The 105,760-nt window shown below is 72.5% G+C and carries 60 protein-coding genes and 1 riboswitch; of the genes, 34 read left to right on the top strand and 26 right to left on the bottom strand.

All coding sequences use genetic code 11. The annotated features are described in order from the left end of the window. The first annotated feature begins 311 nt into the window (after nucleotides 1-311). The 5 genes from JNB62_RS15815 to JNB62_RS15795 are packed head-to-tail and all read left to right on the top strand — an operon-like array spanning nucleotide 312 to nucleotide 5,320. A complete protein-coding gene (locus tag JNB62_RS15815; RefSeq protein ID WP_220301864.1) occupies nucleotides 312-1,049 on the top strand; it encodes an ABC transporter ATP-binding protein in 738 nt (245 codons plus the stop codon). Then, nucleotides 1,046-1,789: an ABC transporter ATP-binding protein gene (locus JNB62_RS15810; protein ID WP_220301863.1), complete on the top strand. Its 744-nt coding sequence runs from the start codon at nucleotides 1,046-1,048 to the stop codon at nucleotides 1,787-1,789. Before JNB62_RS15815 ends, JNB62_RS15810 begins: the two co-directional genes overlap by 4 nt. Beyond that, nucleotides 1,789-2,667 (top strand): branched-chain amino acid ABC transporter permease, encoded by an 879-nt coding sequence (locus JNB62_RS15805; RefSeq protein ID WP_220301862.1) that lies wholly within the window; start codon nucleotides 1,789-1,791, stop codon nucleotides 2,665-2,667. Before JNB62_RS15810 ends, JNB62_RS15805 begins: the two co-directional genes overlap by 1 nt. Continuing rightward, nucleotides 2,664-4,028 (top strand): branched-chain amino acid ABC transporter permease, encoded by a 1,365-nt coding sequence (locus tag JNB62_RS15800; RefSeq protein WP_223231200.1) that lies wholly within the window; start codon nucleotides 2,664-2,666, stop codon nucleotides 4,026-4,028. Before JNB62_RS15805 ends, JNB62_RS15800 begins: the two co-directional genes overlap by 4 nt. Before the next feature lie 2 nt (nucleotides 4,029-4,030). Then, a complete protein-coding gene (locus JNB62_RS15795) occupies nucleotides 4,031-5,320 on the top strand; it encodes an ABC transporter substrate-binding protein (protein WP_220301861.1) in 1,290 nt (429 codons plus the stop codon). Nucleotides 5,321-5,774: 454 nt separating this feature from the next. On the opposite strand, the gene JNB62_RS15790 is transcribed toward JNB62_RS15795, so the two are convergent. The 5 genes from JNB62_RS15790 to JNB62_RS15770 form a co-directional block, all read right to left on the bottom strand. Next, nucleotides 5,775-7,355 carry an AMP-binding protein gene (locus tag JNB62_RS15790; protein ID WP_220301860.1) on the bottom strand — a complete coding sequence of 527 codons (1,581 nt, stop codon included), beginning with the start codon at nucleotides 7,353-7,355 and terminating at the stop codon, nucleotides 5,775-5,777. An 85-nt stretch (nucleotides 7,356-7,440) separates the two neighbouring features. Next, nucleotides 7,441-8,643 (bottom strand): acyl-CoA dehydrogenase family protein, encoded by a 1,203-nt coding sequence (locus JNB62_RS15785; RefSeq protein WP_220301859.1) that lies wholly within the window; start codon nucleotides 8,641-8,643, stop codon nucleotides 7,441-7,443. Then, the gene (locus tag JNB62_RS15780) at nucleotides 8,643-9,713 is read right to left on the bottom strand and encodes a phosphotransferase family protein (protein WP_220301858.1); all 1,071 of its coding nucleotides are present in this window, start codon (nucleotides 9,711-9,713) and stop codon (nucleotides 8,643-8,645) included. The genes JNB62_RS15785 and JNB62_RS15780 overlap by 1 nt, the downstream gene beginning before the upstream one ends. Before the next feature lie 125 nt (nucleotides 9,714-9,838). Then, nucleotides 9,839-10,249: an acyl-CoA thioesterase gene (locus JNB62_RS15775; RefSeq protein WP_220301857.1), complete on the bottom strand. Its 411-nt coding sequence runs from the start codon at nucleotides 10,247-10,249 to the stop codon at nucleotides 9,839-9,841. Next, on the bottom strand, nucleotides 10,249-10,902 hold the full coding sequence (locus JNB62_RS15770; RefSeq protein WP_220301856.1) for a QsdR family transcriptional regulator: 654 nt from the start codon (nucleotides 10,900-10,902) through the stop codon (nucleotides 10,249-10,251). The genes JNB62_RS15775 and JNB62_RS15770 overlap by 1 nt, the downstream gene beginning before the upstream one ends. Nucleotides 10,903-10,987: 85 nt before the next feature. Between JNB62_RS15770 and JNB62_RS15765 the strand changes: the two genes are divergently transcribed. The 4 genes from JNB62_RS15765 to JNB62_RS15750 all read left to right on the top strand — a co-directional run bounded on the left by JNB62_RS15765 (nucleotide 10,988) and on the right by JNB62_RS15750 (nucleotide 15,250). Next, on the top strand, nucleotides 10,988-12,256 hold the full coding sequence (locus JNB62_RS15765; protein ID WP_220301855.1) for an acyl-CoA dehydrogenase family protein: 1,269 nt from the start codon (nucleotides 10,988-10,990) through the stop codon (nucleotides 12,254-12,256). A 127-nt stretch (nucleotides 12,257-12,383) separates the two neighbouring features. Further along, the gene (locus tag JNB62_RS15760; RefSeq protein ID WP_220301854.1) at nucleotides 12,384-13,598 is read left to right on the top strand and encodes an acetyl-CoA C-acetyltransferase; all 1,215 of its coding nucleotides are present in this window, start codon (nucleotides 12,384-12,386) and stop codon (nucleotides 13,596-13,598) included. Between the two features lie 91 nt (nucleotides 13,599-13,689). After that, nucleotides 13,690-14,415: a histidine phosphatase family protein gene (locus tag JNB62_RS15755; protein ID WP_220301853.1), complete on the top strand. Its 726-nt coding sequence runs from the start codon at nucleotides 13,690-13,692 to the stop codon at nucleotides 14,413-14,415. After that, a complete protein-coding gene (locus JNB62_RS15750; protein ID WP_220301852.1) occupies nucleotides 14,399-15,250 on the top strand; it encodes an NAD(P)H-hydrate dehydratase in 852 nt (283 codons plus the stop codon). The genes JNB62_RS15755 and JNB62_RS15750 overlap by 17 nt, the downstream gene beginning before the upstream one ends. A 75-nt stretch (nucleotides 15,251-15,325) precedes the next feature. Here JNB62_RS15750 and JNB62_RS15745 read toward each other — a convergent pair whose 3' ends face one another. From JNB62_RS15745 to JNB62_RS15735, 3 genes are read right to left on the bottom strand one after another with little or no spacing between them, the layout of a single operon-like run. After that, nucleotides 15,326-15,784 (bottom strand): MaoC family dehydratase, encoded by a 459-nt coding sequence (locus JNB62_RS15745; RefSeq protein ID WP_220301851.1) that lies wholly within the window; start codon nucleotides 15,782-15,784, stop codon nucleotides 15,326-15,328. Beyond that, complete coding sequence (locus JNB62_RS15740) at nucleotides 15,781-16,530, bottom strand: SDR family oxidoreductase (RefSeq protein WP_220301850.1); 750 nt, start codon at nucleotides 16,528-16,530, stop codon at nucleotides 15,781-15,783. The genes JNB62_RS15745 and JNB62_RS15740 overlap by 4 nt, the downstream gene beginning before the upstream one ends. Beyond that, nucleotides 16,527-17,669: an alcohol dehydrogenase catalytic domain-containing protein gene (locus JNB62_RS15735; RefSeq protein WP_220301849.1), complete on the bottom strand. Its 1,143-nt coding sequence runs from the start codon at nucleotides 17,667-17,669 to the stop codon at nucleotides 16,527-16,529. The genes JNB62_RS15740 and JNB62_RS15735 overlap by 4 nt, the downstream gene beginning before the upstream one ends. A 179-nt stretch (nucleotides 17,670-17,848) precedes the next feature. Between JNB62_RS15735 and JNB62_RS15730 the strand changes: the two genes are divergently transcribed. Beyond that, entirely contained in the window at nucleotides 17,849-19,006 is a 1,158-nt protein-coding gene (locus JNB62_RS15730) for a serine hydrolase domain-containing protein (protein ID WP_220301848.1), read from the top strand. Between the two features lie 9 nt (nucleotides 19,007-19,015). On the opposite strand, the gene JNB62_RS15725 is transcribed toward JNB62_RS15730, so the two are convergent. Beyond that, nucleotides 19,016-19,714 (bottom strand): TetR family transcriptional regulator, encoded by a 699-nt coding sequence (locus JNB62_RS15725; protein ID WP_220301847.1) that lies wholly within the window; start codon nucleotides 19,712-19,714, stop codon nucleotides 19,016-19,018. 124 nt (nucleotides 19,715-19,838) lie between these two features. Here JNB62_RS15725 and JNB62_RS15720 point away from each other — a divergent pair, with 124 nt between their 5' ends. The 4 genes from JNB62_RS15720 to JNB62_RS15705 all read left to right on the top strand — a co-directional run bounded on the left by JNB62_RS15720 (nucleotide 19,839) and on the right by JNB62_RS15705 (nucleotide 56,640). Further along, nucleotides 19,839-21,446, top strand: coding sequence for an FAD-dependent oxidoreductase (locus JNB62_RS15720; protein WP_220301846.1), 1,608 nt, complete (start codon nucleotides 19,839-19,841; stop codon nucleotides 21,444-21,446). Between the two features lie 87 nt (nucleotides 21,447-21,533). Next, a complete protein-coding gene (sucC, locus tag JNB62_RS15715) occupies nucleotides 21,534-22,697 on the top strand; it encodes an ADP-forming succinate--CoA ligase subunit beta (RefSeq protein WP_220301845.1) in 1,164 nt (387 codons plus the stop codon). A 33-nt stretch (nucleotides 22,698-22,730) separates the two neighbouring features. Next, a complete protein-coding gene (sucD, locus tag JNB62_RS15710) occupies nucleotides 22,731-23,633 on the top strand; it encodes a succinate--CoA ligase subunit alpha (RefSeq protein WP_220301844.1) in 903 nt (300 codons plus the stop codon). A 301-nt stretch (nucleotides 23,634-23,934) separates the two neighbouring features. Continuing rightward, nucleotides 23,935-56,640 carry a beta strand repeat-containing protein gene (locus JNB62_RS15705; RefSeq protein WP_220301843.1) on the top strand — a complete coding sequence of 10,902 codons (32,706 nt, stop codon included), beginning with the start codon at nucleotides 23,935-23,937 and terminating at the stop codon, nucleotides 56,638-56,640. A 51-nt stretch (nucleotides 56,641-56,691) separates the two neighbouring features. Here the strand turns inward: JNB62_RS15705 and JNB62_RS15700 are convergent, their stop codons facing one another. Beyond that, the gene (locus tag JNB62_RS15700) at nucleotides 56,692-56,928 is read right to left on the bottom strand and encodes a tautomerase family protein (protein ID WP_220301842.1); all 237 of its coding nucleotides are present in this window, start codon (nucleotides 56,926-56,928) and stop codon (nucleotides 56,692-56,694) included. 54 nt (nucleotides 56,929-56,982) lie between these two features. Between JNB62_RS15700 and JNB62_RS15695 the strand changes: the two genes are divergently transcribed. Both JNB62_RS15695 and JNB62_RS15690 read left to right on the top strand, forming a co-directional pair. Beyond that, on the top strand, nucleotides 56,983-57,423 hold the full coding sequence (locus JNB62_RS15695; protein ID WP_220301841.1) for a nitroreductase family deazaflavin-dependent oxidoreductase: 441 nt from the start codon (nucleotides 56,983-56,985) through the stop codon (nucleotides 57,421-57,423). Continuing rightward, nucleotides 57,420-58,163, top strand: a complete 744-nt coding sequence (locus JNB62_RS15690) for a formylglycine-generating enzyme family protein (RefSeq protein WP_220301840.1) — start codon at nucleotides 57,420-57,422, stop codon at nucleotides 58,161-58,163. Before JNB62_RS15695 ends, JNB62_RS15690 begins: the two co-directional genes overlap by 4 nt. Nucleotides 58,164-58,226: 63 nt before the next feature. Here the strand turns inward: JNB62_RS15690 and JNB62_RS15685 are convergent, their stop codons facing one another. Beyond that, nucleotides 58,227-59,711 (bottom strand): NCS2 family permease, encoded by a 1,485-nt coding sequence (locus JNB62_RS15685; RefSeq protein WP_220301839.1) that lies wholly within the window; start codon nucleotides 59,709-59,711, stop codon nucleotides 58,227-58,229. A 128-nt stretch (nucleotides 59,712-59,839) separates the two neighbouring features. Here JNB62_RS15685 and JNB62_RS15680 point away from each other — a divergent pair, with 128 nt between their 5' ends. From JNB62_RS15680 to JNB62_RS15650, 7 genes are all read left to right on the top strand, one after another. Beyond that, nucleotides 59,840-61,465, top strand: coding sequence for a cell division protein PerM (locus JNB62_RS15680; RefSeq protein ID WP_220301838.1), 1,626 nt, complete (start codon nucleotides 59,840-59,842; stop codon nucleotides 61,463-61,465). Between the two features lie 4 nt (nucleotides 61,466-61,469). Then, nucleotides 61,470-62,072, top strand: a complete 603-nt coding sequence (purN, locus tag JNB62_RS15675; protein ID WP_220301837.1) for a phosphoribosylglycinamide formyltransferase — start codon at nucleotides 61,470-61,472, stop codon at nucleotides 62,070-62,072. 26 nt (nucleotides 62,073-62,098) lie between these two features. Continuing rightward, nucleotides 62,099-63,703, top strand: coding sequence for a bifunctional phosphoribosylaminoimidazolecarboxamide formyltransferase/IMP cyclohydrolase (purH, locus tag JNB62_RS15670; RefSeq protein WP_220301836.1), 1,605 nt, complete (start codon nucleotides 62,099-62,101; stop codon nucleotides 63,701-63,703). Between the two features lie 417 nt (nucleotides 63,704-64,120). Further along, nucleotides 64,121-65,689 carry a DNA-3-methyladenine glycosylase 2 family protein gene (locus tag JNB62_RS15665; protein WP_223231199.1) on the top strand — a complete coding sequence of 523 codons (1,569 nt, stop codon included), beginning with the start codon at nucleotides 64,121-64,123 and terminating at the stop codon, nucleotides 65,687-65,689. Then, a complete protein-coding gene (locus JNB62_RS15660) occupies nucleotides 65,686-66,195 on the top strand; it encodes a methylated-DNA--[protein]-cysteine S-methyltransferase (protein ID WP_220301834.1) in 510 nt (169 codons plus the stop codon). The genes JNB62_RS15665 and JNB62_RS15660 overlap by 4 nt, the downstream gene beginning before the upstream one ends. Before the next feature lie 394 nt (nucleotides 66,196-66,589). Beyond that, the gene (locus tag JNB62_RS15655) at nucleotides 66,590-68,518 is read left to right on the top strand and encodes an ABC transporter ATP-binding protein (protein WP_220301833.1); all 1,929 of its coding nucleotides are present in this window, start codon (nucleotides 66,590-66,592) and stop codon (nucleotides 68,516-68,518) included. After that, the gene (locus JNB62_RS15650; RefSeq protein WP_220301832.1) at nucleotides 68,515-70,326 is read left to right on the top strand and encodes an ABC transporter ATP-binding protein; all 1,812 of its coding nucleotides are present in this window, start codon (nucleotides 68,515-68,517) and stop codon (nucleotides 70,324-70,326) included. Before JNB62_RS15655 ends, JNB62_RS15650 begins: the two co-directional genes overlap by 4 nt. 303 nt (nucleotides 70,327-70,629) lie before the next feature. On the opposite strand, the gene JNB62_RS15645 is transcribed toward JNB62_RS15650, so the two are convergent. From JNB62_RS15645 to JNB62_RS15615, 7 genes are all read right to left on the bottom strand, one after another. Then, the gene (locus JNB62_RS15645) at nucleotides 70,630-71,523 is read right to left on the bottom strand and encodes an endonuclease domain-containing protein (protein WP_223231198.1); all 894 of its coding nucleotides are present in this window, start codon (nucleotides 71,521-71,523) and stop codon (nucleotides 70,630-70,632) included. Between the two features lie 551 nt (nucleotides 71,524-72,074). Then, nucleotides 72,075-72,983 (bottom strand): N-acetylglucosamine kinase, encoded by a 909-nt coding sequence (locus tag JNB62_RS15640; protein ID WP_220301831.1) that lies wholly within the window; start codon nucleotides 72,981-72,983, stop codon nucleotides 72,075-72,077. Between the two features lie 49 nt (nucleotides 72,984-73,032). Beyond that, the gene (locus JNB62_RS15635) at nucleotides 73,033-74,001 is read right to left on the bottom strand and encodes a glycoside hydrolase family 113 (RefSeq protein ID WP_445299344.1); all 969 of its coding nucleotides are present in this window, start codon (nucleotides 73,999-74,001) and stop codon (nucleotides 73,033-73,035) included. Further along, nucleotides 73,998-76,511 carry a glycoside hydrolase family 2 protein gene (locus JNB62_RS15630; RefSeq protein WP_220301830.1) on the bottom strand — a complete coding sequence of 838 codons (2,514 nt, stop codon included), beginning with the start codon at nucleotides 76,509-76,511 and terminating at the stop codon, nucleotides 73,998-74,000. The genes JNB62_RS15635 and JNB62_RS15630 overlap by 4 nt, the downstream gene beginning before the upstream one ends. Beyond that, nucleotides 76,508-77,410, bottom strand: a complete 903-nt coding sequence (locus tag JNB62_RS15625) for a carbohydrate ABC transporter permease (protein ID WP_374451075.1) — start codon at nucleotides 77,408-77,410, stop codon at nucleotides 76,508-76,510. The genes JNB62_RS15630 and JNB62_RS15625 overlap by 4 nt, the downstream gene beginning before the upstream one ends. After that, a complete protein-coding gene (locus tag JNB62_RS15620; protein ID WP_220301829.1) occupies nucleotides 77,407-78,402 on the bottom strand; it encodes a carbohydrate ABC transporter permease in 996 nt (331 codons plus the stop codon). The genes JNB62_RS15625 and JNB62_RS15620 overlap by 4 nt, the downstream gene beginning before the upstream one ends. A gap of 19 nt (nucleotides 78,403-78,421) precedes the next feature. Further along, on the bottom strand, nucleotides 78,422-79,735 hold the full coding sequence (locus JNB62_RS15615; RefSeq protein WP_220301828.1) for an ABC transporter substrate-binding protein: 1,314 nt from the start codon (nucleotides 79,733-79,735) through the stop codon (nucleotides 78,422-78,424). Between the two features lie 290 nt (nucleotides 79,736-80,025). Here JNB62_RS15615 and JNB62_RS15610 point away from each other — a divergent pair, with 290 nt between their 5' ends. Then, nucleotides 80,026-81,048 (top strand): LacI family DNA-binding transcriptional regulator, encoded by a 1,023-nt coding sequence (locus JNB62_RS15610; RefSeq protein WP_220301827.1) that lies wholly within the window; start codon nucleotides 80,026-80,028, stop codon nucleotides 81,046-81,048. Beyond that, a complete protein-coding gene (locus JNB62_RS15605; RefSeq protein ID WP_220301826.1) occupies nucleotides 81,045-83,180 on the top strand; it encodes an alpha-galactosidase in 2,136 nt (711 codons plus the stop codon). Before JNB62_RS15610 ends, JNB62_RS15605 begins: the two co-directional genes overlap by 4 nt. Before the next feature lie 172 nt (nucleotides 83,181-83,352). Here the strand turns inward: JNB62_RS15605 and JNB62_RS15600 are convergent, their stop codons facing one another. Continuing rightward, on the bottom strand, nucleotides 83,353-84,321 hold the full coding sequence (locus JNB62_RS15600; protein WP_220301825.1) for an acetylxylan esterase: 969 nt from the start codon (nucleotides 84,319-84,321) through the stop codon (nucleotides 83,353-83,355). A 160-nt stretch (nucleotides 84,322-84,481) separates the two neighbouring features. Next, nucleotides 84,482-84,934, bottom strand: a complete 453-nt coding sequence (locus JNB62_RS15595) for a GNAT family N-acetyltransferase (protein ID WP_220301824.1) — start codon at nucleotides 84,932-84,934, stop codon at nucleotides 84,482-84,484. Nucleotides 84,935-85,091: 157 nt separating this feature from the next. On the opposite strand from JNB62_RS15595, the gene JNB62_RS15590 reads away from it, so the two are divergent. After that, nucleotides 85,092-87,305, top strand: coding sequence for an NADP-dependent isocitrate dehydrogenase (locus JNB62_RS15590; protein ID WP_220301823.1), 2,214 nt, complete (start codon nucleotides 85,092-85,094; stop codon nucleotides 87,303-87,305). Between the two features lie 146 nt (nucleotides 87,306-87,451). Here the strand turns inward: JNB62_RS15590 and JNB62_RS15585 are convergent, their stop codons facing one another. Continuing rightward, complete coding sequence (locus JNB62_RS15585; RefSeq protein ID WP_220301822.1) at nucleotides 87,452-89,578, bottom strand: L,D-transpeptidase family protein; 2,127 nt, start codon at nucleotides 89,576-89,578, stop codon at nucleotides 87,452-87,454. Between the two features lie 332 nt (nucleotides 89,579-89,910). Between JNB62_RS15585 and JNB62_RS15580 the strand changes: the two genes are divergently transcribed. The 7 genes from JNB62_RS15580 to JNB62_RS15550 all read left to right on the top strand — a co-directional run bounded on the left by JNB62_RS15580 (nucleotide 89,911) and on the right by JNB62_RS15550 (nucleotide 96,964). Then, nucleotides 89,911-91,002, top strand: a complete 1,092-nt coding sequence (locus JNB62_RS15580; RefSeq protein WP_374451070.1) for an ROK family transcriptional regulator — start codon at nucleotides 89,911-89,913, stop codon at nucleotides 91,000-91,002. A gap of 114 nt (nucleotides 91,003-91,116) precedes the next feature. After that, on the top strand, nucleotides 91,117-92,457 hold the full coding sequence (locus JNB62_RS15575; protein ID WP_223231197.1) for an extracellular solute-binding protein: 1,341 nt from the start codon (nucleotides 91,117-91,119) through the stop codon (nucleotides 92,455-92,457). A 77-nt stretch (nucleotides 92,458-92,534) separates the two neighbouring features. Further along, nucleotides 92,535-93,491, top strand: a complete 957-nt coding sequence (locus JNB62_RS15570; protein ID WP_220301819.1) for a carbohydrate ABC transporter permease — start codon at nucleotides 92,535-92,537, stop codon at nucleotides 93,489-93,491. Then, on the top strand, nucleotides 93,491-94,405 hold the full coding sequence (locus JNB62_RS15565) for a carbohydrate ABC transporter permease (protein ID WP_220301818.1): 915 nt from the start codon (nucleotides 93,491-93,493) through the stop codon (nucleotides 94,403-94,405). The genes JNB62_RS15570 and JNB62_RS15565 overlap by 1 nt, the downstream gene beginning before the upstream one ends. A gap of 43 nt (nucleotides 94,406-94,448) precedes the next feature. Further along, nucleotides 94,449-95,399: an ROK family protein gene (locus JNB62_RS15560; protein WP_220301817.1), complete on the top strand. Its 951-nt coding sequence runs from the start codon at nucleotides 94,449-94,451 to the stop codon at nucleotides 95,397-95,399. After that, complete coding sequence (locus tag JNB62_RS15555) at nucleotides 95,392-96,171, top strand: glucosamine-6-phosphate deaminase (RefSeq protein WP_220301816.1); 780 nt, start codon at nucleotides 95,392-95,394, stop codon at nucleotides 96,169-96,171. Before JNB62_RS15560 ends, JNB62_RS15555 begins: the two co-directional genes overlap by 8 nt. Before the next feature lie 130 nt (nucleotides 96,172-96,301). Beyond that, nucleotides 96,302-96,964, top strand: a complete 663-nt coding sequence (locus JNB62_RS15550; RefSeq protein ID WP_220301815.1) for a hypothetical protein — start codon at nucleotides 96,302-96,304, stop codon at nucleotides 96,962-96,964. A gap of 103 nt (nucleotides 96,965-97,067) precedes the next feature. On the opposite strand, the gene JNB62_RS15545 is transcribed toward JNB62_RS15550, so the two are convergent. The 5 genes from JNB62_RS15545 to JNB62_RS15525 all read right to left on the bottom strand — a co-directional run bounded on the left by JNB62_RS15545 (nucleotide 97,068) and on the right by JNB62_RS15525 (nucleotide 104,160). Beyond that, nucleotides 97,068-98,456 (bottom strand): FAD-binding oxidoreductase, encoded by a 1,389-nt coding sequence (locus tag JNB62_RS15545; RefSeq protein WP_220301814.1) that lies wholly within the window; start codon nucleotides 98,454-98,456, stop codon nucleotides 97,068-97,070. Next, entirely contained in the window at nucleotides 98,453-98,845 is a 393-nt protein-coding gene (locus JNB62_RS15540; RefSeq protein ID WP_220301813.1) for a YrdB family protein, read from the bottom strand. The genes JNB62_RS15545 and JNB62_RS15540 overlap by 4 nt, the downstream gene beginning before the upstream one ends. A 78-nt stretch (nucleotides 98,846-98,923) precedes the next feature. After that, entirely contained in the window at nucleotides 98,924-100,951 is a 2,028-nt protein-coding gene (locus tag JNB62_RS15535) for a sigma-70 family RNA polymerase sigma factor (RefSeq protein ID WP_220301812.1), read from the bottom strand. Nucleotides 100,952-101,451: 500 nt separating this feature from the next. After that, complete coding sequence (gene nagA, locus JNB62_RS15530; RefSeq protein WP_220301811.1) at nucleotides 101,452-102,588, bottom strand: N-acetylglucosamine-6-phosphate deacetylase; 1,137 nt, start codon at nucleotides 102,586-102,588, stop codon at nucleotides 101,452-101,454. Nucleotides 102,589-102,615: 27 nt separating this feature from the next. Beyond that, nucleotides 102,616-104,160 carry a family 20 glycosylhydrolase gene (locus JNB62_RS15525; RefSeq protein ID WP_220301810.1) on the bottom strand — a complete coding sequence of 515 codons (1,545 nt, stop codon included), beginning with the start codon at nucleotides 104,158-104,160 and terminating at the stop codon, nucleotides 102,616-102,618. 151 nt (nucleotides 104,161-104,311) lie between these two features. Next, nucleotides 104,312-104,396, top strand: a riboswitch (ZMP/ZTP riboswitch). Nucleotides 104,397-104,433: 37 nt separating this feature from the next. On the opposite strand from JNB62_RS15525, the gene glyA reads away from it, so the two are divergent. Continuing rightward, on the top strand, nucleotides 104,434-105,708 hold the full coding sequence (glyA, locus tag JNB62_RS15520; protein ID WP_220301809.1) for a serine hydroxymethyltransferase: 1,275 nt from the start codon (nucleotides 104,434-104,436) through the stop codon (nucleotides 105,706-105,708). Nucleotides 105,709-105,760 lie beyond the last annotated feature (52 nt).

Below are 105,760 nucleotides of genomic sequence, written 5' to 3'. Positions count from 1 at the left end.
AAGAGACAGGCCCACCCGCCCCGCCAGTCGCGGCGCGTCGTCGGGTCCGGAAATCGGATGATCGCCGTGTTTCCGGACCATCCGGTGCGGATGCTCCGGAAAGCGCACGATTCTCCGAATTCCGGAGCGGGGGAGACGGGCGAGCCCGGGAAGGAGCCCGGCCCCGGGCCGTCATGCGGCACCGCCCAGGACTGCCCGGCTCCACCGCGCGTGCGGCGCCCGGACCGGTCGCATCACGATCGTGCAACAGATACATACCGCCCGGTCGGTTTCTGCGTTACAGTGGGGGCACCCGACACGAAGAGGTGCCGATGAACCCCCTGTCTCCGTCCCCCGAAGGCCCCGAAGCCCGGCTCGAGCTGCGCGCCGTGAGTGTCGCGTTCGGCGGGCTCACCGCGCTCGACGACGTGTCGTTCGACGTCCGTCCGGGCGAGGTCGTCGCCCTCATCGGGCCCAACGGCGCGGGCAAGACGACGGTCTTCAACACCGTGTGCGGCCTCGTGCGGCACCGCGGCGAGGTGCGCGTCGACGGCGCGCCCGCGCCGCGGCGCACGTCCGACCTCACGGGCCGCGGCGTCTCGCGCACGCTGCAGGGACTGGGCCTGTTCGACGGACTCACCGTGCGCGAGAACGTCCTGCTGCCTGTCGCCGCCCGCCGCGACGCGGACGAACGCGTCGCGGCGCAGCTGCGTGCGCGCGACCTCGAGTCGCTCGCCGAGCGCCCCGTCGCCGCGCTCTCGTACCCCGACCGCAAGCGCGTGGCGCTGGCCCGGGCGCTCGTCACCGACCCCCGCCTGCTGCTGCTCGACGAGCCCGCGGGCGGATTGGGTGCGGACGACATCGCGGCCCTCGGCACGGTCGTGCGCGACGTGGCGGCGACGGGCTGCGCCGTGCTGCTCGTCGAGCACCACGTCGACTTCGTGATGGGCCTGGCCGACCGCATCGTCGTGCTCGACTTCGGCCGCGTCATCGCGCGCGGGACGCCCGACGAGGTGCGCGACGACCCGCGCGTCGAAGAGGCGTACCTCGGCGTGAAGGCGACCGCATGAGCGCCCCGGCACCCGCCCGCACGCGCGGCGGCGCGCTCTCGATCCAAGGCCTCACCGTCGGCTACGGCGGCGCGCCGGTGCTCCACGGCGTCGGGTTCGACCTCGCGCCGGGCGAGGTCGTCGCCCTGCTCGGCGCGAACGGCGCGGGCAAGACGACGCTGCTGCGCACGCTCGCAGGACTCGCGCGTTCCACCTCGGGAACCGTCGCCCTCGACGGACAAGACCTCACGACCCTGCGCACCGAGGACCGCGCCCGCCGAGGCCTCGCGCTCGTTCCCGACGGGCAGAGCGTCGTGGCCGAGCTCACCGTCGACGAGAACCTCCGCCTGGGCGCCCTGTGGCGCCACCGGGGCGCGGCGCGCGAGCGGGCGATCGCCGGCGTGTACGACATGTTCGAGCCGCTCGCCCGACGGCGCACCAGCGCCGGACACCAGCTGTCCGGCGGCGAACGGCAGATGCTCGCCCTCGGTCGCGCCCTCGTCGCCGACCCGGTGCTGCTCGCACTCGACGAGCCCTCGCTCGGCCTCGCCCCCCTCGTCGTCGCGCACCTGATGTCGACGCTGCAGGCGGCGGCCGCCGAGCGCGGCATGACCGTGCTGCTCGCCGAGCAGAACGTCACGAGCGCCCTGTCGATCGCCGACCGCGGCGTCGTGCTCGACCTCGGGCGCGTCGTCGCCGACGCCCCGGCCACGGCCCTTGCCGCCGACGAGACCCTCCGCCACGCCTACTTGGGATTCTGATGGACCGACTGCTGTTCCTCTCCGCGACCGGCCTCGCGCGCGGCGCGATCTTCGCCCTGTTCGCCCTGTCGCTCGTGCTGATCTGGCGCGCGGCCCGCATCGTCAACTTCGCGCAGGGCGCCATGGCGCTCGTCGCCGCCTACATCGCCTTCGCGGTCACGGGGCTCACAGGCTCGTACTGGGCGGGCCTGGCGGCCGGGATCCTCGCCGGGGCGGCGATCGGGTTCGTCGTCGAGCGCGCGCTCATGCGCTTCGCCCCGCACAGCAGCCCGCTCGCGGGGGTGATCGTGGCGATCGGGCTCGTGATGGTGCTGCAGTCTCTGCTCGGCATCCTCTTCGGGGCCCAGTACCGCCCGATGCGTCCCCCGTTCGACGACAGCCCCATCATGGTCGGCGGCGTGCCGCTGCTCTCGCCGTACGACGTGTTCGTGCTCGTCGTGGCGCTCGTCGTGATGGCCGCGCTCGCGCTGCTGTTCACGCGCACCTCGCTCGGCCTCCAGCTGCGTGCGTCGGCGTTCGCGCCGGAGGTGTCGCGCGTGCTGGGAGTCCGCGTGAACCGCATGGTGACGATCGGATGGATGCTGTCGGCCGCCGTCGCCGCGCTTGCGGCGCTGCTGCTGGTCCCCACCGAGCTCGGCCTCAACCCGCACGCGACCGACATGCTCTTCGTCTACGCGTTCGCGGTCGCGGTCGTCGGCGGGCTCGACTCCCCGGTGGGAGCGCTGCTCGGCGGCCTCGTCGTCGGCGTGGCGATGACACTCGTCACCGGCTACCTCGGTGCGACCGTCGCGCCCATCGGCGTGCTCGTGCTGCTGGTGGCGGTGCTGCTGCTGCGGCCCGGCGGACTGTTCTCACTGCGAGAGGCGCGCAGCGCATGACCGCCCGCTCGACGCCGCGGCGCGGCATCCCTCGCCCCCTCGCCTTCGGCGCGCTGTTCACCGTGCTCGCGATCGGCGGCACGTTCCTGCTCGACCCGTACCGCAACTTCCAGCTCGCGACCGTGGCGGCGTACTTCTGCGCGACGGCCGGACTCACCGTCCTCATCGGCCGCTCGGGGCAGCTCTCGCTCGGCCAGGCGGCGCTCATGGCCGCGGGCGGCTATGGCTATGCCCTCACGGCGAATGCGATGACGGATGCCGGGGCCACCGGCATCCCGCGATTCCTGGTGTCGATGGTCACGGCCATGGCCGTCGCCGGGGTGATCGGCTGGCTGCTCGGCCTTGCCGCCGCGCGGCTGCGCGGACCGTACCTCGCCGGCGTCACCCTCGCGCTCGTGATCGCGGTGCCCGCCGTCGCCGCCGTGTTCTCGGGGGTGCTGCGCGGCGACCAGGGCGTGCAGACCGGCTACGACGCCGTGCCGCCGCTGCTCGAACGGCTCATCGCCGTGGAGCAGTGGCAGGCGTGGGTCGCGATCCTCGTCGCCGGTGTCGTCGTGACAGGCCTTGCGATCTATGCGCGCGGACGCACCGGCCTGCGCGTGCGCGCCGTGCGCGACGACGAGACGGCCGCGCGCCTGAACGGCGTGCGCCCCGGACGCGTCAAGGTCGGCGCTTTCACCGTGAGCTCCCTCGCGGCCGGCGCGGGAGGCGCCGTGCTGTGCTTCGTGAGCCAGTCCGTCAGCCCCGGCGCGTACACGCTCGCGTTCTCGCTGCTGCTGGTGGTCGCCGTCGTGCTCGGCGGCCTGGGCAGCATCGGCGGCGCCGCCATCGGGTCTGCCCTCATCGTGCTGCTGCCCTGGGTGCTCGCCGTCGCAGCCGATGCCCTGCCACTGCCCGCCGAGGCGCAGCAGCGCCTGTCGGGCAACCTGTCGATCCTCGTCTTCGGCCTGCTGCTCATCGTCGTGACGCTCCTGCGGCCCGGCGGCCTCGCGAGTCTGCGGCTGCGGCCGCGACTGCGGCGGCGGCGCGTGGCGGCCACTTCCGCGGCCTCCGCCGACCCGGGTCCGGCGCCCGGGGCGGTCGCAGGACCGGGCTCGGCACCCTGTGCGGTCGCAGACCCGCGCCCGACCCCCGGGGCGGTCGCAGGCCTCGGCGGATCTGCGGACCGGGGCCCGACCGAGCCCGGCCATTCGGGTCCGCGAAGGGACACGTCCCCGCCGCGTCCCGCGGAGCCGCGCGAAGACCTCTCGTCGCGCGCCCCGGCACAGGCGACGGAGCACGGGGCACCGGACCGCGCCGAGCCGCGGCATCCCGAATCGGAACTCGAACCCGCACCACCCACACCACACAGAAAGAGGTGACCATGTCACAGCACACCTTCACCCGCCGCGTCGCGGCGACCGTCGGCGCCGCCGCCGCCGTCGTCGTCGCGCTTGCCGGATGCAGCACGCCGGCCGCGCCCAGCGCCGGCGAAGAGAACGTGCCCGGCGTCAGCGACGACACCGTGACGATCGGCACGCACACGCCGCTGACAGGACCTGCCGCCGCCGGGTACTCGTCGATCTCGGCCGCGGCGACCGCGTATTTCGCGTACCTGAACGACAAGGGCGGCGTGCACGGCCGCACGATCGACTATCTCGTCAAGGACGACGGCTACAACCCGGCGACCACGCAGACCGTGGTGCGCGAACTCGTGCAGGAGGACGAGGTCTTCGCCATCGTCAACGGCCTCGGCACCCCGACGCACACGGCGGTGCTCGAGTACCTCACCCAGAACGAGGTGCCCGACCTGTTCGTCGCGTCCGGATCCACGAGCTGGAATCAGCCCGAGAAGTTCCCGTACACGTTCGGATTCAACGCGGACTACGTGGTCGAGGGGGCGGCGCTCGCGCAGTACGCCGCGGACGAGTACCCCGACAAGGTGGTGTGCCTGCTCGGTCAGGACGACGACTTCGGCGACGAGATGATCGAGGGCGCCCAGCTCGCCCTCGGGGCCGACGGGCTGGCCCATGTCGAGCGGTACTCGGTGTCGAACCGGGACGTCGCGGCGCAGATCGGGGCGCTCAAGGCCGCGGGCTGCGAGATCAACATCCTCGGCACGATCAACGGGTTCACCGCCCTGGCGCTCGGGACCGCCGCCAAGATGGGGTGGTTCCCGATGTGGTTCTCGTCGTCGTCCGGCGCCGACTACCCGACGCTCGTGGGATACCTCGGCGAGGACGTCGGGCCGAAGCTGCTGCAGGGACTCGTCGGCACGAACTACCTGCCGTCGCTCGGCGGGGACTCGGACTGGGTGTCGCTGTTCCGTCAGATCAACGACGACTACAACGACGGCGCACCGTTCGACGGCAACACGATCTACGGCATGAGCGTCGCGTACCTCTTCGCCGAGGCGCTCGAGGCCGCCGGAGAGAACCCGACCCGCGAGTCGCTCGTCGAGGCCGTCGCATCGGGCGGCCTCGCCGGCAACGGCATCCTTCCCCTCTCGTTCGGCGAAGACAGCCACGCGGCCTACCTCGGTGTCGGCATCACCGCCGTCGACCAGGGCGTGCAGGACTACGTCGGCGCCACATACGCGGTCGACGGCGGCACCGTGACCTCGGTCGACCCCGCGCCCGTCGAACTGTCGGGCGAGGGAGTGCCCGGCAGCTGATCCCCCCGGCGAAGCGGCCCGGGTCCCTGTGCGGGGCCCGGGCCGCTTCGCCGTCGGGTTGCTTCGCTGCGGAAGCGATCCAGGCCTTTGTCGCGGTGCGGGTCCGAATTTCGGAGTTCGCGGGTGTTTCCGGAGTGGGTGGGTGGAATGGTCCGGAAAGCGCGGGATCGTCCGATTTCCGGAGTGGTGGGGCGGGATGCCGGGGGCCCGGGGTCGCGCCCGTGGGCGGCCGGAGAAAGGAGCCGGGTGCTACGGGCGCGCTTTGTGCGTCCGGGCGCGCCCGCGGCACCGGCCGCCGGCATCCACTGCCCCATGCCCCACCCCGCACCCGTCGCTTCAACAGGTCAACCGGGCCTTTTCAGGACGGATCGCGCTGATTCCTCCTGCAGAAGCCCGGTTGACCTGTTGAGGAGGGGTGGATGCTGCGCGCCGAGCTCGTGCCGGGGCCCGCGGCTCAGACCACCGGGGTGAACTGGGCGACGAGCTCGCGCTTGAGCACCTTGCCGCTGGCCCCGAGGGGCAGCGACGGCACGACGTGGACCACGCGCGGGTACTTGTACGCGGCGATGCGCTCGCGCGCGAAGGCCACCACGTCGTCCGGCTCCAGCGCGACACCCTCGTGAGCGACCACCGCGGCGTGCACCTCCTGGCCCCGCACGTCGTCGGCCACGCCGAACACCGCCGCGACGGCGACGCCGGGGTGCCGTGCGAGCACCGCCTCGACCTCCGTGGGGTACACGTTGTAGCCCGAGCGGACGATCATGTCCTTCTTGCGGTCGACGATCGTGAGCACGCCGTCGACGCAGGTGCCCAGGTCTCCCGTGCGGAACCAGCCGTCGACGACGGCGTCGGCGGAGGCGTCCGGGCGGCCGAGGTATCCCTTGAACAGGTTGTGGCCGCGCACCACGATCTCGCCGAGCGCATCGGGGTCGTCGAGCAGCGCGACGGCGTCCTCGACCTCGGGGTCGGCGATCGCGACGTCGACGCCCCACAGCGGGCGTCCGACGGTCCCCGGGCGGATGGGCTGCCCGAGCGGGTTGGACGAGACCGTCGGCGCGGTCTCGGTGAGCCCGTACCCCTCGTGCACGTCGGCGCCGAAGGCGTCGCGGAAGGCCTCCAGCACGGCGACCGGCAGGGCCGCACCGCCCGAGACGGCGTACCGCAGCGGCGGGCGCTCCGGGGAGCGGCGGGCGGCCTCGAGCATGCCGACGTACATCGTGGGCACCGCCGTGAACACGGTCGCCCCGAGGGAGGCGGTGAGGGCGAGAGCCTCGTCGGGGTCGAAGCGCGGGAGCAGGATGACGGATGCCCCGACCCGCAGCGCGATGTTCATCACGGCTGTCTGACCGAAGGTGTGGAACAGGGGCAGTCCGCCGAACACGATGTCGTCCGCCCGCAGGTCGAACGCGTCGATGAGCGTCGTGTGCACCTGCTCGACGATCGACAGGTGCGATCCGACGGCGCCCTTGGGGGTTCCGGTGGTGCCGCTCGTGTACAGGATGGTCGCGGCGTCGAGCGGACTCACCGGCTCGTGGCGGACGATGGGCGTCGCCGCGGCGGCCTCGGCCTCAAGTCGGGGGAGCCCGGCCTCGGACGATGCCGGCAGCAGCACGGTGACCAGCGGCACACGGGCCGTCGCGGCGGCGGGTGCCGCCTCGCCCAGCAGCGGTGCGGCGGCCACCAGCAGGTCGGCGCCCGCGTCGCGCAGCACGTACGCGATCTCGTCGGCCTTCAGCAGCAGGTGCACGGGAACGACGATCGCGCCGAGCGACAGCACGGCGTAGTACACGCGGGCGAAGTCGGGCACGTTGGGCACGATCATCGCCACGCGGTCGCCGCGCCCGATGCCGCGTGCGCGCAGCGCGCCGGCGTACGCGCGCGTCTGGTCCCACAGCTCGCGGTACGTGGTGGTCGTGCCCGCGAAGTGCAGCGCCGGACGGTCCGCGTGGCGCACGGCCGACTCGGCCAGGATGCTCGCGACCGACAGCGTCGTGAAGCCGGGCCCGTCGATCGCCGGGTCGGTGGGGTGGTTCATCGCAGTCTCCTTCGACGGCTGAGGGGGAGGGGGTGGATGCCGCCGCCCCGGGCCGTGCGTCACGCCCGGGCGGCGGCATCCTTCGTCACATGCGCAGCTGCGCGCGGCCGAGGCTCGCCAGATGCACTTCGTCGGGTCCATCGGCGATGCGCAGCGACCGGATGCCGGCGTACAGCTCGGCCAGCGGGGTGTCGGACGAGACCCCGGCGCCGCCGTGCAGCTGGATCGCGCGGTCGATGATCTGCTGCACGGCGCGCGGCACGGCGATCTTGATGGCCTGGATCTCGGTCATCGCGCCGCGGTTGCCCACGGTGTCCATGAGCCAGGCCGTCTTGAGCACGAGCAGGCGCAGCGACTCCAGCTGGATGCGCGCCTCGGCGATCCACTCGCGCACGACGCCCTGCTCCGACAGCGGTCCGCCGAACGCGTGGCGCTCGCCGGCGCGCGCGACCATCAGCGCCAGAGCGCGCTCGCCCATCCCGAGGGCGCGCATGCAGTGGTGGATGCGGCCGGGCCCGAGGCGGGCCTGCGCGATCGCGAATCCCTCGCCCTCGCCGGCGATGAGGTTCGCCGCGGGCACGCGCACATCGTCGAACGCGACCTCGGCGTGGCCGCCGTGATCGCGGTCGTCGTAGCCGAAGACCGTCAGCGGGCGCACGATGCGCACCCCAGGGGTGTCTCGCGGCACCAGGATCATCGACTGCTGCCGGTGCCGGGGCGCGTCGGGATCGGTCTGGCCCATCACGATGAAGATCGCGGCGTCGGGGTTCATCGCGCCCGTCGACCACCACTTGCGGCCGGTGATGACGTAGTGGTCGCCGTCGCGGCGGATGCGGGTGCCGATGTTCGTCGCGTCGGACGAGGCGACGTCGGGCTCGGTCATGCAGAACGCCGACCGGATGCGGGCATCGAGCAGCGGTTCGAGCCACCGCTCCTGCTGGGCGGGCGTGCCGAACTCGTTCAGCACCTCCATGTTGCCGGTGTCGGGAGCCGCGCAGTTGAACGCTGCCGGTGCGAGCCGCGGGCTCCAGCCGGTGACCTCGGCGACGGACGCGTACTGCAGGTTGCTGAGGCCCGCGCCGCGCTCGCCGGGGAGGAAGAGATTCCACAGCCCTCGGGCGCGGGCCTCGCGCTGCAGGTCGCGCACGACCGGACGCACGCCCCACTCGTCCGGCGTGGCGGCGAGCTGCGCGTCGAGCACGGGCTCGGCGGGCAGCACGAGCTCGTCGAGGAAGGCGCGGGCACGGCCGGCGAAATCCTGTGACGTGGCATCGGGAGCGAAGTCCATCAGTGCACCTCCGTGGGTGTGTCGCGTGTGCGGGCGTCGAGCGTGCGGCGGCCGACGGCGGCGAGCGGCTCGACGAGCGCACCCATGCGCTCGAACCCCTCGCCGACGGTCGCGCCGGCCTGGAAGCGGTAGTGGATGCCCTCGAGGATCACCGCGAGCTTGTAGGCGGCGAAAGCGCGGTACCAGCGCAGATCGGGCACGGCGATGCCGGCGCGCTCGGCGTACGCCTCGACGAGCTCGTCGAACGACGCGTACCCGGCGGCAGGATCCACGGCGCTCGGCACCGCGCCGTCGCCGCCGGGAAGGTCGGCGATGTTCCAGTACAGGGCGAGGATGCCGAGGTCGACGAGCGGGTCGCCGAGCGTCGCCATCTCCCAGTCGAGGATCGCCGCGACCCGGGGCTCGTCGCCGTCGTCGATCACGAGCGCGTTGTCGAGCCGGTAGTCGCCGTGGACGATTCCCGAGCGGGAGGAACGGGGGATGCCGGCGGCCAGGCTCTCTCGCAGCAGGTCCAGCTGCGCGGTCTCGCGCGAGCGCGACGCGTCCAGCTGCCGCCGCCACGTGGCGAGCTGGCGCTGCAGGTACCCGCCGGGGCGCCCGAAGTCACCGAGGCCGACGGCGTCGGGGTCGACCGCGTGCAGGTCGGCCAGGTGCCGCGCCAGCTCGAGGCTCAGACCGTGCAGGGCGTCGGCGGAGTACGCGGTGTTCTGCGCGCGGTGGGCCAGCACGCGGCCGGGTGCCCGCTCCATGACGAAGAACACCGTGCCCGTCACGCGGTGCTCGGCCGTGTCGTCCACGACATCGATCGCGCGGGGGACGGGCACGGGTGTCGGCGCGAGGGCGGAGATGACCCGGTGCTCGCGCCGCATGTCATGCGCGCTCGACAGCACGTGCCCCAGCGGCGGGCGCCGCACGATGAGCGGGATCGCCGCGCCGTCGACGGCGTAGGTGAGGTTGCTGCGTCCGCCGGCGATCACCGTCGCGGTGAGCTCGTCGCGCGCCAGGTCGGGGTGCGCCTCGGCCAGCCAGGCGCTGAGGCCGCCGGCATCCAATCCCGGGACTGCGGTCATCGTCGACTCTCTCCACGTCCCATCGGCGGGCCGTGGACAGAAGCATACCGGATGGTCGGTTTGTTGCGAACCTGATGCGTGTGTGCGGACCCCTCGACGGAACGCAGGGCGTGCGGACGGGGGAGTCAGGCGCGCCGCGCCTCCACAGCGGCGCGGACGGATGCCGGAACCGGCGTCGGGCGGCGGGTCTCGGCATCCACGAACACGTGCACGAACCGGCCCGTCGCGATCTCATCCTCGGTGCCGGCGCGCAGGATCGCGAGGGCCCACGTGATGCTCGTGGTGCCGAGGCGCTCCACGCCGATGCCGACCTCGAGGGGCTCGGGAAAGCCCGCCGACGCATGGAACTCGCACGACGAGGCCGCGCAGAGCGCGATCGTCGTGCCGCCCACGGGCTTCAGGCCGCCGTCGCGGATCATGAAGGCGTTGACCGCCGTGTCCATCGCGGCGTAGTAGATCGTGTTGTTGAGGTGGCCGTACTGGTCGTTGTCGTTCCAGCGCGTCGCGAAGGGCTCGCGGGCGACGAAGCCCGGCATCAGGCGTCCGCTCGCAGCAGCAGGCGGAACGCGACGCGCGCTCGCTCGGCGCTGGGCACGTCGCCCGAGATCAGGTCGGCGTACGTGAACGACTCCGACAGACGCACCAGGATGTACGCCAGGTCGGCGGAGTCGATGGCACCGCCGAGCGGCTCGGCACCGAGGTCGCGGCGCACGAGCCAGTCGGCGGTCGCGACGTAGCGCCGCTGGATGGGGCTCTCTTTCGTCGTGAGCAGCCGCAGTGCGCGGGCGGGCTCCCGCCGCAGGAACGAGCGGAAGTACTCGGCCGTGATGAGGTCGTCGACGAAGTGCGTGAGGATCGCGGCAATCCGGTCGGCGCCGCTCGCCTCGGCTGCGGCATGCTCGGCCTGCACGAGCGTCGGGATCGCGAGCGACCACAGCACCTCGCTGAGCAGCGCGTCGCGGTTGCCGACCCAGCGGAAGAGCGACGTGCGGTCCACCCCGAGCGCCCCCGCGAGCGCGGTCATGTCGATCCGCCGCCCGGCGATGAAGGTCTCGCGCGCCGCGTCGAACGCGCGCCGCGCGTCGGAATGGATGCCGTCGGCCAGGCGCTCCGAGAGCCACGAGGGGGCGGCATCCGTCCCCACCGTCGCGATCGTGGCGGGGGCCGTGTGGGTCGCCGTCCGGGTCATGCCGGAACTCTACCCGCGCTCACGCACCGACGTGCAACATATTCGAAAGTGTTGCATACTCGTTCCCACGACCTGAGGAGAGACGATGACGTTCACCCTGACCCCGACCGCCGACACCGAGGCGCACGCCCGGCCCGCCGATGTGCTCGACGCGGACTTCTACAGCTTCCAGACCCTGCTGACCGAGCCCGAGCAGCGGGCGCTGCGCGAGATCCGCGAGTTCCTCGAGACCGAGGTGCGCCCGTTCGCCGACGACCACTGGGACCGTGCCGAGAGCCCGCGCCATCTCGTGCCGCGCATCGCGGAGCTCGGCCTGTACGGCAACGCGTTCGCCGAGACCCGCACGTTCGAGAACAGCAACGTGTTCCGCGGCTGGGTGGCGATGGAGATCTCGCGGGCGGATCCTTCCACGGCGACCTTCATCGGCGTGCACTCCGGGCTCGCCATGACATCCATCGCCGTCGGCGGGTCGGACGAGCAGCGCGCCGAGTGGCTGCCCGTCCTCGCCCGCGGCGAGCAGATCGCGTGCTTCGGGCTCACCGAGCCCGGCCACGGCTCCGACACGGCGAAGGGACTCGAGACCACGGCCGAGCGCCGCACCCGCGCCGACGGGACCGACGAGTGGGTGCTCAACGGCGCCAAGCGCTGGATCGGCAACGGCGCGTTCGCCGACCTCGTCGTCATCTGGGCGCGCGACGTCGCCGACCAGCAGGTCAAGGGGTTCCTGGTCCGCACGCCGACGCCCGGCTTCACCGCCACCAAGATCGAGCGCAAGCAGTCGCTGCGCACCGTCGAGAATGCCGACATCGTGCTGCGCGACGTCGTCGTGCCGGAGGCCGATCGACTGCAGCGCATCGACGGCTTCCGCGACCTCGCCACGGTGCTGCGCATCACCCGCGCACAGGTGGCCTGGCAGGCGCTCGGGGTGGCGGTCGGCGCGTACGAGTGCGCGGTCGCCTACGCGAACGCGCGCGTGCAGTTCGGCAAGCCGATCGCGTCGTTCCAGCTCGTGCAGCAGAAGCTGGCCGACGCGCTGGCGAACATCACCGCCTGCATCGGCATGTGCGTGCGGGTGTCGCAGTTGCAGGACGCCGGGGAGCAGCAGGACCACCACTCGGCCATGGCCAAGGCGTTCGTGAGCGCGCGGGTGCGCGAGACGGTCGCGCTGTGCCGCGAGATCTGCGGCGGCAACGGCGTGCAGCTCGGCGGACAGGAGCAGCTGGGCATCCCCGCCGGCTACGGCATCGCCCGGTACTTCGCCGACGCGGAGGCGGTCTACACGTTCGAGGGCACGTACGACATGAACTCGCTCATCGTCGGCCGCGCGATCACCGGCATCGCGGCGTTCGTCTGAGCCGCGGCATCCACCTCTCCCCTGTCGAGGACGCACGTCGTCGCCGAGCACGCATGTCGTCGCCGCGAATGACGTGCGGATTCGGCGAGGACGCACGTCGTCGACAGAAGAACACGAAAGGAACCCCATGACCGAGGCATACATCGTGGCCACCGCGCGCTCGCCGATCGGGCGCGCCCGCAAGGGATCGCTCGCCGGCGTGCGACCCGACGACCTCGCCGCCCGCATGGTGCAGGCGGCGCTCGACCGCGTGCCGGAGCTCGACCCCGCGCGCATCGACGACCTGCTGGTCGGCTGCGGCCAGCCCGCCGGCGAGCAGGGCTTCAACCTCGCCCGCATCGTCGCGGTGCTGCTCGGCTGGGACGCCGTGCCGGGCACCACCGTCAACCGGTACTGCTCGTCGTCGCTGCAGACGACGCGCATGGCCTTCCACGCCATCAAGGCAGGCGAGGGCGACGTGTTCGTCTCGGCAGGCGTGGAGGCCGTGTCGCGGTACGGCGCGGGCGCGTCGGATCCTCCGGATGCCGTCAACCCGGCGTTCTCGGACGCGCAGCAGCGCACCGCCGCCCGAGCCGGGGCCGGGGCAGCAGGGTGGGACGACCCGCGCGCCGCAGGCGCACTGCCCGACCCGTACATCGCGATGGGGCAGACGGCCGAGAACGTGGCGCGGCTGCGCGGCATCTCGCGCGAGGAGCAGGACGCGTTCGCCGCTCGCTCGCAGCAGCGCGCCGAGGCGGCGATCGCCTCGGGGTTCTGGGCGGGCGACATCACGCCCGTCACGCTCGACGACGGCACCGTCGTCGCTGCGGACGACGGCCCGCGCCCGGGCGTCACGATCGAGGTTCTCGCAGCGCTCGACCCGGTGTTCCGGCCGGACGGCACCGTGACGGCGGGCAACTGCTGCCCCCTGAACGACGGCGCGGCCGCGGTGGTGGTCGTGTCGGAGCGCGTCGTCGACGAGCTCGGCCTGCAGCCGCTCGCGCGCATCGTGTCGACCGGCGTCTCGGGGCTGTCGCCCGAGATCATGGGCCTCGGGCCGGTGGAGGCGTCGCGGCGCGCGCTGGCGCTCGCCGGCCTGTCGATCGACGACATCGACCTCGTCGAGATCAACGAGGCGTTCGCGGCCCAGGTGATCCCGTCCGCGCAGGAGCTGGGCGTCGACCCCGAGCGGCTCAACGTGCACGGCGGTGCGATCGCGGTCGGGCATCCCTTCGGCATGACCGGCGCGCGCATCACCTCGACGCTCATCAACGGCCTCGCCGCCACCGGTGGCCGCTTCGGCCTCGAGACGATGTGCGTCGGCGGCGGTCAGGGCATGGCGATGGTGCTCGAGCGCGTGTGACCGCCGGGTCCGGCGCCACGGGCGACGGAGGGTTTGCGATCCGGTTGTCAACGGGTCCGGACCGCTGCGATGAGGTCACTAGCCTGGCGCCATGGCAGTGAAGGAGCTGTGGCTGGCGCGGCATGGCGAGAGCATCGGCAACGTGGCGGCGTCGCGGGCAGAGGTCGAGGGACTCGACGTGATCCCGCTCGACGTGCGCGACGCCGATGTGCCGCTGTCGGAGACGGGACGGGAGCAGGCGCTCGCGCTCGGCGAGTGGCTCGCCCCGCGCAGAGGCGAGCTCGACGCGTACTGGGTCTCGCCGTACCTGCGGGCGCGCGAGACCTTGGCGATCGCCCTCGGCGGCGACGGACAGGATGCCGCGGTCGTCGTCGACGAGCGGATCCGCGATCGCGAACTGGGCGTGCTCGACCTGCTCACCCGGCGCGGGGTCGCCCGCCGGCACCCGGAGGAGATGGCGCGCCGGCGGCACCTCGGCAAGTTCTATCACCGGCCGCCGGGCGGGGAGTCCTGGGCCGACGTCGCCTTGCGGCTGAGGTCGTTCCTGCGGGACGTGCTCGACGGACCCCACGAGCGCGCGCTGCTCGTCGCCCACGACGCGGTCGTCATGCTCGTCCTGTACATCCTGCTGCCGATGGGCGAGGAGGAGTTGCTCGAGTTCGCGACGGACCACGTGGTGCTCAACGCCTCGGTGACGCAGCTGACCCGCGGGGAGCGCGGCTGGCAGCTCACGGCGTTCTCGGACGTCGGACACCTGCGCCGCGAAGGAGCCGACGTCACCGCGCACCCCGGGAGCCCCGATGTCGAACCGCGTTGAGCACGTCACGCCCGCCCTGCTGCGGGCATGGGGACTGCCGAGCCCGGGCGAATCCAAGAAGACCCGGGGCGACGTCATCGTCGTCGGCGGGTCGCGGAGTTCGCCGGGGGCGGTGCTGCTCGCCGGTGAAGCCGCGCTGCGCGTCGGCGCCGGCAGAGTCGCGCTGGCCGTGCCGCGTTCCATCGACGCTCAGATCGGCGTGGCGCTGCCTGAGGCGGGGGTCTTCGCGCTGCCGGACGACGCCGCCGAGCCGTTCGACGAGGGACTGTCCGAGCGGGTGGCGACCGCCGACGCCGTGCTCGTCGGCCCCGGGTTCGACGACTCCGACGAGACCCGCGCCACGCTCCTCTCCGTCGCCGCGGCCGCGCCGCGATGCGTCGTGCTCGACGCCTACGCGCTGGGCGCCCTGCCGCACCTCGACCGCGGGATGCTGCCGGATGCCGTCATCCTGAGCCCCAACAAGGACGAGGCGGCGATCCTCCTCGGCCGCGAGGTCGAGACCGGCGACGCGACGGCCGTGCGCGAGATCGCCGCGCGTTACGACGCGGTCGTCAACTGCTACGGCGTCGTCGGCGCCTCCGGCGGTGCCGCCTGGCGTGTGGACGGGGGAGGCGGCGGGCTCGGCACGTCAGGGAGCGGCGACGTGCTCGCCGGCGCGATCGCCGGCTTCGCCGCCCGCGGCACCGGCACCGAGCGCGCCGCGGTATGGGGCGCGTGGTCGCATGCGCGGGCGGGCGACCGTCTGACCGACCGGATCGGCCTCGGGTTCCTCGCGCGCGACCTCGCGCGTGAGCTCACGCCGACGATCCGCGACACGCTGGCCCACCCCGCGTGACGAACAGCGAGGGATGCCGGCGGCCGCGGCCGCCGGCATCCTCTCACTGCTCGGGGACGTCGCCGCGCGGGGACGTCACTGCTCCGGTACGAAGAGGGCCACCGTCTCGGCGATCAGGGCGGGCCGCGCTGAGCCCTCGAGCTCGACCGTGGTGCGCAGCCCGGCGCGCCAGCCCTGCGGCGTCGGCTCGGCCGAGGCGACCTCGGTCACCGCCCGCACGCGCGAGCCGACCGTCACCGCCTGCAGGAAGCGGACCTTGTCGAGGCCGTAGTTGACGACCATCCCGGTGCCGCCGACCTCGAGCAGCCCCTGCGTGAGCCGCGGCAGCAGCGACAGCGTCAGGTAGCCGTGCGCGATCGTGGCGCCGAACGGTCCGGCCGCGGCGCGCTCGGCGTCGAGGTGGATCCACTGCCAGTCCTCGGTCGCGTCGGCGAAGGCGGCGATGCGGTCCTGGTCGATGGCGAACCAGTCGCCGGTCGCCGCGGCGCCGATCACGTCGGGCAGGGCGTCGGGGGAGGCGACGGCGATGCTCATGCGCGCGGTCCGCCCGCCACGTACAGCACCTGGCCCGACACGAATCCCGCCTCTTCGGAGCAGAAGAACGAGGCGGCCGCCGCGATGTCGTCGGGGGTCCCTGCGCGCTGGACCGGGATCTCGGCGGCCGCATGCGCGACGAAGTCCTCGAAGGGCACGCCCATGCGCTCGGCGGTGGACCGGGTCATGTCGGTGACGATGAACCCCGGCGCGATCGCGTTCGCGGTGACGCCGTAGCGGCCGAGCTCGATCGCGAGCGTCTTGGTGAAGCCCTGCATGCCTGCCTTGGCGGCGGCGTAGTTCGCCTGCCCGCGGTTGCCGAGCGCGGAGGTGCTCGACAGGTTGACGATCCGGCCCCAGCGCGCGGCGACCTGGTGCTCCTGCACCGCGCGCGACATGAGGAACGCGCCGCGCAGGTGCACGGCCAGGACGGCGTCCCAGTCGTCCTCGGTCATCTTGAACAGCAGGTTGTCGCGGATGATCCCGGCGTTGTTCACCAGCACGGTCGGCGCGCCGAGCTCGTCGACGACGCGCGCGACGGCACGCTCGACCGACGCCGCGTCGGCGACGTTCGCGCCGACGGCGATCGCGCGGCCGCCGGCATCCACGATCGACGCGACCGTGGCGGCGCAGGCGGCCTCGTCGAGGTCGAGCACGGCGACGGCGAACCCGTCGGCGGAAAGACGCTGGGCGGTGGCGGCGCCGATGCCGCGTGCGGCACCGGTGACGATGGCGGTTCTGGTCATGCGGGGTTCCTCTCGGGGGTGGGGTGGTCGAAGACGATGAGCTGCCGCAGCTCGCCGCCGGCGGCGAGGCGGTCCATGGCCGCGTCGAGCTCGTCGAGCCGGATGCGCGACGACACCAGCCGCTCCAGGGGCAGGCGGCCCGCGCGCCACAGGTCGACGTAGCGGGGGATGTCTCGGCTCGGCACCGCCGACCCGAGGTAGCTGCCGACGATCGTGCGGGCCTCGGCGGTCAGCTGCAGCGGCGAGACGTCCGCGCGCGCGTCGGGCGCGGGCAGCCCCACGGTGACGGTGGTGCCGCCGGGGGAGGTGAGCGCGACAGCGGTCTCGAACGCCCGCGCCGATCCGGCCGCTTCGACGACGAGCGGACACCGGATGCCGTCGGCGAGCGCCTCCGCGGGCGTCAGCGCCGCGGCGGCGCCGCATTCGCGCGCGAGGTCGAGCTTGGCGGGAACGGTGTCGACGCCGACGACCTCGTGCCCGAGCGCGACGGCGACGAGGAGCGCCGCCATGCCGACGCCGCCCAGGCCGACCACCGCCACCCGCGCCCCCGGCTCGGGACGTCCGGCGTTGACGACCGCGCCGCCGCCGGTGAGCACGGCGCAGCCGAGCAGCGCGGCGACCTCCGGCGGCACGTCGGGGTCGACGCGGACCACCGAGCTGCGGCTGACGACGGCGTGCGTCGCGAACGCCGAGACGCCCAGGTGGTGGTGCACGCTCTGCTGCTCGCCGGCCCCGCCGCGGTGCAGCCGGACGCCGCCGCCGAGCAGCGTGCCGGCGCTGTTGGCGGCGGAGCCCGCCACGCACGGCAGGCGGCCGTGGGACCGGCATCCCTCGCACTCCCCGCAGCGGGGGAGGAAGGTCATGACCACCCGATCCCCCGGGGCGAGATCGGTCACGTGGTCGCCGAGGCGCTCGACGATCCCGGCGGCCTCGTGACCGAGGAGCATCGGCACCGGGCGCACGCGGTTGCCGTCGACGACGCTGAGGTCGGAATGGCAGACGCCGGCAGCCTCGATGCGCACGAGGATCTCGCCCGCTCCGGGCGGGTCGAGCTCGACCTCGCCGATCGTGAACGGGTGCGACGCCGCGAACGGCGCCTGCGCGCCCGAGACCTCGAGCACGGCCCCGGTGATCTTCATCCGACCTCCTCGTCGTGATGCGCCGCCTGTCGGCGGAGACGTACCTCTTCGCGATCCACGTGGCGGTGAGACCGGGGACCGCGAGGTGGTGACAAGCATACCGACCACGCGGTATGTTTCTGCAAACGAGCACCGCGCCGTGGGACGGCCGGTCTCGCCGGAGCGTCGAAGGAGACGGGATGTCGATCGAGGTCGCAGGAGCGAAGACCGCGGACGGCGAGGCCGACGAGCGGTTCGCAGGACTGGTGGACGCGTTCCGCGCGAACCTCGAAGACGGCCAGGAGCTGGGCGGATCGCTGTGCGTGCTCGTCGACGGACGGCCCGTCGTGGACGTGTGGGGCGGGTGGAGCGACGCGCAGCGCACGGTGCCGTGGGGACGCGACACGCTGACGAACGTGTGGTCGATCTCGAAGACCGTGACGTCGCTCGCACTGCTGCTGCTGATCGACCGCGGCGCCGTCGACCCCGATGCGCCGGTCGCGGCGTACTGGCCCGAGTTCGCCGCTGCGGGCAAGGAATCCGTGCTCGTCCGGCATGTCATGACGCACTCGTCGGGGGTGTCGGGGTGGGATCAGCCCGTCACGCCCGACGACATCCTCGACGTGGACGCCGCCACGGACCGGCTCGCCGCCCAGGCGCCGTGGTGGCCCGCCGGCGCCGCCTCGGGGTATCACCTGCTGGACTACGGCCACCTCGTGCACGGCATCGTCCGCGCGGTGACCGGGCGAGGACTGGGCGCGTTCGTCGCCGAGGAGCTCGCCGGGCCGCTGGGCGCCGACTTCTGGCTCGGGCTGCCCGCGTCCGAGGATGCGCGCGTATCGCCCGTCGTCCCGCCCCCGCCGTCGCAGCTCGACCTGTCGGCGCTGCCGCCGGACTCGCCCGCCGCGCGCACGTTCACAGGGCCCGTGCTCGGCGCCGAGATCACGTGGACGCGCGCGTGGCGTGCGGCCGGAGTGGGCGGCGCAGGCGGGCAGGGCAACGCGCGCTCGGCCGCGCGACTGAACGCGCTGATCGCGGGTCGCGGCGCCGTGGCGGGGGAGAGGATGCTGGCGGCCGAGACCGTGGACCGCGTCTTCGCCGCGCCCGTCGAGGGAGTCGACCTCGTGCTCGGCCTGCCGCTGCGGTGGGGGCTCGGGTGGGGTCTGCGGCATCCGCTGTCGACCGCGTACATCCCCGAGGGCCGTGTCGCGTTCTGGGGCGGGTGGGGCGGTTCGCTCGTGACGGCGGACGCCGACCGGGGCGTCACCTTCGCCTACGTCATGAACCGCATGTCTGACGGCATCCTCGCGTCCGAACGCGGCCGCACGTACCTGCAGGCGGTCTACGACGCCCTCTGACCCGGCGGGTCAGGAATCCAGCTGCTCGCGCAGGCGGCGCGCGATCTCAGCGGTCGGCGTCGCGCGCGGGAAGACCGCGACCACCACGTCGTCGCCCGTGGGGGCCGACTCGTCGCCGGGCAGCACGCCGAAGCGGCGACGGGCGTCGTCGAGCGCCGTGCGCAGCACCGACGCGGGGACCTTCTTGGGGCTGCGGATGAGACGGCGCAGCACGTGGTTGTGGATCGCCGTCACCAGCGCCGCGAAGCCGACCGCGTCGAGGGGGTCGAGCCCCGGCAGCGATGCGCGCAGATACTCGTCGAACAGTCGCTCATAGCGGAACACCGTGACGATCTCGCGGTCGCGCAGTGCAGGAACCTGCCGCACCACCTGGTACCGGCGACGGGCGAGCTCGGGATCGGCCGCGAAGTGCGCATAGACGAGGACGGATGCCTCGCAGACGGCCGCCCACGGGTCGCGGTGCGGCTGCGCCAGGTAGTCGCGCAGCATGTCGAGCAGTTCTTCGTGGTCGGTGAACACCACGTCGTCCTTGCCGCCGAACTGGCGGAAGAACGTCGACCGAGAGACCCCCGCGGCCTGCGCGATCTGCTCGACCGACGTCTGGTCGAACCCCTGCTCGGCGAACAGCTCGAGCGCGGCGGCGACGACGGCGGCGCGCGAAGCGGCCTGTGCGGCGCTGAGGCCCTGGGCGGCGGTGGTGTCGGACATCTTGAGGAGAGCCTAGTCCGCGCGGTGGCGACGTCGGGATGGACGGCGGCGGGCGGGTCCCACCCGCGGGTGCCGCTCTGTCAAGCGGGTCGACGGCGCGGGAGCCGTCGACTTGGTTTGAGGAATGACCCCGATCTGGAAGCGCGACGCCGACCGCGTGCCGGGAACCCCGTTCGAGCCCGGCCGTCACCGCGACGTCCTCGTGGTCGGGGCGGGTCTCACGGGCCTCTCCACCGCGCTCATGCTCGCCCGCGAAGGCCGTGACGTGGCGGTGATCGAGGCCGGCGAGGTGGGCGAGCTGACGTCGGGTGCGAACACCGGCAAGCTGACCGTGCTGCAGGGCTCCGTGCTGTCTGCGCTGCGGCGTCACCATCCGGCACGGCTGACCCGCGCGTACGTCGAGGCCAACCTCGACGGTGCGCGCTGGATCACCGGCATCGCCGACGAGCTGGGCGTGCCCTACACGCGTCGCACCGCCTACTCGTACGCGCAGACGCCCGAGGGCGTGGAATGCGTCGACGCCGAGCTGCGCGCCGCGGCGGAGGCCGGGCTCCAGGTGCGCCGCGCGTCGACCGAAGAGCTCGCGGTTTCGCCCTTTCCCATGCTGGACGCTGTCGCACTCGACGGCCAGGTCGCGATCGATCCGCAGCGGCTGCTGCTGGCGCTCGCGCGGGCGTTCCTCGACGCCGGCGGAGCGCTGCACACCGGGGTGCGCGTCACGCGCGTGCACGCGGTGCCGCGGGCTGGCGTCGAGACCACCGCCGGATACGCCGGCGCCGGACAGGTGGTGCTCGCGACGGCGACGCCCATCGTCGACCGCGGCCTGTACTTCGCCAAGGTGCGCGGCCTGCGCTCGTCGTGCGTGGCCTTCGCGACGGACGGGCCCGTCCCGTCGGGACTGTCGATCACCGTGGACGGGCGCACCAAGTCGGTGCGCTCGGTGACGGCCGACGACGGGCCCGTCGAGCAGGCGCAGCTCATCGTGGGCGGCGACGGCTTCGCCGTGGGCCGCGTCACCTCGGTGCGCGCCGAGATCGACGACCTCATCTCCTGGACCGCGGAGCACTTCCCGGGCGCACGTCCGGTCGCGTGGTGGTCGGCGCAGGACTACGAGTCGCACGACCTCGTGCCGTTCGTGGGCGCGATGCCGCGAGGGCTCGGCCGCATTCGCTTCGCCACCGGCTTCGCGAAGTGGGGGCTGTCCAACGCCCCGGCGGCGGCGCTGCGCATCACCGCAGAGATCGGGAAGGTTCCCCACAAGGACCGGCCGGAATGGATGAACGTCATCGCCACGCGGTTCACGGTGCCGGCGGACCTCGCGCGCGGCGGCGTCGAGAACCTCCGTGTGGGCTGGGAGGCGGCATCCGGGTGGCTCGGCGCCCAGGCGACCCCGACGCCCGTGCGCCGCCCGGCCGAGGGCGCGGGCGTCGTCGCGAACCGAGGCGGTCAGCCCGTCGGCATCTCGACCGTCGACGGGCGCACTCGCGCGGTGAGCGCGGTGTGCTCGCACCTGGGCGGCGTGCTGCGGTGGAACGACGCCGAGCTCACGTGGGACTGCCCGCTGCACGCATCGCGGTTCACCGCCGACGGCCGCCGCATCGAGGGGCCGGCCCTGTGCGACCTCGCGCGGCTGCCCCGCGTGCCCGGTGAGGAGATCGACGAACCCGAACCGGCGCCGGCGGCCGCCAGCCGCGGCGCGTCGCTGCCGTCAGAACCGGACAGCAAGCGGTAGTAGGCTGGGGGACTGGTCGATATCTCGACGTCGAGACGCTTTTGAGCGTCATCCCCACCCCATTCGCCACCTGCGAAGGAAACAACTGTGGATCTGTACGAGTACCAGGCACGAGACCTTTTCGAGAAGTACGAGGTGCCGGTGCTCGCCGGCATCGTCGCGGACACGCCGGAGGAGGTGCGTGCCGCAGCCGAGAAGATCGGCGGTGTCGTCGTCGTCAAGGCCCAGGTCAAGACCGGCGGTCGCGGCAAGGCCGGCGGTGTGAAGGTCGCCAAGACGCCCGACGAGGCCTACGAGGCCGCGAAGGCGATCCTCGGCCTCGACATCAAGGGGCACGTCGTCAAGCGCGTGATGGTCGCCCAGGGGGCCCGCATCGACAAGGAGTACTACTTCTCGGTGCTGCTCGACCGCGCCAACCGCTCCTACCTGTCGCTGTGCAGCGTCGAGGGCGGCATGGAGATCGAAGAGCTCGCCGTCGAGCGTCCCGAGGCGCTCGCCCGCGTCGCGGTCGACCCGCTGCAGGGCATCGACAAGCAGAAGGCGGTCGAGATCGCGCAGGCCGCCGGCTTCGCCGACGACCTCGTCGACAAGGTGAGCGACGTCTTCGTCAAGCTCTTCAACGTGTACAAGGGCGAGGACGCCACGCTCGTCGAGGTGAACCCCCTCGTGCTCACCGAAGAGGGCGACATCATCGCGCTCGACGGCAAGGTCTCGCTCGACGAGAACGCCGACTTCCGCCACCCCGGCCACGAGCTGCTCGAAGACAAGGCCGCCGCAGACCCGCTCGAGGCCAAGGCCAAGGCGAACGACCTCAACTACGTCAAGCTCGACGGCGAAGTCGGCGTGATCGGCAACGGCGCGGGCCTCGTCATGTCGACGCTCGACGTCGTCGCGTACGCGGGTGAGAACCACGGCGGTGTGAAGCCCGCCAACTTCCTCGACATCGGCGGCGGCGCGTCTGCCGAGGTCATGGCCGCGGGCCTGGACGTCATCCTCGGCGACCCGCAGGTCAAGAGCGTGTTCGTCAACGTCTTCGGCGGCATCACGGCATGCGACGCGGTCGCCAAGGGCATCGTCGGCGCACTTGCCGAGCTGGGCTCGAGCGCCTCGAAGCCGCTCGTCGTGCGCCTGGACGGCAACAAGGTCGAAGAGGGCCGCGCGATCCTGCGCGACGCCAACCACCCGCTCGTGACCCTGGCAGAGACGATGGACGAGGGCGCCGACAAGGCCGCCGAGCTCGCCAACGCCTGACCCCTCAGCATCCGGAACTAGGAAAGAACAGACATGTCGATCTTCCTCAACAAGGACTCCAAGGTCATCGTCCAGGGCATCACCGGCGGCGAGGGCACCAAGCACACCGCGCTCATGCTCAAGGCGGGCACGCAGGTCGTCGGCGGCGTGAACGCCCGCAAGGCCGGCACCACCGTCCTGCACACCGACGCCGACGGCAACCCCGTCGAGCTCCCCGTCTTCGCCTCGGTCGCCGAGGCCATCGAGAAGACCGGCGCCGACGTCTCGATCGCGTTCGTGCCGCCCGCGTTCACGAAGGACGCCATGGTCGAGGCCATCGACGCCGAGATCCCGCTGCTCGTCGTGATCACCGAGGGCGTGCCCGTCGGCGACACCGCCGAGGCGTGGGCGTACGCGCAGTCGAAGGGGAACAAGACCCGCATCATCGGCCCGAACTGCCCCGGCATCATCACGCCCGGCGAGTCGCTGGTCGGCATCACGCCCGCCAACATCACCGGCAAGGGACCGATCGGCCTCGTGTCGAAGTCGGGCACCCTGACGTATCAGATGATGTACGAGCTGCGCGAGATCGGCTTCTCGACCGCCATCGGCATCGGCGGCGACCCGATCATCGGCACGACGCACATCGACGCGCTCGCCGCATTCGAGGCCGACCCCGAGACCAAGGCGATCGTCATGATCGGCGAGATCGGCGGCGACGCCGAAGAGCGCGCGGCCGACTTCATCAAGGCCAACGTGACCAAGCCGGTCGTCGGCTACGTCGCCGGCTTCACCGCCCCCGAGGGCAAGACCATGGGCCACGCCGGCGCCATCGTGTCGGGCTCCGCGGGCACCGCGCAGGCGAAGAAGGAGGCCCTCGAGGCCGCCGGCGTCAAGGTCGGCAAGACGCCGTCCGAGACCGCGTCGCTGATGCGCGAGATCATCGCGGGGCTCTGAATCCCGCGCCATCGAACGTGAGAAGGTCCCGCTCCGGCGGGACCTTCTCTGTTTCTCGACACATGTATTCCAGATCCAGCATCTGACTCTTCTCTTGTGGATGTTCGTCTGAGCGGTTACATTCCCAAACGGATGCGCACCGAGTCTGGTGGTGCGTACGGGGGTGGGGATTTCTGTAGGACGAATGGGCAGAAGGGGCCCCATGAGTCGGAGATCCCCCGTTTTCGGGGTTTTGCGGGCGCACCGTCGCGGCGATGACGCGGCGGTGGCCGAGGTGCACGGCCGGCGGAGGACCGCCGTCGTGGCCCTCGTCGCGTCTTCGCTCGTGCTCTCGCAGCTGACCTGGGCTTTTCCGGCCGCTGCCGCCCCCGCCGAGACAGCCGCGCCGGCCGTGCAGACTCCGGCGCCCCTCGTGTTCAGCCCCGCCGACCTCGGCGACGCTCCCGCTCCGGCACCCCAGGAGGTGCCGGTCGAGCAGGTGGTGCCCACGGCGCCCGTCGAGCCGGTCACCGTCACGCCGCCGCGCACGCGGACGACCGTCACGGTCGTGGTCGTGCCACCGCCTCCGCCGGCCGCGCCCGTCTCGCCGTTCGGCCCGAACTGCCAGCAGGTGTCGACCGGTTCGACGCCGCAGGCCGGCGGAAGCACCACGAACTCGTCGACGACGAGCACCAGCAGCACGAGCCTCACGTGCGGCCCGGGCACCGTGAACCCCGGCTCGATCGGCAGCGGGCCGGCGACGCCGCCGACGCCGACGATCCCGGGGCTTCCGACGCCTCCTGAGCCGCCGGATCCGCCGGACCCGCCCACACCGCCGATCCCCACGCCGACGCCGACGCCGACGCCGACGCCGGATCCGGAGCCGACACCCGACCCGACCCCGGCGCCCGAGGCGTCCGGCGACGCGATGTACGGTGCTCCGGCGATGCTCGACGTGCGCCCGTTCGATGCGACGGCGGATGGTGCCGAGGCCTCAACCGGTGCCGCCGCGTCTCATGCCACCGCGACCGGTGCCGACCATGCCGCTCCGGCCGCCGAGGCGGCGCCGGACCCGGCCGCCGTCGAGCCGCAGCCTGAGTCGCCGGAGTCGGCGGACCCGCAGTCGGCCGAAGAGCCGGCCGCACCGCAGACCGAGCCCGCGTCGCCGGTCGAGCCCGCGTCGTCGAGCGAGCAGCCGGCGTCCGAGCCGGTCGGCGACACGACGACCGACCCCGCGCCGGCCGAGACCGAGCCGGCTGTCCCGGCCGAGACGGTCGAGTCCGCGGCGGAGGAGCCCGGTCCCTGGCACGTATCGGCGACCGGCGATGTGTCGGTCACGATCGACGGGACCGACGTGGTGGTGGTCGCCGATGGCGTCACCGCGCGGCGGGCCGCGGCATCCCTCACCGCTCTCACGATCTCGGCCGGCGGCCGCGTCAGCCTGCCGGCCGCGCTCGGCATCGCGGTCACCGTCACCTCGGCGTCGGCCCTGGCCGTCAGCGGTGCCGGCGTCGCCTGGAACTCGGACGGAGCAGGCGGCGGGTCCGTCGGCGGCATCGCCTTCTCGGGCGTCGGCCAGCTCGTCGCCGTCGGCAGCGGGCACGTGCTGCACGGACCGGCGGCCGACACGACCTGGCAGGTCGACGGCGCACGCACGGGCGCCGTCGGCGGGCAGCGCTTCTCGGGCTTCGACGTGCTCCAGGGGGCAGCGGGCAATCGCGACGACTTCGTCATCGCCCCGTCGGGACGCATCGGCCGGGTCGACGGCGGCGCGGGCGGCTACGACGTGCTGCGGTTCACCGGAGCGCACGGCGCGATGACCTCGCGCCCGACCGGTCCGCAGTCGGGCACGCTCGTCATCGGCGGCAGCACGATCGCCTACGACGGCCTCGAGCCCGTCGGTCCTGCCGACGTCACCGACTTCGACTTCGCCGACGCGACGGACGACGACACGATCGAGGTGTCGGCCGACACGGTCAACATCGGCTACATCCTCGTGCGCAGCCTGGCCAACGCGTTCGAATCGCACTCGGTCCGGCCGCTCGGCTCGTTCAACGTCAAGACCACGGGCAAGGGCGCGACGATCCGCATCACCGGCCTGCTGACCTTCCACGGCGTGACCTTCCGCTTCGAGGCGACGCGCGTCGTGGTCGACGCGGGAACGGTGCTCGACGCCGGGGCCGCGGACGTCGCCTTCGTCGCGACGGCCACCACGACGGACGACACGCCCGCGATCGCCGAGGTGATCCTCACCGACGCCGTCGTGCGGGGCGGAGACGTCACCGCCACAGCCACGGCCGTCAACACCGCCGACCCCGGGGCCACGGTCGGCCTCGCGATCGGCGAGAGCGTCGCGTCCGCGCTCGTGCAGCTCGCCGGCTCCTCGCGCATCGAGGGGCAGGGCGCGGTCTCGCTCGCCAGCTCGTCCACGGCGACCCTCGTGACGACGTCGACGGGGACCGGAGCGGATGCCTCGATCGACGCGGCAGTCGCGCACGCCACCATCGACAACTCGGCCGTGACCCGCATCACCGGCACCGCGTCCGTCCTCGCCGGCGGAGCCGTGAGCCTCTCGGCCACCACCGTCACCACCGCGACGACCACCGCCGACGCGACCGCCGCCACCGCGGGTGCCGCGATCGCGACCACCGACGCGACGATCCGGACGACCGCGGTCATCGACAGCACCGCCGCCGCCGGCATCGTCTCGGGCGGGCCGCTCACCGTCGTGGCAGACTCGACCCACGCTCTGCTCACGAAGGCCACCGCGAGCCCGGGCGGAGCGACCGCGAACGGCACGTCGCCCAGTGCGACCACCGCGACCACGTCGCAGCCCGGCGGGTACGCCTCTGCACCCGGCGGTGCGATCGGCGTCGCCGGCGCCCTCGCGTTCTCGGACCTCGACCAGGAGACCATCGCCTCCGTCGGCGGCGCATCGCCGATCGCGGTGACGGCGGGCGGCGCCGGCGTCACGGTCTCGGCCGTCTCGTCCGGCTCGGCGGTGACCGAGGCCGACGGATCGGCCGTCGGCGGGTCCGCCGCCGGCGTCGGCGTCGGCGTCTCGGTCAACGTCGCGAACGCGCGCACCGAGGCACGCATCGGCAACGCCGCGTTCACGGCGAGCGGCGTGAGGGCATCCGCCGTCGCCGCGCCGCGCACGGCAGCAGGGGTCAACGAGTACCGCGCGCAGTCGGTGTCGGGCGCCGGCGGCGCATCGATGGTCGGCGCGGCCGGGGCCCTCGCCATCAACGTCGCGAGCTTCCTCACCCGCGCGGCGATCCTCGCCGGCGTGACCGTGACCGCCCCCGGCGCCGATCTGGCGTTCGCCGCGACCGGCGACAACGACACGATCGCCCGGGCTCTGCCCGGCAGCCTCGCCGGCGCGACGACCGGCATCGGCGCCAGCATCGCCCTCAACATCGCGAACGACCGCGCGGTGACCGAGATCGGCGACGGCGCGACTCTCACGGGTGCCGCCGACCTCAGCCTCGCCGCGACGTCCACCTCGCCCGCCACCGCCGAGGCGCAGGGCGGGGTCGCCTCCGCCGCGGCGATCTCGACGGTCATGGCCGTCAACATCTCGAACGTCATGACCCTCGCGCGGCTGGGCACCGGCTCGCCGCTCACGATCACCGGCGCGTACACATCGACGGCGACGCAGACGGCGCCCGTCGTCACGACGGCCACCGGCAACGTCAGCGCCGAGGACGGCGCCGCGGTGTCGGCCGTCATCGCGCTGACGTTCGCCGATCACGCGGGGCGCTCCGAGCTGGCCCGCGACCTGACCGCCGCGGCGATCACCCTCACCGCGACCGGCATGGCCTCATCCGCCACGACGGCTTCGGCATCGGCCACGGGCGCGCCGGCCGACGGCTCGCCCGCCGCGCAGACGCCGGCAGCTCAGGCGGGCGATGCCCGGACGTGGGCCGATGGCGTCGCACCGGCGGTGGGAGCCGCGACCGACGGCACCGGAGGCAGCGGCTCGACGCCGATCCCGACTCCGAGCACGCCGCAGGGCGACGTCACCGTGACGGCCGCGTTCGCCCTCACCGTCCACCAGCTGAACGCCGACGTCTCGGTGTCGGGCATCGCCCTCGTCGCGCCCACCGTGCGACTCGAGGCGCTCGGCAACCTGTCGGCCGCGTCGACCGCGACCGGCTCGCCGGCGACACGCGGACCCCCGAGCGGTGCCACGATCGCAGCGGCCGTCGCGATCACTCTGGCGGATGTCACGGTCCGCGCCGAGGTCGGCCCCTCCACCAGCATCACCGCTGACACGTTCCAGCTCATCGCGGGCATCGCCCCGAAGAACGCGGCAGGCGCATCCGACGCCTCGCACCGCTTCACCACCACCGCCACCGCCGGTCCGGGATCCGGGGGCGACCTCGGGGTCGCCGGATCCGTCGCCATCTCGGTCGTCGTCCTGACGACCGCCGCGGGACTGGCCACCGGTTCGAGCGTGACCCTCGCGGGCGCCGATCGATCGCTCACGATCTCGGCCTCGTCGGCCGCGCAGACCACCACGAGCGCACTGCTCGCCGACGGCGGGCCCGGCACTCCCACGACCGGCATCGGCGCCGCGTTCGCCCTCGCCAGTGTGGACCACCACACGCGATCCGCCATCGGCGACGGCGCCATCCTCGCGGGCGCCGACGACGTGAGCATCACGGCGAGCACCGCGGATGCCGCCACCGCCGTCGCGCAGGGTTCGGCGCGAGGGGACGACGCGTCCGTCGCCCCGTTCGTCGCGGTGACACTGTCGTCCGTGTCGACCATCGCGAGCATCGGCTCGGGCAGCGCCATCGGGCTCACCGGCGCCCTGCTCGTGAGCGCCGCGCAGCGCGCGAGCGCGTCGACCGAGGCGCGCGCCGCCACCGGGACGTCGGCCGGCACGGCCGTCGGTCTCGGGCTCGCCATCACCGTATCGACGCACGCCGTGCGCGCGACCCTGGGCCGCAGCGCCACCGTCGGCGGCGCCGTCACGCTGGGTGCGGGCTCGGTGTCGACCTCGACGTCGACGGCGTCGGCATCCGCCGCCGGCGCGCCCGAGAACCCGGCCGACTCGGGCGACGCCTCGAACCCGGGCGGCGCCGCCGGCAGCGGAGTGGACACGGCCGTCTCCGGCGCACGCGACCACGCCGACGGCATCGCCACGGCGGCAGGCGGCTCCGGTTCGGGCACCGCCGCCACGCCGAGTGCGGCCACCTCGCAGGGCCAGGTCAACGCCGCTGCCGCGGTCGCCGTGACCGTCGTCACGGCGGCGGTGGAGGCATCCCTCCTCTCCGGCGCCGTCATCACAGCCGGCGGCGCCGTCGCGATCACCGCGGGCGAGAACACGGACGCGGCCTCGGACGCGAACGGGGCGGCCTCGCAGGGCACCGACGCCACGATCGGCGCGGCCGTCGCGCTGACGCTGGCGACGCTCACCCACCGAGCCGCCATCGCCGCCGGCGCCGGCGTGACCGCCCCGGCCACCACGCTGCGGGCGACGACCGTCGCCGACGGCGCCGACACCACCTCGACGACCAGCGCGCGGGCGGTCGCCGGGGCGGGCGGCGGCAAGGTCTCGGTCGCGGGCAGCCTCGCCCTCGCCATCGTGGATCGAGCCACGTCGGCCACGGTCGACGGCTCGGCGGGCGGCGGAGCGGTCACGATCTCGTCCGAAGCCGACGCCACCACGACGGTCGCCGCCCTCCCGGCGGGGCAGGGCGTGACGGATGCCGGCGACCTCGGCCTCGGCGCCGCTGTCGCGCTGGCCCTCGTGACGATCGACGCCCGCGCCGGTGTCGGCGACGGCGGCGCGCTGCCGAGCATCACCGCACTCACCGTCCTGGCGAAGGGCACCAGCACGTCCACCACCGAAGCGCGCATGGGCGCTGCCGGCGGCGGCGTCGCGATCGTGCCGGCCGTCGCCGTGACGCTGTCGAACATCTCGACGCTCGCGCGCATCGGCACGGGCGCGCTCGTGACGGCGGCGGGGGCCGTGCAGATCGCCGCCGTGCAGACGGCCTCCGCCGCCTCCACGGCGGGCGCGATCGTCGTCGGGGCGGGGGATGCCGGGATCGGCGCCGCCGTCGCGCTCACCTTCGCGAACCACTCGACCCGCGTCGCGCTCGCACGGAGCCTCACGGCCGCGAGCGTCGACCTGATGGCGCACTCGACCTCGGATGCCACCGCCAACGCGACCGCCTCGACGGCGGGCGCCCCCGAGAACGGCGCCGACTCGGGCGACGCGTCGAACCCGGGCGGGGCCGCGGGGAACGGCGTGGACGCCGCGGTGGCCGCCGAGCGCGATCACGCCGACGCCGTCTCGACCGCGAACGGCGGCGCGGGCACCGGCGGTGCGACCACGCCGAGCGCCGAGACGTCGCAGGGCGGCGTGAACGCTGCCGCGGCGGTGGCGGTCGTCGTCGCGACGGTGGGTGCGGGTGTCGACCTCGCTCCCGGCATCACGGTGACGTCGACCGGGCTCGTGCGGCTCGACACCGCGACCGACACCGACGTGAGCGTCCGCGCGGACGGCTCGGCCTCGCAGGGCGCCGACGCCACGATCGGCGCCGCGGTCGCGCTCGCGCTCGTGGACGTCGACGCCGCCGCGGTCGTGCCGGCCGGCGTCACGATCGTCGCCGGACAGCTGACGATCGCCGCCCGCGCGCTGGCGGAGCCGGGTGATCCGGTGTCGCGGCTGTCGGTGGAGTCGGTGGCGGGCGCCGGCGGCGGCAAGGTCTCGGTGGCAGGGTCCGTGGCAGTCCTCCTCGCCACGCACGACGTGCGGGCCGCACTCGCTGGCACGGCGACCCTCACGGGTGCCGCAGCGATCAGCGCAGCGAGCGTGCTGGTCGCGTCGGCCAAGGCCCTGTCGGCAGGACAGGGAGTGACGGATGCCGCCGACCTGGGCCTCGGAGCCTCCTTCGCGCTCGCGGCCGTGACGGCAGGCACGATCGCCGAGCTCGCCGACGGCTCGGCCGTCAGCGGAGCGACCGACCTCACGGTGATGGCTGCCGGCGACTCGGAGGTGCGTAGCGAAGCGCGGATGGGAGCGGCGGGCGGAAAGGTCGCTGTGGCACCGGCCGTGGCCGTCACGCTCGTCACCGGCACCGCCGTCGCCCGCATCGGAGCGGCGGCTGCCGCGACCACCCTGAGCGGGGCTCTGTCGCTGTTCTCGTCACAGCGTTCCATCGCCGCCTCGACCGCGGGGGCGATCGTCGTCGGGGCCGGCACCGCGGGCGTGGGCATCTCGCTCGCGCTGACGATCGCCGACGTCGCGGGCGCCGTCGAGCTCGCGCGCAGCGTCACCGCGGCCAGCGCCACCCTCGAGACCCGCATGCTCTCGGCGACGACGTCGACCTCGACGGCCTCCACCGCCGGCGCGCCCGAGAACGGCGCGGATTCGCCCGATCCGGGCAACCCGGGTGGCGCCGCCGGAACCGGCGTGGACGAGGCTGTCGCAGCCGAACGCGCGCACGCCGACGCGACCTCGACCGCGCACGGCGGGGCCGGAGCCGCGGGCTCGGCGACGCCGAAGGCCGAGTCGTCGGCGGGCGGCGTGAACGCCGCGGCGGCCATCGCCGTCACGCTCGCGACGACCGACAACCGCGTGCGGCTCGACCCCGGGGTGAGCCTCACCGCGACGGGCGGCGTCATCCTGCTCGCCCGCGCCGATGCCGACGCGGCATCGACGGCGGACGGGTCGGCATCGCAGGGCGCGGACGCCACGATCGGCGCGGCGGTGGCGATCACGCTGGCCACCGTCGACAACGTCGCGGAGCTCGGCGCGGGCGCCGCCGTGGCGGCCGCGAGCCTGCAGGTGCGTGCCGATGCCTCCGCGCCCGGCGGCGACGGCATCTCGACCTACGGCGCACGCTCCATCGCCGGTGCCGGCGGAGGCAAGGTCTCGGTTGCCGGCGCGTTCGCCCTCGCCGTCGTCACCCACACCACCCGCGCCGCCATCGCCGGCTCGGCGACACTGGCCGCCGGCGATGCCACCGTCGTCGCCGGCAGCCGCACCGCCACGACGGTGGCGGCCCTCCCGGCGGGCGCAGGGGTGACCGATGCGGGCGACCTGGGCGTCGGCGCGTCGGTGGCGCTGGCCCTGGTGACGCAGTCGACCGTCGCAGAGCTGGCGGACGGTGCAACGCTCACCGGCGCACGCGATCTCACCCTCTCGGCCGACGGCCGCGGCGAGGCCGCGGCCGAAGCGCGCATGGGCGCCCGCGGCGGCGACGTCGCGCTGGCTCCCGCGGTCGCCGTGACCCTGTCGACCGCGACGACGACGGCGCGCCTGGGCACGGGATCGCTGCTGACCCTGGCCGGATCGCTCACCGCGACCGCCACGCAGCGCGCGACCGCGACCTCCACCGGATCGTCACAGTTGCTCGCGGCGGGCGACGCCGGCATCGGTCTGTCTCTCGCGCTCACGATCGCGCAGCACACCGTGACGGCGGTCCTCTCGCGCAGCGCCTCGGCCGCCGTCGCGGCTCACTTGCAGGCGACGAGCGTGTCGTCCTCGACGTCGACCGCGTCGGCGTCGGCGGCGGGCGCACCCGAGAACTCCGGCGGCGGCACCTCCGGCACGGGCGTCGACCAGGCCGTCGAGGCGGAGCGCGCCCACGCCTCGAGCGCGTCGACCGCGAACGGCGGGGCGGCCGCAACGGCGTCTGCGGCCCCGGCGGCGGAGTCGTCGCAGGGCGGCGTCAACGCCGCCGCAGCGGTCGCCGTCACCCTCGCCGACGTGCGGGCGGAGGCCTCGCTGGCCGCGGGCGTCGTCCTCACCTCGGCGGGCATGGTGAGCCTCGTCACCGGCACGAACACCGACGCGTCCGCGGCGGCCGACGGCTCGGCGTCGCAGGGCTCCGACGCCACGATCGGCGCCGCCGTCGCGATCACGCGGGCGGACGTCGTCAACCGTGCGGTCGTGCCGGCGGGTGCCACCGTCGCCGCGCAGGCCGTGACGACGACGGCCACCGTCGTGGCCGACGGCGACGACGTCTCGACCTTCGGCGCCCGCTCCGTCGCCGGTGCGGGCGGCGGCAGCGTCTCGGTCGCGGGATCGTTCGCGCTCGCGATCGTGAATCACCTCGTACGCGCCGGAGTCGAGGGCGCGGCCGCCCTCACCGGCGGCGCGCTCGCCTCGAACGCCGTCGCGCGCACGGTCACCACCGTGGCGGCGCTGCCGGCAGGTGCCGGTGTGACGGACGCCGGCGACCTGGGCTTCGGCGCCTCCGTCGCGCTCGCCGTCGTCACGTCCCGGACGCTGGCCGACATCGGCGACGGCGCGACCGTCACGGGCGCCGGCGCGGTGACGCTGCTGGCCTCCGGTCGCAGCACCGCCACGGCCGAGGCGCGCATGGGTGCCGCGGGCGGCGACGTGGCCCTGTCGCCCGCCGTGGCGGTCGCCCTGACCACGGTGACCGCAACCGCGCGCATCGGCACCGGGACGCTCCTCACCGCGGCCGGCACCGTCGATCTGGACGCGGTGCTCGAGTCCTCCACCGTAGGCACGGCGTCGTCATCGGCACTGGGCGCCGGCGACGCCGCAGTGGGACTGGGCGTCGCGCTCGCGCTCGCGAACGACGCGTCGCTGACGGAGCTCGCCCGCAGCGTCACCGCCGCAACCGTGACGCTCGCGACGTTCCTCACCTCCACCGCCGGCTCGACCGCCACGGCGTCCGCGGGCGGGGCGCCCGAGAACCCGGCCGACTCCGGCGACGCAGGCAGCCCCGGCGGCACCGGCGTCGATCAGGCCGTCGCCGCCGAGCGCACGCACGCCGACGGCGTGGCCACCGCGAACGGCGGATCGGCCAGCGGCGCCGCCGCCACGCCGAAGGCCGAGTCCTCCCAGGGCGGCGTGAACGCCGCCGCGGCTGTCGCCGTGACGCTCACGACGGCCCGCGCCGAGTCCCGCCTCACGAGTGGAGTGACCGTCACGTCGGCCGGCCTGGTGTCGCTGGCCTCACTGGCGAACGTCGATGCCACGTCGACCGCCGACGGCTCGGCGTCGCAGGGCGCGGACGCCACCATCGGCGCGGCCGTCGCGCTGACCCTCGCCGACGTCGTCAACCGCGCGATCGTTCCGGCCGGCGCCACGGTCGCTGCGCACGACCTGACGCTCCAGACGGGCGTGCAGCCGTCGGGCGCCGACACCGTCTCGACGTTCGGCGCCCGCTCGGTCGCCGGAGCCGGGGGCGGCAAGGTCTCGGTCGCAGGCTCGTTCGCGCTCGCCGTCGTCACCCACACCACACTCTCGGTCCTCGACGGCGGCGCGGTGCTCACCGGCGGCGATGCCACGGTCAGCGCGGCGAGCACGGTGTCGTCGACCGTGTCGGCGCTGCCCGCGGGTGCGGGGGTCACCGACGCCGGCGACCTCGGGGTCGGGGCATCCGTCGCCCTCAACCTGGTCACCGACCGCACCACCGCCCAGGTGTCGACCGGTGCCACGATCAGCGGCGCTCGTGACCTCACGCTCGCGGCGACCGCGGATTCGGCAGCGGTCACCGAAGGACGCATGGGCGCGTCCGGCGGCGAGGTCGCTCTCTCGCCAGCTGTCGCCGTGACCCTGTCTACCGTCGAGACATCGGTCGTGCTCGGGGCCGGCGCGCCGATCAGCCTGGCGCGGAGCCTGTCGGCCACCGCCACGCAGAAGGCGCGGGCGGCCACCACGGCATCGGCCGCGGTGCTGGGCGCCGGCGACGCGGGCGTCGGCGTCGGCCTCGCCCTGACGGTCAGCGGCCACAGCGTGTCGGCGCGGCTCGCCCGCAACGTCACGGCCGCGGTCGACGCGAGCCTGCGGACCTTCGGCGTCTCGGCCTCCGCCTCGACCGCCTCGGCCTCCGCCGCGGGCGCACCCGAGAACGCGGGCGGCGGGGGAGGAGCCGGCACCGGCGTCGACCAGGCCGTCGAAGCCGAACGCTCCCACGCCTCGGCCACATCTGCCGCCAACGGCGGTGCGGGCGCGGCGGGCTCTGCCGCCCCGGCGGCGGAATCCTCGCAGGGCGGGGTCAACGCCGCGGCGGCTGTCGCGGTGACCCTCGCGACGGTCACCGCCGAGACCGCCATCGCGACGGGCGTCGCGCTGACCGCAGGTGCGACCGCCATGCTCGCGTCGAGCGCGAACACGGATGCCGCATCCTCTGCCGACGGCTCGGCCTCGCAGGGCGCGGACGCGACCATCGGCGCTGCCGTCGCCATCACGCTCGCGAACGTGGTCAACCGCGCTGCGGTGCCCACGGGCGTCAGCGTCAACGCGCACGACCTCATCGTGTCGGCGGGCGTCACCGCCGACGGCGCCGACCAGACCTCGACGCTCTCGGCGCAGTCGGTCGCGGGCGCGGGCGGCGGCGACGTCTCGGTCGCCGGCTCGTTCGCGCTGGCCGTCGTCAACCACCTCACGCGCGCGGCCGTGGACGGCGGCGTGGTCCTCACGGGCGGGGATGCGGCCGTCACGGCCACCAGCGCCGTCTCGAGCACCGTGAAGGCTCTGCCCGCGGGCGCGGGCGTCACCGACGCGGGCGACGTCGGGTTCGGTGCCTCCGTCGCCCTGAACCTGATCACCGACAGGACGCTCGCTGAGCTCGCCGACGGGGCGACGGTCGCAGGTGCGCGCCACGTGACGCTCGGCGCCACCGCGAGCGACACCGCGGTGACCGAGGCGCGCATGGGCGCCGCAGGCGGCGACGTCGCGCTGTCGCCGGCCGTGGCCGTCACGCTCTCGAACGTCACGACCTCCACGCGGATCGGCACCGGCGGACTGCTCTCGCTCACCGGCTCGCTCACGTCGGTCGCCACCCAGAAGGCCGCCGCGGGCACGACCGCATCCGCGGCCGTGCTCGGAGCCGCGGACGCCGGAGTCGGCGTCGGGCTGGCGCTCACGATCGCGAACCACTCCGTGTCCGCAGACCTGCGCCGCTCGCTCACCGCAGGCGCCGACGTGAGCCTGAGGTCGTCGAGCCTGTCGTCGTCGGCGGCCACGGCTTCCGCCTCCGCCGCGGGAGCGCCGGAGAGCGGCACCGGAGGCGGCGGCGAGGGCGCGGGCGTCGACCAGGCCGTCGCCGCCGAACGCGCCCATGCCGACTCCACCGCGACCGCGAACGGCGGCGAGGGCGCGGGGACGGCGACCACTCCGAAGGCGGAGTCGTCGCAGGGCGGCGTGAACGTCGCGGCCGCCGTCGCGATCACCCTGGCCACGGTGCGCGCCGAGACGCGCGTCGGCCCGGCGATCGCGGTCACCGCCGCCGGCACCGTCATGTTCGCGAGCGCAGCGAACACGGACGCCTCGTCGTCGGCAGACGGCTCTGCCTCGCAGGGCTCGGACGCGACGATCGGCGCCGCGGTCGCGATCACCCTCGCCGACGTGAGCAACCGCGCGAACGTGCCGGGCGACGTGACCGTCGGCGCGCGCGACCTGATCCTCTCGTCCACCGTCGCGCTCGACGGCGCCGACCAGACCTCGACCATCTCGGCCCGGTCGGTCGCGGGCGCGGGCGGCGGCGACGTCTCGGTCGCGGGCTCGTTCGCCCTCGCCGTCGTGAACCACCTCACGCGCGCCGCCATCGACGGCACCGTCGCCCTCACGGGCGGCGACGCGGCGATCACCGCCGCCAGTGCCGTGTCGAGCACCGTCACGGCGCTCCCGGCCGGCGAGGGGGTGACCGAGGCGGGCGACCTCGGGTTCGGCGCTTCGGTCGGGCTGAACCTCATCACCGACAAGACGAGCGCGGAGGTCGCGAACGCCGGCGTCCTCACGGGAGCGCGCCACGTCACGCTCACGGCGACCGCCGCAGACACCGGCGTCACCGAGGCGCGCATGGGGGCGAAGGGCGGCGACGTCGCCCTGGCTCCCGCCGTCGCCGTGACGCTCTCGAACGTCACGACCTGGACGCGCATCGGCTCGGGCGCGCTCACGATCGCCGGCAGCCTCACCATGATCGCGACGCAGACCGCATCGGCATCGTCGACCGCCACGTCGGCCGTATCGGCCGCGGCGGATGCGGCGATCGGCGTCGCCCTCGGGCTCACGATCGCCAACCACACCGTCACGAGCGTCCTCGGCCGCACCGTCACCGCCGGGGCGGACGTGTCGCTGCGGGCGGTCGGCATCTCGTCGTCGGCCTCGTCGGCCACAGCCTCGGCGGCCGGGGCGCCGGAATCGGCGGGCGGGGGCGGCAGTTCGGGCTCGGGTGTCGCGGATGCCGTCGAGACGGAGCGCGCGCATGCCGGCGCCGCCTCGACCGCGAACGGCGGCGACGGTGCGGGTACGGCCACGACGCCCACGCCGGAGTCGTCGCAGGGCGAGGTCGACGCGGCCGCGGCCGTCGCCCTCACCCTCGCGACGGTGCGGGCCGAGACGATCGTCGATCCCGGCGTGACGGCGATCGCCGCTGCGGGAACGGCAGCCCTCGCGAGCTCGGCCAACACCGACGCCTCGTCGTCAGCCGACGGGTCCGCCTCGCAGGGCTCCGACGCGACGATCGGCGCGGCCGTCGCCATCTCCCTCGCCGACGTCGTGAACCGGTCGACGGTCCCCGCGACTCTGACGGTCACCGCGCACCACCTCCTCGTCTCGGCGACAGTGACCCCGAACGGAGCCGACCAGACCTCGACCGTCTCGGCGCGGTCCGTCGCCGGTGCCGGCGGCGGCGACGTGTCGGTCGCCGGGTCGTTCGCTCTCGCCGTGGTCAACCACAGCACGCGCGCGGGCGTCGACGGCACCGTCGCCCTCACGGGCGGCGATGCGGCGATCACCGCCGCGAGCGCCGTGGCGAGCACCGTCCGAGCCCTGCCCGCCGGCGAAGGGGTGACCGGCGCCGGCGACCTCGGGTTCGGCGCCTCCGTCGCGCTCAACCTCATCACCGACAAGACGACGGCCGACATCGCCGACGGCGTCAGCCTGACCGGTGCACGGCACGTCACGCTGACCGCGACCGCCACGGATGCCGCGGTGACCGAGGCGCGCATGGGCGCCGCGGGCGGCGACGTGGCGCTGGCCCCGGCGGTGGCGATCACGCTCTCGAACGTCACGACGTCGACGCGCATCGGCGCCGGCTCGCTCTCGGTCGCCGGCAGCCTGACGATGGCGGCGACGCAGAAGGCATCGGCGGCCACCACCGCCTCCGCGGCAGTGCTGGGAGCGGCGGATGCCGCGATCGGCGTGTCGCTGGCGCTCACGGTCGCGAACCACATCGTCACAAGCGCCCTCGGTCGCACCGTCACCGCCGGCGCCGACGTGTCGCTGAAGGCGTCGAGCATCTCGGTGTCGTCGGCGACGGCAGCCGCCTCGGCCGCGGGCGCGCCCGAGAACGACGAGGACTCGGCAGACCCGGCCAACCCGGGCGGCGCGTCGGGCACGGGCGTCAACGAGCTCGCCGCGAGCGAACGGGCGCACGCCGACTCCGTCGCGATCGCCAACGGCGGCGACGACTCGGGCGATCAGGCCGCGCCGACGGCCGAATCGAGCGACGGTCCGGTGAACGTGGCGGCCGCGATCGGCATCACGATCTCGACCGTCCGGGCCCGCACGATCATCGAGCCCGCGGTCGCCGCGGTCACCGCCGCCGGAACCGTCGCGCTCGCCACGAGCGCCAACACCGATGCGGCATCGTCCGCCGACGGGTCGGCGGCCGGCGACGGCGACGCGACCATCGGCGCAGCCGTCGCACTGACCCTCGCGAACGTCACGAACGCTGCCGACGTGCCGGCCACCCTCACGCTGCGCGCGCACGACCTCATCGTCAGCGCCACCGTCAGCGCCGACGGCGCCGACACCACGGCGACCATGGGCGCTCAGGCCGTCTCGGGTGCCGGCGGCGGCAAGATCTCGGTCGCCGGGTCGTTCGCACTCGCCGTGGTGAACCACACCACGCGCGCCGGCGTCGACGGCACCGTCATCCTCACCGGCGGCGACGCGGCGCTCACGGCATCGAGCTCCGTCGCGAGCACCGTCACGGCGCTCCCGCACGACGACGGGGTCATCGCCACCGGAGACGCGGGGATCGGGGCATCCGTCGCCCTGAACCTCATCACCGACCGCACGAGCGCCGAACTCTCGGACGACGTGAGCCTGACGGGCGCCCGCAACCTCACCCTCACCGCGACGGCGGTCGACACGGCGGTCACCGAGGCGCGCATGGGCGCGAAGGGCGGCGACGTCGCCCTGGCCCCCGCGGTCGCCGTGACCCTCTCCAATGTCACGACGTGGACGCGCGTGGGCACCGGCGTCCTGACGCTCGCGGGCAGCCTGACGATGGCGGCCACCCAGAAGGCCGCCGCGGCGACCACGGCGTCGTCGGCGGTGCTGGACGCCGCGGATGCCGCGATCGGCGTCGCGCTCGCGCTCACGATCGCGAACCACGGCGCCACCAGTGCACTCGCGCGCAGCGTCACCGCCGGCGCGGATGTCGTCTTGCGCGCATCGAGCGTCTCGTCCTCGAGCGCCCTGGCCTCCGCGTCCGCGGCGGGCGCACCCGAGAACGAGGAGTCGGGCGACCCCGGCAACCCGGGAGGCGGGTCGGGCACCGGTGTCGACCAGCTCGCGCAGACCGAGCGCGACCACGCCGACAGCGTCTCGACAGCGAATGGCGGCGCCGACTCCGGCACGACCGCCAACCCGAGCGCCGAGACGAGCGAGGGCCCGGTGAGCGTCGCCGCCGCCGTGGGCATCGTGGTCTCGACGGTCCGGTCCGAGACCGTCATCGAGCCGACGGCGTCGTCGATCACCGCGGCCGGAGCCGTCGTGCTCGCGACGAGCGTGAACACCGATGCCCGCTCGGGCGGCGACGGATCGGCGGCCGGCGAGGGCGATGCCACGATCGGCGCCGGCGTGGCACTGACCTTCTCGCAGACCACCAACCGTGCGACCGTCCCGGCATTCCTCACGGTGACCGCGCACGACGTCACACTCTCGGCCACGGTGACCCCGGACGGCGCGGACGTCACCTCGACCTTCGGCGCCGCAGCCTCGTCGGGCGCCGCGGGCGGCAACGTGTCGGTCGCAGGGTCCGTGGCCATCGCGATCGTCACCACCGACACCCTCGCGGCGGTCGACGGCACGCTCGTCCTCACCGGCGGCGACGTCGCACTCCTCGCGCGCAGCGCCGTCGCGGGCACGGTCACGGCGCTGCCGGTGGGCGAGGGCGCGAGCGGCACGGGCGACGCCGGCGTGGGGGCATCCTTCGCGCTCACGCTCGACACGCACCGCACGTCGGCGCTCATCGCCGACGACGTGTCGGTCACGGGAGCACGCGGCGTGAGCCTCACGGCCGAGGCCGCGGACGCGACGACGACCGAGGCGCGCATGGGCGCCAAGGGCGGCGGCGTGGCGATCGCCCCGGCCGTCGCGATCGTGCTGTCGAACGTCACGACGCTCGCGCGCATCGGCACCGGGGCGCTCGTGACCACCGGCGCCGTGCTGATCCGCGCCACCCAGCACGCCTCCGCCGAGAACGCGGCCTCTGCCGCCGCCATCGCCTCGGACGACGCGGCCGTCGGGGTCGGCCTGGCGCTCACCATCGCCAACCACACCGTCACGGCGATGCTCGGGCGCAACACCACCGCCGGCGGCGACCTCACGATGCAGGCGTTCAGCTGGTCCCGCTCGAGCGCCCTCGCGGCGGCCTCCGCGGCCGGCGCCCCCGAGAACGACGAGGACGCCGGCACCGGCGACCCCGCGACCGAGGGCGGCGCGCCGGGCACCGGCGTCGACGAGCAGGTCGGCGGCCAGCGCGACTACGCAGACCAGGTCGCCGGCGACTACGGCGTCGAGGGATCGGGCGTCGCCGAGACGCCGAACGCCGAGACCAGCTCGGGGCCGGTCAACGTCGCCGCCGCGATCGGCATCGTCATCGCGACGATCCGTGCCCGCTCGATCGTCGAGCCGCAGGTGTCGGACATCACCGCCGCGGGCACCGCGACGCTCTCGTCGTCGCAGAACACCGACGCGGCGTCCGGCGGCGACGGCTCGGCGTCGCGCGGCGGCGACGCCGCGATCGGCGCGGGGGTAGCCATCACGTACGTCGACGTCGTGAACCGCTCCGTCGTGCCGGCCACGCTGACCCTCCGCGCCCACGCGCTGGCGGTGCTCGCGACGATCACGCTCGACGGGGCCGACGACACCTCCACGATCCGGGCCGTGGCGTCGTCGGGCGCCGGCGGCGGCAAGGTCTCGGTCGCGGGTTCCGTGGCGCTGGGCCTCGTGTGGTTCGACACGCTCGCCGCCGTCTCGGGCACCGTGATCCTCACCGGCGGAGACGCGACGCTCGGTGCGGGCAGCAAGATCGACACCACGGTCAAGGCGCTGGCCGCGGGCGAGGGCGTCGTCGCCACGGGCGACGCCGGCGTGGGGGCATCCTTCGCTCTCGCCCTCGTGACGAGCGACACGCACGCGCGCCTCGACGACGAGGTCTCGCTCACGGGAGCGGACGACCTTACGGTCGCCGCCTCGTCGGTCAGCCGCACCACGACCGAGGCGAGCATGGGCGCCAAGGGCGGCGACGTCACCGTCACGCCGTCGATCGCGATCACGGTGTCGGATGTCAGCACCAGCGCGGTCATCGGGTCGCTCGCCTCAGGCCCGATCGTCGTGACGGGCGACGTGCTCGTCTCGGCGATGCAGCACACCGCCGCGCACACGACGGCCGGCGCCGTGGCCACCGACACGGGGGATGCCGCGGTCGGTGTGGCCATCGCGCTGAACTTCGCCTTCGACAGCGTCTTCGCGACCACGCGCCGCAGCGTCACCGCGGGCGGATGGACGGCGTTCTCGGCCACCGGCTCGTCACTGAACGGCGCGACCGCGAGCGCCTCCGCGAGCGGCGCGCCCGGCGAGTCCAGCGGCGATGCGCCGTCGGGCGGCGTCGACGGCCAGGTGCAGCAGCAGCGCGACTACGCGAACGCGGCGAGCCTCGGCCAGGGCGGCGCGGGCGTGCAGAACAGCGACAGCCCGTCGGCCTCCACCAGCGACGGCGGCGTGTCGGTCGCCGGCGCCGTCGCCCTCACCATCTCGGACGTCAGCTTCACGGCGTGGCTTCCCGACGGCCTCGTGCTCACGGCCGGAGGACACGTGTGGCTCACGTCGTCCGCCCAGGTCGACGGCAAGGCCGAGGCGAGCGGCACGGCGCTCGCGCAGGACGACGCCGGCGTGGGCGCGGCGGTCGCCCTCAACCTCGCCTTCGTCGTCAACAACGTGTGGGTCGGCGACGATGCGGTCATCGCGGCGAACGGCTTCACCGCCGCGGCGCTCATGACGACGGTCGGCTCCGACACCACGCACGACTTCTCGGCGATCGCAAACGCCGGCGCCGGTTCCGACGACGTGGGCGTGGCGGGCGCGGTCGCCCTCAACATCGTGTTCGACAGCACCGAGGCGTGGATCCCGTCGAGCGCCCGCGTCGACTTCGGAACCGGCGACGTGCTGATCGCGGCCGAGAACCGCCGCACCGACACGGCGAAGGCGAAGGCCGACGCGACGGCGGGCGGGTCGAGCACCGGCGTCGGCGCATCCGTCGCCATCAACGTGATCTCGGACGACGTGACCCGCGCCGAGATCGAGGACGCCGCAGACGTCACCGGCGGGGCGAACGTCACGGTGCGCGCCGACCACACCGACGCCGTGCTCAACGAGGTCACCGCCGGCTCCGAGGGCGGCACCGCCGTCAGCCCTGCGGTGGGCATCAACGTGGTGCTGCCGGTGGTGCTGGCACGCATCGGCACGCCCGGTCCTCGACCGTTCGTCGCGACCGGCACCGTCATGGTGCGGGCGACGCACTCGGGATCGGTCACCGTCGAGGGCGACGCGGATGCCGCCGGCCAGAGCGTCGCCATCGGTGCGATCATCGTGGTCAACGTCGTGGACATCGACGTGCGCGCGACCGTCGCCCGCGACATCACCGCCGGTGCGCTGTGGCTCATCGCCGCGACCGAGCTGCACGCGAGCGCTTCGGCCAAGGCCAGCGCACGAGGCACGCTCGGCGGCTCCGAGAGCGGCAGCGACGCCGACAACGCCGACCAGCAGGCGCAGCAGCAGCTCGACGGCACGCCGGCCACGAGCGGCTTCGGCGGCACCCTGCCGTCGTCGAGCGACAGCGTCGCCCAGGGCAACAGCCAGGCTAACGGCCAGTCCGGCCAGTCCGGCGACGGCGTGGGCGTCGCCGCAGCCGTCGCAGTCGACTGGATCACCGTCGACAGCCTCGCCACCGTCGTCCCGGCGCTGACGATCGTCGTCGACGGCGTGTTCGCGGTGCTCGCCTCGAATGAGACGGATGCCGCGGCCAAAGCACTCGGCACGTCGTGGAGCATCGAGAACGACTCGAACACGGTGGGCGCCGCCGTCGGGCTCAACGTCGCGACCGTCACCAACCGCGGCTCGATCGGCGCCGGCGCGGACGTCACCGCCGGGTCGGTCGCGGTCACGGGCCTCACTCCCGCGAACGCCCGCAACGACTTCCAGGCGTGGGCGATCGCGGCCGCGGCGGGGCAGGGCGACGCCGCCGTCGCCGGATCGGTCGCCGTGCAGGTGCTGGTCCTCGTCAACGAGGCCGTCATCGGCGAGGGCGCGACGCTCGTCGTGACCGGCGGCGTCTCGCTCGACGCGTCCAACCCGATGGGGCTGCAGGGGCTCGCGGCCTCCGCCGCCCTCACCACGAACGGCAGCGGCGTCGGCGCCGGCATCGTCGTGCAGTTCGTCGACTCCACGACCCTCGCCCACATCGACTCGAGCTTCGCCCGCCCGACCACCATCGACGCGGGCGGTGCCGTCATCGGCCGGGCGGCGGCATCCCTCGTCCCGCTCGCCGCGCCGGACGTGCCCCTCATCGATCTGCCCGCCTTCACCGGCGTCGCGCTGGGTGCGGCCCTGGGCGGCGGCGACGCGGGCGTCGGCGGATCTCTCGTGGTGAACGTCGTCAACCGGGCGACGCGCGCGTGGCTCGGCGACGCCGCCTCGGTGAACCAGGGGATCCCGACCGGCGCCGCGCAGGACCTGTCGTTCACGGCGTCCGACCAGACCGAGTTCGTGGACGTCGCGGGCGCGCTGGGCGCGAGCACCGGCAGCGCCGGCGTCGGCTTCGCGCTCATCGTCGGCGTGCACAACAAGGACGTGCGGGCGTACGTCGGGCGCGGCGTGACCGCCGATCTCGGCGGCTCGGCCTGGCTCGTGGCGACCGCCGGGGAGAAGTTCACGCAGATCGTCGCGGGCGGGGGAGTCGCCTCGGATGCCGGCATCGCGGGCTCGTTCGTCGTCCTGGTCGTGAACCAGGGGTCGGGCGCCCCGGGCACCCGCGCGTACGTCGACAGCACCGCCGAGACGCCGACGGCGCTGCGCGCCCGCGGCTCGATGACGATCTCTGCCGCCGACCCCGTCACGATGACCCTCTTCGCCGGCGCGATCGGCGCCGCCAGCACCGCGGGCCTCGGCCTCTCGTCGATCGTCTTCGTCCGCACGGGCATCGTCGACGCGTTCGCCGGGCCGGAGGCCGAGCTGTGGGCCCGCGGCGGCATCGGACTCACGATGACCGCGACGCAGAGCGAGGACCTGTGGCTCGTCGCCGTCGGCGGAGGCGTCGGCGGCACCGCGGGCCTCGCCGGAGCGGCGACCGTCGGCGTGCAGAACAACACCACCCACGCGCACCTCGACCGCAGCGTCACCGTCGACGGCGTCACGGCGGGCGGCTCGGCGGGACTGCGCCTCGCCGCCACGGACGACACGATCCTGCGCGGCATCGCCGGGCAGCTCGCCGTCGGCGGCACCGCGGGCGTCGGTCTCGGCGCCGACGTCCAGGTGGTGAACAAGTCCACGCAGGCCTGGATCGCCCCGCAGACCCTCGTGACGGTGAGCGGCGACGTCACCGTCGACGCGACGTCGAGCGAGAAGGTCACGAGCGTCGCGGCCGGCGGCAGCGTCGGCGGCACGGCGGCCGTCTCGGCCAACGCCACCGTCTCGGTCTACACGATCGTGACGAAGGCGTTCGTCGGCGAGGTGTGCGGAGCCGCCGTCGCGAGCGAAGCGGCGTGCGCGGCATCCCGTTCCGTCGTCGTGGCCGGCGGCAGCGCGCGCATCTCGGCCAACGAGGTGCTGTCGATGGACATCGTCGCCGGCTCCGTGGCCGTCAGCGGCACGGCATCGGTGGGCCTCACGGCCGCCGTGCCGGTGCTCAAGAAGACCACCACCGCGTTCATCGGCGACCTGTCGCGCGTGACGGCGCTCGCCGGCGGCTCGGGACTCATGGGCACGCTCGGCGGCTACGACGTCCACTACATCGACACGCGGTTCAACCCGCAGACGGCCATCATCGGCGGCGACCAGCTCGAGCTCGGCTACGTCCACGGCATCGAGAACGGCCAGCGCGTCTCGTACGAGACGGGCGGCGGTCAGCCGATCCTCGGCCTCACGCCTGGGGCGGCGTACTTCGCGATCGTCGACGCGGCGTTCCCGACGCGGCTGCGCCTGACCGCCACATCGGGCGGGGCGCCCATCGCGCTCGCCTCGCCCGCCCGTCCCGGACAGTCCCACCGCATCTTCCCGACAGACCAGGCCACCGTGCCCGAGCGCATCGCGCCGTACCTGACGCCGGCCAGCGACGTCGACGGCGGCTCGAACACCGTCAACCTGCCGTACGACATGCCGAAGGACAAGGCCGACAACTCCGCCACGCCGCTGGTGACCGGCGACGCCGTCACCTACACGGCCAACGGGGGAGCGCCCATCGGCGGTCTCGTCGACGGCGAGACGTACTACGTCGTGGTCACCGGCCCGCACAGCTTCCAGCTCGCCCGCACCAAGTGCCAGGCCGACCCGTCGGCGTCGGGCTGCAGCGGCACCCCGTTCGCCGTCATCGACCTGAACCCGGGCGTCGCGACCGGCCGCGCGCACAGCTTCGTGCGGCAGGGGATGCAGTCGCCCGGCGATCCGGCGAAGATCACCGGCATCCGCATCCTCACGCCCCGCACGGGCGCGATGTACGGCGTCGCGGTCGTGGCGAACAACAGCGACGAGATCCTCGCGGTCGGCGCCAGCGCCGCCGTCGCGGCCACGGCGGGAGTCGGCGTCGCGGGCAACGTCAACGTCGTGACGGCCGACACCGACGCCTTCATCGGGCGACTGGCGCGCGTGAACGACGACAACGACGGCGCGGCACCGTGGCAGTCCGTCACGGTCGCCGCCGGCGGCGCGTTCCGCCAGCTCATGGTCTCGGCCGCGGTCGGCGGCGGCATGGCCGGGGTCGCGACCAACGCCACCGTCGACATCGTCACGCTCGACGTCGACGCGACGATCGCCGACGGCGCCGTCGTGCGGGCCGCGGGCGACATCCTGCTGTCGGCCGTCGGCAGCCAGGAGGTGACCGCGATCGCCGCCGCCCTCGGAGCGGGCGTCGCGGGTGTCGCCGCTGCCGTGGCCACCGTCGTGCTCGACACGCACACCCACGGCAGAGTCGGCCGGCACGTGACGCTCGACGCGGGCAACAACGTCCTCGTCGCGGCCGACGACCGCACCGGCTTCACGGTCGTCTCGGGCGGTCTGGGCGTCGGCTTCGTCGGCGTCGGCGTCGGCGCCGGTGTCGCCGTCGTGTCGGCCGTCAAGGACACCGCCGCCACCATCGGCGCGGGCAGCGTGGTCGACGCGCGGGCGGCGCGCGGCTGGGCGCTCGGCGGCATCCCGCTCGGCACGATCAGCGGCGACACCTTCCCCGCCGCGGGGCAGAGCGGGCTCGCGGTCTTCGCCTCGTCGTCGCAGCACGTGTTCGGCATGGCGATCTCCGGCGGCGCGGGCTTCGTCGGGGTCTCGGGCGCCGTCAACGTCACGCTCATCCGCGGCACGACGGTCGCCGCGATCGAGAGCACCGCGGCAGACCGCACCGTCGTGAACGGCGACCGCGCCGACGCCGGCCCCACGCAGAGCGTCTCGGTCACGGCCACCGACCTCACCGACACCTTCACGATCGGCGGAGGCGTGGCCGGCGGCTTCGTCGGGGTGGCGGGCGGCATCGACATCGGCGTCATCGATGTCGCCGCGAACGCGGTCATCGGCGACTACGCCTCCATTCACGCCAGCTCGCACCTGCGGGTGCAGGCACTGTCGGTGCGCCACATCCAGACCTATGCCGTGAGCGCGGGCGGCGGTGCGGTCGGGGTCACGGCGTCGGTGTCGGTGTGGACCGCCGGCGGGCAGCCCACGGGGACCTACGACGACGGCAGCGGACCGAAGGACGCCCTGTCGTCGGGCGAGGGCACACCGCAGAGCCAGGCCGACCAGCACGCGTCGGGCACCGGCTCCAACGGGTACCTGGCGATCCTCGGCGGGGCGAACGACTCGTCGGAAACGAACACGGCGCAGCGCAAGCAGGCCGGGCTCGACGCGGCCGCCGCGGCCGTCGCCGGCGCCGCGCCCGGAACCACGCTCGCCTCCAGCGCCTTCTCGACGCCGCCGCCGCTGCGCGGCACCACCAGCCGCATCGGCGTCGGCGCCTTCCTCCAGACGGGCGGCTCGGTCGCCGTCACCGCCGACGCCCGCGACACGTACTTCGGCCTGGCGGGGTCCGCGACCGGCGGGATCGTCGCGGTCGGGGCATCCGTCCTCGTCGCGACCCTCCGCTCGACCGTCGACGCCGGCATCGCGACGGGCACCACGGTGCGGGCGGGCGGCGACGTCGCGGTGCGCGCCACCTATGGCGAGGGCACCGAGGCGATCGCATTCACCGGCCAGGTCGGCGCGGTGTCGGTCGGCGGCCAGATCCTCGTGCTCGACACCGACGCCCGCCAGACCGCGCACATCGACGACGGCGTGCTCATCCCGGTCGCGGGCGGGACGGTGTCGGCGGATGCCGCAGCCGACCGCGACGTCCGCCCGCTGTCGCTCGGCCTCGCGATCGCCCTCGCGGCGGCCGGCGCCGCGGTGGCCACCGCAGACGTCAGCGGCGACACGGTCGGCCGCATCGGCGCCGTGTTCATCGGCAGCGCCGACGCTCCCGCCGGGGGCCTGCGCATCACGGCGGTCTCCGACATCTCGGTGCCCGTCACCGCCTTCTCGGTGTCGGTCGGTCTCGCCGGCAGCGGCATCGGCGCCGGCGCCATCGCCGACATCACCGGGCGCACCGCGGCGGAGTTCGCCGGCGTCGCGCACCTCGGCGGCGGAGCGACGATCACCGCCGACGCCCGCAACGCCATCGACGCCGACACCGTCAACGTGCAGGTCGGTGCCGTCGCGATCGGCGTCACGCTCGCGCACGCCACCATCGCGCGCGAGACGACGGCCACCGCGGTCGACGGCTCGTGGATCTCGGCGGGCGGCGCCGTCGCGATGCGCGCCACCTCGCGCAACCGCGCGGACGCCTACACGCCCGGCGGCAGCCTCTCGGCGATCTCGGCCAGCTTCATGAACCCGGAGGCGCTCATCACCGGGCGCACCGAGGCGATCTTCCGGGCCGATGTGGGGGCATCCGGATCGCTCACCGTCGACGCGGAGGGGCAGAACCAGGCGCTGGCCGCCGCCTTCGTCGTCGGCATCGGACTCCTCGGCAGCGGCCAGGGCGTCGAGGCGAGCGCCGAGGTCACCGCCTCCGCGGTGGTGCGCGCGGTCATCGAGCTCGGCACCGTCTTCAGCAGCGGACTCGTCGCGGCCCGCTCCCGGATCCTCACCGAAGGCGGCTCGGGCAACGTGGCGAGCGCGGGCATCACCGCCGGCTCGGGCGGGCTGGTGTCGGGCGGCGGCTACGTCGCGACGGCGTTCCTGCGCGGTGCGACGACGGCCGAGGTCTCGAGCGTCATCGGCGGCTCGGGCTCGGTGGAGGTTCGCAGCACCGCGACAAACCGGGCGGCGGCCGAGACGTTCACCGCCGGCTTCGGCGGCATCCTCCAGGTGAGTGTCGCGTACGCCGAGTCCGAGATCGCCGCCTCGGCGGCCACCCGGGCATCGATCTTCTCGCCGGTGTGGTCGAGCGGAGCGACGACGGTGGTCGCGACCGCAGACAACACGGCGGATGTGGATTCGGATGCCGCGACCATCGGCTTCATCAACGCCAACGTCCGCATCATCAGCGCCACCATCGCCGCAGCGACCCGCGCCGAGCTGCGCGCGGGACTCGTCGGCAACGGCCTCACGGTCGAGGCCCGCGGCACAAATCTCGCGACGGCCTCTGCCGCCTACATCGAGGCCGGCCTCTACAACGGCGGCTTCGGATCGGCGCTCGCCATCGTCACAGACGCGGCCGGCGTCACCGCGGAGGTCGCCGCCGGCGGCGCCGACGTGCGGGGCGGCAACGGCGCCGTGTCGGTGACCGCGTGGTCGGCGAACACCGCGAAGACCGACATGAAGAAGGTCAGCGTCGCGGGCCTCGACATCAACGGCCTGCTGCCGCGCGCCACGGTCGCCGCCGCCACACGCGCTGTGTTCGAGGCGGGCCCCGCGACGTCGGCCTCGTTCGCGGTGACAGCCTCGTCGCGCAACGCGGTCGATGCGACCGCGGAGCTGACCTCCATCGCGATCATCGGGGTGAGCGGCACCGTCGCCACCGCGACGATCGCCGAGTCGGCGGCGACGACCGCGTCCGTCGCAGCGGGCGTGATGCTCGCCGCCTCCGGTGCGGTGTCACTCCTCGCCGAGAGCCGCGACGGCACGCACGCGCTGGCGGGCATCGACAGTGCCGGCGGCGGCGCCGTCAAGGCGGGCGTGGTGGTCGCCCAGGCGACGATCGCGGCGCCGGTCACCTCCGCCTTCGACGGCACGATCATCGCCTCGACGGGCGTCTCGGTCCGCGCCGTCGGCAACGCGAAGTCCGACGCGACGATCGAGGCCGTGGGGATCGCCCTCGTCGGCATCACCGGCTCCGTCGTCGACGCCGAGGTGTACGGCTCGGCCGTCGTCTCGTCGCGGTACAGCACGGGGCTGCTCGTCACGATCGGCGCCGTGCTCGTCGAGACCGTGCTGACCGCGGCCGCGACCGCCAAGAGCGACCTCGTCTCGGGCGGCCTGCTCGTCGTGGGCGTCTCGGTGCCGACGGCCCGCATCGCCGCCGCCGCAGTGGCCGATGCCGCACCGCGGCAGGTGGGCGGCACGTCGCTCGCGGTCCGCGCCACGGCGAACCGGACCGTCTCGGCGACGTCGGGCAGCATCGCGCTGGGCGTCATCGCCGTGAGCATCTCCAGTGCCGAGGCGCTCATCACCGACGCCGCCGTCACGCGCGCGCGTGTGCACGACGGCGCGACCGTCCACGCGCCCTCAGCGGCGATCTCGGTCGACGCGACGGCCACGAACGCGGCCACCGCCGCCGGTGGCGGGGTCAACGGCGGGGCCATCACCGTCGGCGTCGCCGAGCCGAAGGCCTTCGTCGACTCCTCGACCCTCGCGCATTTCGCCGCGACCGTCGCGAGCGGCGCCTCGCTCGGCGTCCACGCGGTGACCTCCGACACGGCGACGGCCAAGCTCGCCAGCACCGCCGTCGGCGCGATCACCATCGACTCCGGGGCCGCATGGGCCCGCGTGCGGCCGGTGGCAGAGGCGATCGTCGGCGCCGGCACGCCCATCGTCGTCTCGGGCGACATCGACGTCCGGGCCGCCGCGCAGCCGGTGTCGCGCTCGTTCGCCGAGAACTTCTCGGCGGCCGCCCTCGCCGTGTCGTCGAACAGCGCCCTCGCCGAGACGTATCCGACGGTGCGCCTCTCTGTGGCGAACGGCACGACGCTGTGGGCCGGGGGAGCGGTGACCCTCACGGCGCACCAGAACTCGGCCACCCCGCCGCCGCTGCCGGTCTACGCGTTCGACGCGGTCACGGGGGTGGACCTCGGCACGAACACCATCACGCTCTCGGGGGCGCACACGCTCGACGACTCCGCCACCGTGCGGTACGACCGCAGCGGGGGCACCGCCGTCGGCGGTCTGACCGACGGCGCCAAGTACGGCGTGATCGTGGTCTCGCCGACGCAGATCCAGCTGGGCGCCTCCTTCGAGGCCGCCCAGGTCGACCCGGCGAACGATGTCATCACGTTCACGCGGCAGCACGGCTTCGCCGACGGGCAGCGCGTCTACTACACCGCCTTGGGGTTCGGGGTGGCCGGTCTCGTGAACGGGCACGCGTACCGGGTCCGCGTCCTCGACGACTTCCGCATCCAGCTCATCGACGCCGACACGCCGTCCGCTCCCGTCGAGTTCGACGGCGGAGACGTCGACGAGGCGAACGGGCTCATCAACGCCCCGAACTCGTACAGCGACGGACAGTGGGTGCAGTACCTCGCGGCCCTCGCACGGGCGTCGTTCTACAGCACGCGCGTCGACATCGTCGTGGACGCGCAGGGCAGCCCCGTCCAGGTCGGCAGCCCGCCCACGTTCCAGATCGAGGACAACAACGTCATCGCCGTCCGCGATCACGGCCTGCAGAACGGCGACGCCGTCGTCTACCGCTCCACCGGCGGCGCTCTGGGCGGCCTCGCCCAGGACACCACGTACTGGGTCATCCGCATCGACGGCAACCGCATCCAGCTCGCCGACAGCCAGTGCCACGCGCTGGGCACCTGCGACGACGGCGGCGGCGGCTTCATCCCGGTCACCGCCCTCGGCCTCGTGCCCGACATCTCCGAGGCCGGCCGGGCTGTCATCCACCAGCTGTTCGCCCCCGGGCAGCAGCCGATCGCCGGCCTGCAGAACGGCGGCGTGTACGAGGTCTGCAACGCCACCCCCACCTCGTTCGGGCTGAAGCTCATCGAGCTGCTCGGAGTCTGCTTCACCCGCCCGCTCGGCGCGAACGGCAGCGTCGGCACCGGCCGGTTCGTCCCGGCGATCGTCGATCTCGGTCCGGCCCTCGGCGGCGGAAAGCTGGTCGTCGACCTCACGGCGGCGGGAACGGGGACGCAGCACCTGCAGGTCGCCACGATGGCGCCCACGCTCCCCTCGGGCACGTACTCCGAGGCCAAGGTCGCGGGCGACGGCGGAGGCTTCATCCAGGTGGGTGCGACGCGTCCGCGCGTCGTCGTCGACGCCACGCTCGAGCTCACGATCGGCGACGGCGCGAAGATCAGCGCCGGCGGCGAGATCGGCGTCCACGCCCTCAACACCGCCGCGGCCGTGGCCGACGGCACGTCGGGCGGCCTCGGGTTCATCTCCATCACCCACGCACGAGCGGTCGTGAGCGCGAAGGCCACGACGACGGTGTCGGTGCGACCGGGCAGCGAGCTCTCGACCACCGGCGGCAGCGTCACGATCGACCCGCTGACCCTGGCCAGCGGCAACGCGTACGCGTATTCCAACGCCGGCGGGTTCGGCCACGGCACCGAGGCGCAGACGCGCGCCGATCTCGGCACCACGTCGCACGTGACCCTCGACGGCCGCATCACGGCGTGGAACGACATCGCGGCGTCCTCGTCGACGGCGATGCAGTCCGAGCTGCGCGCCGGAGCCTCGGGCGGATCGTTCGCCGGCAGCTCGACGTCGGGCGACTGCGGCGGCGACCCGTGCCACATCGTGGCGAACAACGACACGACCCTCACCGTCGGCGGTGCCGCGCACCTCGAGGCCGACAACGTGACGCTCCAGGCGCAGATGGTCACGACGAGCCTGCTCGACCACAACCGCTCCAACGGCGACGGCGCGTTCGAGGACTCGGACGCGCGCTCGGAGGTCACGCTCACCTCGAACGCCCACGTGCACCTGGTCAGCGGCGCGAAGATCATCGGATACCAGACCGTGACCATCCGCGCGCAGCACCTCCAGGTGCGCCTCGTGGCCGACGCCCGCGCCACATGCGGCTGCTTCGGCGGCGACAGCGACGCCGACGCCGTCGTCCGCTACAACGCGACGTCGTCGGTCACGGGCGAGGCGGGCGTGCGCATCCGCACCGCGATCCTCCGTGTCGAGGCGCTCCACGAGCAGGTGGTCGTCGACCCGCGAGCCTCGACGGGCGGCGGCTTCATCGACTTCGGCGGCGACGACGACAGCGCCGACGACAACCGGCACCGCTGGATCGACTGGAACGCCGACGTCGTGCTGCACGCGCCCAACCCGACCCTGGTGGTCGACAGCAGCGGCCGGATCGTCAAGAAGTATGCCGTCACCGTGCGCGACGACCTCGGCGCCGTGTATACCCTGGGCCAGATCATCCCCGAAGGGCGCGAGATCGTCGTCGACCCGATCGAGAACAACGGCGGCGGCTCGGCGACGTACTTCGTGAACAACCCGGCGGGATCCCAGACCGGCACACTGACCGGCGACCAGGGGACGCTGCAGGTGCAGAACACCTTCGACTTCGTGCGGCTGCACAACTTCTCCAGCCGGGTGCTCCGCGTCAACGGCATCAGCGTCGTGAACCTCGACGACGTCGGCGCGACGGTCGAGGTGCAGGCAGAGGACTCGTCGGCCTTCCGGTTCCACATCGGGCGGCCTCTCTTCCTCCCGACGTTCGTCGACATCGCCAACTGGGCGGGGCCGGGCACGCCCGACATCATCCTCAACGGCTACATCGACAACCCGATCGGCACGACGAGGGTGATCGACGAGCACGGCGACATCTGGGCAGAGAACGGCGGCAGCATCCGCACCAACATCGCCCAGCTGCATGCCAACCGGGGCACCATCGGGGCGAGCTTCACCTTCCTCGGCATCGCGATCCGGCTGCCGATCCCCGTCGTCCTGGTCCAGAGCGACTACCTCGTCGACGACGTCGATCCCACGCGGCTCGTCGAGCTCGTCGCCGACGCGCGCGACGACGTCGTGCTCGACCTCACGTATGTCGCCCGGATGCCGGTCGGGTCGCCCTACGCGGGCACCGCGTTCGCGCCGCTGCTCGGTCCCATCCACGCCGGCGACGACATCGACCTCCTCGTGAACGACTCGCTGTCGGGCTCGGACGCGCCGGCGATGTCGTCCTACTGGGTGCAGGTCGACGTGACGCACCCGCCGTCGAACACGACGGTCCCGCCGAGCGGGCTCTACCACACCTACTTCCACCCCGACCCGGGTCCGTGGGGCGGCTTCGACGACCCCGTGCTCGTCGCATGGGGCACGGTGAACGAGCTCGCCGACAGTGACTACACGTTCAGCGATCTGAGCGCGGGCGACGACATCGTCGTGCGGCATCCGTCCACCGCCACGAACATCTCGTTCGTCGTGTTCTCGAACGTCGACGCGACGCTGGTCAGCATGCGGTTCCCCGATCAGCAGTACTCGACGCAGAACGGCGACGGCGAGATCACGCTCCACACCAACGGGTTCATCCGCGATGAGGAGACGGTCGCCGACCTGCGCGTCGGCACGATCACCTCGACGGCCGAGGACGTCTTCCTGCGCACGATGCAGGACACCGCGTCGATCCTCGACGAGGGCACCATCGACGACGGCACGCCCCGCGTCGCCGGGCGCAGCATCGTGATGATCGCAGGACTCGTGTCGGGGCGCATCGGCGGACCCGACGTCGATCCCGCGGACGTCGATCCGGCCGACTCCGCGCCGGACTTCCTCGAGATCCGCTCGTCGCTGTCGTCGCGCGGTTCGGTGACCGCGCTCGCGGCGGGCGACATCCTCCTCGACCAGGTGGCGGGCACGCTGTTCGTCGCCCTGGTGCACTCGCTCACGGCCGACGTCGCGCTGCGCACCCGGGCCGGGGGGATCCAGGCGGATGCGCCGACCGGCGCCGTGCGTGTCGTCGGCCGCGACATCGACCTCATCGCCATCGGCGGCTCCATCGGCTCCGACAGCCCCGACCGCTCCGCGGACCTCGTGATCGACACCGGCACCGGCTCACGGCTGTACGCGCTGTCGCTCCCCGGCGACGGCGTGATCTTCGTCCCTCCGACAGGCGTGTTCGTCACCGAGGCGACCGGCTCGCTCATCGTGCTCCGCGCGGAGGCGGCCACCGGCGACGTGCGTCTCACGGTGCCGTTCGTGGCCGGCGGCGACGACGAGAGCCTCTTCGTCATCACCGAGGGCCGCACGATCGACGAGCTCGTGACGATGACCGAGGGCCGCGTCGTCGGCGGCGGCGACGTCACCCTCCTCGTGGGCCAGGACGTGATCGCGCCGCTGCTCACCCTCATCGAGGGCGCGACCGTGACCGTCCGCGCCTCGTTCGGCAAGACCACGGCGCTCGACGGCGGATCGCTGCTGTACTTCGGCGGCACGGTCGCCGGCGACCCGATCCGGATGTACGGCGGCCTCGGGGACGACACGTTCCTCTTCGACGCGACGATCGTGAACGGGCCGCTGTCGGTGTTCGCCGGCGACGGTGACGACGGGATCTTCTTCGACCACACGCAGGTCAACGGTCCGACGCAGCTGTTCGGTGCGGCCGGCGCCGACGGGTTCTTCTTCACGGAGGCCGAGATGAACGGCCCGATGCAGATCCTCGGTGCCGCCGGCGACGACCACTTCTTCCTGCTCGACACGCTCCTCGGCGGCCACACCGAGGTGTTCGGCGACGATCCCACCGACCCGCTCTCGCTGCAGGGCGACGACACGTTCGAGGTGTGGTGGCTGCGGACCATGACCGGCACCCACGTGGCAGCGCCGGGCGACGACTTCGCCGGCACGGAGGTGCGCGACGCCCTGGTGCTGTGGGGCCACGGTGGCGACAACGACTTCCGCATCCAGACGTGGGGCGGCGAGGACGCCGTCGGACACGACTACCGCATCATCGTGCGCGGCGGCGGCGCGCGCACGGGGCTCAACACCCTCACGATCGACGGGACGGATGCGACGGACCTGTTCCTCTTCCGCGCTCTGGCCGGGATCGCGGAGCACCCCGACGCCCGCCGTGCGGCCTTCGTCGCGCAGCTCAACGCGGCGGCCGCGACCGCCGAGACGATCGCCTACGACGAGGGCGTCAACGCGCGCCTGACGGTCAACGGCTACGACGGCGACGACGTCTTCGTGTTCGACGACAACAGCGCCATCACGACGGTGTTCGGCGGCGACGGCGACGACACCTTCGTGGTCGGGCAGTTCTTCGCGACGCCGCGCATCGAGCCGAGCGTCCAGCCGGGCAGCGCGTTCGAGACCGTCGAGACCGAGTTCGGCAACGCGAGCGCCGGCGTCACGTTCCCGACGGTGCTGTACGGCGGCGAGGGCGCCGACCGGTTCGTCATCAACGGGCACCGTGCAGAGCTGCGGATCGAGGGGACGGTCGGGGCGGACGCGTTCCGCCTGCTCGTGGTGCGCCTCCTGGCCGGCGGCTACCGCCAGAACGGATTCCTGTCGCTCGACGGCGGCGCCGGCGCCGCGACGGTGCAGGTGCTCGCGGCCGCGGCCTCGCCGGGTCTCGCCGTCGCGCTGACCTCGGTCGTCGGCGCCGGCCTGTTGGCGAAGCTGTACCACGTCGCGCTGCCGACGCTGGTGGTCGCGCCGGTCGTGCTGCCCGCCCCGGTCGCGCTGTGGGCGGAGGATGCCGTCCCGCCGGTGCCGCTGGTCATCCCGGTGCCGCCGCAGATCCCGGGTGCCGGTGAGGTCGTCATCGTCGAGACCGACGGCACCACGACGCTGCAGACCGGTGTCAAAGTGACCGACAGCTACACGATCGCCCTGTCGAGCCCGCCGACCGCACGCGTCTACATCACGATCTCGGCGGCCTACGGCGGCGGCATCCCGTACGCGCAGGTCTCGATCGACGGCGGGCTCACCTTCCACGACCAGGTCGTGCTCGTCTTCGAGATCGGCGAGATCGGACCCAAGACGGTGATCGTGCGGCTGCTGCCGACGACCGGCCCGCACCCGTTCCCGACGCTGCTGACGGCCGCCCCCACGAACGAGCCCGGTCCGGGCATGGTGGTCGAGACCGTGAGCCACACCGTCGTGAGCGACGACCCGCTCTACGACGGCGCGGTCGCGCGGAACGTGTACATCAACGCGCCGGCCGATACGCCGGAGGAGCCGGAGCAGCCGGGCGAGCCGGAGCAGCCCGGGCAGCCCGGCGGAGCCGGCCGGCCAGGCGCAGCGGACGCGGGCGGTGGCGACGGCGCCCTGGCGGCGACCGGCGCCGCGGGCATGCAGGGCTGGCTGTTCTCGGGGCTCGGCCTGCTGCTGCTCGGCCTGCTGCTCGTCGTGATGCGCCGGCGCCGTCAGGCCTGAGACCTGCCGCGCGACCCTTCGCGGCGGTCGCGACCGCCCAGAGCCGCCGGATCAGTCCGCGGCGGCCGGGCCGCCGAATCGGGACACCTGACCGGCGCGGTCGGCGTCCTCGCTCGCGAGGACACCGCCGTTCGCGACGAAGTCGGCGGCGACCTCTTCGAACATGATGCGGACGTCCTGCCGACGTGCGCCCAGCGCCTCGACGGCGGCGTCGGTGACGAGTTCGGCGAAGCGGCGGCGCTGATCGACGGTGCGCCCCGGCAGGAGTTCGACTCTCATGTTCGGCATAGCTCGACGATAGGGGACCGCCCCGAGCCCCGCGCCCGGCTTTACGCTGGGGGCATGCCGCTGACCGGAGAGTACAAGCCGTCGACCGCCGAGTGGGCCCGCATCCAGGCCGAGAAGTTCGAGGAGTCGGGCGGCGCCAAGGCCAACACGCTGCGCGGTGTGCCCATCATCGTGCTGACGACCGTGGGCGCGAAGTCCGGCGCACTGCGCAAGACCGCGCTGATGCGCGTCGAGCATGACGGCCGCTACGCCGTCGTGGCGTCGAAGGGCGGCGCGCCCGACGAGCCGAAGTGGGCCGAGAACATGCGCCGTCACCCCCATGTCGAGCTGCAGGACGGCGACGTCAAGAAGGACTACGACGCCCGCGAGCTGTCGGGCGACGAGCGCGCCGAGTGGTGGGAGCGCGCCACCGCGGTGTGGCCCGACTACGCGAACTACCAGACGAAGACCGAGCGGCTGATCGCCGTCTTCGTGCTCGAGCCGCGCGAGGCGTGACCGACCTCCAGCTCGCCCGCATCCCGGGCGGCACCGTGACGCTGCACGACGCACGCCGCAAGGTCCGCTGGGACGTGGTGCTCGAGTCGTACGAGATTGGCGTGTTCGCCGTGACGCAGGAGCAGCTGGCCGAGCTGCTCGGCGAATCCGCACGGCACCCGCGCCGGCCCGCCGTCGACGTCAGCTGGCAGCGCGCCATCCGCTTCTGCAACGCGGCGTCGGAGTGGGAGGGGCTCGACCCGGCCTACACGTTCGACGGCGAGGACGTCACGTGGCACGTCGACGCCGACGGCTACCGGCTGCCGACCGAGGCGGAGTGGGAGCACGCGTGCCGCGCCGGTTCGACCGGTCCGCACTACGGCCCGCTCGCCGAGATCGCGTGGACCAGCGCGGACGGCCTCATCGCCCCCGCGGAGGTCGGCGGACGCCTGCCCAACCTCCACGGGCTCTTCGACACGCTCGGCAACGTGTGGGAGTGGTGCTGGGACCTGCTCGACCCCGCGCGCTACGCGGACTATCGCGTGTTCCGCGGCGGGGGCTTCGCCGACGACGCGTGGAGTGTCCGCGCCTCGACCCGCCGAGGCGGCCCGCCGCGCTCGCACCACGACGACGTCGGCCTCCGCATCGCGCGCGGCGGTTTCGACGGCGAGGGTGCCGCACAGGGCTGGTCGGCCGAGGCCGACGCCGAGCGCGCCGATCCCGACGGTCCGCTGCCGCTGGGCTGGACCCCGCTGCGCTGACCCCGAGAAACGAAGTGGATGCCGGCGGCCGAGGCCGCCGGCATCCACTCGTCCTCGGTCCGGTCAGCCGGCCAGGAGCTGCTCGATCGGTCCGCGTGCGAAGTAGATCGCGAAGCCGGCGGCGACGACCCACAGGAGCGGGCTGATGCCGCGGGCCTTGCCCGACAGCGACCGGATGACGACCCAGGCCACGAAGCCCGCGCCGATGCCGTTCGCGATCGAGTAGGTGAGCGGCATGACGACCACCGTGAGGAACACCGGCAGCAGGATCGAGAAGTCGCGCAGGTCGAGGTCGCGGATCTGCGCCATCATCATCGCGCCCACGATCACCAGCGCGGCGGCGGCGACCTCGCTCGGGACGATCTGGGCGAGCGGCGTCAGGAACATCGCGAGCAGGAACAGCACACCGGTGATCACGTTGGCGAACCCGGTGCGTGCGCCCTCGCCGATGCCGGAGCCCGACTCGATGAAGACGGTGTTCGACGAGCCGGAGGTCAGGCCACCGGCGATCGCGCCGACGCCCTCGACGACGAGCGCGCTCTTCAGGCGCGGGAAGTTGCCCTTCGCGTCGGCGAGGCCCGCCTCCTTCGAGAGGCCGGTCATGGTGCCCATGGCGTCGAAGAAGTTCGTGAACACGAGCGTGAAGACGAGCATGACGACGGTCAGGAAGCCGACCTTGCTGAAGTCGAAGCTCACGTCGCCGACGAGGCTCAGGTCGGGGAGGGCGAACAGGCTGCCGTCCAGGGCCGGAACCGACAGGCCCCACCCGCCGGGGTTGTCGACGGACGAGCCGAGGTGCCAGATCGCCTCGATGATGACGGCGAGGACCGTGCCCGAGACCAGGCCGATGAGCAGCGCGCCCTTGACCTTGCGGGTGACGAGGATGCCGGTGAGCAGCAGGGTGACGACGAAGACGAGGGTGGGGATCGTGGCGATCGAGCCGGCGATGCCGAGGCCGACGGGCGGGGAGTTCTGGCCGGTCGCGGTCACGAAGCCGGCATCCACGAATCCGATGAACGCGATGAAGAGGCCGATGCCGACCGTGATCGCGATCTTCAGCTCGTACGGGACGGCGTCGAAGATCAGGCGTCGCAGGCCGGTCGCCGCCAGCAGCACGATGATGACACCGTTGATGACCACCATGCCCATCGCCTCGGGCCACGTCACCTGCCCGACGACGCTGAACGCGAGGAACGAGTTGATGCCCAGGCCCGCCGCGAACGCGAACGGCAGACGTGCGACGAGTCCGAACAGGATCGTCATCACGCCGGCGGTCAGCGCCGTGACGGCGGCGACGGCGGGGAACGCGAGGTTGTCGCCGGCGACGTCGGTGCCGGCCGACAGGATGATCGGGTTGAGCACCACGATGTAGGCCATCGTGATGAACGTGACGACACCGCCGCGCACCTCGGTGCCGATGGTCGAGCCGCGCTTGGTGATCTCGAAGAAGCGGTCGAAGCCGTTCTTCGGCTCCGGCGTCGCGGCCTCGGGCGTGGGGGTGGGATCGGTTGCGGTGGCGCTCTCGGGAGCGGGCGAGTCTGTGCTCATATGTGGGGACCTCCGACCTGAAACGTTAGTCGCTCGCCGTCGAACCTGGGTATTGCCTGAATGGATGCCGCACCCCTCCGCGCGGGCGACCCCGGGCTCGCCGCCCGGCGAGTTAGGGTCGACTGCGCATGCACCGCCTCATCGTCGCCCTCCTCTCCGCCGTCGACGCCGCCATCGCCGCGACCGTCGGCCTTGCCGCGACCCTCGCGCCGCTGACGCTGCTGTGGGTGTTCGGGTTCGGCGGGGGAGCGGACTGGGGCGTGCTGTGGCCGGCGGGCGTGTCGGTGTGGCAGCTCGGAAACCTCGTGCCGCTGCACATCGCGCTTCCGCCGGAGTACCTCGCCGCGACGGGGATCGACGCGGACGCGGCATCCTTCGTCCTCTCGCTCGCACCCCTCGCGTTCGCCACGTTCACCGCCGTCTTCGCCGCGCGATCGGGTGCCCGCGCCTCGCACGCCGACGCGTGGATCACCGGCGTCGTCACATCGACGACGGTCTTCGCGGCGCTGACGGCTCTGGCCGCGCTGACCGGCGCCAACGATGTGGCGGCGGTGGCCCGGTGGCAGGCGATCCTCTTCCCCGTCCTGGTGTTCGCGATCCCCGCGCTCGTGGCCGCCGTCGTCACGGAGTGGCGCGAGGCCGGCTCGGGGGCCGTGGCCCGCGTGCGCGACGCCGTCGAGGCACGCCCCCACGGCTGGGGTCGCGCACCCGCCCTCGTCGCGCGCGGCACCGCCGTCGTCGTGAGCGGGCTCGTGGGGGCGGGCGCGCTCGTCCTCGCAGTGGCGCTCTTCACGCGAGCCGGGCAGATCGTCGCACTGTTCCAGGCCGCCGCCGTCGATCCCGCGGGCTCGGCGGTCATCACCATGGCGCAGCTCGCGTACCTGCCGACGCTCGTGGTGTGGGGGATGTCGTTCGTCGCGGGTCCGGGCTTCGCCGTCGGCACGGACACCGCCGTCTCGCCCGCCGCCACCCAGGTCGGCGTCCTCCCGGGCATCCCGGTGCTCGGTGTGGTGCCCGACAGCACGACCACCTGGCTCCTGCTGCTGGCCCTCGTGCCCGTCGCGCTCGGTGCGCTGGCCGGCTGGATCGTGCGGTCGCGCCTGGTGGGGGGAGTGGAGAGGATGCCGCCCACCGCTGCCCGCGATGAGCCCGCGTCGTCGCGGTTCGATGCCGGCAGGACCGCCGCGTTGTCGGGGCTGCTCGCATCGGCGCCCGTCATCGACCCCGACCCGGTCCCCGACGACGAGCCGCGCGACGAGTCGACCGCCGGGGCGCGCTTCATCATCGCGCTCGGCATCGCGGTCCTCAGCGCCGCCGCGGCCGGCCTGCTGTCGTTCCTCGCATCGGGGTCGCTCGGCCCCGGCCGCCTCGCCGAGTTCGGCCCCCAGCCCGGACCTGTCGCGCTCGCCGTCGGCATCGAGGTGCTGATCGGCGCCGCCATCCTGCTGCTCGCGCCCGTCGGGCGCCGTGAGGCGCGCGGCGGCCGGCGCGACGAAGACGACCGGCACGCGGCATCCACCTCCCCGGCGTCCTCCGACGAGACGCCTGTCGACGAGCCGGCGTCCGCCGCCGACGGCCCGCGCATCCCCGATCTGGACGACACGGCCGACCTCGCGGCGATCACGGCCGCCTGGAGCGGGCTGCGCACATCGTCGGCGCGTCCGGATCCGACGGGCTCGTCCGGCAGAGCACCGCGGGCGGCGCCGGAGCCCGAGGCGGTGACCGAGCCCATCGACCTGCCCCGGCTAGACTAGGCGCGTGCTCACGGTCGCCGTCCTCATCTCGGGCACAGGGTCGAATCTGCGCGCTCTGCTCGACGCGGCGGCCGACCCCGAGTTCCCCGCCCGCATCGTCGTCGTCGGCGCCGATCGAGAGGCCGAGGGCTTCCAGCACGCCGAGGACTACGGCATCCCGACCTTCATGGTCCCGTTCGCGCAGTTCGCGACCCGCGAGGAGTGGGGTGCAGAGCTCGCCGAGCAGCTGAACGTGTGGCAGCCCGATCTCGTCGTGCTCAGCGGGCTCATGCGCCTGCTGCCCGCCGACCTCGTCGACGCCTGGTCGCCGCGCATCATCAACACCCACCCGGCGTACCTGCCCGAGTTCCCCGGCGCCCACGGCGTGCGCGACGCGCTCGCGGCCGGGGTCGCGCAGAGCGGCGCCAGCGTCATCATCGTCGACAACGGGGTCGACTCGGGGCCGATCCTCGCCCAGGAGCGCGTGCCCGTGCTCCCCGGCGACGACGAGCACGCCCTGCACGAGCGCATCAAGCCCGTCGAACGCCGCCTGCTCATCGACGTGGTGCGCCGCGTCGCGACGGGCGACCTCGATCTCGCGGCGGTGTCCGCGAACGCCCCGCTCTGACCCCCACCCCCTCGAGGAGAACCGCCATGGCCGGACCGAGCCACGACCCCGCCCTGTATCGCCCCCGAGATGTCGTCCCGGTCCGCCGCGCGCTCGTGTCGGTGAGCGACAAGACCGACCTGCTCGAGCTCGGCGCGGCCCTCGCCGCCGCGGGCGTCGAGATCGTGTCGACGGGCGGGTCGGCGTCGCTGCTGCGCGAGGCGGGCTACGACGTCACCGACGTGTCGAGCGTCACCGGCTTTCCCGAGTCCCTCGACGGGCGCGTCAAGACGCTCCACCCGGGCGTGCACGCGGGCCTCCTCGCCGACCTGCGCCTCGAAGACCACGAGCGGCAGCTGGCCGCGCTCGACATCGCGCCGTTCGAGCTCGTCGTGGTGAACCTGTACCCGTTCGTCGAGACCGTGGCCTCCGGCGCGCAGGGCGACGACGTCGTCGAGCAGATCGACATCGGCGGCCCCGCCATGGTGCGGGCGTCCGCGAAGAACTTCGCGAACGTCGCCATCGTCACCTCGCCGTCGTCGTACCCGGCCGTCATCGAGGCGGTCCGAGCGGGCGGCACCACGCTGGTGCAGCGCCGCGAGCTGGCGGCACGCGCGTTCGCGCACACCGCCGAGTACGACCGCGCCGTCGCCACGTGGTTCTCGGAGGGCACGCTCCTCGAAGAGGACCTGCCCGCGCACCTCACCATCAAGGCCGAGCGCCTGGCCACGCTGCGCTACGGCGAGAACGCGCACCAGCGCGCCGCCATCTACACCCGCAACGGCGGCCACGGCATCGCCCAGGCCACGCAGCTGCAGGGCAAGGAGATGTCGTACAACAACTACGTCGACGCCGACGCCGCGCTGCGCGCCGCGTTCGACATGGTCAAGCCGGCTGTCGCGATCATCAAGCACGCGAACCCGTGCGGCATCGCGGTGACCGCGCCCAACGCCCTCGACCCCATCGCGAGCGCGCACCTGCGCGCCCACGAGTGCGACCCGGTCTCGGCGTACGGCGGCGTGATCGCCGCCAACGGCACCGTGACCCTCAAGATGGCCGAGAACCTGAAGGACATCTTCACCGAGGTCATCGTCGCGCCGTCGTTCGAGCCGGCGGCGCTGGAGGTCTTCAAGGCGAAGAAGAACCTGCGTCTGCTGCAGCTGCCCGAGGACTGGCAGCAGGAGCGCATGGACGTGCGCCTCGTGTCGGGCGGGCTGCTGCTGCAGGACGCCGACCGCTTCCCCGACGACATCGAGTCGGTCGCGAAGGACTGGCAGCTCGTATCGGGCGAGCGCCCGGCCGACGACGAGATGACGAACCTCATCTTCGCGTGGAAGTCGTGCCGCGCCGTCAAGTCGAACGCCATCGTGCTGGCCAAGGGCTCGGCGACGGTCGGCATCGGCATGGGCCAGGTCAACCGCGTCGACTCGTGCCGCCTCGCCGTCGAGCGCGCCGGCGACCGCGCCGCAGGGTCGGTCGCGGCATCCGACGCGTTCTTCCCGTTCGCCGACGGCCCGCAGGTGCTGATCGACGCCGGTGTCACCGCGATCATCCAGCCCGGCGGCTCGGTACGCGACGACGAGGTCATCGCCGCGGCGAAGGCCGCCGGCGTGACGATGTTCTTCACCGGCGAGCGCCACTTCTTCCACTGAGCCGCGTCGCCCGCGCCCCCTCCGCCCCGCGTCATGCCCCTGGCGTGAGACGGCACCCGGCGGACGAGACAGCGGCCTTCACCCACGGTCTCGTCCGCCCTCACCGGTCTCGGCGGGACCGGAGTGCGACGGGGCGCTGCCCTGCGTGCGACGACGCGGGCCAGTGGGCACTCCTGTCTCGGTGAGACCGGAGCGCGGGGACGAGACCGTGGGGTTCACCCGCTGTCTCGTCCGGCCGCTCCGGTCTCACCGGCGGGCCGGGCCGCGCGGCCGCTGCGGGGTGGTGCTCCGACCGTCCTGGCGGCCAGTGCCGCCGGCATCCACCGTCGTGTCCGATTTCCGCGAGCCGATGTCGGCGGAGCGTGTCAGGCTAGGGGCATGAGCCTGACCATGTCCGACGCGGCGAGAGACGCATCCATGTCTTTCGACCAGAGGTATCGCGCGATCGACTCGCGCGACGCCCGGTTCGACGGGCAGTTCGTCACGGCGGTGCGCTCCACGGGGATCTACTGCCGGCCGAGCTGCCCCGCGCGCACCCCGAAGCCGTCGAACGTCACGTTCTACCCGACCAGTGCCGCCGCTCACGAGGCGGGGTACCGCGCGTGCAAGCGGTGCCTTCCCGAAGCCGCCCCCGGATCGCCGCAGTGGAACCTCCGCGGCGACACCGCCGGCCGCGCGATGCGTCTCATCGCCGACGGCGTCGTCGAACGCGAGGGAGTGCCGGGGCTTGCGAGCCGCCTCGGGTACTCGCCGCGCCACCTCACGCGTCTGCTCACCGCCGAGCTCGGCGCGGGCCCGCTCGCGCTCAGCCGCGCGCACCGCGCCCAGACCGCACGCATGCTGCTCGTCGGCACCGACCTGTCGGCCGCCGACGTCGCCTTCTCGTCGGGGTTCGCGAGCGTACGGCAGTTCAACGACACGATCCGCGAGGTGTTCGGGATGCCGCCGACCGAGCTGCGCGCCCGTCGCCCGGCATCGCGCCACCTGGACCCGCCGGCTCCCGGCGTGACGATCGACCTCGCACTGCCGTACCGCGGGCCTTTCGACGCCGACGGACTCTTCGCGTGGATGGCGGCGCGTGCCGTCAGCGGCACGGAGGTCGCCACAGCGTCGTCGTTCGCCCGCACGCTGCGTCTGCCTCACGGGCCGGTGTGGTTCGAGCTGCGCCTCGACGAGACCGGGCGCGTGCGCCTGCGTGCGGCGCTGACGAGCCTCGCCGACCTGTCGACGCTCGTGACGCGCGCGCGGCGGCTGTTCGACCTCGACGCCGACCCCGTCGCCGTGGACGAGTCGCTCGCGCAGCACCCCGAGCTGGCGCCGCTCGTCACAGCGCTCCCGGGCCTCCGGGTGCCGGGTGCCGCCGATCCGCACGAGATGCTCATCCGGGCGATGGTGGGGCAGCAGATCACCGTCGTCGCGGCGCGCACCGCCCTGACGGCACTGACCGCGGCGCTCGGCGAAGAGGCGCCGGCGTTCGCGGACATGATGCCGCCCGGCGCACCGGTGCCGCGGCTGTTCCCCACGATGGCGGCGATCGCCGAGCGCGGTCACGAGGTGCTGCGCGGACCGGCGGCACGCATCCGGGCGATCACGGGAGCGGCCGCCGCGCTCGCGGACGGCACGCTCACGCTCACGACGGGCGACGACGCCGTCGAGCAGCGCGCGGCGCTCCTCGCCATGCCGGGCATCGGGCCCTGGACGGCCGACTACGTGCGCATGCGCGTGCTCGCCGACCCCGACGTGTTCCTTCCCGGCGACGTCGCCGTCCGCTCCGGGGCGGCGGCCGCCGGACTCCCGTCCGAACCGCGTCCGCTGACCGAATGGGCCGCTCGCACCGCGCCGTGGCGCAGCTACCTCACCGCGCACCTGTGGCGCGCGGTCCCGCCGAAGCCCGCGCCGGCGCGCCGGACCGCGGCATCCGTGCCGAGCGAGGCACGAGACCAAGCATCCACTTCTTCCCCCACGGCAGACGGAGGACTCTCATGAGCACCGCGACCATCCAGACCATCGACACCCCCGACGGGGCCTTCACCCTGCTCGCCGACGAGCGCGGACACGTGCTCGCGTCGGGCTGGACGGCGGAGCGCGACGCGATCCTGGCGCGCCTGGCTCCGGCGACGCGTCCGACGGACGTGCGCGAGGGAGAGACGGATGCCGCGGCCGCCGTCTCGGCGTACTACGCCGGCGATCTTGCCGCCATCGACGACGTGACCGTCGCGCAGCACGGCACCGCCATGCAGCTGGCCGGATGGCAGGCGCTGCGCACCATCGCACCCGGACGCCCGCTGACGTACTCCGAATTCGCCGTGCTGCTCGGGTCGCCGAGCGCGGTCCGGGCCGCGGCATCCATCTGCGCGCGCAACGCGCCCGCGCTGTTCGTGCCGTGCCACCGCGTCCTGCGCACCGACGGCTCGCTCGGCGGATTCGCGTGGGGACTGCCGGTCAAGCAGCGGCTGCTGGACCGCGAGGCGGGGGTTCCCGCGCTCGTGTGACAGCGGGGGAGAGGCCGCAACGGCTTTCCGGGGGTGCGGAAAGCGCTTGTTGCGTTCAGCCTTTTCTCAGGTATACCCTGGAGGGCTGGTGTGTCGTTTCGGCGGCACCCAGCCCTTATCCCACGATCCCAGGAGGAAGCCATGTCTCAGGCCGTCGTCACCACGAAGCCGATTGTCTTCCTCCCTGCCATCGCCGGGACGACGCGCGTCGACTACGCCGGGTAACTCCCCGAGCCGACCTCCGCAGATCGGCCGCAGCCCGCGGCATACGGTCGTCCGTCCTCGCGTTCTGGCCATCCAGGACGACGCTTCAGCGCCCCCACCGACGTGTTCTCGGCGCGCCCATCCCGCGGCATCCGTCCGCACCTCCGCACCGCCACCACCCACAAGGATCATGACCCCGTCTTCCGCTGAAAGACTCTCCACCCCGCGGGCGCTCGCCCGCCTCTACCCGTTCGTCAGACCCGCACTGCCGCGGATGATCGGCGGGTTCTTCGCCGCGCTCGGCGCCGCGGTGATGACCCTCATCATCCCGCTCGTGCTGCAGGCCGTCGTCGACGGCCCGATCCAGTCGGGCGACCTCACGCTCATCGTGTGGGCGTCCGTCGGCGTGCTCGTGCTCGGCACGCTCGAGGCGCTGTTCATCTTCCTGCGCCGCGCCTTCGTGCTGACCCCCGGCACCGCCGTCGAGTACGAGATCCGCCAGCAGTTCTACCGCCGCCTGCAGCGGCTGCCCGTCGCCTTCCACGACAAGTGGCAGTCGGGGCAGCTGCTCAGCCGCATGATGCAGGACATCAACCTCATCCGGCGGTGGCTGGTCTTCGGCCTCATCCTGCTGATCGTCAACGTGCTGACGATCCTCGTCGGGTCGGTCCTGCTGTTCCGCTGGCACTGGTCGCTCGGCGTGACGTTCCTCGTCGTGTCGATCCCGCTGTGGTTCTTCGGCTACCGCTTCGAGCGCAACTACGGCGTGCTCGCTCGGCAGAGCCAGGACCAGGCCGGCGACCTGGCGACCTCGGTCGAAGAGAGCGTGCACGGCATCCGCGTGCTCAAGGCCTTCGGGCGCGGCAAGCACGCGCTGCAGAAGTTCCAGCGCCAGGTCGAGACACTGCGCGGCACCGAGCTGCGCAAGGCGCGCGAGGTCGGCGTGCTGTGGTTCTGGCTCGAGGTGATCCCGATGATCGCCTTCGCGCTGTGCCTGCTGCTGGGCATCTGGCTCACGAGCCAGAACCAGCTCACCGTCGGCGAGCTGTTCGCGTTCTTCGCGATGGCGACGGCCATGCGCTGGCCCCTCGAGTCGCTCGGCTTCCTGTTCTCGTTCCTCGTCGACGCCCGCACCGCGACCGACCGCGTGTTCGAGGTGCTCGACGAAGAGAACACGATCGTCGACCCGGCGGCGCCGAAGACGATCGCCAAGCCCGCCGGCGAGCTCGCGTTCCGCGGCGTGCACTTCCGCTACCAGGATGCCGCCGAGTCCGAGCGCGATCTGCTCGACGGCGTCGACCTGGTGCTGCAGCCGGGCGAGACGATGGCGCTCGTGGGTCTGACCGGCTCGGGCAAGACGACGCTCACCACTCTGCCCGGCCGCCTGTACGACGTCACCGGCGGAACCGTCGAGCTCGACGGCGTCGACGTGCGCGACCTGGCGCTCGAAGAGCTGCGCACCCACATCTCGATGGCCTTCGAAGATGCGACGCTGTTCTCGGCATCGGTGCGCGACAACGTGCTGCTCGGCCGCGACGACCTGGACCCGAAGAGCCCCGAGGCGCAGGCCGTGCTCGACGAGGCGCTGCAGATCGCGCAGGCGCACTTCGCGTACGAGCTGCCCGACGGCGTCGACACCACGGTCGGCGAAGAGGGGCTGTCGCTCTCGGGCGGTCAGCGTCAGCGTCTGGCCCTCGCCCGTGCGGTGGCGGCGAAGCCGGCAGTGCTCGTCCTGGACGACCCGCTGTCGGCGCTCGACGTCGACACCGAGGCGCTCGTCGAGGCCGCGCTGCGCCGTGTTCTCGCGACCACGACAGCGCTGATCGTCGCGCACCGCCCCTCGACGGTGGCGCTCGCCGACCGCGTCGCGGTGCTCGAGGCCGGCCGCATCACGGCGGTCGGCACGCACTCCGACCTGCTGCGCGACAGCGAGCACTACCGGCACGTCATCTCGAGCCTCGAGGCGGCCGCCGCGGAGGAGGAGGCCGAGCAGGCCGCAGAGCAGGCCGCCGCCGAGCAGGAGCAGGAGCGCGCCGCCGAGCGCGCCGCCGCCGATGCCGAGACGAGGACCGATGCGCGAGAACGCGTCACGACCGAAGAAGTGGAGGTGAACCTGTGAGCACTGTCACCGGAACCCAGGGCGAAGACCGCAACGACTACACCAAGGCCGAGAGCCGTGCGATCCGCCAGCGTTCGCTGCGCCTGCTCGGGTCGCTGCTGAAGCCCAGGCGCCCGCTCGTGCTGCTCACCGCCGTGGTGATCATCGCCTCGACGGGCCTGCGGGTCCTCGGCCCCGCCCTCATCGGGTACGGCATCAACATCGCGCTGCCGATCGCGATCGAGAAGTCCGATTGGATGCCGGCCTTCGGCGTCACCGCCGTGTACATCGTGTCGGGCGTCTCGGGTGCGGCCCTCATCGGCTGGTTCGTCGTGCTGTCGGCGAAGCTCACCCAGGCTGTGCTGATGGACCTGCGGCTGCGGATCTTCCGTCACACGCAGCGCCTCAGCCTCGAGTTCCACGAGACGTACACGTCGGGCCGCATCATCTCGCGCCAGACGAGCGACCTGGAGTCGATCCGCGAGCTGCTCGACGGCGGTCTCAACCAGCTCGTGCAGGGTGCCCTGTTCGGTCTGTTCACGCTGGTGACGCTGTTCATCATCGATCCGCAGAGCGGCATCGTGATCCTGATCATGGGCATCCCGCTGTCGCTGCTGATGCGCTGGTTCTACATCCAGTCGCAGAAGGGCTTCCGCGAGTCGCGCGTCGTGAGCGCGCGCCTGATCGTGCAGTTCGTCGAGACGATGACGGGCATCCGCGCGGTGAAGGCGTTCCGCAAAGAGAAGCGCAACGACGTCGAGTTCGGAGAGGTGTCGGCCGACTACCGCCGCGTCAACCTGAAGCTCGTGAAGCTGTACGGCATCTTCGACCCGGGCCTGATCCTCCTCGCCAACATCACGATGTCGGTCGTGCTGCTGTGGGGCGCCTTCCGGGTGGTCGACGGAACGCTCCTCATCGGAACGCTGCTGTCGGCGGTGCTGTACGTGCGCAACTTCTTCAGTCCGCTGGAGGAGGTCGCGATGTTCCTGAACTCGTACCAGTCGGCCACCGCCGCGCTCGAGAAGGTGTCGGGCGTGCTGGAGGAGGAGCCCACGGTTCCCGACCCGCAGCAGCCGGTCGACCTGTGGGAGGCGAAGGGGCACCTGAACTTCGACGAGGTCGAGTTCGGGTACGGCAACGGCAAGGTGATCCTGCCGGACTTCTCGCTCGACATCCCCGCGGGGCAGACGATCGCGCTGGTCGGCACGACGGGTGCCGGCAAGTCGACGCTCGCCAAGCTCGTGTCGCGGTTCTACGACCCGACGAAGGGCTCGGTTACGCTCGACGGCGTCGACCTGCGGTCGCTGCACCCGAAGGATCTCCGCCGCGCGATCGTCATGGTCACGCAGGAGGCGTACCTGTTCAGCGGGACCGTCGCCGACAACATCGCGCTGGGCAAGCCCGACGCGACGCTCGACGAGATCCAGGCGGCGGCGCGCGCGGTGGGGGCGGATGCCTTCATCCAGGACCTCCCCGACGGCTACGACACCGACGTGAACAAGCGCGGCGGCCGCGTGTCGGCGGGTCAGCGCCAGCTGATCTCGTTCGCGCGCGCGTTCCTCGCGAATCCGGCGGTGCTGATCCTCGACGAGGCGACGGCGTCGCTCGACATGCCCTCGGAGCGTCAGATCCAGGATGCCCTGCAGACGCTGCTCGCCGACCGCACGGCGATCATCATCGCCCACCGCCTGTCGACGGTGGCGATCGCCGACCGCGTGCTGGTCATGGAGCACGGCCGCATCATCGAGGACGACGCTCCCGCGGCGCTGATCGGCGGAACGGGCAAGTTCGCCCAGCTGCACAGTGCCTGGAAGGAGTCGCTGGTGTGATGACCGGTGCTCGCGTGGCGCCCGATCCGTCTCGCTGACCTCCAGCGACGCCGGGCATGGCGTGAGTCGCTCGTGCAGCCAGCTCCCTGATCGCGGATGCCCCGGCCCTTCTGTCCACACAGGGCCGGGGCATCCGTCGTCCGCGCCGCGCGGATTCTCCCTCGGGCCGGCCCGCGCTGATCCGAGTATCGGAGAATCGCGCCGTTTCCGGACAATCTGCGGCCGATCGGCCGGAGACGCCACGATCGTCCGATATTCGGAGTGGATGCCGGCGGCCGAACCCGCGCTTCCCGTGGTGCGCCCTCATGCCGCACGATGCGCGCCCGCCGCGATGGCGCGCGCGATCGTCCGCTCCACCGTGTCCCAGTCGTGGAGCACCTGCGTGTAGGTGAAGCGCAGGACGGTGTAGCCGTTCAGCACGAGTTGTGCGTCGAAGGCCACATCCTTCGACCTCTGGCTCGACGACGAATGATGCGCGAAGCCGTCGATCTGGACCACCAGACGCTCGCCGATCAGCAGGTCGACCGGACGGCCGAGCAGCACGACCTGCTGACGCATGGGCACACCCCACACGCTGAGCCGGATCGCGACAATGGTCTCCAGCCCGGAGTCCGACTGATCCGACGCGTGCTCGGCGCACATCCGGGCACGCTCGGATCTCCATCGCACGCGACGGATCGCCTCCGGCGTGATCTGCTCGGTCTGCAGGGCCGAGTTCCAGACCACCTGCGCATTCTCGGGCGGCAGGCACACGGCCAGGTGGGCAAGGGTGTCTTCGACCGACTCGATCAGGCCGAAGCCGGGCGCCGGCGCGATGCGCTCGGTCCAGTGCGCGGTGACGTCGCTGATCGGCGACGCCCCGTGCGGCTCGAGTCTGAGATGGATGCCGTCCGGCACGTCTTCCGGCATCCACCACCCGCGATGCCGAGCCGCCGAAACGCACGTGAGGCTTCCCGCGTTGCGCGCAGCCGTGAGGAGGTCGGCCGGCGCGCTGTCTGTGGCCAGCCAGTCGCAGCGAACCCGTTCGACAGCCCCGCACCTCACGGCGGCCCGCCGCACCGCCACCCCGAATCCGGCGTTCTCGGCGGCCCGCCGATGAGCGATGCCGCCGGCATCCCTCACCCATCCCGCGAGCCGATCGACGTCGCGCGCCATGCGCTCCACGGGAGTGAGCCGCGAAAGAACAGGAACCGTCATGCCAGCATCGTGCCCCGGCTGAAGACCATTCCGCGGCCGTCCACAGGTCTCCGCTTCATCTCGCGTGACGTATCTCCCTGGGGAGGAGGCGCCGGGCGACTCCGGAAATCGGATGATCGCCGCGTTTCCGGGGCAGCGGACCCAAATGCTCCGGAAACGCGCCGATCATCCGATATTCGGATCCCGCAGAAGTGCGTGCGCAGGCTGGTGCCGGAACGTGTGCCGCATGCCACGGCCGCGCAGGAATGTGTGCCGCAGCCCGGGCCGCCGGGAGTGCTTTGCCGCAGGTTGGTGCCGGAATGTGTGCCGCAGGCCACGCCGCCGTCGGGTGTGGGGTTGCGCTCGGCCGTCGCGGGCACACGGGGAGGGTGCCGCGGGTGGATGCCGCCGGCCGGGGGCGGCGGCATCCACGACTCCCCGTGCGCAGCGCTATGGCCACTCCGGAATTCGGAGAATCGCGCCGTTTCCGGACCCGACTGCCGGAAGACTCCGGAAACGCGCCAATCGTCCGATATTCGGATCGCGCAGGAGCCTCGGCGCCGACGTCCCGGTCAGCCGCGGGCGCGCCACACGGCGGGGGCGAGGGGATGCCGCGGCCCGAGGTCGGCGAGAGCCACGGCGCCGTCGATGCCGTGGCCCTGGGGCTCGACCAGCGCGACGTCGAAGTCGCTTGCGGCGATGTGCGACGCGAAGGCCTCGTGCAGCTGGGGGGAACGGAAGACGCCGCCGATCGCGCACACCGAGAAGTGCTCGGAGTCGTCGGTGCGGACGCGCCGCAGCGCGGTCTCGACACTGTGGGCGAGCTCGCCGCCGGCGCGCACCGTGATGTGCTGCGACACCGCGTCGCCCTCGGCGGCCAGACGTGCGACGTGCTTGGCGAAGGACGCCACGACACGCACGCGGTCGTGATCGGCCTGCAGATCGATGTACGCCTGGGTCAGGTCGGGCCAGCGCTCCTCGGCGACCTGCCGCAGCGCGGTCGCCGGCCCGCGGCCGTCGACGGCGCGCATGACGGCGTCCAGGGCCTCGCGGCCGATCCAGTAGCCGCTGCCGGCGTCGCCCATCAGGTATCCCCAGCCGTCGATGCGCGCGACCTGCGTCGCGCCGACGCCCAGCGTCACCACACCGGTGCCGGCGGCCACGACCGCCCCGGGCACGTCTCCCAGCGCCCCGAGGAACGACGTCGTCGAGTCGTGAGCGAGGATGACCTCGTGCACGCGCGGCTCGGCGATCCGGGCGAGGAGGGCGGCGGCATCCGCTTCACGGGTCGTCAGTCCGGACACGCCGGCGGTCACCACCGACGCCGACGCGCCGGTGCGTTCGAGCGTGGAGCGCGCAACGGCGGCCAGCTGCGGCAGCAGCTCTTCGTGCGTGTCGATGCCGGGGAACACGAGGTCCTGCCCGCCCGCGCGCACCTTGATCCCGGTCTGGCCGGCGTCGATCGCCAGAACTCCGCTCATGCGGCGGTCCCCCATCTGTCCATTGAGTCGATTCTCGCGCCGGCGAGGCTCACCGGCCATGCCCCGTGCGCGCGCGGTAGGCGTCGCGCAGGAACTCCCCGGCCGGCTTGCCGTAGGGGCAGTAGTCGGTGTTCGCGGCGGCCTCGGCGGGCGAGTACAGCCGCGCCGGCCAGTCCCACAGCATGAAGCCGCGCATCCATGGCCGCTCGTCGCACGCGGCGAACATCGCCTCGTAGTACCGCAGCTGCTCGGCGCCCGACGGCCCGCCCGGCAGTGCCCAGTCGTTCGGTCGTGCCGGGGAGCCCTCGCGGGACGGGCATCCCGCCTCCATGAAGAAGAAGGGCTTGCCCGAGGACTCGACCACGCCCTGGATGCGGTCGAGCTGCTGGTCCCACGCGTCGACGGGGTAGTAGCCGCTGGAGGTGATGACGTCGACCGCGTCCCACCACGTGAGGCGGTCCTCCTGGTACTTGTCGCAGTTGTACGTGACGAGTCCGGTGTACACGGTGCGGACGTCGGCGATCAGGGCGCGCCATTCGGCCTCGCGGGCGTCGGCGCGCACCATCTCGCACCCGATGCAGAGCATCTCGCAGCGCTCGGCCTCGGCGATCCGCGCCGCGTGCAGGATGAACTCCCGGTACGACGCGAACCATTCGCCCCAGGTCGGCTCGCCCGGGACGTCCTGGTCGAAGAACCCGATGTGGGCACGCCACGTGCCGTCGGCCACGTTGACGACGGGCTTCAGGCACACCTTCAGCCCGAGCGCCTTCGCCTCGCGGATGCCCCACACGATCTCGTCGTCGGTCACGGTCGGCTCGTCGCGGAACCGCACCTCGGTCGACTGCGCCGTGTCCTGCAGCGCCGAGTACGCGAGTGCCGTCCAGTTCACGCCGTGGTCGGCCATGAGCTGCATCGACTCGGCCGCCCGCTCGGTGGCCCACGTTCCGCGCACGCCGGTCCAGCCCCAGGTCATTCCGGCCACATACGGCCCGAGCGCCTGGGGGAGCGGGTCGCTCACGAGGCGACCAGTTCGTTCGCCGTGCGCAGCACGCGCGGATCCGAGAGAGTGGATGCCGCCAGGGCCGGCCCCTCGTGCTGCACGAGCACCGTGGCGCTCTCACCGGGCAGCAGCGTCAGCAGGGCGTCCGACGCGACGGCGTCCGGGTCGACCTTGTCGACGAGGAGCGTCAGGTCGCGCACGAGGCTGTGCGCGGTGACCGTCACGAGCGTGCCGCCGTCGGCTGCCGCGGTGACGACCTCGATCTCTGCCGCGCCGAGCGCCGAATCGCGCGGCTCGGCGAAGAACCAGAATCCGCGGACGTCTCCCACCGCGGCGACGATCAGCTCCCCGGCGGCATCGCGGGCATCGGCGACCCCGGCCGGAAGGGCGACGGTGACCGTCTCGCGCGGCGCGAGCGAGACCGCCGTCGCGAACCGGTCGGCCTCGGCGCCGTCGAACCCGAGCCGACGCGCGACGAGCTCACCGGTCCACGCGTCGGCGGTGTCGTTCGACAGCACCGCGGCCAGGCCGCCGTCACGCGGCTGGATCGTCACGGTGCGCGGCGCGAACGCGTTCTTCAGGCCGTAGTACAGCGGCTTCGGACGCTCGTCGCCGTCGATCGCCGCCCACGACGTCACCGGCCAGCAGTCGTTCAGCTGCCACACGATGGCCCCCTGCGTGTGCGGCGCCCACGAGCGGAAGTGCTCGAGCGCGGTGCGCACCGCGATCGCCTGGTTCAGCTGCATCGCCCAGTGCCAGGTCTCCATGTCTTCGGGAAGGCGGAAGTGCGGCAGCAGCCCGTTGGTCAGCTTCACATTGCCCTCGCCGGCCTTCTGGTGCACGATCATGCCGGGCGACTCGGGCGTGAGCGGGGCATCGCTGATCGAGCGGGTGAGGGTGGACCACGCCGGCGGGCCCTGCCAGCCGAACTCGGCGACGAAGCGCGGCGTGTGCTCGCGGTAGGTGGTCCAGTCGAGCCGGTTCCACTGCTCCCACAGGTGCACGCTGCCGTGCTGCTCGTCATTGGGGTGCGGACCCGTCTGCTGCCCGCCGTCCCAGCCCAGACCGGGGCTGAAGGGGCTTCCCGGCGCGTAGGGGACGTGCGGCGCGAGCTCGGCGATCAGCGACGGGAACAGCTCGTAGTAGTAGTACGCGCCCCACGTCTTGCCGTCCAGGCGCAGCTTCCAGCCCCAGTCCTCGTAGCCCCAGAGGTTCTCGTTGTTGCCGGTCAGCAGCACGAGCGAGGCGTGATGCGCGAGACGTGCGATGTTCTCGCGCGCCTCGGCCTCGACCTCGGAGCGCAGCGGATCCTCTTCGGCGTACGCGGCGCACGCGAACAGGAAGTCCTGCCACGTCAGCAGCCCCAGCTCGTCCGCGAGTTCGTAGAAGTCGTCGGACTCGTACAGGCCTCCGCCCCACACGCGGATGAGGTTCAGGTTCGCGTCGAGCGCCTGCTGGAACCTCCGCCGCACACGGTCGCGCGTGACGCGCACGGTGAGTGCGTCGTCCGGGATCCAGTTGACGCCCTTCACGAAGATCGGCTGGTCGTTCACGACGAGTGTGAACGGCGTGCCCGCCTCGTCGGGCGTCATGTCCCACCGGACGTCGCGGAAGCCGACCGACCGGTGCGTCGCGTCGAGCGTCCGCGACTCATCCGCGCTGTGCAGCCGGACGTCGACGACGTACAGCGGCTGCGCGCCGTAGCCCGCGGGCCACCAGCGCTCGACCTCCTCGAGCTCCAGCACGATGTGTGCGCGATCGCCGACGACCTCGGTCGTCGTGCTGGGGGCCGTGCCGTCCTCGAGCCCCAGCTTCGGCCCGGCCGCGGCGATGCTGACGAAGAGCGGAGTGGATGCCGCATCCCCTGCTCGCTCGACGGTGACGTCGACCGTGACCGTTCCGCCGTCAGCCGAGGGCGTCGCGACCACGCGGGTCTCGGCGAGGCGCGCGACGGACCAGGACTCCAGGCCGACCGGCTTGACGATGCCGCTCGTGTACGTCGCGATGCCCCAGTCCCAGCCGTAGCTGCAGGCGGACTTGCGGATGGCGTCGTTGGGCAGGGCGTACGCGCGCGGTCGCACGCCGAGAGCCACGCTCTGCTCGTTGGCGTACTTGATCGGCGAGCGGAACGCGACGACCAGCTCGTTCTCACCCTCGACGAGGGCGTCGCGCACATCGAACCGGTACGAGCGGTGCTGGTTCGCGGTGCTGCCGATCTCTCGGCCGTTGAGGCGGATCCGGGTCACGGTGTCGAGTCCCTGGAAGACGAGATCCGTGCGGTCGGCGGCATCCCGGGTCCACTCGAACGTCGTCGAGTACGTCCAGTCGACGAGGCCGATCCACGCGAGCGCCGACTCGTTGTCGTCGAGGAACGGGTCGGGGATGAGTCCTGCCGCGAGCAGGTCGGTGTGCACGCATCCCGGCACGACGGCGGGGATGTCGGCGTCGAAGCCCGCCGGGGCGGGACCGGCCGACGCGTGCAGCGTCCAGCCGGAGTCGAGGGGTCGGAAGGTGAGGGCAGTGGTCACTTGACGGCTCCAGAGGTCAGGCCCTTGTAGATCCAGCGCTGCAGCAGCAGGAAGGCGATGAGGGTGGGGATGATGACGAGGACGGTGCCGGCCGAGATGACCTCCCACTGGGCGCCGAACGGTCCCTTGAACCGGAACAGCGAGGTCGAGATGAGGCCTTCGGACGGCAGGTAGAGGAAGGGTGCGTAGAACTCGTTGTACACCGCGATGCCCTTGATGATGACGACCGTCGCGATCGCTGGCTTCAGCAGCGGCAGGATGATGCGCCAGTAGATCGTCCAGCGGTTCGCACCGTCGATCATGGCGGCCTCGTCGAGCGAGACCGGGATCGACTGCATGAACTGGATGAACAGGTAGATGGCGATGATGTCGGTGCCCATGAAGAGCAGGATCAGCGCCGCCTTCGTGTCGTACAGGCCGAGTCCGTTGATGAGCTGGAACGTGGCGACCTGGCTCGTCACGCTCGGGATGAGGGTCGCGACGAGGAACAGTCCGAAGACGAGCTTCTTGCCGCGGAAGGCGAAGCGGTCCAGCGCGTAGGCGGCCATCGTGCCGATGAAGATGGTGCCGGCGAGCGAGACCACGAGGACGATCGCCGTGTTGACGAAGCCCTCGAGCATCTTGCCGCTCGTGAACGCGGTGACGAAGTTGTCGAAGTTCAGCCAGTTCGACGGCGGGTCGAAGGGCCCGGTCTGCGCGTACTCGGGAGCGGTCTTGAGGCTCGCGAAGAGCAGCACCGAGAGCGGCAGCAGCGTCACGACCGACGCGATGATGAGGCTGAGGTACTTCGCCGTCGTCGCGCTGACGCCGCGCAGGCGCTGCCACGGCGTCAGGCCGCGGGCAGGGCGGGGCGGAGTGGTCCACAGCGGCATCGTGCGGAGGGGTTCGGTCGTGGTCATGTCAGGTCGACCTTCTCGTCGGGGAACACCTTGCGCTGGATCCACGTCACGATCAGCACGATGGCCAGCAGCACGACGGCCATCGCCGACGCGAGACCCACCTGCCGGAACGTGAATGCGGTCTGCAGCGTCTGGATGACGAACGTCGCCGATCCGTTGGCGCCGCCGGTCATGATGAAGGGGATCTCGAAGACGCTGAGGCTGCCGGAGATCGCCAGGATGAACGACAGCCCGACCACGCGCCGGATCCCGGGGAAGATGATCGCCCAGAACTGCTGCCAGCGGCTGGCGCCGTCGAGATCCGCGGCTTCGTACAGCTCGTGGGGGATGGACTGTATCGCTCCGAGGAAGAGCACGAAGTTCATGCCGGTGTACCGCCAGACGGACGTCCCGGCGAGCGACCAGTTGACGACGTCGGGGTTGCCGAGCCACTGCGGCGGATCGGCCACACCGAACCAGCCGAGGACGGTGTCGAGCGTGCCGCCGGGCTGGAAGAGGTAGAGGAACACGAAGCCGATCGCGACGCCGTTGATGAGGTACGGGAAGAACAGGATGCCGCGGAAGAGGTTCGAGAACCTCGTCGAGAAGCTCAGGATCGTCGCGAAATACAGGGCGATCGCCATCTGCGCGAACGACGCGAAGAAGTAGTAGAGGCTGACGAAGAACACCGAGAAGATGCGCGGGTCGGTGAACACCTCGACGTAGTTGTCGAGGCCCACGAAGTTCTTCTGCAGGTCGATGCCGTCCCAGTCGGTGACGCTGAAGTAGAACAGGTTCAGCGCCGGCCAGTACGTGAACAGCAGCAGCAGGCCCACGGCCGCGGCGAGGAACAGCCACGGGGTGAGGTTCTTCATGATGCCGCGGCCGGCGGGCCCGCCGCGGCGGCCCCGCCGGCCGGCTCGCCGGGTGATCCCGACGAGCCGGCCGCGGGCGGGGCTGGAGAGGGCGGCAGGGGCATCCGCCGGAGCTGCACCTGGTGTTGCGATGGCCATGTCTCTGTCGCCGTCTCCGTCAGTTCTCGAGCTTCTCGACCGAAGCGCCCCAGCGCTCGTTCAGTTCGGCGAAGTAGCTCTCCTTGTCGCCCTCGGCCGCGCCGCGCGCGATGTCGACGAGCTTCTGGCGGTAGATCGGGCCGTACAGGTCGATCTTCGAGTCGTCAGCGATGTTGTTGATGAGGCCCTCCTTGCCTGCGGGGGCCGGGTTGATCTCCATCAGCTCGACGCCCGCGTCTTCGAAGCCCGCCAGGTTGTCGGGGAGGGGCTTGTCGATCACGGGCGAGATCATGCCCTGAGCCTCGGTGTACCCGGAGTCCTCGACGACCCACTGGATCCAGGCCCACGCGGCGGCCTTGGCCTTCGAGTGCTTGCTCACGGCGAGGTTGTAGTCGCCGCCGATGACCGCGTACTGCGTGCCGTCGACGTTCGCCGGGAACGCCATGTAGCCGATGTCGTCTGCGGACGCACCGTTGTCCTCTGCGGCCGCCTGCATCTGCGAGATCGCCCACGAGCCGAGCGTCATGGCGGCGATCTTGCCGGTGCCGAGGTCGACCTTCGACTGCTCCCAGTTGGTGGTGAGCGGGTCGTCCTCGGTGAGCCCGGCGGCGACGCTGTCGTACAGCAGCGAGTCGATCGCGTAGACGTCCGTCCCCTCCGTCCAGGGCGCCGGGTCCTCGGCCATGGTGATGGGCGCGTCGGGGTCGTTGGTGACGACGCCGAGGTTGCCGAAGCTCTGCGTCAGCGGCCAGCCGTCCTTGTAGTTCGTGTACAGCGGGATGGCGTCGGTGTTGTCCTTGACCTTCTGCAGCGCGTCGAGCCATTCGTCCTCGGTGGTGGGCAGCTCCGTGACGCCCGCCTCTTCGAAGACCCGCTTGTTGTAGACGACGCCGTTGGCGTTCCCGCCCCACGCGATGCCGTACTGCGTGCCGTCGTAGCTCGCGGCGGGGAGGAACCGGTACGTGTCCTCGAAGTCCGAGGTCTTGCCCAGCGGCTCCAGGAACTGCTCGTACTGCTCGGGCTTGATCGCCGGGATGCCGATCACGTCGCCGTAGTTGCTCGTCGACATGCGGGTGAGCATCTCGCCCGCGTAGTCCGTGATGCCCTCGAACGTCACGTTGACGTCGGGGTACTTCTTGTTGAACTCCTCGGCGTACTTGTCGAACGTGCCGTCCTCGACGAGGTCGGTGCGCCACGTCACGACCTTGATGTCGCCCTTGACGTCGCCGTCGATGGTGTTGTCCGCGTCGCCGGAGCCGCCGCCCGCGCAGCCGCTCATCGCGACCGCGGCGGTCGCCAGCACCGCGAGGGACGCGATTGCCTTCTTCGCCATGTGATTCTCCTGTCAGGTTCGCCCTTGAACTGCCGGTGCGGATCATCGCACCGTCGCGTGGTTCGTCGCGCCGTCAGAGTAGACGGCTTCGAAACGGTTCCGCAAGTCACCGATGTCAGCGCTGTCTTGTCCTGTCCATCGGAACAGCCTGTGCCGAAATAGGCCCTGGATCTAGACTTTATTTGCGACGCATCCGGTCAATCCTGCGACAATGTCCGTCGAATGTCTTACGTAGACATTTCGGCGGCACGCCTGCTAGCGTGAACTCCGCCCGGGCAAGGAGGCCACCCATGAACGTTCAGCAGCGCGCGACCCTCGAGGACGTCGCCCGGCTCGCCGGCGTGAGCTCGAAGACGGTCTCGCGCGTGTTCACGCACCGTGATCTCGTCGCGCCCGACACGGTCGAGCGCGTGCTCGCGGCCGCGAAGCGGCTGCGGTTCCGCCCGAATCCCCTCGCGCGCAATCTGCGCCGGGGTGGCCCGACCGACACGATCGGCTTCATCATGGGCGAGCTGAACAACCCGTTCTATTACAAGCTCGCGGCGGGGATCGAGCGCGAGCTGTCGGCCCACGGGTTCTCGCTCGTCGTGGCCACCACCGACGACACCGTCGAAGGCGAGGAGCGCGTGGCCGACGCGCTTCTCGGCCAGCGCCTGGGCGCACTGCTGCTGATCCCCGTCGCCGAGGATCAGTCGTACCTGGAGGGTGAGCGGCACCTCGGAACGCCGGTCATCGCGATCGACCGGCCGGCCCGCAACCTCGTGGCGGACTCGATCGTGCTCGAGAACCACCGCGGCGTGTTCGAGGCGACCACGCGGCTTCTCGAGCGCGGGCACCGACGCATCGGCTACATCTGCAACCCGGCGTCGGTGTACACCCAGGCCGAGCGCCTGCGCGGGTATCGCGACGCCCTCGCCGCCTACGGCATCGCGGAGTCCTCGAGGTGGGAGCGGCTCGCCGACGACCTGGCGCGTCCTGCCGACGGGCTGATCGCCGATCTGCTCGACCAGGCAGATGCGCCGACGGCCATCATCACCGGCAACAACCGCGTCACGATCGGCGCGCTGCGCGTGCTGCGCGACCGTGGCGACGACACCACCGCCCTCATCGGCTTCGACGACTTCGACACCGCCGATGTGCTCGGGGTGTCGGTGATCACGTACGACCCGCTGGCGCTCGGCAAGGCCGCCGCGACGCTCGCGATCGAACGCATGCAAGACCCGGCCGGCTTCACGCGCCAGCTCGAGATGCCCACGTGGATCGTCGAGCGCGGCACGGGAGAACGGCTCCCCGCAGAGAGGACCCCCGCATGACCTTCGGCTTCGTCCACCTCGAGCGCGACGGCGTCGGCGTCATCATCGACGCCCGCGGCACCGGGCTGCCCTGCGTGCTGCACTGGGGCGCCGCGACGGGCCCGCTGCCGGATGCCGACGCCGAGGCGCTCGCGCGAGCGGTCAGCCGGCAGACGCCCCCCGGGACGCTCGACGCGGCGTGGCAGGTGTCGCTGTCGCCGCAAGAGAGCGACGGCTGGACCGGGCGTCCCGGCATGCAGCTGCGCGCGGCCGGGATCGTGCACCACCCGCGCTGGCTGCTCGCCGACATCGAGTCCTCCGGTGATCGCGCCGTGTTCCGCGCCCGCGACGCAGCGTCCGGGCTGCTCCTCGCCATCGAGATCGCGATCGAGTCGGGCGGTGTCGTCTGGGTCCGCCACGTGCTTCGTCACGAGGGAGGTGTGGATGCCGCCCCGGTCGACGTCGACTGGCTCGAGGCCGCGCTCCCGGTTCCGACGACCACCGACACGCTCCTCACGTTCGACGGCCGATGGACCCGCGAGAAGCGGCCCGTCGTGACGGCCATGCCCGCGGGCGCGACGGTGCGCCAGTCGCGCCGCGGGCGTCCGGGGCATGACAGCCCGGTCGCGGCGATCGCCGGAATCGGCGCCCCGCGCTGGGACGCGGGCCAGCTGTGGGGTGTCCACCTCGCCTGGTCGAGCGACCTGACCACGCGCATCGACCGCGTCACCGATGCCGTGACCCTCGTCGGCGCCGGGGAGCTGCTGCGGCCCGGCGAGATCCGCCTCGGACCGGGTGACGAGTACGCGGCACCGCGGGCGGCATTCGTCCACAGCGCGGCCGGGCTCGACGGCTTCGCCGACCGCGTGCACACCTGGATGCGCGCGCGGCCGCAGCACCCGGCATCCCCTCGTCCCCTCGTCCTGAACACGTGGGAGGCCGTGTACTTCGACCACGACCCGGCACGCCTCGCGGCGCTCGCCGAACGCGCGGCTGAGGTGGGCATCGAGCGCTTCGTGCTGGACGACGGGTGGTTCCAAGGGCGTCGCGACGACACGACGAGCCTTGGCGACTGGGTCGTCGATCGCACGGTGTGGCCGGACGGTCTCGGGCCGCTCGCGGCGCACGTCCACCGGCTCGGCATGCAGTTCGGCCTGTGGTTCGAACCCGAGATGGTGAGCCTCGACTCGGACGCCGCCCGTGCGCATCCGGACTGGCTGCTGCACGACCCCGCCCACCTCGACCACGACCCGTCGCTGTCGTGGCGCGGTCAGTACGTCATGGATCTCGCCGACCCCGGCGCCTTCGCCCATGTGCTGGGGCAGATCGACGCGCTCGTGGCCGAGCTCGGCATCGACTTCATCAAGTGGGATCACAACCGCGACCTCGTCGAGAGCGTCCACGCCGGCCGCCCTGGCGGCCACGCGCAGATGACGGCGGTATACCGGCTGATGGCCGAGCTCAAGCGGCGGCATCCCGCCCTCGAGATCGAGTCGTGCTCCAGCGGCGGCGCGCGCACCGACCTGGGCATCCTCGACGTCACCGACCGCGTGTGGGCGAGCGATTCCAACGACCCCGTCGAGCGGCAGGACATCCAGCGCTGGACCGGATTGCTGCTGCCGCCCGAGCTCGTCGGAGCGCACGTGGGCCCGACCACGTCGCACTCGTCGGGGCGCACCACCGACCTGTCGTATCGCATGGCGACCAGCGTCATGGGCTCCGCCGGCTTCGAGTGGGACATCATGTCGTGCGACGCCGACGAGACGGCGACGATCACGCGCTTCGCGGCTCTATACAAGGAGCTGCGCGGCATCGTCCACACCGGACGCGTCGTGCACCCCGAGCTGCGCGATCCGGCGTGGCGCGTGACCGGCTATCTCGCGGATGCCGCGGCGGTCTTCGTCGTCGCGACGGCGGCGAGTCTCGAGGATGCCCGTGCCGAACGCCTGCGGCTGCCCGGGCTCGACTGCGATCGCCGTTACCGCGTGCGTGTGCGCGACGAGATCGGCGCGGCGAAGTACGGCTGGACCGCCCCGGAGTGGTTCACGGCGGGCGAGATCGAGCTGCCCGGCGCTCTGCTGACCGACGTGGGCCTGCAGCTGCCCACGCTGTGGCCCGTGCAGGCCTTCGTCCTGCACCTCGAAGCGGCCTGACAGCCGCGGTGGCTGCGCCGACGGGCCGGCGGCTCGCCGCGTTCGTCTCGCTGCGCTCGCTCAATGACCGGGACGGGACCCGCGTGGTGTCGTTCGGGTGGCGAAGAGTGTCGCTTCGCGAGGGGGATGCCGCAACCTGCGCCACCCGAACCGCCGCCGGGGCCGTGGCGTGTCAGACCAGCGCGGAGAGGAAGCGCGCCTGCTTCGCGAACTGGAAGGCCTGGCCGCCCTCGTGCCCGTTGTGCGTGTAGACCTCGATCTGCTTCGTGGACGCGGCGTGCCGGTTGAACGCGGCGTACACCGTCGACGGCGGGCAGATCGTGTCCATGAGGGCCACGGAGTACAGCGCAGGGGCATCCGCGCGCTTGGCCATGTTGACGCCGTCGAAGTACGACAGCGTCTCGAAGACGCGGTCGTCGAGGCCGCGGTGCACCGCCAGGTATCGCACGACCTCCTGGTAGGGGTCGTCTCCGGTCAGGCCCACGGCACGCTCGAAGTGACACAGGAACGGCACGTCGGGCATGACCGCCACGAGGCCCTCCGACAGGCCGGCGGCCGCGATCGCGATGCCCCCGCCCTGGCTCCCGCCGCACACCGCGACGCGGTCGGCGTCGACCTGGGGGAGCGTCCGCACGGCATCGACGGCGCGCACCGCATCGGTGAACACGCGCCGGTAGTAGTAATCGGCGGGGTCCTCGATGCCGCGCGTCATGAAGCCCGACGACGACGGGCCCGTGCCGTGCGGGTCGGCGGTGTCACCGCCCGAGCCCCACATCGAGCCCTGGCCGCGCGTGTCCATGAGCAGATGGGCGTAGCCGGATGCCGCCCAGCCGAGGCGCTCGCCGGCGAGACCGCGGCCGCCGCCGTAGCCCTGGTACTCCACGACGGCGGGCAGCGGTCCCTCGACGCCGGCGGGGACCGTCAGCCACGCCTTCACGGGATCGCCGCCGAACCCCGGGAACGTCACGTCGAACACCTCGAGGGCGGTGAACGGGGTGTCGGCGCGGACGACGTCGGGTGCGGCATCCCATCGGCGGGACTCGCTGAGCGTCGTCGCCCAGAACTCGTCGAAATCTGCGGGTTCGCGGACGTCGGGCGCGTAGGCCTCGAGCTCCGCGGGGGAAAGGTCGAATCTCGGCACGGGGCTACCTTAGTGCCTCGTCGGAAGCGCTTCGACGCTGTGACGGGAGAAGGCGACGAGGCCTCGATGGGGGAGGGGTATTCGAGGCCCCGCCGCCGGTCTCAGGAGCACCCGATGGTGCTGATCGTCCGTTCCCCAGATCGGACGCCGGTGCGCAGGATCAGAGTCTGATCTCTGCGATGACTTCACCGTACTCGGTCTCACCGACCGGCGTGAAGCCCACGCGCTCGAAGAATGCCTGCGGACCGCCCTCGCCGGCCTCATAGATGACGTTGACGTGGTCCATGCCGCGGTTGCGCGCCTCTTCGATGAGTCCCTCGACCGCGAACCGGCCGATGCCGCGGCCCTGGTCGTCGGCGTCGACGTTGATGCGCCACAGCACCGAGCGGAAGTGCTCCTGCGGGTCGTCGAGGTCGAAGTTGCCGCTGATGAACGCGACCACCTCTTCGCCGTCGAGGACGACGCGCTGCCACGTGGTCTGCGGGTTCACGACGGTCGCCGCGATGCCGTAGCTGACGGGGGAGAGGAACTCCTCCTGACCGGGTTTGAGCGACATATTGTTGACCGCCACGATGGTCGAGGCGGACAGTTCGACGAGTCGCAGATCACCCATGCGCCCCAGGCTAGCCCGGATGGCGGCATCCGGCACCGTGGATTTCGCCAGGAAACACAATGTTCACGTCGAGAGATATCTTGACGTCGAGATATCTCTCCAGGTGCTTGCGATAGGCTGGGCGCGACCCGTCCGCAGCACCGACAGGACCCATCAGGTGACCGACTCCACCATCATCTACACCTACACCGACGAGGCGCCGGCCCTCGCCACTGCGTCTTTCCTCCCGATCGTCCAGGCCGTCGCCGGTCAGGCGGGGGTCGAGATCGAGACGCGCGACATCTCGCTGGCCGGGCGCATCCTCGCCGCGTTCCCGCAGAACCTCACGCCCGAGCAGCAGGTGGGCGACGCGCTCGCCGAGCTCGGCGGCCTGGCCACGCTGCCCGAGGCGAACATCATCAAGCTCCCGAACATCTCGGCCTCGATCCCGCAGCTGAAGGCCGCGATCGCCGAGCTGCAGTCGCAGGGCTACGACATCCCCGACTACCCGGACGAGGCCGAGACCCTCGAGCAGAAGGACGTGCGCGCCCGCTACGACCGCATCAAGGGATCCGCCGTGAACCCGGTGCTGCGCGAGGGCAACAGCGACCGCCGCGCGCCGCTGTCGGTCAAGAACTACGCGCGCAAGCACCCGCACCGCAACAAGGCGTTCGGCGAGGGCTCGAAGACCCGCGTCGCGACCCTCGGCCACGATGACTTCAAGTCGAACGAGAAGTCGACGGTCATCGCCTCGGACGACGTGCTCACGATCCAGCACGTCGCCGCGGACGGCACCGTGACGGCGCTCAAGACCGGCCTCAAGGTGCTGCCGGGCGAGATCGTGGACGCGACCTTCCTGTCGGCCGCGGCGCTCGACGCGTTCCTCGCCGAGACGCTCGAGACGGTGAAGGCCGAGGACGTCCTGTACTCGGTGCACCTCAAGGCCACGATGATGAAGGTCAGCGACCCGATCATCTTCGGGCACGTGGTCAAGGCGTACTACGCGGACGTGTTCGACAAGTTCGGCGACAAGATCGCCGAGGCGGGCCTGACCCCGAACGACGGCCTGGGCGCGATCCTCGCGGGCCTGGCGAACGTCGAGGGCGGCGACGCGATCGCCGCCGCGTTCGCCGCCGCCACCGACTCGCCGCGCCTGTCGTACGTCAACTCCGACAAGGGCATCACCAACCTGCACGTGCCGTCCGACGTGATCGTCGACGCGTCGATGCCGGCGCTCGTCCGCAACGGCGGCAAGCTGTGGGGCGCCGACGGGGGCGAGGCCGACACGCTCGCGGTCATCCCCGACTCGTCGTACGCGGGCGTGTACCAGACCGTGATCGACGACGTCATCGCGCGCGGCCCGCTCGACCCCGCCACGATCGGCACCGTGCCGAACGTCGGCCTCATGGCGCAGGCCGCCGAGGAGTACGGCAGCCACGACAAGACGTTCGAGATCGCGGCCGCGGGCACGGTCCAGGTCGTGAACCAGGCCGGCGACGTGCTCCTCGAGCACGCCGTCCAGCCGGGCGACATCTGGCGCGCCACGCAGACCAAGGACGTCGCCATCCGCGACTGGGTGAAGCTCGCCGTCACGCGCGCCCGCGCGACCGGCGCGCCGGCGGTCTTCTGGCTCGACGAGAGCCGCTCGCACGACGCGGCGCTCATCGCCAAGGTCCGCGAGTACCTGCAGGACCACGACACCGAGGGCCTCACGATCGAGATCCTCGCCCCCGCCGCCGCGACCCAGTACTCCCTGGACCGCCTGCGCAAGGGCGAAGACACCATCTCGGTCACGGGCAACGTGCTGCGCGACTACCTCACCGACCTGTTCCCGATCCTCGAGGTGGGCACGAGCGCCAAGATGCTCTCGATCGTCCCGCTCCTCGCGGGCGGCGGTCTGTTCGAGACGGGCGCCGGCGGTTCGGCCCCGAAGCACGTGCAGCAGTTGCTCGCCGAGGACTACCTGCGCTGGGACTCGCTGGGCGAGTTCTTCGCGCTGGCCGCCTCGTTCGAGCACTACGCCGACTTCACGGGCAACGCCAAGGCGAAGATCCTGGCCGACACGCTGGATGCCGCCACGGGCACGTTCCTCGAGAACGACAAGTCGCCGGGCCGTGCGCTGGGCACGATCGACAACCGCGGCAGTCACTTCTACCTGGCCCTGTACTGGACGCAGGAGCTGGCGAAGCAGACGGACGACGCCGAGCTGGCCGCCGCCTTCGCGCCGGTGGCCGAGGCCCTCGCCGCCAACGAGCAGCAGATCGTGGACGAGCTGATCGCCGTCCAGGGATCGCCCGTCGAGATCGGCGGCTACTACCGCCCCGACGCCGAACTCGTCGCGCGCGTCATGCGTCCGTCCGCCACGTTCAACGCGGTGATCGACGCGCTCTGACCGCAGAACAAAGAGCGGAGTGGATGCCGGGCGACCGGCATCCACTCCGCTCTTCTTTCACGTCACGAGGGTTTCGACTCGCTTCGCTCGCTCAACCTTGACCCGCGCCGCGTCAACGCTCCTTCGTCGCATTGACCCGCCGCGCGTCAATAGTGCACGGAGACCTCGGTGCCGACGCGCGACCACTCGTAGATGTACTTCGCGGCGTCGTCCCACATGTTGACGCAGCCGTGGCTCTGCGGGAATCCGAGGGCCGAGCGGAACGCGCTGGCTCCGTGGAACGCGATGTCGGGGTAGAACCACGTGACCCACGGCACGTCCTCGGTGCAGTAGCTGTTCACCGCGTTCGGGTTGTAGCACAGGGCGCCCATGTCGGTGATCCGCGTGTAGGCGTAGACGGTGAAGTTGCCGGTGGGGGTGCGCGTGTTCGCCGCTCCCGACGACACCACGAACGTCTGGACGACCTGATCGTTCTCGAAGAGCGTCGCGCGCTGCGTGCTGAGGTTGACGTCGATCCTGCGCGCGAGGTTGGTGGTCGTGAACGGCGTCGCGGTGACCTTCAGCTCATAGGCGCCGTCGCCGCCGGCGATCTGCTCGGCGAAGGCGGCGGCGATGCCGTCGGTGCTCTCGAGCGTGCGGCCCTCGGCGCCGGCCGAGACCGGGTTGCCCAGCACCTTGCCCGCGCTGTTCGTCACGACTGTCGCGTTGACGGCGTCGCGGTTCACGAGGCCGGGCAGCGTGTCGACGACGCTCTGGATCTTCTGCTCGTCGACGTCGATGATGATCGAGCCGTCGTCGCCCTCGTCGAGGGTGATCCAGGATGCCGCGACCGCGGGATCCACCGGCACGGTGCGCTCGTCGCCGACGTAGAAGCCTACGTTCGCGAGCACGCCGTTGAGCTTCGTCGCGGTGTCGGCGGCGGTCTCGGTCGAGATCGTCGCGGGGACCTCGCCGACGACGGCCTCGACGTCCACGCTCGTCTTGCCGGCCTCGAAGGCGGCCTGCAGCGCCTGCTGCACGGTGGACAGGTCGATGCCGCTGCCGGCCTCTGCGGGCGTCGAGACGTACGACGCCGTCGCGGCGTCGTACGAGACAGTCGCATCGACCGGATCGGTGAACAGATCGGGGGCGGCGTCGCGCAGCGCCTCGACGGCGACCGCCGCGTCCAGCTCCACCTCGGCGCCCGTCTCGGCGAACCACGAGGTGACGTTCCACATCGGGTGCTCGCCGAACGCGGCGTCGGCCAGAGCCTGCCCGTCGACGGAGGCGCCGAGCTCGGCGCCGGTCAGCTCGGCGTCGCCGCCTTCGCCGGTGAGCACCACGGTCGTCTCGGCCAGTCGCTGCTCGATCGCAGCTGCAGCGGCGCCGGGCGTCATCCAGCCGACCGGAACGCCGGCCACCGTGGTGCCGGGCGCGATCAGCAGCAGCGACGACGCCACGAGGGCCACCGCCGCGACACCGGCGCCGATGCCCACCCAGAGCGCCGTGCGCTTCTTCTTCGGCTTCGGGGCGGGCTCGGCCCACGCATACACGACGCCGTCCGTACCGGCGGGCGGCGCGGCCGACGCCGGGGCGGCGAGATCGGGCAGGACGGTGGTCGCGTCGGCGTCCTGCGGTGCCACGGGATCGGCTACGGGGGCGAGGACCGCCGTCGCCGCGGACGCGGCGGGGGCGGCGTCGATGTCATCTGCGCCGGCAGCGGCCGGCGCGGAGCCCGCGGGGTCGGCGTCTTCGGAGTCGGCACGTTCACCGGCGGTGTCGGCGACGGGCTCTTCGGGCGCGGTCGCCTCGCCGGTCGTGGCTACGGTCTCGTCGGGGTCGGGATGGTCCGCCTCGGGTTCGACGACCTCGTCGCCCGCCTCGGGCTCGACGACCTCGTCGCTCGCGCCCGGTTCGGTGGGCTCGCCGTCGTCAACCGCGTCGGCTTCCTCGGGCTCAGCGACATCCGCTTCGACCTCGTCGGTCTGCTCAGGGGCGTCCACCCCGGCATCGCTGCTGTCGGCCGCGTCGGCGACTTCGGCCGCGTCCTCCGGTTCGCCGTCACCGTCGGCGGGGGCATCCGCGTCCTCCGCCTCGGCATCGCCGTCGGCGGCCTCGCCGTCGCCGTCGGCGGCGTCAGCAGCCTCGTCGGTCGGCTCGGCATCCACGGCGGACTCGTCCGCGGGGGAGCCCTCGAGCTCCTGGTCCGTGGCGTCGTCGACGGCCTCTTCGACCTCGGCGCCGTCGCCTGCGGACGCCTTGTCGGCCTGCCGCTGAGTCGCCAGATCCGTCACGCCTTCACCCCCCGAATGTGATTCACGCTTCCGACAATGGTAAGCGACGCCCGCGCGCGCGTGGGTCACGGCCTGATCACGCACGAACCGCCGGTCACGCCGCGAAAGCCGTGGGCCGGCGGCGGCAGAGCTCGTGGCCGCGCATCACAGTTTTGTAAAGCATCCGCCCAAAACGGATCGAGGACTTGCGGAAAGTTTGTTCGTAAGGTCTACTAACAAACATGCCAACTTCGGAAGCGCGACGCGGCCCTTCCATTATCGACGCGCCGCAGAGTTCCACCGCGAATGCCCGGGCATTCGCTCCCGGTCGCACCCTGCGCCAGGGCGCCAAGGTGCTTCCCGAGCACGCCCGCGGACACAACCGCTCGCTCGTGCTGCAGACGCTGTTCCACCAGGGCGCGATGAGCCGTGCCGATCTCTCGCGTGAGACGGGGCTGACCCGTGTCACCATCTCGGATCTCGTCGCAGAGCTGATCGCGGACGGCTTCGTCGCCGAGATGGGCGTGCGCGAGGCATCCGGTCCCGGCAAGCCGGCCATCCTCGTCGACCTCGATCACGCCGGCCACCGGATCGTCGGCCTCGACCTGTCGGGAAGCGACACGTTCATCGGCGCCGTACTCACGCTCGACGGCAGCATCGTGGCCCGCCGCGAAGTGCCCCTCCCCGCCGACGAGGAGGTCGTCTCGACGGTCATCGACCTCGCGCGTGCGCTCGTCGCCGAGGCGCATGCGCCGGTGCTCGGCGTCGGCGTCGGCACCCCGGGTGTGATCGACGACCGCGGTGTCATCCTCACGGCCCCCAACTTCGGCTGGGCCGGCTTCGACCTCGAGGGTGCGCTGCGGAGCGCCCTCGGGCTCCCCGTGCTCGTGGCCAACGACGCCAACGCGGCCGTTCTCGCGGAGTACACCTTCGGCGGCGCGCCCGACGACGTCCTGCTCGTCAAGGTCGGGCGCGGCGTGGGTTCGGGTCTGCTGCTGGCGGGCCAGCCCATGCGCGGCAGCCGCTTCGCGGCGGGCGAGATCGGCCACGTCACCGTCGGCACCGACGGCGGTCCCCAGTGCGCGTGCGGAAAGGTGGGATGCCTCGAAGCCTGGCTGTCCGTGCCGTCGCTGACGTCACGCCTGGCCGCGGCGTCCGACCCCGATGCCCACGAGGGCATCCTGAGAGACGCGGGGGAGCGGCTGGGCATCGCGCTCGCGCCCGTCGTCGGCACGCTCGACGTGTCGGAGATCGTCCTCTCCGGCCCTGCTGATCTTCTCGGCGGTCCCCTTGCGGATCGGGCCGTCGAGGCGCTCCGCGCGCGCACGCTCGCGCCGTCCCACGACGACGAAGGCGTGCGAGTGCGGATGACGGAGCAAGGCCAGGACATCGTCCTGCGCGGCGCGGCCGTCATGGTCCTGTCCGGACAACTGGGGGTGTCCTAGACCTCGGCCTAGACCCCGCAACCCCTCCGGCGGCTTCCCCCCGAACCGCCGGTATCCCCTCTGGATGGGTCACCCGACCCACCCGACCACCAAGAGAACATGAAGGAACACACCATGAAGAAGACGCTTGGAGCCGTGGCGCTCATCGGCGCCTCGGCACTGGTGCTCGCCGGCTGCGCCGGCAGCGGCAACGCGGGCGGCGGTTCGGCCGACGACGCTTCCGGGTTCGACCCCGAAGGCGCCAAGGGCCAGAACATCACGTTCTGGGTCATGGGTGGCGACACCCCGGACGAGCTGCGCCAGTACCTGAAGGACGAGTACAAGGCGGCCACCGGCGGCACGCTCACCATCGAGCAGCAGGACTGGACCGACGCGGTCACCAAGCTCGCGAACCAGCTCCCCGACGCCAACAACACCCCCGACGTCACCGAGATCGGCAACACCTGGTCGCCGACCTTCACGACGGCGGGCTCGTTCAGCGACCTGAGCGGCATCTACGACGAGCTCGGCGGCGACGACCTGCTGCAGTCGTTCGTGGACGTGGGCACGGTCGACGGCAAGCAGTACGCGCTTCCGTACTACTTCGGCTCGCGCTACATCACGTACCGCAAGGACATCTGGGATGCCGCGGGTCTCGAGGTGCCCAAGACGCTCGAGGAGTTCAACGAGGACGTCAAGACGCTCCGCACCGACAGCCAGTCGGGCTTCTACATCGGCGGCGAGGACTGGCGCAACGGCGTCTCGTGGATCTTCGCGAACGGCGGCGACCTGGCCAAGAAGGACGGCGACAAGTGGGTCTCGACCCTCAGCGACGCCAAGACCATCACGGGCCTCGAGCAGTTCCAGGACCTGTTCCAGAACGCCTCGAACGCTCCGGCCACCGAGGACGACAGCACCCCGTGGGTCAACATCAACAACGACAAGAACGGCAACCCGCCGACCGCCGCCACGATCATCGCACCCGGATGGGCGCACTGGTCGATCGGTGACTTCGTCGAGGAGAAGACCGGCGATGACGGCAAGGTGACCGAGGTCCGCGAGTGGAACGACGACACGTTCGGCGTCTTCCCGCTGCCCGGCACCACCGCGGGCGAGGCCGCTCCGGTCTTCGCCGGCGGCTCGAACATCGGCATCTCGGCCAAGAGCAAGAACCAGGCCGGCGCCAAGGAGCTGCTGCGCATCATCTTCTCGGACGAGTACCAGCAGATGCTCGGTGAGAACGGCCTCGGCCCGGCGAACACGCAGTTCGTCGACTCGCTGGGTGACGACATCTTCGCCTCGGCTCTCATCGAGTCGGCGCTGAACTCGAAGCTCACCCCGGCGGCGCCGGGCTGGGCCGCCGTCGAGGGTCAGAAGATCCTCGAGGAGTTCTTCGGCAAGGTGGCCGCCGGTGGTGACATCGAGGCGCTGGCCAAGGAGTACGACGAGAAGATCGACGCCATCATCAACGGCTGAGACCTTCTTGACCTGCCGGGGTCGCGGGCGGTGCCCGCGACCCCGGTCCCCTGCGAGACCCCCCGAAGGAGGCGGGCATGGCTGTTCCTGCCCCCACCACCATTGAGCACGACCGGCGTGCCGACGAGTCCGTCGGCACCCGTCGCCGCTCGCCCGTTCCCTACCTCCTGCTGATCCCCGCGATCGCCATCCTGCTGTTCGGCATGGGCTATCCCGTCGTGTGGCAGGTCATCACGTCCTTCCAGAAGTACGGCGCCCTGCAGCAGCTCGGCGGCAAGGCCCCCGACTTCGTCGGACTCGACAACTACATCGCGGTCGCGACGAGCCCCACCTTCTGGGAAGTGGCGCTGCGCTCGGTGATCTTCTGCATCGTCACCGCGTTCATCACCGTCGTCATCGGCATGGCGCTGGCGCTGCTCATGACCCGCGTCTTCGGGTGGGTGCGCATCACGCTGCAGATCGCCCTGCTGCTGGCCTGGGCGATGCCCGTCGTCGCCGCCATGACGGTGTGGATCTGGCTGTTCGACCGCCGACGCGGCGTCGTCAACTACCTGCTCGACCTCATCCCCGGTGTCGACATGAACCAGTACAACTGGATCGGCGGGGACCCGTTCGTCTTCTTCCTGGTCGCGTCGATCATCGTCACGTGGATGTCGGTGCCCTTCGTGGCCTTCTCGGCCTACGCCGGTCTCACGCAGGTCTCGACCGAGATGGTCGAGGCGAGCCAGCTCGACGGTGCGACCGGCTGGCAGCGGATGCGCTACATCGTGCTGCCGATCATCCGCCCGGTGATCATGATCGTCCTGCTGCTGAACCTCATCTGGGACCTGCGCGTCTTCACGCAGATCACGATGCTGCAGGATGCCGGTTCCAAGACCACCAGCTACGACCTGCTCGGCACGTACATCTACAAGATGGGCGTCGCGGGCCTGAACTTCGGCCAGGGCGCCGCGATGGCGATCTTCGTGCTCGCGCTGACGATCGTCCTCAGCTGGTTCTACATCCGCAGTCTCCTGAAGGAGGACCAGGCCTGATGTCCGCCTCTGCACAGCTCGCGCCGACGCCCACCCGCGCGCCGCGTTCGTCCCAGCCGGCCGCGCCGGCCGCCAAGCGCCGTCCCCGTGGCCGCGGAGCCAAGTGGGGGTGGAGCATCCTCGCGATCGTGCTCGCCCTCATCTGGGTGTTCCCGGTCTACTGGATGGTCAACTCGTCGATGCTCTCGTCGGCGACGCTCGAGTCGTTCACGCCGACCTTCCTGCCCCTCGGCGGCAACTTCGACAACTTCGGCGCGGTCATCAACGACAGGTTCTTCAGCGCGCTGGGCATCAGCCTCGCGGTGACGATCATCGCGGTGTTCTGCTGCCTTCTGTTTGCGTTCCTCGCCTCGGTGGCGATCAGCCGCTTCCGCTTCCGCGGGCGCACGACGTTCGTCCTCGCCATCCTCATCGTCCAGATGCTGCCCGCCGAGGGCCTGTTCATCGCGCAGTACAAGATGATGAGCGAGCTCGGCCTGCTGTCGAACATCCTCGGCCTCAGCCTCCTCTACATCGCGGCGGTGGTGCCGTTCACCGTGTGGATGCTGCGCGGCTTCGTCGCCGGTGTCCCGGCCGAGCTGGAGGAGGCCGCGATGGTCGACGGGCTCAGCCGCACCCAGGCCTTCATGCGGATCACGCTGCCGCTGCTGGCGCCCGGGCTCGTGGCATCCGGTGTCTTCGCGTTCCTGCAGTGCTGGAACGAGTTCACCGTCGCCCTGGTGATCATGAACGCCGAGAACCAGACCCTGCCGCTGTGGCTGCGCGGGTTCGTGCAGCAGAGCACCAGCCGTGCGATCGACTGGGGCGAGGTGATGGCCGCATCGACGATCGTGGCGATCCCCGTCATCATCTTCTTCGTGATCGTCCAGGGCCGCATGACGAGCGGCCTCGTCGCGGGCGCGGTCAAAGGCTGATGGGCGCGCACAGAGTCGCCGCCTCCGGTGCGGAGGTCGGCGGATGAGGGTCGGACTCGATGTCGGCGGCACCAAGACCGATGCGGTCGCCGTCGACGCCGCGGGCGCGATCGTCGGCCGGCTGCGCGTGCCCACCGGCTGGGGACCGGATGCCGTCGGCCAGACGATCGTGGACGCCGTGCGTTCGCTCGGGGCCGAGGCAGGGGTCGACCTGGCCGCCGTCCGCTCCGTCGGCGTCGGCATCCCGGGGCAGATCGAGCCGGGTACCGGCCGTGTCGTGCACGCCGTGAACCTCGGCGTCGAGTCGCTCGACCTCGCGGCCGTCGTAGCGCCGCAGCTGGGCGTGCCGGTGCAGGTGGAGAACGACGTGAAGGCAGCCGCCCTCGGTGCGCACGCGCTGCACACCGGCGGATCGCCGACCCCTGGATCGATGGCGTACCTCAACCTCGGCACCGGCATCGCGGCGGGCATCGTCTCGGACGGCGTGCTGTGGCGCGGCGCTCGCGGTACCGCGGGCGAGGTCGGCCACATCTCGGTCGACCCGAACGGGCCGCTGTGCCGCTGCGGCCAGCGCGGCTGCATCGAGTCGTTCGCCGGCGGCGGGGCCGTCGCCGAGCGCTGGGGGCGCCGGGCCGCGCTGCCCGTGCGCGACGTGTTCGATGCAGCGGACGCCGGCGACGCCGAGGCCCGCGAGCTGCGCACAGGGCTCGCCCGCGGCGTGGCCGCCGCGATCCGGGTACTGGTGCTGACGGCCGACGTCGATATCGTGGTGCTCGGAGGGGGTGTCACCGCGTTGGGCGATCGACTGATGACGGATGTCGCAGCCGAACTGGCGGCCAGCGCCGAGGCGTCCCCCTTCATGCGCTCGCTGCGCCTGCAGGAGCGGGTCGAGCTGCTGCCGCCGGGTTCGCCGGCTGCGGCGCTCGGGGCCGCGATCGTCGGCGCACAGGGCGACACCACCCACGACACCGAGGAGGCTCTCGTCCATGGCTGAGATCGTCATCGTCCGCGACAAGGCTGAGGCGGGTGCGCTGGTCGCCGACCACATCGCCTCGCTCCTCCGCGACAACCCCGAGACCGTCCTCGGCCTTGCCACCGGCTCGACGCCGCTGCCCGTGTACGAGGCGCTCCGCTCGCGTCTGGACGGCGTGGACGTGTCGCGCGTGCGCGGCTTCGCGCTCGACGAGTACGTCGGCATCGACCCCGCCCACCCAGAGAGCTACCGCTCGGTGATCACCCGCGAGGTCGTCGAGCCCCTGGGGCTGAACCCGGCGCTCATCCGCACGCCGGACGGCACGCCCGAGGGCATCGAGCACCACGGCGAGGAGTACGACGAGGCCATCCGCGCAGCCGGCGGCATCGACCTGCAGATCCTCGGCATCGGCACCGACGGTCACATCGGCTTCAACGAGCCGGGGTCGTCGTTCGCGTCGATCACCCGCGTCAAGACGCTCACCGAGCAGACGCGCAAAGACAACGCCCGCTTCTTCGACTCGATCGACGACGTGCCCATGCACTGCATCACACAGGGACTCGGCACGATCCTGCGCGCCCGGCACCTCGTGCTGCTGGCGTTCGGCGAAGGCAAGGCGGCCGCGGTCGCGGGCGCCGTCGAGGGCCCGGTGACGGCATCCCTTCCCGGCTCGGCGATCCAGCTGCATGAGCGCGCCACCGTGGTGGTCGACGAGGCCGCCGCGTCGCAGCTCGCCCGCGCGGACTACTACCGCTACGCGTACGCGAACAAGCCCGACTGGCAGGGCATCTGAGCCCTATGCTGACGGCATGACACAGCCGTCACCGACTCCGGCGGCGGCGGGGGATGCTTCATCCTCCGCCGCTGCGTCGTCCGGAGCTGCGTCGTCCGGTGCTGCCGCATCAGGGGTGCCCGCTCCGGACGTGCCCGCGTCGGCTGGCGCCGACGATCCCACCGTTCGCGACGCCCGGCTGGCGTGGATCATCGGCGGCTCGCTGCTGATCGCCCGCGCCGCGCTCACGCTGATCATGAGCGGCAGCCCGGTGCTCGGCTTCCCGGGTGCGGGCTTCGTGCTGGACGGCCTGTGGGCCGCCGCGCTGTCGGTGTTCGCATTCGGAGTGCGCGGTCACGGCAGTGTCGTCGCGCGTCGTCCGCTCGGCGTCGTGGCGCTGGTGACAGCGGCCGCCGTCCCGCTGCTGACAGACGCCATGTGGTCGGTCGGCGCGTCGATCGCAGGCGACCCGACCTGGGCCTTCGCTCTCGGAAACGGGCCGATCGTCCTCTCGCTCGGCGCGCTCATCGTGGCCACGGTCGTGATCGGACGCGCCGGAGTGTTGCCCCCGCGACTGCGCTGGGTGCCGCTGATCGTCCTCGCCGTCTCTGCCGGGGCACAGATCGTGATGTCGATCGTCGCGGTGTCGCTGGCCGACAATCTCGTCCGCCCCGACGTCACGGCCGCCTACTTCTTCGCCGGCGCGCTCGGCACCCTCGGCGTCCTGCTGCTCGGCATCCTCGCGATCGTGTTCGCCCCACGCGAGGCACCGAAACCCGCGCCGCCGACGCAGGTCTATCCGCCAGCATCCTGACCCGCCTCCACGCGCTGCTCGGGTGGCGCGAGGGATGGGCTGCAGGTGGTGGATGCCGCGCATTGCGTCACCCGAGCGGCCCGTCGCCGCCCGCCGGGTCGGCTCAGGGCGCGAACACCTTGCCGGGGTTGAGGATGCCCTGCGGGTCGAACACGCGGGTGATCTGCCGCTGCAGCTCCCACTGGTCGTCGCCGAGCTCGTCGGCCAGCCAGCGGCGCTTCAGCACGCCCACGCCGTGCTCGCCGGTCAGCGTGCCGCCCAGGCGCAGTGCGGCGCGGAACAGGTCGTCGGCGGCGGCCCAGATGTACTCGGGAGCCTCGACGACCCCGAACTCGTCGGGCTCCGCGTCGAAGATGAAGTTGGGATGCAGGTTGCCGTCGCCGGCGTGCGCGACGGTCGGGATCACCACGCCGTGCTCGCGCTCGACGCGGGCGATCTCGTCGAACATCGCGGGCAGTGCGCTGCGCGGCACCGAAACATCCTCGATGAGCGCGGTGCCGAGCGTCTCCATGGCGGGGTGCATCGACCGCCGGATCGCGAGGAGCCGCTCGCCCTCTTCGCGGTCGTGTGAGACGGCGACGGTGCCGCCCGTGGCGCGCAGCACATCGGCGATCGCGTCGGCTTCGACCCCCGCCGCGGGGCCGTCGGTCTGGATCGTGAGCTGGGCGGCACCCGGCGTGGCCGCCGGGAGCGACAGCAGCGCGTGCACGGCCGCGAGGGATGCGGCATCCATCAGCTCCATGATCGCGGGCTGGACACCGGACGCCGTGACCGCAGCGGATGCCTCCGCCGCCGTCCGCACGTCGGGGAACGTCGCGGCGACCGTGCACACCTCGCCGGGCACGAGCCGGCGGAGCTTCAGCGTGGCGCCCACGACGACGCCGAGCGTGCCCTCGGAGCCGATGACCAGCGACGTGAGGTCGAGGCCGGTCACTCCCTTGACCGTGCGGTGGCCGAGGTGCAGCAGGCGGCCGTCGGCGAGGACGATGTCGACGCCCAGCACCGCGTCGCGCACGACGCCGTACTTGGCGCACAGCAGTCCGCCGGCGCCCGTGGCGATGTTGCCGCCCACGGTCGAGATCGCCCGGCTGGCGGGGTCGGGCGCCCACCACAGACCGTGCGGCGCGAGCGCCGCGTTGAGGTCGGCGTTGAGGATGCCGGGCTCGACCACCGCGAGCAGGTCGTCGGGGCGTACGTCGAGGATGCGGTCCATGCCGCGCACCGACAGCGCGATCTCGCCGGCGCCGGCGTTCGCGGCGCCCGCCAGCCCGGTGCCGGCGCCGCGGGTGACGACGGGGGTCGCGGTCGCGCTCGCGATGCGCAGCGTCTGCTGCACGTCCTCGATGCTGCGCGCATGCACGACGGCGATAGGCGTGCCGGCCGCGGCGTGCCCCGATTTGTCGGCGCGCGCCGCGTTGAGCGATCCGGGGGAGGTGTCGACGCGGTCGCCCAGCGCCTCGCGCAGGAGGGCGAGAGCGTCGGGTGCGGTCACGCGATGCGCCGGCGACCGGCGATGACGCCGACGGTCACCGCGACGATGCCGAATCCGAGCCCGATCCAGGCATTGCCCATCATCCACCACGCGACGGTGGCAGAGGCGTAGACGAGCAGCTCGACGATCGCGCGCACGAAGGGGTGCACGCCGAACACCGCGCGCGGCGAGACGAACAGCGCCCACACCAGGATCGCGATCGCCGGAGCGGCGAGCCCGGCGAGGATGTTCCACGCGAACGGGAACATCGTGAAGCCCCACAGCGCCAGCGAGACGATCGCGAAGATCTCGCACACGAACGCCAGCACGTCGATCGCCGACAGCGGTGCGCGCGTTCCGGGCGCCGGTTCGGCGGGCGGGCGAGGCGTGACGGGCGGCGTGTCGGACATGGGCTCCAGTCTACGTCGAGTGGATGCCGCGGCCCTCGGCGGCGGCCGGTCGACGGGGCGGCCCGCACAGGCAGCGGATCAGGACTGCGGGGCAGCGTCCGCGGGCTGCTGACCGTGGGTCGCCGCCGAGGCGGTCGCCTCCGCGGTGGTCGCCCCTGTGGTGGTCGCTGCCGAGGGGGAAGCAGCGGTCGCGGTCACGCTTCCGGCGTCGTCGGAGCGCGGCGCCGGGGTGAGCGAGCGCGGGGCAGCGGCGAGGCTCTGAGGCGTCGCGGCGAGGCTCTGCGGGGCCATGACAGCACCCTTGCCCTTGCCCTTGTTGCCGTCCGTGCTGCCGTTGACAGCCCCGTTGCCGGTGCCCGTGTTGCCGCCGTTGCCACCCCCGGTGCCGTTGGTGGGGGTGCCGTTGCCGGTCGTGCCGCCGTTGCCCGTCGTTCCGCCGTTGCCGCCTCCGGTGCCGTTGGTGGGCACGCCGACGCCGGAGTTCCCGGTGCCGCCGCCGGCGTTCCCGGTGCCGCCGCCGGTGTCACCGTTGTTGCCTGCGTTGCCGTTGTTGCCTGCGCCGGCGTTCCCGTTACCGTTGCCCGCACCGGTGTCGTTGCCCTGGCCGCCCCCGTTGGTCTGCCCGCCTGAGCCGCCGGCGGTTCCCGCGCCCGAGGTGCTTCCCGGGGCGGCGGCGCCCGCGCCGTCCGTCGGCGTGCCTCCCGTGCCCGAGAGCGGTGTCGTGGCGCCGTCCGCGGCGGCCGGTGGCGCGGCGGGCAGATCCGCGGGAGCGGGGCCTGTCGTGGGCAGCTGGAGGGTCGTGTCGGCAGCCGGGTCGGGCACGAGCGGGGGAGTGACGGGGGCTGTGTCAGAGACGCTCGTCTTCACCGGTTCGGGGCCGGCCTCCACGGGCGGGAGCGAGACGGCCGCGGCGACCACGCCGCCCACGACCACGAGGCTCGCCGCTGCAAGGCCGGATGCGGCCCCGATGCCCGCCAGCGCCGTGCCGCCGGCGGCCACTGTCGAGACGGCGGCAGCGCCCGCACTCGCGCCGGCCGCGACGCCCGAGCCGACCCCCGCGGCGGTCCCGGTCACGGCTCCCGCACCGGCGGCGGCTCCCGTCCCGGTCGCGGACGCAGTGCCCACCGCGGCTCCCGTCCCGGCTGCCGCACCGGAACCGGCCGCGGCACCACCGCCGGCGGCACCCGTTCCGGCGGCACCGCCACCCGCCGCGCCTCCGGTCACGCCAGCAGGCAGCACCGTCACGGCGCCCTGCACGACGGTCGACGGCATGGCGGCCAGCGCCACGAGTGGCGCGCTGCCGCCCTGCAGCGTGGCGAGGTAGCCGGTCGTTCCGACGGCGCCCAGGGCGAGCGGCAGCAGCACGAGGGCGAGTCGGCTCGAGACCTCGCGGGCCTCGCTCGCCACGATGGAGCACCGCACGCATGTCGCGAGGTGCGCGTCGACCTTGCCCAGGTCGCGGCGCCCGAGGTTGTGGCGGGCGTAGGCGCCGAGGCGCTCGATGGTCCACTGGCAGTCCGAGCCGTCCTCGACCGCCTGCAGGTGCGCCTGGATCCAGGCCTCGCGCAGGCCCTCGCGTGCGCGGAACGTCAGTTGAGCGACGGCAGTGGCCTTCATGCCGAGCAGCGGCGCGATCTCTGCCGGCTTCATCCGCTCGATCTCGGAGTACCAGAGCACCTCCTGCCACCGCGTCGGCAGGCTGCGGAAGGCGCGGTGGGTGAGACCACGGTCGAGGGCGGCCTCGCTGGCGTGCTCGCCGGCGGCAGGATCCTCGACGCCGTCGAGTTCGTCGTACGCCGTCTCGCGTCGCGCGCGGCCCCAAGCCGCGGCTGTGTTGCGGATGCTGGTGAACAGGTACGCGCGGAACGAGCCCGTCGGGCCGCCGCCCGCCACGATCGACTGGTAGATGCGCGTGTACGCCTCTTGCACGAGGTCGTCCGCGTCCAGGCTCGACGTCATGTTGCGCGCCACCGTGACGCCCGCCCGGTAGTGGCGGCGCCACAGCTCGCCGAACGCGCCACGGTCGCCGGAGCGCGTTCGCACGACGAGGTCGGCGTCGCCGAGAACGACCGGCTCCTGCTGCTGGCGGACGTCGTCGTGGTCCATGTGATTACCCCAGTTCGCGAGCGTCTGGCCCGCTGTGAACTCCCCGGCGCGGCGCCGGCAGGCGCCGCGACGACTCCCATTCTCGCCGCCGTCGGGCCTTTTGACCAGGGTGGATGCCGCAACCCGGCGTCTTCGGGAGTGCCAGGGCCGCGGCATCCGCTTTCCGACCTGACCAGGGAAGAGCCCGAAGAAATTCTGAGAAGTCGCGTAATGGACCGGGGATGCGGCCGTCTCTTTCGTCAGAGTGGCACGCCGCCCGACGTGTGGGGCACGACGGTGGCAGCGCCCCCGCGGTTCACCCGCGGACCAGGCGGGGCTCGAAGGGATCTCGGGGGAGGGACCTTCGGCCCCGCCTTCGCCTATCTGTGGCACATCCGCGGCCGATGCGTTTCGTCTCGCTTCGCTCGCTCAACGACCGAGCTCCGGGATCGTCCGCGCTCGCGGCGACCCCCGGTCGCTGAGCGAGCGCCGGCGAGACGAAGCGTGGCGCCGCAACGCCGTCAGGCCGGGGCGCCGTCGATCCAGACCCGCTGCACGGCGAGGTCGGCGTCCAGCAGCACGGCGTCGGCGACCGAGCCGATGTCGAGCCGGCCGAGGTCGGGGCGGCCGATCGCGAGCGCGGGGATCTCGCTCGCCGCGCGCAGCGCGACATCGAGCGGAACCCCCGCGCCCACGACGTGGCGCACGGCGGCGTCCTGGGTGAGCGTCGACCCGGCGATCGAGTCGCCCTCGACGAGGCGCGCGACCCCGTCGGTCACGCGCACGGCGAGGCCGCCCAGCTCGTACGCACCGTCGGCGGCTCCCGCGGCGGCCATGGCGTCGGTGATGAGCGCGATGCGGTCGCCCGCGGCGGCGAACAGCGTCGCCACGAGGTCGAGGTCGACGTGCACGCCGTCGGCGATCACCTCCAGCGTCACGCGCTCGTCGCGCAGCGCGGCGATCACGGGGCCGGGGGCGCGATGGTGGATGCCGGGCATCGCGTTGAACGCGTGCGTGATGAGCGTCGCACCCGCGTCGAAGGCGCGGCGGGCGGTCGCGGTATCCGCGTCCGTGTGGCCCACCGCGACGGCGACGCCGGCGTCGGTGAACCGGCGGATGGCCTCGAAGGCACCCGGGCGCTCGGGCGCGAGCGTGACCTGGCGGATCGTGCCCCGCCCGGCGGCGAGCAGCGCGTCTACGGAGGCCGTGTCGGGGGCGCGCAGCAGCGATTCGGTGTGCGCTCCCTTGTGACCCGGGTCCAGGAAGGGCCCCTCCAGGTGCGAACCCAGGATCGTCGGGTCGGCCTCGGTGAGGTCGGCGACCATCGCCACGCGCCCGGCGAGGTCGTCGATCGACGCGGTGATGAGCGAGAGAACCGCGCGCGTCGTGCCGTGGGCCCGGTGGACGGCGCGCGCCGTCCGCACCGCCTGGGGACCGTCGTCGAACGCAGCGCCGGCGCCCCCGTGACCGTGGATGTCGATGAACCCGGGGGCGAGGCATCCACCGTCTCCGTCGATCTCGTCGGCGGCGGGCGGGCGATCGGCCCCCGTGCCGACGGCGGCGACGCGCCCGCCCTCGAACAGCGCCCAGCCGTCGGGGCGGTCGCCGTCGACGGTGGCGGAGCCGAAGAGGCGGACGGAGTGGACGAGGATGCTCATGCGGTGCTCCGGACTAGGCCGACGGGGTCACTCGGTGACCCACGGGATCTCGGGGGACGGGTGGAAGCCGATGCCCATGCTGGTCCACAGCGGGCCGAGCGCACCCACGCGGGTGCGGAACGACTCCCACGTGCGCAGGTCGCTCTCGCCCGTGCGCGGCGACCAGCCCGCCTCGGCGGCTGCGGCGGCGCGCGGGAAGGCCATCGTGTCGATGTCTGCGGCGGTGCGGATCGTCTCGGTCCACAGCGGCGCCTCGACGCCGAGGATGGCGTCGTCGCCCACGCCGGGCAGGACGTCGGCGGGCTCCCACGAGTACGCGTCCTGGACGCTCGTGGGTCCGTTCGCCCACGTCAGTCCCAGGTCGGGACCCGTCGGGTACTTCATGTCGAGGTAGATCGCGTCGGCGGGCGACAGGATGACGCCTGCGCCGTTGTCGACGAACGTCTGCGCCTTCTCGGCGAAGCCCTCCAGCGGCTCGACGTAGCCCCAGTACTGCCCCACAGTGGTGTCGGCGACGTCCTTCGCCGAGCCGGCCTCGTGCCACGCCACCGGCGTCTTGCCGAGGTCGGCGATGAGCGCGCTCACCCGCGTCACGAAGTACGCGAAGTCGTCGTCGGCCGTCGCGAGCGACTCGTCGCCGCCGAAGTGCAGGTACGGCCCGGGAGTCATCGCGGCGAGCTCGCCGAACACGTCGGCCACGAAGTCGTACGTCGCCTCGTCGTGGATCTTCAGCGACGAGAAGCCCACGGCCATGCCGTCGTACGGTGTCGCCGGGCGCGGCTCCTGCCCGCCGTAGTCGCGGATGATCTCGCGCATGTGGTCCGAGATGACCGGGTCCTCCGCCAGCTCGGGGTAGGCGAGGCCGACGGCGTGGGTGTGGCCGGGCATGTCGAGCTCGGGCACCACGATCATGTGGCGGGATGCCGCGTACTCGACGATCTCGCGGTAGTCGTCCTTCGTATAGAAGCCGCCCGCGTCTGCGCCGACCGCGGTCGCCGACGCCTTCTCGGTGAGCTCGGGACGGGCGTCGAGCTGGATGCGCCATCCCTGGTCGTCTGACAGGTGCAGGTGCAGCGCGTTGAACTTGAGCGACGACGCGCGATCGATGTAGCGCTTGACGGTGTCGACGCCGTGGAAGTGGCGCGCGACGTCGAGCATCACGCCGCGGTACGCGAACCGCGGGGCGTCCTCGATCACGACCGCGGGCACGATCCATCCGTCGCCGTCCCGGGCGACGAGCTGGCCGAGGGTCTGCACGCCGTAGAAGAGTCCCGCGGCGTCCGCGCCGGTGATCGTGACGGATGCCTCGTCCACGGCGATCCGGTAGGACTCGGGCGCGCCGCCGGAGACGATGCGCAGCTCGATGCCCGCAGCACCGTCGGCGGTGGCCGGCGTCAGGCCGGTGCGGGCCGTGAGGATCGCCGCAAGCGCGGTGGCGGCACTGGTGCTGAGCGAGGTACGAGACGAATCATCCACGTCTCCCGATACGGACGTGGCGGACGTGAGCCGGAACGGCGCTCCTGAACCCGCCTCGATCGAGGCGGGCGCGGGGACGACGGCGGGAAGCGACACAGTGTCTCCATTCTGTGCGGCCGGAGCGCAGCCGGCCAAGAGCGCGGCGGCCAGAAGGGCCGCTGCAGCGGTCCGTCCTCGTCGACGCGACATGTAAAGAGTCCTAACAAAAGGGGCGAGGTCCAGCCTAGCGGGTCGAGTTCCGTTATGCTCGGAGGGTCGCGACTGGCGTTGAGGTGGGACACCACCGGGGAGCGACCGACTACGGCATTCGACCGCACGCCTGGGCCGATGTGGGACCTCTTTTCCGAAAGCCGTGAGTCAGGAGATCGCATGACCGATCAGTTCTTCAACGCCCCCCTCGCGGAGGTCGACCCCGAGATCGCCCAGGTGCTCGAGCGCGAGCTCGAGCGTCAGCGCGGCTACCTCGAGATGATCGCCTCCGAGAACTTCGTGCCGGTCTCGGTGCTGCAGTCGCAGGGCTCGGTGCTGACCAACAAGTACGCCGAGGGCTACCCCGGCCGCCGCTACTACGGCGGCTGCGAGGAGGTCGACGTCGCCGAAGAGCTCGCCATCGAGCGCGCCAAGGCGCTGTTCGGCGCCGAGTTCGCCAACGTCCAGCCCCATTCCGGCGCCACCGCCAACGCCGCCGTGCTGCACGCGATCGCCCGCCCCGGCGACACGCTGCTCGGCCTGTCGCTCGACCAGGGCGGCCACCTGACGCACGGCATGAAGATCAACTTCTCGGGCCGGCTGTACAACATCGTCGCGTACGGCGTCGACCCCGAGACGAGCGTCATCGACATGGACGAGGTGCGCCGCCTCGCCATCGAGCACCAGCCGAAGGTCATCATCGCCGGCTGGTCGGCGTACCCACGTCAGCTGGACTTCGCGAAGTTCCGCGAGATCGCCGACGAGGTGGGCGCCACGCTGTGGGTCGACATGGCGCACTTCGCCGGCCTCGTCGCCGCGGGCCTGCACCCGAACCCGGTGCCGCACGCCCACGTGGTGTCGTCGACGGTGCACAAGACGATCGGCGGTCCCCGCTCGGGCTTCATCCTCACCAACGACGCCGACCTCGCGAAGAAGATCAACACCGCGGTGTTCCCGGGCCAGCAGGGCGGCCCGCTCATGCACGTGATCGCCGCCAAGGCCACGGCGTTCAAGCTCGCTGCGACGCCCGAGTTCAAGGAGCGTCAGGAGCGCGTGCTGCGCGGCGCCCACATCATCGCCGAGCGTCTGGCCCAGCAGGACGTCGTGGATGCCGGCATCTCGGTGCGTTCCGGCGGCACCGACGTGCACCTCGTGCTGGTCGACCTGCGCAACGCCGAGATCGACGGCAAGCAGGCGGAGGACCTCCTGCACGAGATCCACATCACCGTGAACCGCAACGCCGTGCCGAACGACCCGCGCCCGCCGATGGTGACCTCGGGCCTGCGCATCGGCACCCCGGCCCTCGCGACGCGCGGCTTCGGCGACGCGGAGTTCACCGAGGTGGCGGACGTCATCGCGCTCGCGCTGCAGCCCGGCGCCGACGTCGCGGCCCTGCGCACGCGCGTCGCCGCCCTGACCGCCGCCTTCCCGCTGTACCCCGGCCTGCAGCAGTGACCTCGGGATGCCGGCGGCCGCGGCCGCCGGCATCCACCCCCAACCCCACCCC

Source organism: Microbacterium jejuense, assembly GCF_019511665.1.
Taxonomy (GTDB): domain Bacteria; phylum Actinomycetota; class Actinomycetes; order Actinomycetales; family Microbacteriaceae; genus Microbacterium; species Microbacterium jejuense_A.
Note: the sequence above shows the minus strand (reverse complement) of the source record. Positions and strands in the feature narration are given on the sequence as shown.

Bases quoted from the DNA above. Each gene is read 5' to 3' on its own strand.
- nagA (WP_220301811.1), bottom strand. From the start codon at position 102,588: ATGAGCATCCTCGTCCACTCCGTCCGCCTCTTCGGCTCCGCCACCGTC.
- JNB62_RS15610 (WP_220301827.1), top strand. From the start codon at position 80,026: ATGAACGTTCAGCAGCGCGCGACCCTCGAGGACGTCGCCCGGCTCGCC.
- JNB62_RS15810 (WP_220301863.1), top strand. From the start codon at position 1,046: ATGAGCGCCCCGGCACCCGCCCGCACGCGCGGCGGCGCGCTCTCGATC.
- JNB62_RS15770 (WP_220301856.1), bottom strand. From the start codon at position 10,902: ATGACCCGGACGGCGACCCACACGGCCCCCGCCACGATCGCGACGGTG.
- JNB62_RS15695 (WP_220301841.1), top strand. From the start codon at position 56,983: ATGCCGCTGACCGGAGAGTACAAGCCGTCGACCGCCGAGTGGGCCCGC.
- JNB62_RS15730 (WP_220301848.1), top strand. From the start codon at position 17,849: ATGTCGATCGAGGTCGCAGGAGCGAAGACCGCGGACGGCGAGGCCGAC.
- JNB62_RS15700 (WP_220301842.1), bottom strand. From the start codon at position 56,928: ATGCCGAACATGAGAGTCGAACTCCTGCCGGGGCGCACCGTCGATCAG.
- JNB62_RS15735 (WP_220301849.1), bottom strand. From the start codon at position 17,669: ATGAAGATCACCGGGGCCGTGCTCGAGGTCTCGGGCGCGCAGGCGCCG.
- JNB62_RS15765 (WP_220301855.1), top strand. From the start codon at position 10,988: ATGACGTTCACCCTGACCCCGACCGCCGACACCGAGGCGCACGCCCGG.
- purH (WP_220301836.1), top strand. From the start codon at position 62,099: ATGGCCGGACCGAGCCACGACCCCGCCCTGTATCGCCCCCGAGATGTC.
- JNB62_RS15665 (WP_223231199.1), top strand. From the start codon at position 64,121: ATGTCTTTCGACCAGAGGTATCGCGCGATCGACTCGCGCGACGCCCGG.
- JNB62_RS15685 (WP_220301839.1), bottom strand. From the start codon at position 59,711: ATGAGCACAGACTCGCCCGCTCCCGAGAGCGCCACCGCAACCGATCCC.
- JNB62_RS15795 (WP_220301861.1), top strand. From the start codon at position 4,031: ATGTCACAGCACACCTTCACCCGCCGCGTCGCGGCGACCGTCGGCGCC.
- JNB62_RS15645 (WP_223231198.1), bottom strand. From the start codon at position 71,523: ATGACGGTTCCTGTTCTTTCGCGGCTCACTCCCGTGGAGCGCATGGCG.
- JNB62_RS15680 (WP_220301838.1), top strand. From the start codon at position 59,840: ATGCACCGCCTCATCGTCGCCCTCCTCTCCGCCGTCGACGCCGCCATC.
- JNB62_RS15660 (WP_220301834.1), top strand. From the start codon at position 65,686: ATGAGCACCGCGACCATCCAGACCATCGACACCCCCGACGGGGCCTTC.
- JNB62_RS15760 (WP_220301854.1), top strand. From the start codon at position 12,384: ATGACCGAGGCATACATCGTGGCCACCGCGCGCTCGCCGATCGGGCGC.
- JNB62_RS15655 (WP_220301833.1), top strand. From the start codon at position 66,590: ATGACCCCGTCTTCCGCTGAAAGACTCTCCACCCCGCGGGCGCTCGCC.
- JNB62_RS15775 (WP_220301857.1), bottom strand. From the start codon at position 10,249: ATGCCGGGCTTCGTCGCCCGCGAGCCCTTCGCGACGCGCTGGAACGAC.
- JNB62_RS15595 (WP_220301824.1), bottom strand. From the start codon at position 84,934: ATGGGTGATCTGCGACTCGTCGAACTGTCCGCCTCGACCATCGTGGCG.
- JNB62_RS15755 (WP_220301853.1), top strand. From the start codon at position 13,690: ATGGCAGTGAAGGAGCTGTGGCTGGCGCGGCATGGCGAGAGCATCGGC.
- JNB62_RS15560 (WP_220301817.1), top strand. From the start codon at position 94,449: ATGAGGGTCGGACTCGATGTCGGCGGCACCAAGACCGATGCGGTCGCC.
- JNB62_RS15625 (WP_374451075.1), bottom strand. From the start codon at position 77,410: ATGACCACGACCGAACCCCTCCGCACGATGCCGCTGTGGACCACTCCG.
- JNB62_RS15745 (WP_220301851.1), bottom strand. From the start codon at position 15,784: ATGAGCATCGCCGTCGCCTCCCCCGACGCCCTGCCCGACGTGATCGGC.
- JNB62_RS15720 (WP_220301846.1), top strand. From the start codon at position 19,839: ATGACCCCGATCTGGAAGCGCGACGCCGACCGCGTGCCGGGAACCCCG.
- JNB62_RS15805 (WP_220301862.1), top strand. From the start codon at position 1,789: ATGGACCGACTGCTGTTCCTCTCCGCGACCGGCCTCGCGCGCGGCGCG.
- JNB62_RS15800 (WP_223231200.1), top strand. From the start codon at position 2,664: ATGACCGCCCGCTCGACGCCGCGGCGCGGCATCCCTCGCCCCCTCGCC.
- JNB62_RS15540 (WP_220301813.1), bottom strand. From the start codon at position 98,845: ATGTCCGACACGCCGCCCGTCACGCCTCGCCCGCCCGCCGAACCGGCG.
- JNB62_RS15535 (WP_220301812.1), bottom strand. From the start codon at position 100,951: ATGGACCACGACGACGTCCGCCAGCAGCAGGAGCCGGTCGTTCTCGGC.
- JNB62_RS15740 (WP_220301850.1), bottom strand. From the start codon at position 16,530: ATGACCAGAACCGCCATCGTCACCGGTGCCGCACGCGGCATCGGCGCC.
- JNB62_RS15605 (WP_220301826.1), top strand. From the start codon at position 81,045: ATGACCTTCGGCTTCGTCCACCTCGAGCGCGACGGCGTCGGCGTCATC.
- JNB62_RS15785 (WP_220301859.1), bottom strand. From the start codon at position 8,643: ATGGACTTCGCTCCCGATGCCACGTCACAGGATTTCGCCGGCCGTGCC.
- JNB62_RS15725 (WP_220301847.1), bottom strand. From the start codon at position 19,714: ATGTCCGACACCACCGCCGCCCAGGGCCTCAGCGCCGCACAGGCCGCT.
- glyA (WP_220301809.1), top strand. From the start codon at position 104,434: ATGACCGATCAGTTCTTCAACGCCCCCCTCGCGGAGGTCGACCCCGAG.
- JNB62_RS15815 (WP_220301864.1), top strand. From the start codon at position 312: ATGAACCCCCTGTCTCCGTCCCCCGAAGGCCCCGAAGCCCGGCTCGAG.
- JNB62_RS15615 (WP_220301828.1), bottom strand. From the start codon at position 79,735: ATGGCGAAGAAGGCAATCGCGTCCCTCGCGGTGCTGGCGACCGCCGCG.
- JNB62_RS15780 (WP_220301858.1), bottom strand. From the start codon at position 9,713: ATGACCGCAGTCCCGGGATTGGATGCCGGCGGCCTCAGCGCCTGGCTG.
- JNB62_RS15750 (WP_220301852.1), top strand. From the start codon at position 14,399: ATGTCGAACCGCGTTGAGCACGTCACGCCCGCCCTGCTGCGGGCATGG.
- JNB62_RS15620 (WP_220301829.1), bottom strand. From the start codon at position 78,402: ATGGCCATCGCAACACCAGGTGCAGCTCCGGCGGATGCCCCTGCCGCC.
- JNB62_RS15790 (WP_220301860.1), bottom strand. From the start codon at position 7,355: ATGAACCACCCCACCGACCCGGCGATCGACGGGCCCGGCTTCACGACG.
- JNB62_RS15640 (WP_220301831.1), bottom strand. From the start codon at position 72,983: ATGAGCGGAGTTCTGGCGATCGACGCCGGCCAGACCGGGATCAAGGTG.
- JNB62_RS15570 (WP_220301819.1), top strand. From the start codon at position 92,535: ATGGCTGTTCCTGCCCCCACCACCATTGAGCACGACCGGCGTGCCGAC.
- JNB62_RS15575 (WP_223231197.1), top strand. From the start codon at position 91,117: ATGAAGAAGACGCTTGGAGCCGTGGCGCTCATCGGCGCCTCGGCACTG.
- JNB62_RS15555 (WP_220301816.1), top strand. From the start codon at position 95,392: ATGGCTGAGATCGTCATCGTCCGCGACAAGGCTGAGGCGGGTGCGCTG.
- sucD (WP_220301844.1), top strand. From the start codon at position 22,731: ATGTCGATCTTCCTCAACAAGGACTCCAAGGTCATCGTCCAGGGCATC.
- JNB62_RS15565 (WP_220301818.1), top strand. From the start codon at position 93,491: ATGTCCGCCTCTGCACAGCTCGCGCCGACGCCCACCCGCGCGCCGCGT.